The sequence below is a fragment of the Bradyrhizobium retamae genome, assembly GCF_001440415.1.
Classification (GTDB): Bacteria; Pseudomonadota; Alphaproteobacteria; order Rhizobiales; family Xanthobacteraceae; genus Bradyrhizobium; species Bradyrhizobium retamae.
This window is the reverse complement of the sequence record NZ_LLYA01000214.1, coordinates 57,672-167,454: the sequence shown is the minus strand read 5'-3', so window position 1 is coordinate 167,454 and position 109,783 is coordinate 57,672. Positions and strand designations below refer to the sequence as shown.

Below are 109,783 nucleotides of genomic sequence, written 5' to 3'. Positions count from 1 at the left end.
CGACACGAACGCGGCAAACCCAGGAGCTGCCCATCCGCCTTCCTGGAACAGTTCGGGATGGATGAAGTCGAGCCCGTAGAACGGATGCCCCGTGTTCTCGATCCGGCCATACATATGCGTACCGCAGGCCTTGCAAGCATAACGCTGAATTGCCGCCGCCTGGTCGACGATCTGCAGCTTGTCGCCGTTCTCGACTACTTTCACATTGTCGCGCGGGACGACGGCGACGACGGAGAAGGTCGCCCCTTCGGGCTTCCAGCATTTGGTACAGCCGCAGGCGTGGTTGTGGGCCACGTCGCCCTTGATGGCGACCTTGACCGGCCTGTCCGCGCATTTGCAAACCAGGGTGCCACCGGCGAAGTTGCCAGTGCCCTGCTTTACGCCGCTGTCAATCGATGGGTGGATATGAACAGTCATAGGCCTATCCTCCTTGTGCTTGAAGTTCCCCGATTCAGAATACGACAACCGAACGGATCGACTTGCCTTCGTGCATGAGGTCGAAACCCTTGTTGATCTCCTCCAGCTTGAGGACGTGGGTGATCATCGGATCGATCTCGATCTTCCCGTTCATGTACCAGTCGACGATTTTCGGCACATCCGTGCGGCCGCGCGCGCCGCCAAAGGCCGTGCCCTTCCAGACACGGCCGGTCACGAGCTGGAATGGCCGGGTGGCGATCTCCTTGCCGGACTCAGCGACCCCGATCACGACCGAAACGCCCCAGCCGCGATGGCACGCTTCGAGCGCCTGCCGCATCACGGTGGTGTTTCCGGTGCAGTCGAAGGTGTAGTCGGCTCCGCCGTCGGTGAGCCCTACCAGATGCTGGACGATATCGCTGACCTTGGTCGGGTTGACGAAATGTGTCATGCCGAAACGGCGGCCCCAATCCTCCTTGGAATCATTGATGTCGACGCCGACGATCTTGTCGGCGCCCACCATCTTCGCGCCCTGGATGACGTTGAGGCCGATGCCGCCGAGACCGAAAACGACGACGTTGGCGCCCGGTGTCACCTTGGCGGTATTGACCACGGCGCCAACGCCCGTCGTCACCCCGCAACCGATGTAGCAGCTCTTGTCGAAGGGCGCGTCCTCGCGGATCTTTGCCACCGCGATTTCCGGCAGCACGGTAAAGTTCGAAAACGTCGAGCAGCCCATGTAGTGGAAGATCGGCTTGCCCTGATAGCTGAAGCGCGAGGTGCCGTCCGGCATCACGCCCTTCCCCTGCGTTGCGCGAATGGCAGTACAAAGATTGGTCTTGCCGCTCAGGCAGCTTTTGCACTGGCGACATTCCGGCGTGTAGAGCGGAATCACGTGATCGCCGGCCTTGACCGACGTTACGCCTGGCCCGACTTCGCGGACGATGCCCGCGCCCTCATGACCGAGTATCGAAGGAAAGATTCCTTCGCTGTCGAATCCATCAAGCGTGTAAGCGTCGGTATGACAGATTCCAGTTGCCTTGATCTCGACGAGAACCTCGCCAGCTTTTGGGCCCTCAAGATCAACCTCAACGATTTCAAGAGGCTTTTTGGCTTCGAACGCGACAGCGGCGCGGGTCTTCATCTTAAGCTCCACATTGCTTTTATCTTAGGCTCCACATTTGCTTTTCAAATCGCTGCATGGACGTACCAGGACGTGAACCTCGCACGTTCGGCATGATCACTTGCTTCCCATGCAGGACTTTTCTGTCTCGGTGTACGCCTCGGGCTTGTCTTCCTTCTTGGCAGGACGAACGCGCCCGACGGCGTCATGGGCGCGGGCACGCAGATACACATAAAGGTCGTCCATGTAGCAGGCGACATTGGGGTTGTCGCCGAGGGCTGGCATGACGGAGTTGCCGCTCTTGCGGCCGCTCGCGACGACCGAGACGAAGTCGCCATAGCTCATCGTCTTCAGCGATTCCTGTAACGCTGGCGCATAGGTCGATCCCATCCCGTCGGGGCCATGGCAGACGTGGCATTCGGAATGATAGCGACGGTATCCGGAGTAGGTGTACCAATCGACCGTGCCATCGGCTCCGACTTTGTAGGTCGGGTTTCCTTCCTTGTCGAAATACTTACCGTCCTCGGTCTTGACCGCGGCAGCATCATCCGCAGCGAAGGCAATCGTTCCCGGCGCCACCAACGTGAGAGCGGCCGCAATCAACCAGATTTTACGCAAGAGCTCATCCTCGATATCAGATGCAGGCCACAACCGGCGCGTGGAGCGAGCCACGCGCCGGACGAGGTGGTCCTGCTTTACTGCGGCAGCGCGAACACGGTGAGCGTGCCGCCAAGTGCGGTATAGTTGCTCAACGCGGCATAGCCACCGACGGCACCGAGGCCCGCAGTCGGATCGGTCAGACCTGCGGCAAGGCCGATACCCGCCCAGCCACCGACGCCGGACAGCACGGCCACATACTGCCTGCCGCCCTGCTCATAGGTGTTGACGTTACCGATGATACCGGACGGGGTCTTGAACTTGTAGAGCTCCTTGCCCGTCTTGGCATCGACCGCCTTGAGGTAACCTTCGAGCGTTCCGTAGAACACCACGCCGCCGGCGGTAGCGAGCGCACCTGACCACACCGAGAACGGCTCCTTGTTCGACCAGACGATCTTGCCCTTGTTGTCCCAGGCGATGAAGTTGCCCATATGGCTTTCGCCTTGGGGCGGATACATCGAGAGCGTCGCGCCGACGTAAGGCTGACCCGCGGTGTAGCTCACCTTGAACGGCTCATAGTCCATGCAGACGTGGTTGGTCGGAACATAGAACAGTTGCGTATCGGGCGAGTAGGCTGCCGGCTGCTGGTCCTTGGTGCCGAGCGCGGCCGGGCAGATACCCTTGACGTTTACGTCCTCACCCGCCTTGTCCGTCGAGTACTGGTCCACCACCTTCGGTCGACCGTAGGTAGGCGAGTTCTTGTTCATGTCGACGCCGGTGGTCCAGTTAACCTTCGGGTCGTACTTCTCGGCCACCAGCAGTTCACCGCTTTCGCGATCCATCGTATAGGCGAGCCCGTTGCGGTCGAAGTGGGTCAGCAGCTTGCGAGGCTGGCCATTGAACGGCTGATCGGTAAGGATCATTTCGTTGACGCCGTCATAGTCCCATTCGTCGTGAGGCGTCATCTGATAGACCCACTTGGCCATTCCGTCGTCGGCATTGCGCGCGAAGATGGTCATCGACCACTTGTTGTCGCCCGGACGCTGCTTCGGATTCCAGGTCGAGGGATTTCCCGAGCCGTAGTAGACGAGGTTCAGGCTGGGATCATAGGACAGCCAGCCCCATGTGCAGCCGCCACCGATCTTCCACTGGTCGCCCTGCCAGGTTTTGAGGCTCGAGTCCTTGCCGACCGGCTTGCCGAGCTCGGTGGTCTTCACGGGATCCACCTTGATCATATCGTCCGGCCCTTCCGAGTAGGCGCGCCAGACCTGCTTGCCGCTCTTGAGGTCGTAAGCCGTGACGTGGCAATGCACGCCGAACTCGCCTCCCGAGATACCGATCAGAACCTTGTCCTTGACGACCAGCGGCGAAGAAGTGCCCGTCTCGCCCTTGGCGGGGTCGCCGTTCTTTGTGGTCCACTCCACCTTGCCGGTCTTGGCATCGAGGGCGACCAGGGTGGTGTCGGCCTGATGCAGGAAGATCTTGCCGTCGCCATAGGCTACGCCGCGATTAACCGTGTCGCAGCACATCACCGGAATGACGTTCGGATCCTGCTTCGGCTCGTACTTCCAGACGATCTTGTTGTCCTGCGAAAGGTCAAGAGCATAGACCTTGTTCGGGAACGGCGTATGGACGTACATCATGTTGCCGATGACGAGCGGGCCGCCTTCGTGGCCGCGCAGCACGCCGGTCGAGAAGGTCCAGGCGACCTGGAGTTTGCCGACGTTGGATGCGTTGATCTGATTCAGTTTGGAGTAGCGTGTGTTGGCGTAGTCGCCAGCCGGCTGCACCCAGTCCTTTGGGTTCTGCGACATCTTGATCAGTTCTTCGTTGGCGTATGCGACGCCGACAACGAATGTCGCCATAGCGCCAAGACAGGCTGCGGATAGCACCTTGCGCATAGTGGTTTCCTCCAAGATACGAGTTCTGGGTTTCCGCCGAAACGGCCCATTCTTCCATTATTGGTCCCTATTCCTATCCCGCCCGGAGATAGGAAACTTGCCCAAGAGCGAACCGCGTTTGCTCAATAGCGAACCCAACTGAATTTTTTAATTTCGCGCTGGCGCACCGTTCCGGCTCTGCCGTGATGCTGCGAAGCATCATGCCGTGGGCGTGTTCCCACGGCTTTCCCTGCGTGACTCTCGGTCTAGGTTTCCCTTGACGCCGCCGAAACTAAGTTGGAGGATTGTCAAAGGGATATTGGGAAGAATCTGCGCGCTTTCCTGACGACTGTCTAAACGGGGCCAAATGTCGCGACCATCTGACCGACGCCTCGGCGGAGGTTGTAGCCTGTTCTCAAATCGGTGGCTGGGCAATGCCTGATACGGTTCGTTCACTCAGCACTTCCGGGTTAGCGCCGAAGAAGCAGATCCAAACTTGGTCAGACGCACTGACCGATCTATGTGGCCAGTTTGATGTCGATCCGCTGGAAGGTTCCTCGCTGGAGGGGCGGATAAATTACACGACCGTCTCGCAGCTCAAACTCTGTCAGATCGAGGCGAGCCAGCATCGTATCGCGCATACGATCTCAGGCACAAAGCTGAGCGAACATCCCTACGTCAAAATACTGTTCCAGACCTACGGCATCTCGCATTTCGAACAGAACGGCCGCCGCATCGATATCATGCCTGGCGATTGTCTTGCCTATGATGTCTCATGTCCGCACACGATCGTGAGCCCCTCATTGACCCGGCACGAGGTCGTGATCGTCCCGAAGGAGCTGCTTCACGAGCGCGGCTTCCGCACGGCGAAGATGTTGCCTTGCAAGCTCTCCGCGCGCAACGGCACCGGCCGCATCGCCTACGACTTCGTGCACACCGCGTTTGACGAAGCAAAGAGACTGTCGCCTCACAACGCCATCGGCGTCGCCGATTCGCTCATCGATCTCTTGCTGTTACCGCTGCGCGAGGCCGACACGATGTTCGATCGCGTCGGTCCCGAAGCAATGTACATTCGCGCGCAAGCCTTCATCCGCGAGCATTTGCGCGACCCGGATCTTTGCATCGACCAGATATCCGCGGCATTGGGCTGCACCAAGCGCTATCTGCACATGCTGTTCAGCGACAAGGGCATGACCGTCAGCGATTACATCTGGCGGGCGAGACTGCTGCACTGCCGGCAGGAGCTGGAGACCCAGCACGGAAAGACGATCACCGATGTCGCGTTTTCGTGGGGCTTTTCGAGTTCGTCGCACTTCAGCCGCGTGTTCCGGAAGCATTTTGGCTTCGTTCCGTCCGCGATCCACAAGGCGCACTGCGTCGATCCGTCGCCGGATGTTTCCTGACGAGAACATCCCGGTGGCGCGGCAAGCTGAACACTCTGCCGCGCATCATCGCTGAGCCCCTTTACGCCTCCCCCTGCTCTAGAAAGTTGCCTTCAGGCCCGCGTAAAAGGCGCGCGGCCGCGCCGGACTGACCGAGCGGGCGTCGATAAAGTCCGCACCACCATTGGCGAAGTTGGGGATGTCATCTTTTTCGAAGAACGTCCCGTAAACCGCATAGCGGTGGTCCAAGATGTTGTCGACGCGGGCATAGAGCTGGAACGTCTTGTTGATCTGATACGAGGCGTGCACGTTGAAAACGGAATACCCTGGCAGCCGCGCTGCCTGATTGGATTCATCGCCGACAAAATACTGGCTGCCGACGAACAATGCATCGCCACCGACCTTGAAGGCGTCCGTGACCGAATAGTCGATGCCAACCTTGACCCGGTTGCGGGGTATCGCCGGAATGCGATTGCCCGGCAGAACCTGAATATTCCCGTCAGCATCGGCGAACGGGCTGTTGGAGGTGAGCGTCAGAGGGTCGAGGAAGCGCGCATCCACGAGGGCATAGCTGGCATAAAGTTGCAGCGTCTTCGACGTCAGACTGACCTGGGCCTCGATGCCCTGGCGCCGCGTCCGGCCTACGTTCTGGAAATATCCAAATCCCTGCAACTCCGGGCTCGGGATCGCCAGGATGTCATCGGCATTGGTCGCGCGGAACGCGCCGACTTTCCACCCGAGCGTTCCAATATTCAGCTCCTGCGTTCCGCGGAAACCAGCCTCTATGGTGCGGGAGACGACCTGTTTCAGCGGCGGGTCCGCGATCAGGAATGCCGCAGCAATACAGGGGCGCGCAGGGTCGGCGCATGCGAGTTCCAACGGCGTCGGCGCGCGATTAGCTTCGGAGTATCCCGCGTAGGCCGTCAAGCCCGGCGTGATCTTGTAGGTGCCGCCGATCATCGGATTGAAGCGACTGAACGTGTGATTGCCGTTGAGGTCGGTGCCAATCTGATCCTGAAGGACGATGTTTGCATAGTTGAACCGGCCGCCGCCCGAGATAGAGAACGCGTCCGTCACGTCGAATGTGTCGAGCGCATAGAGGCCGGTGTACCGGTTGGTGGCGCGAAGCGAGACCGGGCCTATGGATACAGGCTCACCAGACCGCCCGAGAAATATGCCGCTGCCGCTGACGACGTAGTTTGAGCCGATCGTGCCCAGTTCCGCGCTGGCGCCGAAGCGGGTGACTCCGGAGTCGAAACTGGCGCCAATCATGAACTGGTTGTTATGTCCGAACAACTGGTCGGTGTTGGTTGCCTGAAGGGTCGCGCCAGTCGTCGTCGAACGGGTTGTTGTCCGGTCGATCTGCCCCAACACCGCCGTGTCAGGGAACGGATTTGCGAGTTGGACGCCGTTAAGGCCATTTGCTGGCACGTCATCGTCGTTGAAGCAAAGCAGCCCCGGATCGGCGGCACACGGCTCCGTCTCGGTCGGGTTTCCGTCCACCGTCTTCTGCCGGAATGCCCGGACGCGCGCCGAGCCTTCGATCGTCCAGGTCGGCGTCACCTCGACCTTTCCGGTCAGATTGGCGTAGGCAACGCGGTTGTCGTGGGCTTGCGGCGTCGTATAGGTCGCCCCCCAATATCTCTGGAGCAGTTCGACCGGAACAGCCGCCGCCGCGCCGAAATTGTTCTTGGCGACGCCCACGTTGAGGTGAAACTCGCTGCTGTCGGTCCGGTATCCGACGTCGCCGTAAAACCGGCGAATCGCCGACTCCGAAAAGTTGCGATAGCCATTGTCACGCACGCCTTCGAGCGCGCCATAGACGGAAAAATTGTCGATCTGCTTGCCATACTGTGCCGAGCTCTGGATCCGTCCGAAAGATCCACCCATTGTATTGATTTCAGCGCCTTGATAATTGAAGCCATCCTTCATCAGTACGTTGACGGCTCCGCCAAGCGCGTTGAGGCCGAATGCGGGGTTGTTGGTTACGACGGTGACCGATCGGATTGCGGCGGTCGGGATCAAATCCCAATGGACTGTGTCGCCGAACGCTTCATTGATGCGCATCCCGTTCTGGTAAACCGCAAGCCCCTGAGGCGTACCGGAGACCGGAGATGCCACGAAACCTCGAAATTGTACGTCAGGCATAAATGGATTTCCGGTCGTATCACTGGTAATGATACCCGGCACCCGTTGCTGTAACGCATCCGCGATGTTCAGCGAGTCGGTGCGCGCGATTTGCCCGGCGCCTACGGCGTTGATCGCTGCCGGCACCTTGTCGACATCCGTTCCCAAGCCGGCCATCGGCGTGGGCGCGGTCGGGTAGATAAAAACCCTGCGCACATTTCGGGTAGCTCGAGGTGCCGCACTGCCGCGGGTTGGTCTGGCTGCCGGTCGTGCTGATGTCGTCGGCGGGGCGACTACCTCGATGGCGGGCAAGACCTCGCTCTCGCCAGATACGGTTTGGGCCTCGGCACGGTCGATCCGGGGAACCAGGCACAGTGAGATTGTCCCGATCACCAGTACGCGTACGCCCATGTCCCCACCCCACTACATTCCGGCGCATTGGCAATGCCGGTTCGATGCAGATGATACTAGTGAGAAGACATCGGCACGCGCTAGCCGCAAAAGGTCGGGCTTCCTAAATGTCCTCCTTCCCGAAGAAACCGGGAAAAATTCCCGCCCATCGCTTCGCCGCCTCAGTGCGCCCCGTGGGGAACGACCGCCTCTACCGTGAGGCCCCCATTGCCGGAGACCACATTCAGTGTCCCGCCCAGCGCCAGTATTCTCTCGCGCATGCCGATCAAGCCGAAACCGAGCTTGTGATCCGGCGCCAAGCCGCGGCCGTTGTCGCTGACGCGCACCAAGGCGCAGGCGCGACTTCCATGCATTCCTGCAGCCTGTTCCACCGTGACGCTGACGGCGGTCGCGTCGGCGTGGCGGAAGGCATTCGTCAGGGCTTCCTGGACGATGCGGTAAACCGTCAAGTCCGTGACTTCTCCAGTCTCGTCCGGCGCGTCCGCAATGTTCGCGTCGATGGTTACATCGGGACGGGATTCACGCCACAAACGCAAGAGCACACCGAGCGCCTCGCGCAGTCCAAGCTCTGCAAGCCCAACGGGCCTCAGCTTTTCCAGTATCCTGCGATTGAATTGCTGGAGTGCGTTGATCTGCTCCATGATTGCGGTGCCATGCTTGCGTAACGCATCCGCGCTCGGCGCGCGCCCGTCCTCCGCTAGCCGCATCAGGGCGCCGGCGTGAGCACGCAGCGTAAAGAGATAGGGCCCAAACTCATCATGCAGCTCGCGCGCAATCTCCTTGCGCTCCATATCCTGCAGCGAGACCGTGCGCTCGGCGAGCCGCCGCTTGTCCTCGACAGCTTCGCCAAGGGCGCCCGCGAGGTGGTTCAGCTTGGCACAGATCGCCGCCAATTCAGGCGTGCCGCCGGGCTCGACGCGTGATCCATAGTGCCCGGCCTCGATGTTTGCCATGGTCTGCGAAAGCGCCTGCAGCGGCGCCAGTGCGCGGCCAACCACGACTATCGTCACCAGAAAGAGCGCGATGGCGAGGGCGGAACTAACCGCTAGCTGGGTGACGATTCCGTCCCAGATTTCGGCCATTTCGTCGTTCGGATGCGAGGTGATCAGGAGCGACTGCGGCTTTCCGTGGATCGTGATCGGTACGCTTACAGTGGTCGTTTCGGGATGCACGAGCGCGATAAACCAGGCCGGCGGCGATCGTTCGTCGCCGCCATCGCCCGAGCGCTCGGCCACGGTTGCATCGCCCTGCCGCGTGATACTGACGTGCCGGAGCCTGCTGAGGTCGTGGACGATCTGGTTCAGCCGCGCCTCCGGATCTGTCGCCTCGTTCAGGCTGGGAACGATCGTCTCCACGAATTCGCGCGCCAGCCGGATGACACTTTGATCCTCGGCCCGGACACGGGGCGCGGCCTCCACCACCAACCGCGTGATATTGATGGCCAAACCGAGCGTGAGCCCTAGCGCCAGCAGCAAATTGATCCGCCCACGCAACGATAATTTCTGCCACATGAGGTTTGCCCCAATCGCGTCGCAATCAGTTCCTCGTCGAGAGGACCGTTGACAGTCGAAAAACCGACGATCAGATTGAAGCCTACAGCAATCGTGTCGGCGTTGCATGACCGGCTCGCGCCGATGTCGATGCAGCTTGACGCGATGCAGCAACGCGAGCGAAGCAGCTATCGGGGATCGATGCCATGCGAGTACTGATCGTCGACGATCATCCCATCGTGGCTTCGGGCTGCCGCACTGTGTTTGCCGACGAACCGGAGGTCGTGCTGCTGGAGGCCGCCGACGCGGAGAGCGGCGAACGCGTATTCATCACTGAGCGCCCCGACATCTGCGTGATCGATATCAACCTTCCGACCGTCTCGGGGTTTGAATTGGCGCGGCGCATTCTTGCGCGCACTGGATCGGCACGAATCATCATGTTCAGCATGAACGACGATCCCGTCTTCGCCGCGCGCGCCATCGAAATCGGCGCCAAGGGCTACGTCGCGAAGACAGGCGATCCGCAGGATTTGGTCGAGGCCATCCGTGAAGTGGGCAAGGGCGGGGTCTATCTGCCCTCCGCAATTGCGCGAAGCATCGCATTCGCCGGACCCGTTTTCGCTCGCAGCCCGCTTGCAAAACTGACTTCGCGGGAGATGGAGATCCTGCGCCTGCTCAGCGCGGGCAAGAGTCTTTCCGAGATCGCATGGCTGGTTCATTCCTCGTACAAAACCGTTGCCAATACGTCCTCGATCATGCGCCAAAAGCTCGGCGTGCGAACTTCCGCCGAACTGGTCCGGCTGGCAATCGAAAGTGGCATTGGCATAAGCGTGCCGCACGGTGCCGGAGTAGCAAGGCCATGAGTATGCAGACAGTTTCACTGAACAAGTCATATGGCGGAACGCAAGGCGTCTACCGGCACGCTAGCAGCGAAACGCGGACCGACATGACGTTCTCGGTGTATGTGCCCCCGCACGCCGCCGGCACCAGGCTGCCGGTGGTATGGTATCTCTCAGGCCTGACCTGCACCCACGCCAACGTGACGGAAAAGGGCGAATTCCGCAGCGCCTGCGCCGAACTCGGCCTGATCTTCGTTGCGCCCGACACCAGTCCGCGCGGCGAAGGGGTGCCGGGCGATCCCGCCAATGCCTACGATTTCGGGCTTGGCGCCGGCTTCTATGTCAATGCGACGCAGGAGCCGTTCGCCCGCAATTACCGCATGTGGAGCTATGTCACGGAGGAACTGCCAAAACTGGTCGCCGAAAACTTCCCTGTTGATGCAACCCGGCAATCCATTCTTGGCCATTCCATGGGCGGCCACGGCGCGCTGACGGTCGCGCTGCGCCATCCCGGCCGCTACCGCGCTGCCAGCGCCTTTGCGCCGATTGTCGCTCCCTCGCAGGTGCCATGGGGCATCAAGGCGCTCGGCGGCTATCTCGGCAGCGACCGGCAAGCATGGCGCAAGCACGACGCGGTAGCCCTGATCGAGGACGGCGCCAGATTACCCGATCTGCTGGTCGACTATGGCGATGCCGACCAGTTTCTGACCGAACAGCTCCGCCCGGAACTGCTGCAAGGAACCTGCGAGAGAGCCAAGATCCCCCTTACCTTGCGCCGGCAGCCCGGCTATGACCACAGCTACTACTTCATCTCGACGTTCATGGCTGATCATCTGCGTTGGCACGCCGCGCGCCTGAAGGGCTGACACGTCGCGAAGCCGGCGCGCAACAGAATTGAGTTGCAAGCCAAGACAATTCGGTCATGGTTCGAGCCAAAGGTCTTCCATATCAAGTCGAGAAGACCTGCCAGGGAGAAGCCATGATCCGATGCTTGGTCGCTGCGATCGGCTTGAGCATTGCAGCTACCTCCGTGCTCGCTGCCGCCCCTATCGAGATCGGCGTCGGCTATCTTGGCCGCGCCGGCATCAAGGCGAAATTGTCCCTCGTCGAACTGCCAGCGGAGAACGACGGGCTTGCCGGCGCACGCCTCGCCATCGAGGACAACAACACCACGGGCAAGTTCCTCAATCAGCGCTTCACGCTGGAAGAGGTTCGGCTCAAGGATGAGGAGGACGTCGCGAAGGCGGCGGCGGCGCTTGCCGAGCGCGCCGGCTTCATCATTGCCGACCTTCCGGCAGACGACCTGCTGAAGGTCGCCAATGCGCTTCGCGAGCGTGGGACGTTGCTATTGAACGCCGGAGCAATCGACGATCGCCTGCGCGAGCAGGATTGCCGCGCCAACGTGATCCACGTCGCGCCGACGCGCTCGATGCTTGCGGATGCGCTCGCGCAATATCTGGTGTGGAAGCAATGGAAGCGCTGGTTGCTCGTGGTCGGCTCGCATGATCAGGACAAGCTCTACGCCGACGCACTGCGGCGCGCGGCCAAGCGTTTTGGCGCCAAGATCGTTCAGGAGCGAACCTTTGAAGATACCGGGGGCGCGCGCCACACAGACAGTGGCGTCACCCTGATCCAGCGGCAAATTCCGGTATTCACCCAGCAAGCACCGGCCTATGACGTCCTCGTGGCAGCCGACGAAAGCGAGGTGTTCGCGTCCTACCTGCCCTACCGCACCTGGGATCCGCGCCCGGTTGCCGGCTCGGCGGGGCTCATTCCGACCAGTTGGCACGCCGCGCAAGATCAGTGGGGCGCTATCCAGATTCAGAACCGATTTGCCAAACTGAACTCGCGACACATGAGCGCATTGGACATGCAGGCCTGGACGGCGGCACGCATGATCGGTGAAGCTGCGTCGCGCACAAAGTCCGGCGACCCAAAGGCCGTGTCGGATTTTCTTAAAGGCAAGGACTTTTCCGTTGCTGCGTTCAAAGGTCGGCGGTTGACGCTGCGGGACTGGAATTTGCAGCTTCGCCAGCCGATCCTTTTGGTCGACGGACGCATGGTGGTCTCGGTTTCGCCGCAAGAGGGATTCCTGCACCAGGTATCGGAGCTCGACACGCTTGGCGCTGATCGACCGGAAACCAAATGCAAGTTGAATTGAAGGAGGATGGATTGCGCATCTGGCGTTATTGCCTGTTTTCCGGAATGGCTGTCTGGCTCGCGGCGGCGACGCCCGCATCGGCCTTCATCGCCTATGTGTCCAACGAGAAGAGCAACACCGTATCGGTAATCGATACGAACAGTTGGACCGTCACCAAGACCATCAAGGTCGGCCAGCGGCCACGCGGCATCGAATTCACCAGGGACGGCAAATTCGTATTCGTCGCGGTCGGCGACGACGACAGCATTCAAGTCATCGACGTTGCGAAGCAGGAGGTCGTCGATTCCCTGCCCTCCGGCCCGGACCCCGAGCTGTTCGCCCTCGATGCCGACGGCAAGATTCTCTATGTCGCCAATGAGAACGACAATACGGTGACCATCATCGACGTCGAGAAGCGCGCCCGTCTCGGCGAGATCCAGGTCGGCGTAGAGCCGGAGGGCATGGCGATCAGCCCGGACGGCAAAATCCTGATCAATACGTCCGAGACGACCAACATGGCGCATTTCATCGACACCACGACGCGCGAGATCGTCGCCAACGTTCTGGTCGATGCGCGCCCGCGCTACGCCGAGTTCAAACGTGACAATTCCGAGGTGTGGGTGTCGTCGGAGATCGGCGGTACTGTTTCAGTGATCGACCCGGCCAAGCGGGAGGTGACGAAGAAGATTTCATTCGAAATTCCCGGCCTGCGAAGCGAAGCCATCCAGCCGGTCGGCATCGGCATGACCAAGGACGGCAAGACCGCTTTCGTCGCACTCGGCCCGGCCAATCGCGTCGCCGTCGTCGATGCCGTTAGCCACAAGGTCACCAAGTATCTGCTGGTGGGCCAGCGTGTCTGGCACATGGCATTCACGCCCGACGAGAAATATCTGCTGACCACCAATGGCGTATCGAACGACGTCTCGGTGATCGATGTCGCCGCGCAAAAGGTCATCAAGACGATCCAGGTCGGCGAACTGCCCTGGGGTATGACGATTGCACAACCATGACGGCCACTGACGCCTTTTCCGCCGGTCAGAGCACGCAAGGTTTCCATCCCCAGTCCGATGCCGTGGCGACGCCTGCGCTGTCGATCGAAGGCGTCAGCCATGCCTATGGCACCCGGCGCGCGCTGATCGACATCGCCTTTTCCGTCGCCCCGGCAAGTTTCACCGCGTTGCTCGGCCTGAACGGCGCCGGCAAGAGCACCCTGTTCTCGCTGGTCACACGGCTGTTCGGAATCCAGCACGGACGTATCGGGATTTTCGGCCATGACGTCGCGCAGGCGCCCGGCGAAGCCTTGCGGCTGCTCGGCGTGGTGTTTCAGCCCCGCACGCTCGATCTCGACCTCTCGGTGACGCAGAATCTGCTTTATCACGCCGCCTTGCACGGCATCGGCAGACGCGATGCCCGCGCGCGCAGCGCTGAGGTGCTGGCGCGCATCGGCCTAGCCGACCGCGCCGGCAGCAAGGTGCGCGATCTCTCCGGCGGCCAGATGCGACGATTGGAAATCGCGCGGGCGCTGTTACATCGCCCGCGCCTGCTCCTGCTTGACGAGGCAACCGTCGGCCTCGACGTCAAGGCGCGCGCCGACATCCTCAACCACGTTCGGCAGCTCGTTGCCGAACAGGGAATAAGCGTGCTGTGGGCGACGCATTTGTTCGATGAGATCGGTTCGAACGACGATCTCGTCGTGCTGCATCAGGGCCGCGTATTGGCCCAAGGCAAGGTGGCGCGGGTGATCGCGGATGCCGGCGGTAGCGACATCAACACGGCGTTCATGCGGTTGACCGGCTCCACCGCTCAGAGCGGGAGTTCAACGTCATGACATCGGCAGCCATGACGCCAATCCAGCGTGGCTTCTCGCTGGCCGAATATCTCACCTGCCTGAACGGCATCGTGTGGCGCGAGGCGCTTCGCTTCCTGCACCAGCGCGAACGCTTCATCTCGGCGCTGGTGCGGCCCCTGGTGTGGCTGTTCATCTTCGCCGCCGGCTTCCGTCAGGTGCTCGGCCTCTCCATCATCCCCCCATATGAGACCTACATTCTTTACGAGGTCTATATCGCGCCCGGGCTGATGGCGATGATCCAGCTCTTCAACGGCATGCAGTCCTCGCTCTCCATGGTTTACGACCGAGAAATGGGCAACATGCGGACCTTGCTGGTGAGCCCGCTGCCGCGATGGTTCCTCTTGTCCTGTAAGCTTCTGGCGGGAACCGCCGTCTCGCTGCTTCAGGTCTATGCCTTCCTGCTGATCGCCTGGTTCTGGGATATCGCAGCGCCCCCGACCGGCTATCTTACGGTGCTGCCGGCGCTGGTCCTCTCAGGCCTGATGCTCGGCGCGTTGGGCATGCTGATCTCGTCCGGCATCAAACAGCTCGAGAACTTTGCGGGCGTGATGAACTTTGTCATCTTTCCGATGTTCTTTGCTTCCTCGGCGCTTTATCCGCTATGGCGCATCCTGGAGAGCAGCCCGATGCTCTACTATGTCTGCCTGTTCAATCCGTTCACGCATGCGGTGGAGTTGATACGTTTTGCGCTGTATGGGCAAATGAATTGGATCGCGCTTGCGGTCGTCGGAGGCTGCACGATCGCCTTCATGATCGGCGCCATCCTCGCCTACGATCCATCGCGTGGCCTGATCCGCCGGGGTCCGGCCGGAGGCGAGACATGAAATGCCCGATCGCGATCTCCGTATTCCTTGCCGTTGCGGCCATGAGCGGGCACGGCCACGCCGCCGATCCGCGCTATCCGGACTGGCCGTGCACGCAGGCCAAGGTACCCGAGATATCCGTCGCCGCGGTGTGGGCAGGCCCGCCACTCGACGACGTCTCCGGCAAGTGGAAGGACGATGCCAAGGTCAGCGCGCTGGTCGCGAAGCTCGCGGCAAGGCGGACCCCGCTCGAGGAGGCGCAAAAGGCAATCACGGAGTATCTGAACAGTGCAGCCGACAAGACCGCTAGCGGGAAACTGCTGTTTGCCGGCCTGTTCGAATCTCTCAATGCCCAACGCTCCCAGGTTATGAACGGTTTGGAGCGCGTCACCCGCAAACAGCGCGAAGCGGCAGATAAAATCCGCACGGACACGCTGGCCTTGCAGGCGCTGCAAGGCGAAACCCCACCCAACCAGGCGAAGATCGACGAGCTCAGCAATCAACTCGTCTGGCAAACGCGCATCTTCGAAGACCGGCGGAACGTCATCAAGTTCGTCTGCGAGGTGCCGACGACGATCGACCAGCGGCTGTTTGCCCTCGCACGAACGATTCAGCAGGAGATCGAATAGTCGCTAACGCGGCGATGCGGTCTCCTCGCGCGTTCGCGGCTCCGGTTGCGACTCTGCCAGCGCCAGACCGGCCCGCTCCCAGCCGTCGGTCCCGTCCGGATACCACGCCACGTTGGAATAGCCAGGTGAGGATGCGCTTGGCCGCGTTCCAGGACATCCAGCAATCGGCAAGACAGTAGACCACCACCAGTGCAGCATTGTTGCCTGCCGTCGCGCGGACAAGCCCGCGCCGCAGATAGGCTTCCGTTGCGGCCGCGAGCTTTCCGTAGCCGGTGTCCGGCAGCCACACGCTGCCGGGAATGTTGACCCGCGGCTGATCGCGCCAGATGGTGCCTTCGGGAAGATTTTGCGGCTTCGGCACGCGAGGCATCACATCGATGAATGCGCCGGCCTTGGCGCGCCAGATCGCCTCGGCCTCTGCGGTGGTCAGCACGCGTACACCGGCAAGGGTCGCGGGAACCGGCGCACGGTAATCTTCCATGCGATACCCGTCGGGCTCGGGAGGCCTCTCCTGCGCGAAGGTCGAGACGATGAATGGGAATGTCGCAAGGATCAGGCCTGCGAGCGCTTCTCTCATGGGGCTTTGGTTGCCGTCCCCGCACCGATCGGCCGGTCATTCTCGTCGAGCAAGGGAACGCCGAAGTCCAGCAGTATCTTGTTGACGGCCGGCTGGTTCTCCTGGATCAGGCCATTGAGCTGCCGCTTCCAGTTCTGGTCGGCGGCACGTACTCCCATGCCGATACGGTACGCCAATCGAGGGCCTGACTTTTCCTTCACGAGGGGCGTGACGTGGAGCGGCGGGTCCGCCTTCTTCGCATAGTAGCCCGCCATCGGCCCCCAGAGAATCCCGGCGTCGATCTTACCGGACGTCAGGTCGGCTATCATGGCCTCTGCAGATGAATCCAAGCGGGTATCGACCATCAACTGATACGGTTTGGCATTCGCCATCAGGCCGTTGACCGCCATATTCGTGGCAGGCGGTGTTCCGGCCACGATGCCAATATGCTTGCCCTTGAGACGCTCGTCTTCCAGCGTGGTCACTTCATCGAGGCCGCTGCCCTTCTTGACGACCAGCGCGTAGGCGGTGCGGTAATACGGATTGGTGCCCTGGACCACGTCATCTCCCTGTGGGAAACCCATGATGACATCGCAACGATGGGCGCCAAGCGTCATCCGGACGAAGCCCGTCGCCTGGGGGAAGTACATGTAGTCCAGTTTCTTGTGCAGCTTCTCGGCGAACAGTTCGGCGAGCTTGTTCTCGAATCCCTCGCCCTTGTCGTTCGAAAACGGCAAATTGTGCGGATCGGCACAGACGCGCAGCACCTTGGGATCGACGAGCTCAATCGACAGATCGCCGCCTTCCTTGATCTGCGCGCGCGCAACATCGCGCCCGAAAAACGCCGCGAGCATCACCAAGGTTGAAATCGCCAGCCAGCGCTTCTGTCTGGCACATGTCATCGAAAGCTGCAGCACTTCCGGCTCGCTATTGTTGCCAACTCGCAAAAGATATCGGCAACCTCGACGAATGAAGTTCCGTTGAAGCCGCAGACAAGCAAAATGCTATGCTTGTCAATTGGGGCGCGCAACAGGAATAATCCCGGCGAACTCGCCGCCCGTGCTGCGACGCAAACGCAGCCGCGATGCAACGTTGAACTGCCGGCTGCGCTTCGTGGAGAGACGAAGGCCGAATTATGGCTTATCCCGCATGGATCCTTGCCGCGCTCGCGATGATCGCGACGATCACAGCTTCTTTCGCGCAGCAACAGGAGCTGCCCGTCAACTCCATTGCGGATGGCGTATTCGTACACAACGGACAAACCGCGCAGATGACGCGCGAGAACGCAGGCGCGATCGCCAATGTCGGTTTCATCATCGGCGAGGACGCGGTCGCCGTCATCGATACGGGCGGCAGCCTTCGCGAGGGACGGCAATTGCTGGCAGCCATTCGCGCCCGGACCGACAAGCCGATCCGCTACGTCATCAATACGCACGGCCACCCCGACCACATCTTCGGTAACGGCGCTTTCCTGCAGGAGGGAACGACGTTTGTCGGCCACGCGAACCTGCCCCGCGCGCTGGCGGCGCGCGGTCAATTCTATCTCGACGCATTTCGCCGCACGATGGGTGATCAATTGATCGACGAAATACGCATCGTGCCGCCGACGCTGCTCGTCAGCGGCACGTTCCAGCTCGATCTCGGCGGGCGAAACCTCGTCCTGCGGGCGTGGCCTGCCGCGCACAGCGATTGCGATCTCACGGTGCTAGATGACAAGACCGGAACCCTGTTCGCGGGCGACCTCGTGTTCTTGGCCCACACGCCGGTGCTGGACGGCAGCATCCGCGGCTGGCTGTCCGTCATCGGCGAGCTCGCCACCTTGCCTGCCGAGCGCGTGGTTCCCGGTCACGGTCCCGTGAGCAGATGGCCGGCCGCCCTCGCCGACCAACGTCGTTATCTCGAAACGCTGGCCTCGGATGTACGCGGGCTCATCGCCCGCGGCGAACCGATAGGGGCAGCGGCGGGTACTGCAGCAAGCTCCGAGCGATCCCGGTGGGAATTGTTCGACGACTTCAACGCCCGCAACGCAACCGCAGCATTCTCGGAAATTGAATGGGAATAGCATGCGCATTGCCCTATATTGCGTCGTTGCTTCCATCCGCGCGAAGGCCGTGACCATGTCCGGATATCTGTTCCGCCTCTTCGGCGTCGTTGGTTTGCTACTCTGCGGCGCACCGATGGCGCTCGCGGCAGAGGCAAATGACCTCTGGGCTGGCCTGGTGCAGGACATCTTCAACAATCGTCCGATGAACGATGGCAGCGACGTGATCGGCATCGAAATGCCGTCGCGTGCCGAGGATGCCGCGATCGTCCCGGTGACCTTGCGAACGAAACTTGCGGCCGGCGATAGCCGACAGGTGCGGAGCATTACGCTGGTCATCGACCAGAATCCCGCGCCGATGGCGGCGAAGTTCCAGCTTGGGCCGAACGCCAACGTCTCGGAAATCTCCACCCGCGTCCGCGTCAACAATTACACCGATGTCCACGCGGTCGCCGAACTCAGCGACGGCAAACTTTACATGACCAAAACCTATGTGAAGGCCTCCGGCGGCTGTTCGGCGCCTGCCGCCAAAAACGCCGACGAGGCCAAGGCCAGGCTCGGCCAGATGCGCTATCGGCAGTTCGCGAAGACCGGCGAAGGCCCGGCCAGTGGCGCGCGCGAGGCCCAGATCATGATCGGCCACCCGAACAATTCCGGCTTGCAGATGGACCAGGTCACGCACCTGTATGTCCCGGCCTTCTTCATCAACGAACTGCGGCTCTGGCAGGACGACAGCCTGGTGTTGACGATGGAAGGCGGCATTTCCATTTCAGAGGACCCCAATATCAGATTCACCTACGTCTCCAATGGCGCGAAACGTTTCCGCGCCGAGGCAAAAGATACCGAGGGGCACGTCTTCCAGCGCGAATGGAAGGTGGATGATTCGGGGACTTGATACCGACTATCAGGCGTGAGCCGTTTCTCTCGGGCTCCGGACGCAGCGCAGCACGGAGTGATGCGCTGGAGAGCCGGGCCAAATCACCAGCTCTGTCGCGCTGCACCGCGTCCGGGAGACGGATGCTACTCTGCCCCTGGACGCTTCTCCGAAGCGGCGGCCGCATCGCATTCAGAAGCAGCGGACCTCCGCTTCGGCCTGGGCTCGCCTAAGCTCGTTGAGTGCGCTTGCCGCCTGCTCCGACGTGCGGAACGGGCCGCCCAGATCGCTCCGGACCTGCGACATGCTGAGCACGGTTTCGGCCGTGACATAGCGCTCATAGGGCACGAGCGAAGCGATAACATCGATCGAACAGGAGCATTGCTCGATCGCTTGCCGCGTCTCGCCATTCGCTTTCAAACAGCCAAACGCGTATTCAACACGCGCTGATGTCGGATAATCATTGATGTCCTGGGCGTGCGCGACCACCGCAATCGTCATCAGCGCTGTCAACGTGGCGACAATACGTCGTACCCATCCGACAAGCGTCATACTCTTCCTCCCGCTGTTAACTGTGGAAGCTATGCTATGACTGGCCAGCTGAAAAGCAGACGTTCAAGGATACGGCTCAAGGCACCATGACGCATTTTGTTCGCACACTGGTTGCTACGATTGTCTTGGTCTCGCTCGGCACGTGCTGCAGCGCCGAGGCCTTACGCGTTGCGGTGCAGAAGACCGGAACATTCGCCTGGGAACTTGCAGTGATCCGCGCGCACGGCCTCGACAAGCAGGCCAACCTTTCGGTCCAGGTTCTCGAACTGGCGAGCCCCGAGGCGGGCAAGATTGCGCTTCGCGCCGGGAATGCCGACATTGTGGTGACCGACTGGCTTTGGGTGTCGCGCGAACGCGGGCTTGGCGCCAAGCTGACATTCTATCCCTATTCGAGCGCGCTCGGCGCCGTGATGGTCCCTGCCTCATCACCGATCCAGACCTTGGCCGATCTCAAGGGCCGCAAGCTCGCCGTCGCGGGCGGACCGATCGACAAGAACTGGCTGCTGCTTTTGGCATGGTTGAAACAGGGCGGCATCGACCTGAAGTCGGACGCGACAATCGCTTACGGCGCGCCGCCGCTGCTGGCAGCCAAGACGCTCAGCGGCGAAATGGATGCGACCGTGAACTACTGGAATTTCTGTGCGGCACTGGAAGCAAAAGGCTTCCGCCGCATCGCCGGCATCGAGGACCTGCTGCCGAAACTAGGCGCCAAAGGCCGCTCCGCGATGCTCGGCTACGTCTTCGACGACAAATGGGCGAACACAAACCGGGACAAAATTGCCCGCTTCATCGCCATGACCCGCGCGGCAAAGGAGATTCTGTCGACCTCGGATGCGGAGTGGGAGAAAATTGCACCGCTGACCGGCGCTCCAGACGCCGCAACGTTGCGCGCCTATCGTGATCGCTATCGAGAGGGAATTCCGCGTCGTCCGATCGCCGACGAAGAAGCCGACGCACGCATTCTCTACCGCGTGCTGGCTGAAATCGGCGGTCATGAACTTGTCGGGCCAGCGCCTGAACTGGATGCCGGAACATTCTATCACGCGATCCCGGGAGATTGAGGTGGCACGCCTGCTGTCGTTCGCCATGTTCGTCGCGATCTGGTGGATCGCTTCGCTGTTTGCCGGTGACGCGAAGCTGCCACCTCCACCCACCGTGCTCACGGCCATGATCGCGGAAGCAAGGTCGGGCAACCTGTTCTTCCATCTCGGCGCGACATTGGCGCGCGTTACGCTCGCCTTCACGCTGGCGATGGCGCTGGGCACGGCTATCGGATATCTGATGGGCCGGGTGCGGCTTGCCGATCGGCTTGGCGACCCCTGGCTGATCCTGCTGCTCAATCTGCCGGCGCTCGTGGCCATTGTGCTCGCCTACATCTGGGCCGGATTGACTGAAGTCGCTGCAATTGCGGCAATCGCCATCAACAAACTCCCGACCGCCGTCGTGACGCTACGTGAGGGCGCGCGTGCCCTCGACGCGGCGCTCGACGAAATGGCGACGGTGTTCGCGTTGCCCCGCTGGAGCAGGTTTCGACACGTCATTTTACCGCAACTTTCGCCCTACATCGCGGCCGCGGCACGATCAGGACTTTCCCTGGTCTGGAAGATCGTACTTGTTGCGGAATTGCTTGGACGTCCAAACGGCGTTGGTTTCGAGATTGGCGTGGCGTTCCAGCTGTTCGACATTCCTTTGTTGCTTGCCTACTCGCTGAGCTTCGCCGCGGTCGTGCTCCTTATTGAAACCTTGCTGGTGCAGCCGTTTGAGGCCCGGTCATCCCGGTGGCGTCCCCGTGCGGCTTGAGGTCGAAATCGCCAGCAAGACGTTCAAGAGCGCGGCGGGCGAACAGCACGACGTGATCGCCGGCGTCGCCTTTGCGCTTAATGCAGGAGAGGTTGGTGTATTGGTCGGCCCATCCGGTTGCGGCAAGAGCACGATGCTTCGGATCCTCGCCGGCCTCGACCCCGATTTTCAAGGGCGGGTGTCGCGACCCGCCGGCGCGCGGATCGGCTTCGTATTCCAGGAGCCGCGGCTGTTGCCGTGGCGGTCGGTCGAGGAGAATGTGCGACTTGCCGCGCCTCTTGCCGATGAACCGAAGCTTTCAGCACTCTTCGAAATTCTGGAGCTGAAGGCACATCGCAACCATTTTCCCGGCGAGTTATCGCTCGGCCTCGCGCGGCGCGTGGCGCTTGCCCGCGCCTTCGCCGTTGAGCCGGAATTCCTTATTCTCGACGAACCGCTCGCCTCGCTAGACGCCGCCCTTGCGAGCCGCCTGCGCGATGAGATCGCCATGTTGATAGACGGTCGCTCCGTGATGACGCTGCTGGTCACGCATGATGTAGACGACGCGGTTCGTCTCGGCGATCGCGTGATCCTGCTGTCGCCGCGCCCGGCCCGGGTTCTCGCGGACCTGCCTATCCGCACGCCGCGAGGCGCGCGCGGAGAGGTCGAGATCGCCGCAATCAAATCGGAAATCATGCGGCGGATCGATGGCTGTCCCACCAAGCAGGGTGGGTCATAGGCAGTGCCCTGGGCCGGTGCTAGGATGCGTGATCGGTTGGGGTTGACGATGAAACGCTCGATCGGAACTGCAGCGCTCGGTCTTGCTCTTGTGGCGATGACGGCAACGGCCCAGGACATGATGCGTCATGTTGACCTGTCGTCGCCCGATATGGTCTCGGCCGAATTGACCCGCGGAGAGGTCGAGGCCGCGCTCGCCGCCGCGACCATCGCCGCGCCCGCCGATTTCACCGGGAAGAGATTATCCGGCCTGGACCTATCGGGACTCAACCTGTCCGGCGCAACTTTCCGCGCGGCCCGACTCAACAAGACAAAGCTCGCCGGCGCCAGACTCGACCGCGCAATTCTCGACCAGGCTTGGCTAATCGAAGCCGATCTGACCGGCGCAAGCCTCAGGAACGCAAACCTGTTCGCTTCGCAGATGGCTCGCGCCCGCCTCGACGGCGCCGATCTTTCGGGAGCACGCGTCGCTGCCGATCTCACCGGTGCGAGCCTCGTCGGCGCTTCGATCGCGGGCGCCAATCTCGGTGCCGACATGCGCAACCAATCGATGGGCCTGATGCGCGCGGTGCTGAAATCGGCCAATCTGGAACGCCTGAACGCGCGCGGTGCCGATCTGTCTCGCGTCGATCTCGAATTTGCGGTGCTGAAGAGCGGCGACCTAACCGGCGCTTCTCTCAAGAGTGCCCAACTGGGCGGAGCCGACCTGACCGGCATCACCGTCATCAATACCGATTTCGAGGGTGCCGATCTCGATACGGCCCGGTTGATCGCCCCGATCGGTCTCGATCGGGCAAGAAATTTCGATAAAGTCAAAAATCGAGACCGTCTGATCAGGCAATGACGGCTCCATGCGCCCCGCGACGAAAGGATGACCGATGCGATGGATACTGGCTCGGGTGGCACTGCTGTCAACGAGCGCCAACGAGGTGGCCGCGCAGGGAAAAGGCATCCGGTTGTGGAATCTTACGACGGCGACCATTTCGGAGTTTCAGCTTTCCCCGCCCGGCAAGGACGATTGGGGCCCCAACCTCACCCTGAACGACAAGGACAAGGAGGTCGACCACGACGAACGCCTGCGCATCACGGGCGTGGAGCCGGGACGTTACGACGCCAAGGTCGGCTATCGCGGCTCAAAGCACTGCTTCGTTCGCGAGATCGAAATCAAGGCTGACGCCGTGTTTTCGATCGCGGACAAGGACTTAAAGGACTGTAACAAATAGCCGCCGCTGGACGATTATTTAGCCTGCTGACCACACGGCGTCGCTGGATGCCTTTCGATTGGTACCTGGATATTCGCAGCGCCACTTGACCGCGGTCCATTTCGGGCGTTCGCCAATCCACTGCGCGATGTAGGGCTGCGCGTTCATGGCACATTGCCGCAACGAAGCATTTGAAGAAAAGACCAAATGGGTTTCCTCGCAGGTGGTGGGCGAGAGCACCGCACAGACGGTCACGACCAAATCTATTGGAGTCATATCTGATATCCCTTGCATTGTTCCCGAACAGATAACGCAAAGAGCTACGGCAATGGGCGGCCCGACGTTTCACTACCCCGTGAAAAAGTCGGAACTCGGGCCGTCCGCGCAGTCGCCCGCCCTAGAAGTTGACGCCAAATACCAGCCGCGCCTGGTGACGTTCGAAATTGACAAGATCGAGGCCGGCAGTCGACCCCACCGGACGCCCCCACGCTTGCAAGCTCCAGCTCGCGGTCAGCCGCGTGCTTTTCGACAACTGGAAATATGCGGTCGGACCGACAAACAACGCCTGCCCTGCAAGTTTGTCCAGACTGATCCCCTCATATTTTCGCAGGTAACGCGCCTCGCCGCCTAGCAAGAAACCGGGATGCAACTGCGCCATGACCCCAAGCGCCGTACCGGCGGTAGACTCCCGCTCCATCGCACCACTGCCGATCAATCGTGTCCACTCTGGTTCGTAGATCAGGTTGAACGCGGCGACGACGCGATTCGTTACGAGCTCGCGATCGAACGCCAGCCTGAATTCAGTCCCGAAACTCCGGACCGCTTCAGCGGTCGTCTCCTCGACACGATGCGCGTGCGCTTCCGTCGCGAACGTAACTCCGAATGGTGCCGTTTCCCGATCGAGAAAGCGGTAGCGCAAATCGATCGACCCACCCTGCCATGACAGCCGGCGCTGGTCGTCAAGGCCTGGCACGCCACTGATCAGATGCGACGCAAACGTGCTTCCTACCTCGATTCTAAAATTCCGTACCGGCACAAACTCCAGTTCAAACTCCTGGCCGACCGCCCGGTAAGTACCTCCGTTCCTGCCGGAGCGCCCGGTCGTCTCGCTCTGAAACTCCCGTTCGCCGACATTGCCGACATCCGTGCCGATCATGAAGCCGAACAGGTGCTCGGTGTCGATGCCATCCGCATAGCCACAAGCCGGCAGCAGGGTAGCAAAGGACACGACCGCCGCCTGGAAGGTCCTTGCACGCATAGACATTCGCATTCAGCGGGTCATGGGGTGGAACGGGTGATTCCCGGCGGTGCCGGCCAGCATACCCTAGCATGATACGGCGACCGTCCGCGAGCCATGGGAAGACACGGAATGCAGGTGGAGCAGCGCAGAAACTGGGCTGGATCGGCACCGTCGGCCGCCTACGGGAGATCCCGCTGGCTTTAGCAGGATCCGCGGACTCACTCTGGTGCAGAGCAATGGAGGACTTCGTGGCAATTGAACAGCCTGCCCGGCCCGCAGCAACGTGCTGTTGCCAGAGCCGGGCAGACCGCTTCGACGCGTCTATTTACGCGCCGCGCAGGCGTACATGTTGATTTCCATGCCCACCGACACTTCGACGATCTTCGGAGTCTTCCAACTCATCAGGGGTCCTCCCAAGCAGTGCTGGCACGACATTCGTGCCGGGACGAAAATTAGGGTCACCGTGGGCAGAGCGCAAGTACGGAAGGTCGAAGGTCGCACTATGCGCACCATCTCCGAAAGAAGAAGTTCGCTCTTGGACAAGCCTACTTCTCTCTTGGACAAACCCTGCGGATGAGGGCGCCGCATCGACGCATGCACCGCGAGGATTCGTCCAATCACAGTTCGAACGACCTTCTATTGCGCATCCGCGCTTGTCTACCGAAGCAGTATGAGGACCAGGGATCGATACTATCTTCAGCAGTCCTTATCCGCCTCTGTGACCTTGTCGGCCTTGGCACCTTCAGCCTGCTGTGCCGCCGTCGGTTCGCCTTGCATCTGCCGCTGTGTATCTTGTGAAGATGCAGCAGTTTCTCCAGCCGCTCGATTCATTGTATCGGTCGGTGGATGCTTATCGGTGCTGCCGGCCATACCCGTTGTCTGGCTGTCGCCCATCTTGGCCGGTCCGGAGCCAGCATCCTTCAGGTTGGCCGCGCGTCCCGTCTCGCAAGGACCCGCCAGTGCCGCGCCGGTGCTCAAGACCAGTATCGAACAACCAGCAAGAATGAGCCGTTTCATTTTCATCTGTCTCTCCTTCCTTTTCTTGTGAAGAGCGCCCAATGCGATGAGAGGCAACCGACCCGTTGTCCGCAGGTTCCGGGTGGCTACGAGAATATCGACATGTTTAATCTGACGGGTGAGTTTCTGGTGAGGACAATCCGATGGAACCGATTCACCGAGGGTTGATCAGCTTTCTTTTCGCGCTGTGCTTTGCATCGGGGGTGTTTGCGCAGGAAACGCAGCCTGGCCAAACCGCACCGAATGCGGAAACCGCCCTGCCGGCTGACGGGTCATCGCTGACCGGAAAAGAACGTCTTGGAAAAAAGTGGATGGACGAGCAACGGATCGACAATTGCAACGTGCCCATCGACAAGCGCGGCAGCAAGCTGAGATCCATGACCTGCCCGCGTGTTCCGGCAGGATGATCAGCGACGACGGCGCAACGGTCGACACGACATCGACCAGATGCACTCATGCCATCCACGGTTCAGCCGCATGGCCGCCAGGTCGCTGATGCGTATCAGCGCCTCACCACATCGTCTGCCGCGCGCGCTCCGGCCATTCCCGATCGTACTTCTCGCCACCGACGGTGCTATCGCTCATCTCGGCCAGGATCTGGCCGGGCGTCGGCAAGCTTCTCGGGTCGACGCGCTTGTCGGGATTCCAGAGATCGGAACGCACGATGGCGCGCGCGCACTGGAAATAAACCTCTTCGACCGTCATGACGATGACGGTGCGCGGCGCCTTACCCTCCATCTTGAACGACGCGAGCAGTTCCGGATCGGCCGAGACGTGTGCGCGGCCGTTGATACGCAGCGTGCTGCCGGAGCCGGGGATGAGAAACAAAAGCGCCACACGCGGATCGCGCACGATATTGCGCAGCGAATCGCAGCGGTTGTTGCCGCGACGATCCGGCATCATCAGCGTTGTCTCATCGTGGATGCGAACGAAGCCCGGCAGGTCGCCGCGCGGCGAGCAGTCCAACCCCTCCGGTCCGCAGGTCGCGAGCGCTGCGAACGGCGATTTGTCCATCAACGCCCGATAGGCTGGTGTGACGCGGTCGGCGACCTTGACCGTCGAGGCATCGTTGGGAAAGCCGTAGATGGCCTCGAGCTGCTCGATGGTCGCGACAACAGTCATTTTAGTTCTCCCGTCGATCGTCCCATTTCTCGCCCTTGATGACGCGGACGAGCTGGCGGGCATGATATTCGGCACTGCCGGTATTGACGATGGTGACGTCGGGCGCGGCCGCCGCATCCTCCACCGTGCGACCCAAGCGGGCTTCGAGCTTGCCGTCGCTGCTCCGCCGCCGCATCGCAAGCCGTTCGGCCAGAACGTTTGGCGGGGCCGTGATCGAAACCACCACCACGTCGGCATAGGCGCGGCGCATCGCGCCAATCACGGTGCGCGACACATTGGCAACGATGGTTCGCCTGGCGCGGATTTCGTCGTCGATCGCCCGCGACAGTGCGTAGCAATGGCCGTGGGCCTCCCAATGCATGGCGTATTCGCCACGCGCCAGCGCCTCCCGGAATGTTTCCGCGCTGACCTGTTCGTTTTCTTCCGAAGCCGACGCCTCGCGTGTGATCACGCGGCGGGGAAACACAATGTTCTTCTCCTCGGCGCAAGCCATCTTGGCGAAGCCGAGCAGCGTGTCCTTGCCGGCACCGCTTGGGCCGACCACCAGAATCAGCCGACCCGGCCCAATTACGGTCGTTTGATCTGGTGCTGAGGTTGTCAGTGATTCCGTCATGCCACGCGCCGCCCTTCCCGCCAGACGCTGCGCACCACCGGAATGTTGCGGGCGACATGCACCCGGATCACATCGGCCCGCTTGCCTGCTGCGATCTCGCCACGGTCCGCAAGACCCACGGCCTCGGCTGGTGTCTTGGTGACGGTGCGGACGGCGCAGGCCAGATCGATCGCCGGCGCATGCTGCGGCAACTGCAGGGCTGCCATCAAAAGGCTCGAAGGAATGTAGTCGGACGACAGGATGTCCAACAGTCCCTCACGGGCGAGATCGATGGCGGCGATGTTGCCGGAATGCGAACCGCCGCGGACCACGTTCGGCGCGCCCATCAGGATGCCGATGCCGGCCTGATGCAGGCCGCGCGCGGCTTCCATCGTGGTCGGAAACTCAGCGACGGAAACGCGATCCTGGATCGCATCGGCCACATTCTCCTCGGTGGTATCGTCGTGGCTGGCGAGCGGAATTTCATATCGATGGGCAAGCGCCACGATTTCGCGCATGTTGGTCGCGGCATAGGCCTTCTGATAGGTAAAGCGCTTCTCGAACAGTACATCGAGCTCGGCGTCGGTCATGCCGCCGCCCTTGCCGCGGTAATAATCGCGGAGCTTGACCTCGTCACGGAACTGGCGCTGACCCGGCGTATGGTCCATCAGCGACATCAGCCGCACGTCCGGCCGGTCGATCAGCTCCTTGGCTTCCTCGACTACGCTTGGCATCGGAATTTCGCAGCGCAGATGCAGGAAGTGTTCTGCGCGCAGCAGGTTTGCCTCACGCGCCGCCGTGATCGCACCTGCGAGCACGCCCGCCCTGCCGTCAACGTCCTCGGCGCCGTCCTCGCGCCAGACCCGGAGCGAATCCAGAACCGTGGTGATGCCCGAGGTGGCCAACTGTCCGTCGTAGGAAACCACCGCTGCGATCGGATCCCAGAACACCTTTGGGCGCGGCACATAGTGCATTTCGAGATGGTCGGTGTGGAGCTCGATCAGGCCGGGCATGATCAGATCGCCGCCGGCGTCCTCGCTGCCTGACGGCGCAGTGCCCTCGCCATATTCGGCGATGCGGCCATCTGCGAAGGCGACCCAGCCGTGCTCGATCACGCGATCGGCCAGTACGAGGCGGGCGTTGCCGAGGATGGTTTCGTGCTTCGAAGTCATCTTACATCTTCCTTCATGCCGCGGCGGCAAACGATGTCACGTCGACGATGCGGTCGGCAATTAGATGGCGAATTTCATCGTCATGGACAATCGCCACCATCGCGACGCGCTGTCGTTTCTTCTGCTCAATCAACTCAACGACTACAGCGCGATTGGCCGCGTCGAGCGAGGCGGTCGGTTCGTCCAGCAGCAGAATTGGCAGATCGGAAATGAAACCGCGCGCGATGTTAACGCGCTGCTGCTCGCCGCCGGAGAACGTCGATGGCGGCAGCGCCCACAGCCGCTCGGGAATGTTGAGGCGGCGCAGCAGCGCGCTGGCCTTTTCGCGAGCTTGCGCGCGTGCAAATCCGTTCGCGATTAGCGGCTCCGCCACCACGTCGATGGTGGCAACCCGCGGCACCGCCCGCAAGAACTGGCTGACATAGCCGATGGTCGAGCGGCGTACGCTAAGCACCTGCCGCGGCTCGGCTGTGGCAAGATCGATCACCGTGCCCTGATGTCGGATGCCGATCCGGCCGCCATCGCAGCGGTAATTGCCAAAGATCATTTTCAGGATCGAAGATTTGCCGGCGCCTGAGGGGCCCGACAGCACGACGCACTCGCCCGGCTCGACCTGAAACGAGACGCCGCGCACCACGGGCAGCTCGACGCCGCCCTGCAGATGCATGGTAAAGGTCTTTTCGGCGCTGGTGATGTCGATCATCGCAGTCATTGGCGCGCTCATGCCGGCAGGATCGACGAAACGAGCAGTTGGGTATAGGGCTCGCAGGGGTCGTCGAGCACCTGGTCGGTCAGGCCGGTTTCGATGACGCGCCCACCCTTCATCACCATCACGCGGTGCGACAACAGCCGGGCAACAGCGAGGTCATGGGTGACGACGATGGCGGCAAGGCCGAGCTCGCTGACGAGATTGCGCATCAGATCGAGTAGCCGCGCCTGCACCGACACGTCGAGCCCGCCGGTCGGCTCGTCCATGAACACCAGCCGCGGCTCGGTGACCAGATTGCGCGCGATCTGCAGCCGCTGCCGCATGCCGCCGGAATAGGTGCGCGGTGCGTCGTCGATACGCGCGGTATCGATCTCGACGCGCTCCAGCCAGGATGAGGCGGTATCGCGGATGCGGCCATAGTGATTCCAGCCCACCGCCATCAGCCGTTCGCCGACATTGGCGCCGGCCGAGACCGCCATCCGCAGGCCCTGCGCGGCGTCCTGGTGCACATAGCCCCAATCCGTACGGAACAAGAAGCGGCGCTCGGCCTCGCCGAGGCTGGCGAGATCGCGCAAAACGCCATCCCGCATCCGGTATGACACCCGCCCGGCGCTCGGCGCGAGCTGCGCGGACAACAGTTGCAGCAGCGTGGACTTGCCCGAGCCGGACTCGCCGACGATAGCCAGCACCTCGCCGGGATAGAGCGCAAACGATACGTCGTGGCAGGCGGTCAATCGGCCATAGTTCTTGCCAACGTTTTCGGCGACCAGAAGCGGTTGGTCGTCTTGCATGGAGTCTTGCGGCTCAGCCATGCGTCCTCTCCTCGTGCGGAGCCGCGCTCTCGCTGCCGCGATGACCGATCAACTGGCGAGACTCGCAATAATCGGTATCCGAGCAGACGAACATTCGGCCGCCCTTGTCGTCGGTGACGATCTCGTCAAGATAGGAATCGCCGGCGCCGCACAGCGCGCAAGGTGCGTCGAACCGATAGCGCGTGAACGGGTGATCCTCGAAGTCGAGCGACACCACGTGGGTGTGCGGCGGGATCGCGTAGATGCGTTTTTCGCGCCCTGCGCCGAACAATTGCAGCGCCGGACAGTTGTCCATCTTCGGATTGTCGAATTTCGGCGTCGGCGACGGATCCATCACATAGCGCGCATTCACCTTCACCGGATAGGCGTAGGAGGTCGCGATGTGGCCGAAGCGCGCAATGTCTTCATACAGCTTGACGTGCATCAGGCCATATTCGCCCAGCGCATGCATGCGCCGCGTCTCGGTCTCGCGCGGCTCCAGGAACCGCAGCGGCTCGGGGATCGGCACCTGATAGACCAGCACCTGCCCGGCATGCAGCGGCGCTTCGGGAATCCGATGCCGGGTCTGGATCACGGTGGCGTCCGACGTAGCGGTCGTCGTTGCGACGCCCGCAGTCTTGCCGAAGAATTTCCGGATCGAGATCGCGTTGGTGGTGTCGTCCGAACCCTGGTCGATCACCTTCAGCACATCCTGGGGCCCCAGGATCGCGGCCGTCACCTGCACGCCGCCGGTGCCCCAGCCATAGGGCATCGGCATCTCGCGGCTGGCGAACGGCACCTGATAGCCGGGAATCGCGATCGCCTTCAGGATCGCGCGGCGGATCATCCGCTTTGTTTGTTCGTCGAGATAGGCGAAATTGTAAGCCGGCGCGTTCATTCCGCGGCCTCCTGCATATCCGGCGCCTCATTGGCCTCAGCGAACTCCTTGCGCAACTTGCGCAACAGACCGAGCTCGGACTGAAAGTCGACGTAGTGCGGCAGCTTGAGATGCTCGACGAAGCCGGTCGCCTGGACATTGTCCGAGTGCGACATCACGAATTCCTCGTCCTGGGCCGGAGCGATCACTTCCTCGCCCAGTTCGCGAGCGCGCAGGCTGCGATCGACCAACGCCATCGACATGGTCTTGCGCTCGCTTTGTCCGAAGGCCAGGCCATAGCCGCGCGTAAAACACGGCGCTTCGGTCGCCGATCCCTTGAACTGGTTGACCATCTGGCACTCGGTCAGCGCGATCGAGCCAAGCGGGACGGCAAAGCTGACGTCCTCGGCGAAGAATTCCACCTCCACCTCGCCGAAACGGATTTCGCCGGCAAATGGGTGATTGCGTCCATAGCCGCGCTGTGAGGAGTATCCGAGCGCCAGCAGGAACCCCTCGTCGGCACGCGCAAGATTTTGCAGCCGCAGATCGCGGTCGGCCGGAAAGCTCAGCGGCTCGCGCGTGAGATCGCCGACCGGCGTATCGGCATCCGCCGCCGGCGAAGATTCGATCAAGCCATCGCGGCCGAGAATGTCGGTGACACGCGGGGTTGCCGCCTGCGCTGCTTCCGACGTCGCCGGCTGCTCCGGCACAAAGCCGTCCGCAAGCTGCGGGTCCAGCAAGCGATGGGTATAATCGAAAGTCGGCCCCAGGATCTGGCCACCCGGAATATCCTTAAACGTCGAGGAGATGCGCCGGCGGACCTGCATCTCGCCGGTGTTGACCGGCTCGGTCGCGCCAAAACGAGGCAGCGTGGCGCGGAACGCACGGACCAGGAAGATCGCCTCGATCAAGTCGCCGCGCGCCTGCTTGATCGCGAGTGCCGCCAGCTCGCGGTCGTAGAGCGAGCCTTCGGTCATGACGCGGTCGACGCCGAGCGAGAGCTGCTCGGCAATTTGCGCCAGCGAGAGTTCGGGCACATCACGGTCGCCACGCCGCTCATGCGCCAGCAGGCGGTGGGCGTTCTCAATGGCGCGTTCGCCTCCTTTGACGGCTACATACATGGACTACGCTCCGCTTGCGACCAGCCGCGTGGTTCGGGGGATCGCGACAATCAAGTCGTCATGAACCAGCACGACATCGATGCCACGCGGGAACAGGGCTTCGTTGATGGTGAGCCGCTGAAAGAGGTCGCGCGGCTGAAGCGTCGCCTGCAGCAGCGTTGTACCGTCGATGCCCGGCCCTCTCATCTCGAATGTAGGCCCCTGCGTCAGGCTCTCGACCTGCAGAATCAGCGTCGTCGACCTGTCCGGATACTCGTTGCTGCCGAACGCGAAGCGATCGAGCGCCGGCAGATTCTTGGCGTCACCGACCAGGGCGAAGCTGGCGATCGAGGAAACCGCGACCACCGGCGCACTGGCATGGAAATTGAGCCACTTCGCCACATCAGGCGTGGCCGACATCGCGGCATCGAGCCAGATAGGCGTGTCGTGATCGAACAGCGTGAGCGCAATCGCCGCCGCGCCGCGCATCATCCCGGCCGGCGTGCCGGCAGCCGCCGTGACCCGTTGCACGCTTCCGGGACGCGTCATCGCATCCATCACGGAGCGGAAGGTCGACTGCGCCGACAACACCTTGTCGGCAAACCCTGCGTGCAATTCTGTAACCGTCGTCATCGCATCACCCCTCGCCGCGCACCATGGTGTAGAAATCGACCCGCGTCGCCGCCGTCTCGGCCGCCTTGCGGTTGCGATCGGCGATCATGGCGGCGCGTAAAGGCCCGATCACCTTGGTCTCGACCTCGCCCGAAAGCTCTGTCGACTGCACCATGGCATCGCACAGCGCGATCATCTGCGCCTTCTGCCTGTCGCGGCCGAGCACGTAGCCGAAGCCGATCTCGCCGGTCGCAAGACGCACCGCCGCGCGCGACACCGTAGCCTCGCCGAGATTGAACGGCGCACCGTCGCCGCCGACGCGGCCGCGCACCATCACGAGGCCATTCTCGGGCTCGCGCAGATTCTCGTGTGCGGGTACCGCGATCGCCGCGAGATGGCCAGCAATGTCGCCAGCCTCGGAATGCGCCAGCACGGCCATCGCAGCCTTGCGCTGCGCCTCTCTGCTGTTCCGCCCGGTCAAGCCCATGAACAACCTTGCCTGAATCAAGTTGTCTATGATAATAGACAACTTGATAGCGGAGCGCCATGACTGTTTCGTGACAAACGAATAATTTCTGGTATCACCACGCCATGAGCCTGCAGGAGAGTTCCGGCGTCGCCTTGTGGCGGCAGGTCGCCGACGGTATCGAGCGCGGCATTGCCGACGGCCGCTTTGCTGCGGGCGAAAAGCTGCCGGGCGAGATCGAGATCGCCGATACCTATCGGGTCAACCGCCACACCGTGCGGCGCGCCCTGGCTGCGCTTGCCGAACGCGGCCTGGTGCGCGCCGAACGCGGCAGCGGCACCTATGTCGAGGCGCAGCGCCTCGCCTATCCCTTGCGCTCGCGGACGCGATTTTCCGAAATCGTCGGCGCCGGCGGCCGCGAGCCTCGCGGCCGATTGATCGATGCCTCCGAAGAGCCCGCGACGCGCGAGCTGGCCCGTGAGCTCGGACTGAAGACCGGCGCGCCGCTGGTCCGGATCGAATCGGTGCGGCTCGCCGACCGCACGCCGATCTGCGTCAGCACCAGTTGGCTTTCCGCCGATCGCTTTCCGGGCGCCGGAGCGGTCTTCGCCAACGTACGCTCAATGACCAAACTGCTGGCGCATTACGGCGTTCGCGATTACCGCCGCGCCTCAACCCGCGTCACCGCCACCATCGTGGACGCCTCCGACGCCGCAAGGCTCGATCTCGCGCTCGGGCGTCCCGTTCTCGTGGTCGATAGTACCGATGTCGATACCGACGGCAAACCGCTGGTAACCAAACGCGCGCGCTTCGCCGCGGAGCGTGTCGAATTTCTGGTGGAGAACAGTTGATGCTTGTAGGTGGGCAAAGCGATAGCGTGCCCACCATTCAGTGACGCGCTCTTGTGGGCACGTCGCTAGCGCGCCTCTACTCACCCTATAGAAGCATCATGCGACGGCGCGCCGCCCGATGATCGCGAAGCGGAGTTTGCCGGAAATCCAGTCAATTGCGGAAACCGCGATGAGGATAAGCAGAATCAGAAACGACACCTTTTGCCATTCCAGCACCCGGATTTGTTCGGCGAGCTGAAGGCCGATTCCGCCGGCCCCGACGATTCCGATGATCGTCGCCGAGCGCGTATTCGATTCGAAGTAGTAAAGCACTTGGCTCAGCAGAATTGGAAAGACCTGCGGCAACAGTCCGAACCGGACGCTATGGAGATGGCTGCCGCCCGCCGATCGAACTCCCTCTGCGGGGTTCTTGTCGGCAGCCTCGATGGCTTCCGAGAATAGCTTTCCAAACGTCCCGAAATCGCTGCAGATGACCGCAAGGATACCTGCAAACGGACCCAATCCCACAACGCCGACCCAGATGAGCGCCCAGATCAAGATATCGACACCACGGATGGTGTCGAGGCTGCGGCGTGAAAAGAAGTGGACGATCCGGTTCGCAACCACATTGCGCGCCGCCAGCAGGGAAACCGGCAACGCCAGCAGTGCTCCGCCCAGCGTACCGAGAAATGCGATCGACACCGTCTCGCCGAGCGCATTCAGATACTTCAATGCCTCCGCCCATGAACCAGGATCGGGCGGCAACATTAGCCGAAGGAATCCGCCTAGCCTGGCCATTCCGTCAGAAAGCCGGTGAAACGGAATGTCTAGCTGGGCAATCCCGAACAGAAAAAGCGCGACAGCCGTGCCAAGGCCTATCGTGATCTTTCCCCTGTTCCACCAATCCGGGCGGAAAACCTCCGGATAGCGTTCAACGATTGCGGCCTGGTTTTCAGAACTGAAGGAAATCACGTGCCCGCGCCCTCCAGCCCAAGGAGGCGATGACGTACACGCTCCGTGACAAAATCGATCAGCATGACGGTGACGACGATGAGCAAAAGGATGGCGCTGACGTCACTGTAGTAAAACTTACGCACGGCCTCGATCAAATCCTGCCCAATCCCGCCGGCGCCAACGAAGCCCATCACCGCCGCGCCACGCACGTTGATCTCGAATCTCAACAGAGCATAACTCACGAAATTTGAAAGGACCTGCGGCACCGCGCCGAACCGGACAATCTGAATCCAGCTTCCTCCGCTCGCCGCCACCCCCTCGATCGGCTTGTTATCGATATTCTCGACAACCTCGGCGAACTGCTTGCCAAGCGCTCCAGTGGTATGGATCGCGATGGCAAGAACACCCGGCAACGGCCCGAGGCCGAATGCCAGTACAAAAATCAGGGCAAAAACGATCTCCGGGACGGTGCGGCAAAACTCGAGCAAGCGCCGCGTAACAAAAACGATCGTTCGCGACCTGACGAGATTGGCCGATGCCAGAAAGCAGAGAACGAATCCGCATATAGCTCCCGAAAGGGTTCCCATATACGCAATCAGCAGGGTATCTCCGAGAAGCAGCGTCCAGCGAGGCAAGCCCCAAAGCCATTCCGAGAGATCATTCCAAGCCGACGAGAACGAAAACGTGGGAGCTATGCTGGCGAAATAGGCCGGGAAGCGCCAGAAATTCTCGGCAAACTTCCAAAGGTCGACGTCGCCCATCCAGCCGGCGGCAAGCGCCGCAGCGATCAGGACCGCCAAACCCAGCCATATGCGCCGTCGCTTGGCAGCAACTGCAGCCGCATAGCGATCGGTCAGCTCGCGCAGCCTGGCTTCCGGGAATTCGGGGACTGCTGTTCGCATGGAATTTTCTGAAGAGACGATGGGCGGACCTCGCGATCCGCCCGAGTCGCCTGGAAACGTCGTTCCGTTCAGGACTTCTGCTTGCGCAAGCCGTCGACAAACTTGGTCAGATCGATCACGGCCTCATAGGCCTTGTGGTCAACCTCGACGAAGGGCAGTTGCTTCCCTTCGTAAATCTTGTCGAAAGCGGCCTTGTCCTTCACTGCAATTTCCAGCACGGCCTTCTTGATCGCCGCCTTGAGGTCGGCAGGCAGGCTACCGAGATATGCCATCGGCGAATTCACAATCTGTTCGGACTTCAGGATGATCCTGAAATCGGCGGCCTTCGCCATGCCCTTGCGTTCCATCCGCAGCAGGTTCGATTCTTTTTCGTCATTCCACCAGTTGAACGCCGCATCGCAGGTACCTTGGGCAAGCCCGATCACCGCGTTTTCATGGCTTCCCGAATAAACCACCTTGGAAAAGAACTTCTCCGGGTCGATGCCCATCTTGTCCATCGCGAAACGCGGCACGTTGTTGCCTGACGTTGAATTGGGATCGACAAGGCAGAGATTCTTGCCTTTCAGGTCCTTGATGTCCTTGTAGCTCGAGTCGCTTTTGACATAGAGGACCGAGTAATAGCCCTTGGTGCCGTCGCCATTCACTTCGATCGCGAACGGCTCGACCTTGGCGCCGATTATGTAGGCGCGGGCATAAGACGCCGGACCGTACATCGCGATGTGGATGTTGCCGGCCCGCTGGCCTTCGATCACGGCGGCGTAGTCGTTGGCGATCCGCAGCGTCACCTTCGTGCCGAGCTCGCGGGACAGATACTCCGCCAAAGGCGTCCAACGGTTGGTCGTGCCCGAAGCATTCTCATCGGGGACCTTTGCGAACACCAGTTCGGGATATTTCGCTTTCCAGTCCTGGGCTGATGCGGGGAAAGCTGAGAATACCAATCCCGCCGCAGCGGCGAGAATAATAAGACGATTGAACATGACGTCTCCTGTTTTTGCAGCAATGTCGCTTGCGGATTTGAATCCCGCGCAGCTCTTGGTTCTTGGACGCAACACTCAGGCCGCGGCGACCGTACCGAGCGCGGGAACCGCCGAACCGACCGGCGCAAGCGCCGGCGTCGCATCCATCACCTCATTCGCCTCAAGATCGTAGAGCTCACGCGCGATGCGATCTGTCAGCGCCACCGGCGCGCCGTCGAACACTATCCGCCCCGACGCCATGCCGATCAGACGGTCGCAGTAGCTTCGCGCCAGATCGAGCGAGTGCAGATTGCAGACTACGGTGATCCCGAAATGCTTGTTGATGCGCAGCAAGGCATCCATGACCACACGGGTGTTGCGAGGATCGAGCGAAGCAATTGGCTCGTCGGCAAGTATGATGTCGGGCTCCTGTACCAGCGCACGCGCAATCGCGACGCGCTGCTGCTGACCGCCGGAGAGCTGGTCGGCGCGTTGGGCTGCAATAGACGCCATGTCGAATTGTTCGAGCGCCGACATCGCTATTGCCTTGTCACGTTCCGGCCAAAGCTGAGCGAGGGAACGCCATGACGGTACCGCGGCCAGCCGTCCCATCATCACATTAGTCAGGACATCGAGCCGGCCGACCAGATTGAACTGTTGGAAGATCATCGCGGAGCGCGCGCGCCATTGCCGCAAGTCCTTGCCGCGCAGCGCGGTTACGTCGACGCCTTGGAACAGGATGCGTCCCTTGGAAGGCTCGGCGAGGCGGTTGATCATCCGCAGCAACGTCGACTTGCCGGCGCCGGAGCGGCCGATCACGCCGACGAAGCTGCCCGGCTGGATCGAGAATGACGCATTGTCCACCGCGGCCTTGGTGCCAAACCGGCACGTCAAACCCTCTACCACCAGCATGCACTGCTCCAGAATTCCGATCGTGACGCATCGCTACCGGCTCGATCTTACAGTTGTGTGACACGAGTGCTGCGCTGCGGCGTTCGTCCACAGCGGCCCGCCGTCACGCGTCCGTCATGATCCTGTCATCAAGCGCATCGAAGACGAGCATGATCTTTCCCTCGATCGCTGATGGACGTACGCGATGGCCGGCAAAATGCTTTCCACTGAACCAATGGTCGACCCCACTGCGTCGGTGCGCGACTGCCAGCTTGGTGCCTATACCGAGGTGGGCGCCCGGACCATCCTGCTCGAGGTCACGATGGCGAATTATTCGTATGTCGTGAATGACTCGCAGATCACCTATGCGACGATCGGGAAATTCTGTTCGATCGCGGCGATGACGCGCGTCAACCCGGGTAATCATCCGATGCTCCGGGCCTCGCAGGCGCATTTCACCTACCGCGCCAGCAGCTACTTTTCGGGCGAGAGCGACGATGCCGAGTTTTTTTCGTGGCGCCGCAAGCATCGCGTCCATATCGGCCATGATGTCTGGATCGGCCACGGCGCGGTTATTCTGCCTGGCCGTTCGATCGGCACCGGCGCGGTGGTCGCGGCCGGCGCCATCGTGACCAAGGATGTCCCCGCCTATACGATCGTTGCAGGCAATCCGGCACGGCCAATCAAGCGGCGTTTTCCGGAATCCATTGCGGGGCGGCTTGCGGAGCTCGCGTGGTGGGATTGGGACCATGAGGCGCTTCGCCGCGCCCTGCCCGATTTCCGCAAGCTCGATGTAGAGGGCTTTCTCGAAAAGTACGAAGCCGGCGGAGCAGCTACTCGCCGTCCATTCAACCAGAGTGCCGCATCGTGACTGAACTGTTCATCGAAGGTGGCCGGGCCCTGCTCGGCCACGAAATCGTCGAAACCTCATTGCAGATCGCTGGTCGCGAGATCGCAGCCGTAGGTGCGGACAGCATCCACAGCATCGGCGTCGTCAATGCCGATGGCCTCCTGGTATTGCCGGGCATTGTCGATCTGCATGGTGATGCCTTCGAGCGGCAGATGATGCCGCGCGCCGGGGTCGACTTCCCGATCGATGTGGCGCTTGTCGACAGCGACCGGCAGGCGATCAGCAACGGGATCACGACCGTCTATCATGCCACGACCTGGTCGTGGGAGCCCGGCCTGCGCAGCGCCGACAATGCCAGGCGCTTGCTGGAGGCGATCGAGCAGATGCGGCCGCAGCTCGCCGCCGACACCCGCTTCCATCTCCGGCACGAAACCTACAATCTCGACGCGGAAAGCGAAATCATCGACTGGCTATCGGAAGGACGCGTCGACCTGTTCGCCTTCAACGACCATATGGACTCGACGGTCGCGAGTCTCGCCAAGCCGCAGAAGCGCAGCCGAATGGTCGAGCGCACGGGTCTCAGCAATGAGGCGTTCGATCGCCTGGTGGAACGTGTGGTCTGCCGCGGCCACGACGTGCCGGCTTCGGTCGCCCAGCTGGCGCAGGCAGCACGCGCGGCAAACGTCCGGATGCTCTCCCATGACGACGAAAGCCCGGCGATGCGGCAGGCCTTCCGTGCGCAGGGCGTTGCAATCGCCGAATTCCCGGTCAACGAGGAAACTGCACGCGATGCTGCCGAAGCCGGAGACTTCATTGTGTTCGGCGCGCCCAATGTCGTGCGCGGCGGCAGCCATACCGGCTGGACCAGGGCCTCCGACATGATCGCTAAGGGCCTGTGTTCGGTGCTTGCGTCGGACTATTATTATCCGGCGCCGCTATTGGCGGCATTCCGGCTTGCGGCCGACGCCGTTCTGCCGCTGGCCGCGGCATGGCAATTGATCTCGGCGGCACCGGCGTGTGCCGCCGGCCTCGCCGATCGCGGCACGCTCGCCGCAGGGCAGCGTGCCGACATCCTTCTCGTCGATGACACGGTGCCGCTGCGGCCGCGGGTCGTCGCAGTCATTGCCGCGGGGCGCCTAGTACATCTGACGGAGGCGAATCGCCTCGTCCGTTCGTCCGCAGCATCACGCAGGGCGGTTGCAGCCGCGTGAGGCGGCCCTATTCTGGCGCAATGGCAAATTACCCCCGTTACGCAATCTATTATGCGGCCACGCCGGGCAGCGCGCTCGACCGGTTCGGCGCCTTGCTGCTCGGCTACGACGCTTATAGCGGCGAAGACCTGCCCTTTCCGGACGATCTCCCGTTGGACTGGCGCGAGCTGACGCGCGATCCGCGCAAATACGGCTTTCACGCCACGCTGAAGGCGCCGATAGCGCTTGCCGACGGCAAGGTCGAGGCGCAGCTTGCTGCGGCCTGCGAATTGTTCGCCGATCTGGCCCGGCCAGTGCCCGTGATCCAACCGGTCGTCGATTCGATCAGCGGCTTCATTGCGCTCATTCCCGGCGAACCGTCGGCAGATCTCGACCTGCTTGCCGCCCAGACGACCAGGGCATTCGATTCGTTCCGTGCTCCACTCAGCGCCGAAGATCGCGCGCGGCGAAGTCCGGAGGCGCTGACGCCACGGCAGCGCGACTATCTCGACCGCTGGGGCTACCCTTACGTCTTTGAGGAATTTCGCTTCCACATGACGCTGACGGGACGGCTTCCCGCCGAACGGCGCGAGCCGATTGTGGCAATGCTACGCAGCAGGTTTTCGACAGCCGGCATCGGCCAGATCGCGATCGACGCCATCGCCTTGTGTCGTCAGGACAATGCGAATTCACGGTTTCGGGTCATCGGCCGCTGGCAATTGCGCGACTGACGCCGACACCGCTCATTCCGCCAGCGCCTCTTTCCGCGTCCTCAGAATTGCCGGCGAAAGCATTGCCAGCAACAAGGCGGCGACGACTGCGAGGATGACCGCGCTGATCGGCCGCGACAGAAAGACGGTGAAATCACCGTCCGCGATCAACATCGCGCGCCGGAAGTTTTCTTCCAATTGTGGACCGAGCACGAGGCCGAGCAGGAGCGGCGCCGGCTCGACGCCGATCTTGATGAAGAAATAGCCGATCAAGGCGCAGCCCATCATCAGCCAGACATTGAACAGGCTGTTGGCGATCCCGTAGGTGCCGATGCAACAGAACAGCACGATGGCGGGGAACAGCAGGCGGTAAGGAATTTTCAGCATCGAGACCCACAGGCCGATGAGCGGAAGGTTGATGACCAGCAGCATCAGGTTGCCGACCCACATGCTGGCGATGACGCCCCAAACGAGCTTGGGCTGCTCGGTCATGATCTGCGGGCCGGGCTGGATGCCCTGCATCATCAGCGCGCCGATCATCAGCGCCATCAGAGCGTTGGCGGGAATGCCGAGCGTCAGCAGCGGAATGAAGCTGGTCTGGGCGCCGGCATTGTTCGCGGCCTCTGGACCGGCAACGCCCTCGATGGCGCCCTTGCCGAAGCGTGAGGGATCGCGGGCGAGCTTCTTCTCCAGCGCGTAGGAGGAGAATGGCGGAAGGGCAGCGCCGCCGCCCGGCAATACCCCCAGCACAGAACCCAGCGCCGTGCCGCGCACCACGGCCGGAAAAGCCGCCCGCAAGTCTTTCCAGCTCGGGATCAGGCTGCGGATCGACTGGCTGACGACACGGCGCTCGGCGGGTCTTTCCAGATTGGCGATGATTTCACCCAGCCCGAACAGGCCCATCGCGATCGGCACAAAATCAAGACCATCCGACAGTGCGGCGATGCCGAAGGTCATGCGTGCGACGCCCGAGGAGACATCGATCCCGACGAGGCCGAGCAACAACCCCAGCAGCACCATTGCCAACGATTTGGCGACCGAACCATGCGCGAGCACGACCGCCGCAATCAGGCCGAGCACGAGCAGGCTGAAATATTCGACCGCGGTGAATTTAAGCGCCAGCACCGATAACGGCACGCTGAGCACCGCGATCACGATCGTCGCCATCGTGCCGGCAAAGAACGAGGCAATCGCGGCAATGGCCAGCGCGGTTCCGGCCCTGCCCTGCTTGGCCATCTCGTGACCGTCGATACAGGTGACGACCGACGACGTCTCGCCCGGCACATTGACCAGGATGGCGGTGGTCGAGCCGCCATATTGCGCGCCATAGAAGATGCCGGCCAGCATGATCATGGCGCTCGCAGGCGACAGGCCGAAGGTGAAGGGCAGCAGCAACGCCACCGTTGGAATCGGACCGATGCCGGGCAGCACGCCGATCGCGGTCCCGATGACCACGCCGATCAGGCAGAAAATCAAATTGTTGAGCTGAAGGGCCGTCGAAAGACCCATCAGCAGATTGTCAAAGAGTTCCATATGCGTCTGCCTGCGAAGCGTGCCGCCCTAGCGGGGCCAGATCGGGATCGGCAAGCCCAGCAACTTGACGAACAGAAGAACCGCAGCTCCTGAGAGCACGACGGCAAACGCCACGGTCTCGACAAGCCGACCTTCTCGCGTGGCGAAGCTGGCGAGCATCACGGCGGCGACAGAGGCGATCGCGAGGCCCAACCGCTCCGCCGTCAGCGCGAAAACGCCGACAGAAGCCAGGATCGCCAGCAGCGGCCGCAACTGAACGGGCGCGATGCCGCGACCCGCGCGCCAGAGCCCACGCCCAGTAAAGAAGACGCCGAACGCCATCAGCGCGAGTGCGACGACGCGCGGCATGTAGCCCGGCCCCATATCGGCGGCGTGCCCGATCGTCAGATTGCGCGTGGCGACGAGCGTACCCGTCGCCACCGCCACGAGGAACAGGCCAAACAGCAGGTCCTGCACGTCGATCCGGGAACGCGTCATCGGCCCACCCTTAGCTGCCCTTGATGCCGGCCTCGCGAATGATCGTGCCCCAGCGCGTCGTCGCGTCCTTGAGCCAGTTGCGGAATTCCTCCGGCGATTGGCCGCGCACCACGCCACCCTGCTCGGCGATCTTCTGCTGAATCTCGGGCAGCTCCAGGATCTTGCGGATTTCGGCGTTCAATCGCGCGACCATGGCGGGCGGCGTGCCACCGGTAGTCAGGATGCCCTGCCAAGTCCCGGCGTCGCCGCCGGGCAGGCCCGCCTCCTTGAAAGTCGGCAGATCGGGAGCCGAGGCAATACGCTGCTCGCCGGTGACGGCAAGTCCGACAAGCTGCTTGTTTGTCACAAAGGGCATCGTCGCCGCAGCGCCGTTGATGATCACGCCGCTCTCCCCGGACACCACGGCGCGCGAGGCAGCGGCCCCGCCCTTGTAGGGAACGTTCTTCCACTGAATTCCCAGTTCCTTCGCCATCACCACGGCGGTGATATGATTGGCGCCGCCGACGCCGGAATTGGCGACGGTGAGCTTGTTCGGATTGGCCTTGGCGTATTCGATCAGCTCCTTGGACGTCTTCGCCGGGACCGATTCATGGACAGCCAGGACGTAGGGGCCGAACATCACCATGGAAATGGGCGCGAGGTCCTTCTGAACGTCGAAAGTGAGATCGGAGAACAGGCTGGGCGCCGTCGCCAGCGATCCGACATCCATCAGCAACAGCGTGTGGCCGTCGGGCTGCGCCTTGGCGACGGCATCGGCCCCGAGATTGCCCGCTGCGCCCGGCTTGTTCTCGACCACGACCGACTGACCGATGGCGGCGGATAGTTTTGGGCTGATTAGGCGCGCCAGAATATCCGAGGTGCCGCCGGGAGCAAACGGCACGATCAGCCGCACGGGCCGCTCAAAATTCTGAGCGCCAAGCTCCGCTTGGCGCCAAGGCACAGACCGTAAGGACAGCGGCGGCAATCGCCCGGGCGAGAGATGGCATAGACATCGGTCGTTCCTCCGTTTCAAAGCGCAATTCAGCGCGATCCCGCCGTTTTCACCGGCAGGCTGCAGACCTTCGAGGCAGCGTTGTGGAGGAATGATAGGTCATGGGCAGGGCGGCCTATGAATTAGTCTGCGGATAGGTCGATACCTTTTTTGGATGGATCGGCCGCGCATCAGCCGGTAGAAGTCGGACATCCGGCCGGTCACCGGCCCTTCGTCTCAGGTTGAAAATGCAGGTTTCATGTTTGAGCTGAGCCAGTTGCGCTGCTTTGTTGCAGTTGCGGAAGAACTGCATTTCGGGCGCGCGGCGCAGCGGCTGAACATGACGCAGCCGCCGCTCAGCCGACAGATCCAGATTCTCGAACGCGTCCTCGATGTGACGCTACTGGAGCGCAGCAACCGCGCCGTCCGGCTGACGCCGGCGGGGCAGCGTTTTCTGATCGATGCGCGGCATCTCCTCAAGCTGGCGGAAAGCGCGGCCGTGCTGGCCCGGCGGATGGCAAGTGGCAAGGCCGGATCGATCAATATCGGCTTCACGGCCACATCCGCCTACAGCTACGTGCCGGCGCTGGTCGCGGCCTGCCGGCGTGAACTTCCCGATATCGAGATATCGCTGAAGGAAATGGTCTCCAGCGACCAGCTCAAGCGGCTCGATTCCGGCGAGATCGATGTCGGCCTGCTCCGCCCGCCGATACCGCGCGGTGGCCTTGACGCCTTCCGCGTGACGGCGGAACCGCTGGTCGCGGCACTGCCGAGCGACCATCCGCTCGCTCAGGCGGACGAGCCACGTCTGGAGGATCTCGCAAGCGAGCCCTTCATCATGTACGAGCCATATGAAGCCCGCTATTTCCACGATCTCCTGGTCGAGCTGTTCTCACGCGCAAATCTAGTGCCGAATTACGCGCAGCATCTTGCGCAGATCCATTCGATCCTTGCCATGGTGCATTCGGGTGTCGGCGTGGCGTTAGTCCCCGAGACCGCGGCGAATCTGCGCTTCAGCGGTGTAGTGTTGCGGCCCGTCCTGATGCAGTGGCAGCGGCCGGCCGAGTTGTTCTTTGTCCGGCGCGGCGACAATGACAATCGGCTTCTCCCCGTCATTGCCGGCATTGCCCGAGACCTTGCCGGCCAACCCGGCTCGATCCAATCAATGGATCGATTGATACAGTGATTGGGTCTCCGTCCGTGAGCATCTTGCATTAATCCTTTGGCGTAAGCCGCTGAAGGATCAGAGCATGAGCAGGATGACCCCCAAGGAGATGGCCAGCCGGATCGGCGATGGCCTGCTGTCGTTTCCCGTCACACCGTTTCGGCCCGACAACACGTTCAACGAGACCCGCTACCGCTCCAATCTCGACTGGCTGTGCGGGTATGAGGTGGCGGGTCTGTTTGCCGCCGGCGGCACCGGCGAATTCTTCTCGCTGAGCCCGGCCGAGGTCGCGAAGGTCGTGGCAACGGCTGTGGACGAGACCAAGGGACGCGTGCCGGTGCTCGCCGGGATCGGCCATGGCACCGCGATGGCGACGCAACTTGCCATTGGGGTCGAGGCGGCCGGCGCCGACGGTTTGCTGCTGCTACCGCCCTATCTGGTCTTTTCGGAACAGGAAGGACTGGCGGCCCATGTCGAAGCGGTGTGCAACGCCACCAAGCTCGGTGTCATCGTCTACAACCGCGACAATGCGATCGTGAACGAGGATACGCTGGAGAGACTGTGCCAGCGCTGCCCCAATCTGGTCGGCTACAAGGACGGCATCGGCGACATCGAGCTGATGACCCGCATCCACCTGCGCATGGGCAACCGGCTGACCTATGTCGGCGGATTGCCGACGGCCGAGACCTTTGCACTGCCTTATCTGGAAATGGGCGTAACCACTTATTCCTCCGCGGTATTCAACTTCGTCCCGGAGTTCTCGACCAAGTTCTACGCGGCCGTGCGGCGCCGCGACCGCGAGACGGTGCAGGCCGGGTTGCGCGATTTCATCCTCCCCCTGATCGCGATCCGCAACCGCAAACGCGGCTATGCCGTCTCGATCATCAAGGCGGGGATGAAGGTGATCGGCCGTGACAGCGGCCATGTCCGTTCGCCACTGACGGACCTGACGCCCGCCGAGACCGAGGAAGTGGCGGCACTCGTCGCGCGTCTCAAGACCAGCGAGTTCGCGAAGCGGGAGCTGGCGGCGGCCTAGCCGCAGCGCCCTATCGCCGCTGATTGTAGACGTCCAGGCAGACCGCGCCGAGCAGCACCAGGCCCTTGATCACCTGCTGGTAGTCGATGCCGATGCCGAGGATGGACATGCCGTTGTTCATGACGCCCATGATCATGGCGCCGATCACGGCGCCACCGACCTTGCCCACGCCGCCATAGGCTGACGCGCCGCCGATGAAACAGGCCGCGATGACGTCGAGTTCGAAGCCGGCGCCGGCCTTCGGCGTCGCCGTATTGAGCCGCGCGGCGAACACGAGACCGGCGAGAGCCGCCAGCACGCCCATATTGACGAAGGTCAGGAACGTCAGCCGTTCGGTCTTGATGCCGGACAGGCTGGCGGCCCTGGCGTTGCCGCCGATGGCATAGATGTGGCGGCCGATCACGGTGCGGGTGGTAACGAAGCCGTAGAGCGCGATCAGCGCCGTCATGATCACCAGCACGTTGGGCAGGCCGCGATGCGAGGCGATCAGGCCGGCGAAGAACACGATCACGGCGAACAGCACCGCGCTCTTGGCGACGAAGAAACCAAACGGCTCGACCTCGATGCCGTGCGAGGCCTGCCGCGCCCGGCTCTTGGCACTGGTATAGACCAGGGCCACCGCCAATACCGCGCCGATCAACAGCGACGTCAGATAAAGCGTGCCGGCGCCGGGAAACAGTTCCGGGATGAAGCCCGAGGACAGTTTCTGGAAAGTCGGCGGAAATGGCCCGACCGACTGACCCGCCAGGATGGCAAGCGCAAGCCCCTTGAACACCAGCATGCCGGCCAGCGTCACGATAAAGGACGGGATCTTGAAATAAGCAACCCAATAGCCTTGCGCGGCGCCGATCAGGGCGCCCACCAGCAAGCAGGCAATGAAGGCCAGCGGATAGGCAATGTGATAGCGCACCATCAGCACGGCTGCGACGGCGCCGACAAAGCCTGCGATCGAGCCGACCGACAGGTCGATGTGGCCGGTGACGATGATCAAGAGCATGCCGAGCGCCATGATCACGATGTAGCTGTTCTGCAGCACCAGATTGGTCAGGTTCAGCGGCTGCAGCAGCGTGCCGTCGGTCATGACCTGGAAGAACAACATGATCGCAAACAGCGACAGCAGCATGCCGTAGTTGCGCAAATTGTTCTTGATGAAGCCGGCGTGCCCGGGCAGCGCAACCGTCTTGTCGGTCATGGCCGCAAGTCTCCCTGAAGTACCTTCTTGTCGATTTCCTTGTTGCGCATGATGGCGCGCATGATCCTTTCCTGGGTGGCCTCGGCGGCGGCGAATTCTCCGACGAAGGCGCCATCATTCATCACGCAGATACGATCGCAGACCCCCAGCAATTCCGGCATTTCCGACGAGATCATCACCACGCCCTTGCCTGCCTCGGCAAGCTCGTTGATGATACAATAGATTTCGTATTTTGCCCCGACATCGATGCCGCGCGTAGGCTCGTCGAGGATTAATACTTTCGGATCGGTCATCAGCCATTTCGACAACACCACCTTCTGCTGATTGCCGCCCGAGAGCTGCCCGGTCACCTGATAGACGTCGGAACAGCGAATCCGCATCCGGTTGCGGTACTCGCTCGCGACACGCAGCTCGGACATGTCATCGATCCTGCCCTGCCGCGCCACGCGGCCAAGGCTCGCCAGCGTGATGTTCTTGCGGACGTCGGCATCCAGGATCAGGCCGAGCTCCTTGCGATCCTCGGTGACGTAAGCAAGGCCGGCGTCGATCGCCGCAGCCACGCTCGTCAGGTTGACCTCCCTTCCGTCGAGCCAGATACGCCCGCTGATCCGCTCGCCCCAGGCGCGGCCGAACAGGCTCATGGCGAACTCGGTACGGCCGGCGCCCATCAGCCCGGCGATCCCAACCACCTCGCCGCGCCGGACTTCGAAATCGACGCCCTTGATAACCCGGCGGTCCCTGTGCAGCGGGTGATGCACCGTCCAGTCCTGCACGGCGAAGACCGGTGCGCCGATGGTTGCGGTGCGTTGCGGAAAGCGATGCGCAAGGTCGCGATTGACCATGCTTCGGATGATCCGGTCCTCTTCCACCGGCTCGGCCCGGCAATCGATGCTGTCGACGGTGCGACCGTCGCGCAGCACCGTGATCCGGTCGGCGACGCGGGCGACCTCCGATAATTTGTGCGAGATCAGGATCGAGGCGATGCCCTGGGCGCGGAAGGCAAGCAGCCGGTCCAGCAATGCAGCGCTGTCGTTCTCGTTCAGGCTGGCGGTCGGCTCGTCGAGAATCAGCAATCGCACCCTCTTGGATAAGGCCTTGGCGATCTCCACCAGTTGCTGCTTGCCGACGCCGAGGTCCGTCACCAGCGTATCGGGCATCTCCGTGAGGCCGACCTGGGCCAGCAGTTCCTGGGTGCGGCGGTAAACCGTGTCGCGGTCGATCACGCCGAGCCGCGAGGGCGGATGCGACAGGAAGATGTTCTCCGCAATCGACATCAGCGGAACCAGCGCCAGCTCCTGATGGATGATGATGATGCCGAGCGCCTCGGAATCATTGACGTCGCGAAAGCGCCGCTCCTCGCCGTCGAATATGATGCTGCCTTCGTAATCGCCGTCGGGATAAACGCCGCTGAGGACCTTCATCAGGGTCGATTTGCCGGCGCCATTCTCGCCGACCAGCGCGTGGATCTGCCCCGCCTCTACCGTGAAGTTGACGTCGCGCAGGGCCTGCACGCCGGCAAAGCTTTTGCTTACGCCGCGCATTTCGAGAATTGCGGTCATCGCGCCATCACGTCCTTGTCTGCGGTCGGATACGGGCAGGTGGCGGCGCCGGCGATGACCGGCGCCGCCATCCCTCTTTAGTCGATCTGCGAACGCTTGTAGTAGCCGCTGTCGATCAGCACCTTCTCCCAGTTGCTCTTGTCGACGACGACGGGCTTCAGGAGATAGGACGGTACTACCTTGACGCCGTTATTGTAGGTCTTGGTATCGTTGACGGTGACTTCCTTGCCGCTGAGGGCTGCGTCCACCATGTCGGCGGTGACGCGGGCGAGATCGCGGGTGTCCTTGAAGATGGTCGAATACTGCTCGCCGCGCAGCATCGATTTGATCGACGGCACCTCGGCATCCTGGCCGCTGACGATCGGCATCGGCATGTTGCCGCTGCCGTAGCCGATCCCCTTCAGCGACGAGAGAATGCCGATGGAGAGGCCGTCATAGGGCGAGAGCACCGCGTCGACCCGCTTGCGGCCGTAGAACGCGCTCAGGAGGTTGTCCATCCGCGCCTGGGCGGTGGCGCCGTCCCAGCGCAGCGTCGAGACCTTGTCCATGCCCTTCTGGCCGCTGCCAATCACCAGCTTGCCGTTGTCGATGTAGGGCTGCAGCACCGACATCGAGCCGTTGTAGAAGAAGTAAGCGTTGTTGTCGTCCGGCGAGCCGCCGAACAGTTCGATGTTGAAGGGCCCCTTGCCTTCCTTCAAGCCCAGCGCCTGCTCGATCGATTGGGCCTGCAGCACGCCGACCTGAAAATTGTCGAAGGTGGCATAGTAGTCGACATTGGGCGTGTCGCGGATCAACCGGTCATAGGCGATCACGATGATCCCCTTGGCCTTGGCCTGCTTCAACACGTCGGACAGTGTGGTGCCGTCGATCGCCGCGATCACGAGCACCTTGGCGCCCTTGGTCACCATGTTCTCGACCTGCGAGAGCTGGTTCGGGATGTCATCCTCGGCATATTGCAGGTCGGTGCCGTAGCCACGCTCCTTCAGGATCTTGACGATGTTGTTGCCGTCGTCGATCCAGCGAGCCGACGATTTGGTCGGCATCGCGATGCCGACAGTCCCCTTGCTTTGCGCGAACGTGCCGGTCACCGCCGTCGTGGCCATGGTCGCTGCCAGCGCCAAGGCCGACAGTGTGGTTTTCAGACTAATCATGCTTCTCTCCCTTGATCACCGAGGATCTGTGATTCCTGGATTTTCAGACCGCTGGCTGCGGTTCTCGAAACTCAGTCGCTCTGCGCGTTTGTGCCGCGCCTCGTATTCCTCCATCAAGCCGTTGCAAGTTTGACGTCTGGTTCGGGGCGGCCGCGCGCCGCAACGTCGAGCAGGAAGGTGCGGCCATGATCGGGGTCGGCGCGTTTCGCGTCCTCCCCCATCCCCTGCCAGGCCGAGGTAACGAGCAGGCGCGAAAAATCTTGGCCGACAAAAGCGGGACAACTCGATTGCCGTGCCGGAACGCGGAGACTGCGCAGATGCTCGCCTTGAGGGCTGTAGACGTCAATGCAGCCGCCACCCCAGCGTGCGTTCCAGATCAGCCCGTCGGCATCGACCACCGCACCGTCGATGCCGCCGCCGCCCCGCCGGGTAACTAGCGCGCTCGGCTCTCGGCGCGGCAGGCCAGTCGCCGCATCGAGCTCGACGCGGAACAGCACGTTATCACTGGTGTCGGCGAAATAGCCGACGGTCCCATCCGGCGAGAAGCAGATCGCGTTGGGAATCGTGATGTGATCATAAAGGCGCGATAGCTCGCCGCGATGCAGCGCATAGATGGCGCCCAGTCCGCGCTCGGCCTGGCGGCCCATGGTGCCGACCCAGAAGGTGCCGGACGGGTGCACCCGTGCATCGTTCGAACGCGTCGCGGCATTGTCGGCTTCCAGCGGCCGGTACAGCGTCATCCGTCCTTCCGTCGTATCGCGGACATAGAGACCGTCATCCGCGACGAGCAACTGGCGATGCGCGTCGATCCGCCCAAGCGCGCTGCCCATCACACCGAGGGAATGGATCGTGGTCCGCCCGGTATCGAGCTGCGCCTCGAACAGCCGGCGCCCGATGATATCGAACCACCAGGCGGTATCGGTGGCGACGTCGTAGGTCGGCCCTTCGCCAAGATGGCACCGCTCGCTGCAGAGAACTGTCGTCGGCACCTCTTCCTTTTTGCAACCACCAATCATCGCCCGCTCTCCCCGGGCAACTCTACCGCGGATTGTGTCCCGATTGCGCCCTCGATCGCATGCATGAAGCGATACAGCGTGGAATGGCGATAGACCTCGCCCGGCGAAAGCCGTGCCGTCGGGAAGTCCGGCCGGTTGGGCGTATCGGGCCACGCGTGCGGCTCGAGGCAGATCGCATCGGACTGCCGATACAGGCGGCCGCCTTTTCCAGCGGTGGAGCCGTCGAGAAAGTTTCCGGAATAGACCTGCAGGCCGGGCTGGTTGGTGAACAGTTCGAGCACGCGGCCGGATGCTGGCGCTGCGAGCCGCGCGGCGAAGCGAGGCTCGCCACTTGGCGGCGCGAGGCAGAAATTATGATCATAACCACGGCCAAGACGGAGCTGCGGATGGTCGTTGCGGATCCGCGCGCCGATCTCGATGCCTGTACGGAAGTCGAACGGCGTACCGGCAACCGCAGTGGGCGGCTGCGGCAGCGGGATCGCGCCGGCATCGACGGCAAGGAAGTGATCCGCCGCCACGGTGAGGCGATGATCTAGGACGTTCTGGCCGGACGCACCCGCCAGATTGAAAAAGCTGTGATTGGTGAGATTGACCACGGTGGGACGATCGGTTCGCGCCGTCATGTCGAGAGACAGTTCCATCGGCCCGGTGAGACGCCAGGTCACCTCTACGTCGAGCGCGCCGGGATATCCCTCCTCGCCATCGGCGCTGGTGTAGGCGAGCGTTACGGCCGGACGGTCTCCGTCCTCGATCCCGGCAATCCGCCAGTTGCGGCGATCGAAGCCCTCCAGCCCGCCATGCAACGCATTGGGGCCGTTGTTGGCCGCGAGCTGCACCTCAGTGCCATCGAGCACAAAGCGCGCGCCGGCGATACGGTTGGCGTAACGCCCGACGGTGGCGCCGAAGAACTGCCGCCGGGCGAGATATCCCTCGAAGGCGTCGTGACCGAGCACGATGTCGTCGCGACGTCCGGCGACGTCAGGCACCAGCAAGGCCTGCAGGCTTGCGCCATAGGTGATGATGCGCGCTTCCATTCCGCCATCGCATTGCAAGACGATGCGCTCGACTTCGCTGCCATCGGGCAGGACACCAAAGCGGGAGCGCGCCACGCGCGACAGCGTGTTCATGTCTCGTCCTCGAATGGCTCAACCGTGCGGCGGCGCCCCAGCAGGAACGCGTCGGCGACGAGTTGCAGCGGCGCAAGATCGACGTCGCTGTCGCCGGTTGCGGCGAGTTCGCGAAAGCGGTGATAGAGCCCGGCATATTCAGCGTCCGCGGCATCTACGATTTGTTTGCCCTCTGCCCTCAATCTTGCCCCGCCCATGGACAGGGTGACGGGACCGCCGTCGGTATCGAGATGGATGTCCCAGCTTTGCGGGCCGGTCTGGCGGAAGTCGAACTCTGCCGTGATCTTCAGCCCCTGCGCGTCACTGAGTGCAAGAGTCGCGGCGATCGGCGCGTCGCGATTGGCGGGGAACGCGAGATCGGCCGAGGTCACGAACAATGGCTGCGGCAAAATACGCGTCAGGATCGAAAGCGCGTTGATGCCGGGGTCGAACACGCCGAGCCCGCCCGGCTCGAAGATCCAGGCCTGTCCGGGATGCCAGACCCGCACGTCTTCCTTCCAGGCAATTTGGACAGCCGTGACTTTCCGGCCGGCCAGCAATTGCCGCGCAGGCTCGACAGCCGGAGCGAAGCGCGAGTGCCATGTGGCGAACAGCGTGCGTCGCGCGGTCCTCGCGGCGGTCACGAGCGGATTGATCTCAGCCACCGTGGCGCCGGGCGGCTTTTCCAGCATCACGTGCTTGCCCGCGGCAAGCGCCATCGTCGCCTGCGCCTGGCGAACCTGCGGCGGGGTGCAAAGCGCTACCGCGTCGATCGGCGGACCGTCGCGCAGGAGCTCATCGAGCGTCGCCGCATGCGCCACGCCGGGAAGCGAGGCATTGCGGCTCGCGACGGCGACCAGCTCCACGCCGTCGGTTGCAGCAATCGCCGGCACGTGCTGGTCGCGTGCGATCTTGCCGAAGCCGACGATGGCGACGCGAAGCGGGTTCATGATTGCTCTCCAGGTTCGACCACCGCGGAGACCGCAGGCGCGGCGCCGGACGATGGCGAAACGTCCTCATGACGGCGTAATCCGTTGTGGATCACCTCGGTCATGGCTGCTGTGGCAGCCTCGGCATCGCCGCTGGCGATCGCACCGACGATGCGCTGATGCCACAGCAGCACGGTCTCGCGGTCCTGCGTTTCGACCGGGGCGCTGAGCAGGAACGAAGCGCGCAATGCCGCCTCGATGACGTTGCCGATCGAGCGCATGAACAGATTGCCAGACGCGTTGGCGACGGCCAGATGCAGGGCAAGATCGCCGTCGGCAAAACCGACGGAGTCGGAAGCCTCACGCCGCATCCGCTCCATGCTCCGGTTCAGTTCGGCGATGTCGGCTTCCGAGCGCCGGGCTGCCGCCAGCGCGGCAGCGCGCGGTTCGACCGCGAGCCTGATTTCGGCGAGATCGTTGAGAAAGCGCCGGTCGATGCCGGCATCAAGATGCCAGGCCAGCACATCGGCGTCGAACATGTTCCAGGCGCCGCGCTCGCGCACAACGGTGCCGACCCGCGCCTTGGTGGTGAGCAACCCCTTGGCGACCAGGGTTTTGACGCTCTCGCGCAAGACCGGCCGGGAAACGCCGAACATCGCCGTGAGTTCGGCGTCGCCCGGAAGGCGGACCCCTTCGGCGTAACGCCCCGCGATGATGTCGACGCCGATGCTGCGGGCGACCTCGGCGTGGTTGGAATGCGCGCGCCGCGTCGGGATGACGACAAGCCGGGAGGTCATGATTTGAGAACTCCTGTCTTACGGGGGCCGGCGCGGCGGGCGATATCGAGCATGGCCTGCTGCAGCGCGATGAAAGCGAAAAGCAGGATACCGGTCACGATCTTGGTCCACCAGCTCGACAAGGTTCCATCGAAATTGATGTAGGTCTGGATCAGGCCCTGAATCAGCACGCCGAGCAACGTGCCGACCACCGTGCCCTGACCGCCGGTCAGCAAGGTGCCGCCGATCACCACGGCCGCGATCGAATCGAGTTCGACGCCGACCGCGGACAAGGAGTAGCCCGCCGCAGTGTAGAAGGAGAACACAATGCCGGCGAGCCCCGCAAGCACGCTCGACAGCATGTAGATGCGCACCGTCATCGATCCGACCGGTATGCCCATCAGCGCGGTGGTCGCGCGGCTGCCGCCGAGCGCATAGACGTTGGCCCCGAAGCGGGTGAAATGCAGCAGCACGGCGCCCGCCGCGACCACGGCGAGCATGATCAAGGCAATGGCGGTGAGCCGGCCTCCCCCGGGGAGCCGCAGGGCGAAATCCGACACCGTCGAATAGAGCGGCGCTGATATCGGCGTCGATTCCGTCGACATCAGGAAGCTGGCTCCGCGGGCGAGGAACATGCCGGCCAGCGTGACGATGAAGGGCGGCATGTCGAAGACGTGGATGATAGCGCCCATGGCCGCGCCAAACGCGGCGCATAGCAAGAGGATCGCGGCGAAGGCGACCAGCGGCGGCACGCCGAGGCGCTCGATCGCCAGCGCGACGAAGACGGTGGTGAAGCCGATCACCGAGCCGACCGACAGGTCGATGCCCCCGGAAATGATCACGAAGGTCATGCCGGTGGCGACGATACCGAGAAAGGCATTGTCGGTCAGCAGATTGGCCGCCACGCGGGTGGAAGCGAAATTGGGGAATTGCGCCGTGCAGAGCGCAAATCCGACGACGAAAACGATGGCCGTTATCGCGACCGGCGGCAGCCGCCTCATTGTTGCGCCCTCCACAGCACGGCCCCGGCGCTGGCGAAGCGCGGCGACTGCAGCAGCAGGACGATCAACACGACGGCCGCCTTGACCAGGAGATTGAACTCCGGCGGATAGCCCGACAGCAAAATCCCGGTGTTCATGGCCTGGATAATCAACGCGCCGACCATCGCCAGCACCGGGCTAAAGCGTCCGCCGAACAGCGAAGTGCCGCCGATCACGACGGCCAGAATGGCATCGAGCTCGAGCCAGAGCCCGGCATTGTTGGCGTCCGCGCCCATGATGTCGGCGGCAGCGATAACGCCGGCAAGCGCCGCGCACAGGCCGCACCAGACATAGACCGCGAGGATCATGCCGCGGGTGCGGATCCCCGCCAGTTCGCTGGCCCTTGCGTTGCCGCCGGTCGCCTCGATCAACAGGCCGAGCGCCGAGCCACGGACCACCGCACCGGTGACAACCAGCATGCCGAGAACGACCACGACCGGCGTCGGCACGCCGAGCACGGCGCCGTTACCGAGCCAGACCAGATCGGGCGCCGTGAAAGTGACGATCCGCCCCTCGGTAATGAGCTGCGCAACGCCGCGGCCCGCCACCATCAGGATCAGAGTGGCGACGATCGGCTGGATGCCGAGCACCGCAACGAGAAAGCCGTTCCACAGCCCGCACAGCAATCCGGCGCCGAGCGCGGCGGCAAGCGCCAGCGGCAGGCCGTAGGCGTCCGCCAAACTCGCGGCAATGGCGCCGGCAATCGCCATGACCGCTCCCACCGACAGATCGATACCGCGCGTGGCGATGACCAGCACCATGCCGAGCGCAAGCAGCGCGACCGGCGCGCCGCGGTTCAAGACGTCGATCAGGCTGCCGAACAGGCGTCCGTCCTGCATCCGCAGATCGAAGAATTGCGGCGAGACCGCACGGTCGATCGCAAGGATCACCAGCAAGGCGATAATCTGGGCGAGGCCACGGCTTTGCAGCAGTCTTCGCATCATGCTTGGCATCAGGCTTGCCCGACTTCCGCGCCAATGGTGCTGCTAGCGGCGATCGCCGCAAGAATGTTGGAGATGTCGATAGCTTCCCCTTCCAACTCGTCGACATGGGCGCGATCGCGCAGCACGATCACCCGGTCGGAATAGGTCACGATCTCGTCGAGCTCGCAAGAAATCACCAGGAGCGCCAGGCCGTCGTCGCACAGTTCGCGGATCAGGCGGATGATCTCGGCATGCGCACCGACATCGATGCCGCGGGTCGGCTCGTCCAGCACCAGAACGCGCGGCGCCGTGGCGAGCCAGCGGGCGAGCACCACCTTCTGCTGGTTGCCGCCCGACAATAGCCCGATCGGCCGCTCCGGCTCCGGCGGGCGAATGTCGAGCAGGCGGATGAACCGCATCGCGATCTCGTCCTGTTCGGAGCGGGACAGCGGTTTTGCGAGGCCGCGCTTGGCCTGCAGCGCCAGCACGATGTTTTCGCGCACGGTAAGGTCAGCAATGATGCCCTCGGTCTTGCGCTCTTCGGGGCAATAGCCGAAGCCATGGGCAATTGCATCGCGCGGCGATTGCAGCCGGACCGGCTTGCCATCGACCGCGGCGCTGCCGCTATCGGCGCGCTCATCGCCAAACACCAGCCGCGCGGTTTCGGTGCGCCCCGATCCGAGCAGGCCGGCCAGGCCAACCACCTCGCCGCGGCGAAGCGCGAGATCGAACGGCGCAACATAGCCGGCCTTGCCGTAACCCTCGAAGCGCGCGCAGAGCTCCCCCGCTGTCCGCACCTGCGCTGCCGCGCGCTCACTCGTCGTCTCGGCGAGTTCGCGGCCGAGCATCATGCGGATCAACTCGATCCGCGGCAGTTCGGCCGTCTTCCGCTCGCCGATCAACCGGCCATTGCGCAGGACCGTGATGCGGTCGCAGATCTCATAGACCTGATCGAGGAAATGCGTGACGAAGACGACGCCGATCCCGCGCGTGGCCAGCTTGCGCATCACCGCGAACAGGATCTCGACTTCGTGGCGATCGAGGCTCGCGGTCGGCTCGTCGAGGATCAGCACGCGCGCCGACTGGTCGACGGCGCGGGCGATCGCGGTGATGTGCTGAACCGCGATCGAATAAGTTCCGAGCGGCTCGGCGACGTCGATATGCAGATCGAACTCGGCCAGCAGCGCGGTGGCGTTCCGGCGCATCTCGGCCTCTCGCACCAGACCGAACCGCGTCGGCTGCCTGCCGAGATAAAGGTTTTGCGCCACCGACAAGTTCAGGAGCAGATTGACCTCCTGATAGACGGTCGCAATCCCCGCATCGACCGCTGCCTTGGCCGAGCCCAGCGCAACCTCGCTCCCACTGAGTCTGACAATGCCGGCATCGCGCGGGAAGACACCGGTCACCGCCTTGATCAGCGTCGACTTGCCTGCGCCGTTCTCGCCGAGCAGCGCGTGGATTTGACCGGCCCGCAAGGTGAAATCCACCTCCTGCAGAGCCCGCAGCGTGCCAAAACTCTTGCTCAGGCCCCGCACTTCCAGCAGAGCCGGGCCCGGGTCGGAAGCTGCATTCATGCCGGCATTACTCCCACCGACGTTCGCGTCTACCGCGAACGTCTGGCATGTGCCCCTCATGAGGCGGATTCGTCGAGAATGCTTTCGCCGCCGGGCCGGAGCTAACGCGAGGCTCGGCGGCGCAACGCCAGACGGTCAGTAGCCGAGGCCCTTCTTGCTGTCATAGATCTTCTGCGGATCGTCGGCCGCCGTGTACAGCTTCGATTCCGTCTGGATCCACTTCGGCGGCACCGTTCCCTTCGCCTTGTAAGCCATGATGGCGTCCAGTGCCGGCCCCGCCATGTTTGGCGTCAGTTCCACTGTGGCGTTGGCCTCGCCGGCCGCGATGGCCTTGAAGATATCAGGCACCGCATCGATCGACACCGTCAGGACGTCCTTACCCGGCTTGAGGCCGGCTTCCTTCATCGCCTGGATCGCGCCGACCATCATGTCGTCGTTGTGGGCATAGACCGCGCAGATATTCTTGCCGCCGCCTTCGGCCTTTATGAAGCTTTCCATCACCTCCTTGCCCTTGGCGCGGGTGAAGTCACCGGTCTGGCTGCGCACCACCTTGAGGTTGGCGTTCTTGGCGACGACGCTGTCAAAACCCTTTTTGCGGTTGGTCGCGACGCTCGCGCCGACCGTGCCCTGCAGCTCGACGACGCTGCATGCTTTCCCGGCTACCGTCTTCGCCAGCCATTCGCCGGCGACCGCACCTTCATGCACGCTGTCAGAGGTGACGGCTGTGAGATACAGCTCCTTGCCCGACGGATCGATATCACGGTCGAGCAGCACGACCGGAATCTTGGCTTCCTTGGCCCCCTTCAACACCGCATCCCAGCCGCTCGACACGACCGGCGCGAGGAAGATCGCGTCGACGCCCTGGGCGATGAAGGAACGGATCGCCTTGATCTGGTTCTCCTGCTTTTGCTGGGCGTCGGCGATCTTGAGCGTGACCTTGCGCTTGGCTGCCTCCGATTTGGAGACCGAAGTCTCCGCCGCCCGCCAGCCGGATTCGGATCCGATCTGGGAGAAGCCGACGGTCAATTCGGCGGCGGTTGCCGGCAGCGAGAGGGTAATGGCGACTAGGGCGGTGGCCGCAAGGAGGGCTTTGGAGTTCATGAGGCGCATTCTCCCAAAAATGTTGTCAGGGTGCCTCGCATCACCGAAATCGGTATCAAAGCACCTCTACGCTGTCCATTGGCGGCAGCGCTGGGAATATTTCACGGAAGGTTAGCCCTTACTAGTAATATTATTTGACTATTTGGTTCCAAGCCCGCGCCCATGTCAGCCGATCATTTGCTCCCCCCAGGAGGCCGCGCCCTCAGCTGGCCGACGTCTTGCCCGTGGGCTGCTTGATCGCGCGCGCGGTTTGACCTTGATTGCCTCACTCACACAGCGCAGCTACGCGTTGCCTGATACCCCCGCGAACAAGGATTCGATATGCAGCCCGTCACCGCGAAACCGCTCTACATCCGCATGCACGCGGACGATAACGTCGCGATCGTCGCGAACCGCGGAGGTCTGCATCCGGGCGCTGAATTCTCGTGCGGTCTGCGGCTGATCGAACAGATCCCGCAAGGCCACAAGGTTGCCCTCGGCGATATCAGAGAAGGCGAAGCCATTCGCCGCTACGGCGAGGTCATCGGCCATGCCGCAGCGCCGATCACTAAGGGGAGCTGGGTCAAGGAATCGCTGGTGCAAATGCCCGACGCACCCTTATTCGATAATCTGCCAAGGCCGAACGGCGGCGCGATCCGGCTGTCGCCGCTGGAAGGCTACACGTTCGAAGGCTATCGCAATGCCGACGGTTCGGTCGGCACCCGCAACATCCTCGCGATCTCGACCAGCGTGCAATGCGTCGCCGGCACGGTCGAGTTCGCACTGGAGCGGATTCGCAAGGAGCTATTGCCGAAATATCCCAACGTCGACGACGTCGTTGCGGTCACGCATGCCTATGGCTGCGGCGTCGCGATCAACGCGCCGGGCGCAGCCGTACCGATCCGCACGCTGCAGAACCTGGCGCGCAATCCCAATTTCGGCGGTGAGGTGATGATCGTTGGCCTAGGCTGCGAGAAGCTGCAGCCCGAACTGCTGCTGCCCGAGGGCATGAGCGCCGATGACGAAATCATGCGCATGCAGGACGAAGGCCTCACCGGCTTTGGCGAGATCGTCGAGGACATCGTGCAGATGGCCGATGCGCGCCTCAAAATTTTGAACCGGCGCCGCCGTGAAACCTGCCCGGCCTCGGCGCTGGTTGTCGGCATGCAATGCGGCGGCAGCGATGCGTTCTCGGGTGTCACTGCCAATCCTGCGCTGGGTTTTGCTGCGGATCTGCTGGTGCGCGCCGGCGCTACCGTGATGTTCTCTGAAGTGACGGAGGTGCGCGACGCGATCCATCTCTTGACGCCGCGCGCGGCGACCCAGGACGTTGCCGACGCGCTGGTGCGCGAGATGGCCTGGTATGACCGCTATCTCGCCGGCGGCGAAGCCGACCGCAGCGCCAACACCACGCCGGGCAACAAGAAGGGAGGCCTCTCCAACATCGTCGAGAAGGCGATGGGCTCGGTGATCAAGTCCGGCACCAGCCCGATCGCGGGCGTGCTTGCGCCGGGCGAACGTGTCAGCCAAAAAGGGCTGATTTTTGCTGCGACTCCGGCAAGCGATTTTGTCTGCGGTACGTTGCAATTGGCCTCCGGCATGACGCTGCATGTCTTCACCACCGGCCGCGGCACGCCCTATGGACTTGCCGCCGTGCCGGTCATCAAGGTCTCGACCCGCAGCGAGCTGAAGCAACGCTGGCACGACCTGATCGACGTCGACGCCGGCAGCATTGCGACCGGCGATGCGACGATTGAGGACGTCGGCTGGGAGATCTTCCGCCTGATCCTCGACGTGGCGAGCGGCCGCGAGACCTGGGCCGAGCACTGGAAGCTGACCAACGCGCTCGCGCTGTTCAATCCCGGTCCGGTGACCTGACCGGGAGCAAGCCGCCGCGAAATGCGGTGGCCGTAAGCGGCTAAGCCGCCATCAGCCTTTCGATATCGGGTATCGGATGGGAAGTTAACTGCTTCGGAATCTCGCCTACGATCCGCTCTGTCACTTCGGCATGAAAGGCCTGTCGAAGGTTGCCCAGAACTTTCGCCGGTGCGACCACAACCAATTTTTCGAAATGATTGCCATGGGCAAGCCGATAGAGCGCGTCGGCAATGGTGCCAGCGAACCGCTCTTCGGCGATATAATGCCAGTCGGCTTGCTCCATTGCGCTTCGGGCCGCGCCGACGCTCTGGACGGACCGCCCGGGACGATCGGTTCCCTGTTCGCGCGTCGCCGGATTTTCCTGCTCAAGCACGTGCTCGACTTCCAAATTGAGCTGTTGCGGGGTGCCTTTGTTACGGAGGAAGAGGGCCTTTTTGCCGTCGCCGATGAGAACAAGCGCGTTGTGAGAGATGCGGGGTTTCGCTTCAGAGGTCATATTCGGTGCTCCATGTGGCCCAACGCGTAAATTTCCGGCTGGTTGCCTCTACCGGAACGTTCTCCTCCATTAGCTTAGCTTCCGGAACCAAAGTGGATGCGACGCTTTGAGCCCGCGGGCAGCATTCGAACGAGGAAGGAACTTCAATGAGGAAGCTCGCAATCGGCCTGCTGGCCGGCACGGGCCTGCTCCTGACAGGCAGTGCAAATGCGTCTGATATCTACACCGACAGCGAATACACAAACTCCGACCTGATACAGCAGGTCCGCATGGTCTGTGACGATGACGGACGCTGTTATCGCACCCGCGGCAGCAGCCGCGTCATCGTTCGCGATTCATACGCCTATGCACCACGCGAGCGATATATCGAGCGTCGATACTATCGCGATCGCGATTGGGACCACGGGCCGCGAGCCGGCGTTGGTTTCCGGGCACCTGGCGTAAGCGTGGGCGTCGGCGTGGACAGCAACCGCTGGTAGGACAATCGAGGAGAGACTTCGGGCTCGTCTGAGGTCTCTCCACCAGCGTCGGGATATTTCATTTGCCCCACTGGAACAGCGATCCGACGCGCCTGTTAGCGGGTGAAGAACCGGCAAGCGGAGAGGCTCACATGAAAGTTTCCGATGTGATGACACCCGAGGTTCAACTCTGCACTCCCGATGATACGTTAAAGGACGCCGCGCAGGCCATGGCGGCGCTCGGGGTCGGGTTGCTCCCGGTAACGGACAATGAACGCCTGGTCGGCATGATCTCCGACCGCGATATCGCGATCCGCGGGATCGGCATGGGCCGAGGCCCCGAGGCGCGGGTCGGCGACGTGATGACGGCCGACGTCAAGTACTGCTACGAAGATCAGGATCTCGACGAGGTGTGCGCCAACATGGGTGACATCCAGGTCCGCCGCCTGCCCGTGCTCAATCGCGACAAGCGGCTCGTCGGCATCATTGCGCTGGGCGACATCGCGCTGGTGCAAAGCGGCAACGGGACGGGTGCGGCGTTGAGCCGAATTTCACGTCCCGGCGGGCAGCACGCGCAGGTTTGATCTGCGGGAAAAGCCGGCAGAGACGTCCCCGTTCATTTGCGCCCGTTGATTTTGCGCGAAGTGACAGGAACCCCGGTCAACCGCTCGCCGTTCTAATGGTCGTCCCGCGGTCGGGGACGACGACGGAGCGGCGCAGACCGATGACACGAAAGCCAACGTTCCCGCGAAGCCGAAAAATCTCGCCGTCCCGAAATCCCGAGCGCTATCGGCCTCGTGCGCTCGACGATTCCGGCGATGAACTGCTGCTTGACGATTGGATGGTAGCGTATCCCGCCGCCGATCTGGCCCGATCGGACTAGGACTTCTTCTTCGAACGCTTCTTGGGCACCTTGGCGCCCCTTTTTCGGGCTTCGGACAGGCCAATTGCGATCGCCTGTTTCCTGCTCTTTACCTTCTTGCCGGAGCGACCGCTCTTCAGCGTGCCGGCTTTGCGCTTCTTCATGGCGCGGCCTACCTTCTTTGCCGCGCCCTTTGAATATTTGCGCTTCTTCGCTTTCTTCGCCATCTCGCTAGTCCTCGCTATTCAACAGTACGCACGGACGCCGCGCTGCGGGCGTTCCGTGCGACTTGTGTCAGCCAATCGGCCCTTACTAATGCTTCCCGACGGTCAATCAGCGATACTCCCTATAGTTCCCAGCACCTCGCTTCGATCCCGGCGGGTTCGGCCGCCTTTCGCACTGCAGGAAATTCTCCTGCATCTTGCTCGGCGTTGCGGCAAGGGCATATGTTAGGGATCAGACAGACGACAATTCGTCGGTGGGTTAGTCTTGTCATGAGGTTAGCCAGATGTTCGCCGCCCTCTTGCCCATCGAATGTCCGCGTTGCGTCAGGTGCCTGACTCGAATGCAACTGGCCAACGTTGTCATGGGTGCCGACCGTTCCGAAAAGCGGACCTTCGAATGCGCAAAATGTAACGCTACCGAAATCAGGTTCGTTGCAGATCCGCTCGATTCAGAAGAATTGAACCGCCTGACAGACAACATCAGGCCGCCAGCATGAACCTGACGCGAATTGCGATGCGGATCGGAATGTCCTGCGCACTTGTGGCCCTCGGCGCCGTCGGCCCCTTCATCAGACATATGGCTTGGCTTGCATGACGTTGCTGCCCGCGATTTTTACCCTGGACATTGGCGGAAGACCCACCCTCGCTTTCGAAGCCAAGAACTTGCGGGAATCTCAGCAGCTTTGTCACGAGCGTTGGCTGCGTCAGGATATTGCCGGCTTGACCTCGAACGGCGCACCTCTCTGGGATGGCAAGGCGCGGCTCCGGGCCCGACGCTCGACCGAGAACGAAATTGCGCTGTACCGGGAAGCCGCACGGGATGCCGCGCAGCCGCAGGAAGACTTGCTGCTGGCCTTCCTCGTGGAGCTGGACGACCTCGAGGAGGCCCCGGACCCCGCCTGACGCTCAACTCAGGTCTCGTTGTCGCACGTCCCATTCCTCACGCTGAGCCGATACCGGAACAACCCGGCATCGCCGATCATTCTCATGATCACTGATACGGAGGGCTTTGGAATGAAAGCGCTGGCGTGGCATGGCAACGGCGTTGCTTGCTGCGGGCACGAGAAGGACGGCTTCATCAAGGTCGTCGTGAAGCCGTGATGCCATGCCGCGGGTCCTGATCGGCACGTCGGGTTGGCACTATGATTCCTGGCGCGGGCCATTCTTTCCCAAGGGACTGCCACTCAAGGAGCAATTGCAATTTTACGCCGGTCAGTTCCCGACCACCGAACTGAACGGCGTGTTTTACCGGACGCCGACGCCGGAAGCGGTAAAGGGCTGGCGTGCGCAGACGGGAAGCAATTTCGTATTCGCCTGGAAGGCATCCAAATTCATCACGCATTGGAAGCGGCTCTCGGAGAATTCGGTCAACAGCCTCGAACTGCTCGAAAGCCGCCTCTCCCTGCTCGGCAGGAAGGCGGGACCGGTGCTGTTTCAGTTACCACCGAATTTCCAGGCCAACGCCGATCGGCTTGCCTCGTTCTTCAAGCTGCTCTCGAAGAAGCGCCGGTACAGCTTCGAATTCAGGCATCCGAGCTGGTACGAGCCCAGGATCATCCGGCTGCTGCGGGAGCAAAACATCTCGCTGTGCATTTCCGATCATCATGACGCACCGGCGCCATGGAAGCGCACGGCCGATTTCGTCTACGTGCGCGGGCATGGGCCCGGAGGCCGCTACAAGGACCACTATGGCGAGGCCGCCCTTGCCGATTGGGCCCGTCGCATCAGGTCCTGGAAAAGGCAGGGCTGCGACGTCTTTGTTTATTTCGACAACGACCAGAAGAGCGCCGCGCCGGCCGATGCTCGACGCCTGATTGAGCTAATGTGACACGCCCGATCGCGGCAAAGCCCGGGAACCAAGGGGCCAATCTGCCGTTGGCCCTTCGATCTATTATTCTGGTTATCGGGTTTTCGGATGAGCCATTTCGCCGATCGCCGTAGCAGGTCGCTATGGATGGACGTTGCGGTCGCTCCCAACGCAGCACCGCTGCAGGGCGACAGGGAATGCGACGTCGTCGTCATTGGCGCTGGCATCGCAGGAACCTCCACCGCCTACGAACTTGCGATCGAAGGCTCGCGGGTCATTGTGATCGACCGCGGCGATATCGCCGGCGGCATGACGGCGCGAACCACGGCGCATCTCGGCTCGCCGTGCGACGATCTGACATCGGCGATGATCCAACTGCGCGGCGAGGTACTTTCGCGTCTGTTCCATGAAAGCCAGGCGGCTGCGATCGATCGCGTCGAAGCGGTGCATAAGAAAGAATCCATCGATTGCGATTTCCGTCGCCTCGACGGCTATCTTTTTCAGGCGCTCAATACGGATTCGAAAATCATCGAGGATGAGCTTGATGCCGCTCGCAAAGTTGGCACGCCCGTCCATCGGCTGGTCGGCGTCCCCTTCTCTCACTGCGAGCAACAACACGTGTTACGCTACCCGCGGCAGGGTACGTTTCATCCGCTCAAATATCTCAAGGGGCTTGCCGCGGTCATCGAAGCGAAGGGCGGGACGTTCCACGCCGGCACAGTGGTCGAGTCCGTCGAAGAGCGTGACGATGGCAAGGTGGTCGTCTCAACCGGCGGCGGCAAGGTCATTGCCCGGGCGGCGGTCGTGGCGACAAACTCGCCGATCGTGGATCGATTTGCCCTGCATACCAAGATGGCGCCCTATCGCACCTATGCAATGGCATTCTCGATCCGGAAGGGGACGATCCCGGACGCGCTGTATTGGGACACGCTGGATCCGTATCATTATGTGCGGCTGCAGCCGGGTGAGGATCAGACCGACTATCTCATCGTCGGAGGTGAAGATCACAAGAGCGGTGAAGCCGACGATGCCGAGATGCGTTTTCAGGCCCTCGAAGCTTGGACGCGCAATCTCATTCCTGACGTTCAGGAGGTTACCCACCGCTGGTCGGGGCAAGTTCTTGAGACCATCGACTATGCGGGCTTCATCGGCAAAAATCCTGGGAGCGAGAATATCTACGTGCACACTGGCGATTCCGGCCAGGGCATGACGCACGGGGTAGCGGGCGCCATGATCAATGCGGCACTGATCCTGGGCCGCGATGCCAAATGGACCGAGGTCTACGCCCCCTCGCGCAAGACCCCTTCTGCCATCGGCAATTTCCTGAAAGAGAACCTGACCCCGGTGAAGAATTTCGCCGAATATCTCGCGCCGGGCGAACTAAACTCGGTGAGCGACTTAGAGGCCGGACACGGTGCCATCATACGGCAGGGCCTCAGCAAGATCGCCGCCTATCGCGATTCCTCTGGCAAACTCTATACCCGCTCGGCAGCTTGCACGCATATCGGCTGCCATCTGCATTGGAATTCTTTCGAGACATGTTGGGACTGCCCCTGCCACGGATCTCACTTCGCCATCGACGGGACGCCACTCAACGCTCCCGCGGTAAGCCCCCTGGCCGCGCACGACATAGAGGATAAGCCGTAGAATTTCATAACCGGCCGTCAGCGGAAATTGCGCGGCAAGCCGTTGTGGATATCGGTCGCGGCGACGGCGGCGTGACCTGTTGCGACCACGATCTGGTGCAGGTCTGAAACGGCATCTCCGACAGCGTACAATCCCGGTACGTTCGTGCGTTGATGTGCATCGACGTCGAGGCAGCCGGCATCGTTATGGCTGGCACCGAGTTTCCGTCCCAACTCGGAGCGCACCTCGCAGCCCAAAACCGGATAGATAACGTCGAACGCTTCGACCGTTCCGTCGCTCAGTGATACGGTCATTTGCTTGTCCTGCCTGCGGAAGGCGACGGCGCGGGCCGCTAGCAAGCGAATGTCCGCCTCCGACAACTCGCGCGCGAGCGGCTCGCCACAGCCATTGCCGTCCAGCGTCAGCAGCGTGACGTGTCTGGAATAGGTGCGCAGAAATAGCGCTTTTGTGCCCGCATCATTGGCGCTGCCCAGCACTCCGATGCGCAGGTCCGTTGCCTCGAACCCGTCGCATATCGGGCAGTAACGGACCAACCCGTAGCCGATGGCCTGTTGCAGATCAGGATCTCCGAGGTCGCGATCGATCAATCCGCTTGCCAGCACGGCCCGTTTTGCCGTGATGGTACCTTGCGAGCAAGTCGCCTCGAAGCCGCTCCTGGCGAGCTGCAACTCCGTAACCCGATCGGCGATGATCTCGACACCGTAAGTCTTTGCCTGCGCGGCGAGCGCTTCCAACAATTTCGGGCCGGCAATTCCGTCGGCAAAGCCCGGATAGTTATGCGTTGCTGGGATCAACGCTGCCCGGCTTTCCCTGCTATCGACGACGACGACTTTGCGCCGGTAGCGCGCCAAGTAAATCGCGCAAGTCAACCCGGCCGGCCCGCCGCCGATGATCAGCGCATCGAGGTCGCTTGGCGCAAATCGTGGCATCACCTTCTCTCCTGAACTAAACCAAGCCCGATGCGTATCGCAACGTTCCTGCAGCCCGCGCGATCAGGAGCGCGACGTCACGGCCTGCCCGTGCACAGGAACGAAGCCGCCGGTCGGACATTGACCTGTACCAAACCCCACCACAGCGCAGGTCACGATTATGGGTACCATTAAACGGACGACCCGCCGAGTTGCAGGGAAGACCAAGGAAGTCATCGCCGAAGTCGTCGGCGACGGTAAGTTGCAAGAGGAAGCCAAGGCGGAACAGCGCAAGCGCGAGGATGAGGACAAGGAACCCAGCGAGCTCAATCCGTTGGGAAACCTTCACCGCCTCACCTAGCTGCGGTACCGGGGCTGCGGCGCTGGCGCTTTTGGAGGGAGAGACACAATGCTGCACTATCCGCGCCCACCCTTTCCCAGTCAGCATCAGCCGATGCCGGGCACCACCGGCGCGATGAATCCGCTGCCTGACCACGGCGAAACTTCCTACAAAGGCAGCGGCCGGCTCAACGGCAAGAAGGCGGTGATCACCGGGGGCGATAGCGGCATCGGCCGCGCGGTAGCTATTGCCTTCGCCAGGGAGGGAGCCGACGTCTTGATCTCCTATCTCGAGGAGCACGACGACGCCCGAGAAACCGAACGGCTGGTAACGGAAGCAGGCCGCAAAGCCGTACTTGCTTCGGGCGACATCCAGCACTCCGATCACTGCCGCGCCGTGATTGCCAAAGCCGTTTCCGAGCTCGGCGGCATCGACATCCTCGTCAACAACGCTGCACATCAAGCCAGTTTCAAGTCCATCGAGGATATCAGTGACGAGGAATGGGAGTTGACCTTTAAGGTCAATATTCATGCGATGTTCTACCTCACCAAGGCGGCCGTACCTCTTATGAAACCGGGAAGCTGCATCATCAACACCGCATCGATCAATTCGGATGTGCCCAACCCGAGCCTGCTGGCCTATGCGACGACCAAGGGAGCGATCCACAATTTCACGGCAGGGCTGGCACAGATGCTGGCCGAGAAGGGCATTCGTGCCAATGCGGTCGCGCCGGGGCCGATCTGGACGCCGCTCATTCCGTCAACCCTGCCCGAAGATTCCGTGAAGAACTTCGGCAAGCAAGTTCCAATGAAGCGTCCGGGCCAGCCGGTCGAACTGGCCACCGCCTACGTCATGCTGGCTGATCCGCTTTCCAGCTACGTCTCCGGTGCGACCATCGCCGTCACCGGCGGAAAGCCGTTCCTGTAACGGATGCAGGCCGAACGCGACAGCCGGTACCGTCTAGCTGCTAATAGCAGCTTGCATGCGATCACGCAGATACTGAACGAGAACGACCGTCTTTGCGTCGACGATCTCTCCAGTTGAGACCATCGCAGCAGCCTGCTCCAGGGTCGTCTCGACCACCTCAATATCTTCCCCCTCCTCCTTGAGTCCGCCGCCGTCGGACACCTTGTCCGCCGGCGAGTAAGCGCAGATGAAGAAGACGATCTTTTCCATGATCGCGGCTGGGCTCACATAGAGCTCGAACAACCGTTCCACTTTCGAGATCTTGTAACCGAGCTCTTCCTGCATCTCTTTCACAATGCGCCGTTCGGCCTCCTCGCCATCCAGCTTGCCGGCGCACGCCTCTACGGTTCGCTCCATGCCGTCCTGCAGGAATACTGGCAGCCGCAATTGCCGGGTGAGCAGCACGGTCTTGCGATCCGCATCATAGGGAAGAATGACGGCGGAATTTCCGTTGTCGTAGATCTCGCGCTGGCGCCGTTGGCGTTCGCCGTCGCGCCTGCGCTGTTCGTAACTCACGCGGATCAGCTTTCCCTTGCCCCGAGCAATGGTCTCGACCTTGCATATGCGCATGGTCTCGCCGTCCATTTTCATGGCTCCAAACGCCGGTGATCAGGAGCGACGCTCGCGCAAACGGGATCATCAGGCCGAAGCGAGCACCGGATGTTCGGACTGCTGCCGCCTGAATTGCTGATAGGCCGCGATTGCCTTGTTAGCCAGCATCAGCCGCCGCCGCTCGCCACGCCGCACCATCAATTCTATCGTGTCGCTGAGGAAGCGCCCGGCCACCATCGCATCACCAAGTTCTCCCGTGCGCTCGAGATAGTCCCAAGCGATTTCAATCGAGCTCTCTATCAACAGGGGAAGCGGTTCCGTCATCTTCGCGTCCAATCATTTTTGAAAGAACGCCCGGCGACAATCTCCGTTCCTACAGTAGCGGATGGCAGCCTTGGCGGAAACGCTCACGGTCCTCCGGCAACAGCTCCCGCAATCACCATCGTCAGATCGTCCAGATCGATCCTGCCCTTGACGACGAGGCCTTCGGAGTCATCGATGCTGAGCGCCCGCGGATCATTCGCTGCCTGCCGTTTCAGTTCAGCAACGATTGCTTCCTTCAATTTCTCTTCAAGCATCTGCAGCGTCTCCATCCATCCCCACAGCGCCCGGGCTAACTCTACCGCGTCATAGACGCAATATACTAATGGGTGTTGGTCTCATGCCACTTTTCCAGGTCTACTTTCGACGACGACCGTTGCTCCTTCTCCGGCTTCTCTTTCCACGGCTTGTCAGTCTGCTTGTGTGATCCCCAGTCGGTCTGCTGGCGCGGATCATCGGTGGGCTTTTCCTTGCTCATTGGGACACCTCCAGAACTGGAAGCGGAAAGTACGGGATTTTGTTCCGATAAATTCGGTGGACTCGGGTTCCAACGTCCAGCATCGTACAGACAGACAATGTTCCCGCCTCCTAGTCTTTCTGAATGGACAAGAGGAAGGTCGAAGAGCGGCCCCAGCGGGACCTGCACTCCGAAGCGCTGGCAGCGCTGGAGAAGGCGCGGGCCATGCCTCATGGTCCTGCACGAAGCGAGGCTTTGAAGCGCGCAGGTCTTCTACAGAACGCGGCCGACATGCAGGGACTGACATTTGCCAAGCGTGGACGGCCCCCGAAAACCTGACCCGTTCCCCTTCACAGCAGGAGCCCCCCAGGCGCCCGGCGCAGCGCGCGTGACACCTGCCAAGCGGTCACCCGATCGGAACCCGGCAACGGTCTCGACGTTGGCCTTGCGAACAGCAAGGAGGCTCCGATGGGATTGGCCGAATACATGATCGTCTCCGAGCCGGACGGGTGGACGGTCCTCCATGACGGGAATGCGCCGCATAGATATGACACCAAGGAAGCAGCCTTCGAAGCGGCCATCGCCGCCGCGTCGCTGGCGATGCGCCAAGGGCACGAGATTCATATCAGCGTCCCCGGTCGCGACGGCGGTTACAAGACCCCGCTCGGCACCGAGGATGTGCAAGGCGTGCTGTGATGCCCGCAGTCCAGCGAAGTCGGATGTAGATCGTCGTAGACGAGTGCCCGAGACAACGCGGATATCGCGGAACCTGTCATCGGGCGCGCATCCGCGCCATTCGTTGGCTCATCCCGGCGACGAAGATACTCCTACTACTCCCATTAGAGAATCGAATTTTCCCGGCCTCAGCCCTGGTTCTCTCTATACCGCTGCTTCACGATTTCATCGCCGGCCCGCGTCGCGGCCTTGTTGCGATAACGATAGCTCAGCGTCCCATAGATCAGCGCGGTAAGAAGCACGAACGCTCCGATGAGATAGACTGCCTCGAGTCCCATCACGTTCTCCCAAAATCTTGTCGTTTGCCCGACTACGCTTTTACTTCGTCGCGGCCATGCACTTGCGCGGGCGGTGCGGTCGCCTCCACGGCCGTAAATGGTTCGAGAATGCGGTAGCTGTGTTCGGCATGCGCAGGCACCAGCCAGGAGTCTCCTGGCTCCAGCCTTATCGTCTGGCCCTCGATAACAAGTTCAGCACGTCCATTCAGGACATAGCCCACCGTTTCGTAATCTCTCGGCCGGGATAAATCGGTTTGCGGCTGTTCGTTTTCCCATAAGCGCATCGAGAGCCGTTTGCCGGAAACGAGATAGGTTTGACCCATCGTTCCCCTGGGTGCGGTTTTGCTGGATACCTTCTTGACGGTGCTGTCGCTCATCTGCCGCTCCATCTCGCTTCACCTGGAGTCAATTGGGCGTGCCACTGCCGGTTCCATTTAATGCTTCAATTTAACGACGCCTCCTGACGGATACAGGAGGAACCTGATTCTCCGCTCCGCGTTTCCCGAACGTGCGGATCGATCGAAGTCGGGAGGATCTTGTGGACGACTTCAGGGACATTCAACACGGCGTCAACGATCCCGTTGGTGGCCTCGACGTCAAGCGAAGGTTCAAGGACAATCAAACTGAGCACGAACGCGCCCAATCCGCGGCGGACGTTCGCTCTATCGCGGTTGCCGCTCCGGACGAACAATTCCTGCCGGAAGCCTTGAGGCGCCGGCCAACGGGTCCGCTCAACCCGCGGACCGGTCGTCGTCCTGCTCCGTAAGCAGATTCCACTCCATCTGCGCAATTCGCCGCTGGAATGTTCAGCAAATGCGGACGCGCGTTTCGTTACGCGCTAGGGGAACCGGCCCGATCGTCAAAAACAAGATCGTGATAGGTGATGCAGGCCACATTCGCGCGTGACCGTTGGCCGTATTGCGGTGGTGCGAGCCACACTGCATTTCGAACCAACGGAGTTTTCCATGAAGCTGTTGATTTCCGGATTCGTGGCAGTCGCCCTGCTCGCGGTCGCAACCACGATGCGCTCGTACTCAATTTCCCATGAACGCTCTACCGTAACCACTGGCGTGGCGTTGTCGAAGAAATCTCCGGCCTCCGCGGGCGTGACCAGGCTGCCGATCGAAGAGTACGAGGATATGTCGCTGGTCTTCTCGACACCACCCGCGAAGCATTGACGCAATCGGCGTAGTCGCCGCGCCCATCGACCTTATCGCTTCGTCGCCCGCTCGAGGAATTGCACCAGCGCGGCGCGGTCCTGCTCCGAGCCGATGCGCTGCTCCGGCATCTTGGTGCCGGGCGTGTAGGCCTGCGGCCCGACTTCGAACAGTTTGGAAACCGTCTCCGGCGTCCAGACGATATCGAGGCGCTTGAGCGCTTCGGAAAAATTATATCCGGGCGCGGTTGCAATTCGTCGGCCGAAGATGCCGGCGAGCGTGGGCCCTGCGCGGTTGACCTGATCGGCACCAAGCGTATGGCAGGCCACACAGGCGCGAAAGACCTCCGCGCCGCGATCGCCGGCATAGGCCGCGAGCGGATCTCCTGCCGTTTCCACGAGAAGCGGATCGACCGGCTCGCCTGTCGCGGCGTTCCAGCGCCGGATAATGTTATCAGCGCCGCCCGTGAGCAGCGTGCGGCTGTCGGGTGCGAATACGACCGACCAGACCGGAAGGCCAGGACCAACCAGCGTGCGCGCGAGCGTACGCGCCTTGCGGTCGATCACAGCGACCGTGCCGCCGATGCCCGCGGCGGCCACATGCGCGCCATCAGGCGAAATCGCAATCGAGATCACCGGCCTTGGCCCTGCCGCAAGCTCGCCGGCACGCGTGCCGCTGGCGGTCAGGAAGTAGACCTTGCCGTCGGCACCGCCGACCGCGATTTCACCGTCACGGCCTGCGGCCACGGCGTTGAGTGGTGTCGGCATCGGAATGACGGTCGGCGGCTGCGCGCCCGACAGCGGCCAGATGCAAACGCTGAGATCGTAGCTGACGCTGACCAGCGTGCGGCCATCGGCCGCAAACGCCACGCCGTTGACGTTCTGCGTATGCTCATCGAGCACGCGCGGCGCGCCGCCTGCGAGCGGCCAGAGCCGCACCGTGTGATCCCACGACGCCGACGCGAGCGTCGCGCCATCAGGCGATACGGCAAGCGCCACGATCGGCGCCGTGTGGCCTTCGAGCACCGCATCGGGCTCCGCCTTGCCAAAGGTCCAGATGGCGATGCGGCCGTCAGCGCCGGCGGTCGCTGCGCGTCCCTCCCCGAGCACCGCGACCGCGTTGATCGCGTCGGAATGGAAACGAAGCACCTGCTCGGCCGCATTGCGCGTCAGCGACCAGCGGATCGCGGTTGAATCGAAACTGCCGGAGATGGCGCTTTGACCGTCGGCCGAGATCGCCAGCGCCCGAACCGGCCCACCATGCCCGCGGAGTTGCGCGACGGCGGCCGTTGCGCCGATCGGCAGCGCTATCAGCACGGCCGCAAGCGCCAGAAGTGCCGACCGGCCTGCCTTGCGACGGGAAGCTTTCGCCGAATCGCTGAATGCCATTCCCGCCGGCCCTCAGCGTACGCCCGGCCTGTCGCGGTCGAGCCCCTTGGCTTGCAGGTCGTCGAGGTAGTCCCGAAAGCGCCGCTCGGCATTCTCACCGAGATCGCGCAAAAACGCCCAGGAATAGATGCCGGTCGCGTGCATGTCGTCGAACCCTATTCTGACGGCATAATTGCCGACAGGATCGACCGAAAGGATGGTGACGTTGCGTTTGCCTCCGACGGTCTTGCGCTCGGCTTCGGAATGCCCCTGCACTTCGGCCGACGGGCTGGTGACCCGGAGCAATTCGGCCGTGAGATCGAATGTGCGCCCATCGTCAAAGGCAACACGCAACGTGCGGCGATCCTTCGGCAGGCGAATTTCAACCGGCCACGCCAGCGTGACGTTAGGCACGCCCACCGCCGGCGTCAGCCCGGGCCGATCAGATTATGGCCGGGATCGCTGACCCTGGCGCCCGTGGTCGTAAAGGCGACGGAGCTTGGCTCCTGAATGGTGTTGAGCACCATCGCGACGCCGACGGCAGCAATGACGGCGAACGCCAGAGCCGCAATAAAGGATTTCATCTCACTTCCTCACCTTTTGCTTGCGCCTGACCGGACTATTCCGCCGGCACTGCGCGGGCCGTGCTATCAGATGGAGCTTCGCCCTTTGCCTGCTGTTCCTTGACCCAGATCGCGTGATGCTCCTTGGCCCAGTTGAGATCGACCTCACCGGTTCCCATCGCATCAAACGCCCCCTCCATGCCGATCGAACCGATATAGATGTGCGCCAGCATGGCGGCGATGAAGAGCATCGCGATCACGGCGTGGATCACGGTCCAGAACTGGAGTGCAGTGACGTTGCCCGGAAGATAGGGGAACAGCAGGAACCAGCCGGACACCGACATCAGCACGCCGCCGATGATCACGATCCAGAAAATCCCCTTCTGGCCCGCGTTGAAACGCTTGGCCGGTGGATGCTTGTCGTCAGACAGAAGGCCCCCGCCCTGCTTGAGCCATTCCCAATCGAGCTTGCCCGGAACGTTGTCCTTGATCCAGATCAGGAACATAATCGCAAGCCCCAGCATGAAAGGGAATGCCAGGTAGTTGTGCGCAAGCTTGGCCCAGGCGGACATGGTCGCAAAAGCGTCGGGGCCGAACAGCGGCAGGATCAGGGTGCGTCCGAAGCTAACGTTCAGGCCCGAGAGCGCCAGGATGATGAAGCAGCTTGCGGTGAGCCAGTGCGTGAACCGCTCGAAGCTCGCGAACCGCAGCATCGTCTTCCCCGAAAATCCCTGGTGCACGCGAATCCGACCGCGCACCATCAGGAAGATCGCGAGCACGGCCAGCATGCCGAGGATGGAAATGCCGCCGATCCAAGGCAGTTTGCTGCGCTGGAAGTCGCGCCAGTCGCGCCCAGCGGGCTGGATCAGGCTGGCAGCCATGCCGTCGGGGATCGATACGCGCCCGGTGATCTTGTCGCCCTCCTTCAGCGCGTTCAGAAGCTTGTCTTCCTGAACGGCCTCGGCGGTCGGCTTGAAGGAAATCTGCGCGGCCGCGGGATGCGCGAACACGAACAACAGCGCGAGCGCGGCAAGCAGCGGCTTGAAGACCGCGAATTTGAGATTTGAATTTGAAAGAGAGCCTGGCATTTGCACAACGCCTTTCGGTTATCGGAATTACCCTGATGCCGCCGCGCCGAAGCGCGGCGGCCGTTGCATCAGCCGGTCGGTGAATCGCTGTAGGCGGTCTTCCAGCCCCACATGCCGGAGCCATAGCCGCGCTTCATCACCCGCTCCTTGTAGATCTCGGCGATGATCGCGCCGTCCCCGGCAAGCAGTGATTTGGTCGAGCACATCTCGGCGCAGATCGGCAGCTTGCCTTCGGCCAGACGGTTGGCGCCGTATTTGGCATATTCGGCCGGGGTGGAGTCCGCTTCCGGCCCGCCCGCGCAGTAGGTGCACTTGTCCATCTTGCCGCGCGACCCGAAGTTGCCGACCTTCGGATATTGCGGCGCGCCGAACGGACAGGCGTAGAAGCAGTAGCCGCAGCCGATGCACAGGTCCTTGGAGTGCAGCACGACGCCGTCGGCGGTGGTGTAGAAGCACGACACCGGGCAAACTGCGGCGCACGGCGCATCCGTGCAGTGCATGCAGGCCATGGAGACCGAGCGTTCGCCGGGCTTGCCGTCATTGATGGTGACGACGCGGCGGCGATTGATGCCCCACGGCACTTCATGTTCGTTCTTGCAGGCGGTCACGCACGCATTGCACTCGATGCAACGGTCGGCATCACAAAGAAATTTGACGCGAGCCATGATCTATTCTCCTCTCACGCCGCTTGGATCTGGCACAGGGTCACCTTGCCCTCGTGCATGCCGGTGACCGGGTCGTAGCCGTAGGACGTGATCGTGTTGACGCTTTCGCCCAGCACAATCGGGTCTGAGCCCTTCGGATATTTGCCGCGTTGGTCGACGCCCTGGAACCAGCCGGAGAAGTGGAATGGCATGAACGCCACCCCCTTGCCGACGCGGTCGGTGACCAGCGCCTTGACGCGGGCCTTCGAGCTGTTTTCCGGACCGTAAACCCAAACCCAGCCGCCATCCTTGATGCCGCGCTCGGCGGCATCCGAGGTGTTGACCTCGACGAACATGTCCTGCTGCAGTTCCGCGAGCCATTTATTGGATCGGGTTTCTTCGCCGCCGCCTTCGTATTCAACGAGGCGTCCCGAAGTCAGGATGATCGGGAATTGCTTGGCGAGCCCCTTCTCGACCGCCGCCTTCTGAATCGAGAAGCCCACATTGGCCATGCGGAACTGACGCCCGTCCGGACGCGTCGGATATTTCGCGACGAGATCGGGCCGCGCGGTGTAGATCGGCTCGCGATGCACCGGCACGGGATCCGGCAGATTCCACGCCACCGCGCGGGCTTTGCCGTTGCCATACGCCATCACGCCATGCTCCAGCGTGACGCGGATAATACCGCCCGACAGGTCGACCGCCCAGCCGACGCCATCAGGGTTGTTGCCGCCGATCTTGTTGATGGTCGCAAGCTCGTCCGCGGTCAGATCCTTGTCCCAGCCGAGCTTCTTGAGCACGCCATAGGTGAACTCGGGATACCCGTCAGTGAGCTCCGACCCCTTGCTGTAGGAGCCCTCGGACAGCAGGTTGACGTTCTTCACCGAACCGTCAGGCTGCTTCTCCTCGTAGACCACGCCGAAGCGCGCGCGGAACGTGCCGCCGCCATCCTTGGCGTGCAGGTTGGTGTTGTAGAGCGTGTGCGTGCCCGGATGTCGGATCTGCGGCGTGCCCCAGCACGGCCACGGCAGGCCGTAATAGTCGCCGCCGATCTCCGGCTCGTCCGCCTTGGCGCGCAGGGTCACCAGATCGAACTTGCCCTGGTTCTTCATGTGCGCCTTCAACCGCTCCGGTGACTGGCCGGAATAGCCGGTCGAGAAGCCGCCGCGGTTGATTTCCCGCAAGAGGTCCTCGGCCGACGGATGCTTGTTCTCGACCTTGATGTTCTTGAACATCTTGTCGGCGAAGCCGAGCTTTTCCGACAGCCGATAGATGATCTCGTAGTCATCTTTCGATTCGAAGATCGGCTTGACGATCTGCTCGCCCCACTGGAGCGAGCGGTTGGAGGCCGTACGCGAGCCCGAGGTCTCGAACTGGGTGCAGGCCGGCAACAGATAAGTGCCGTTCTTGCGATCGGAGATCGCGGCGAACGTGGTTGGATGCGGATCGGCCACCACGAGCAGTTCGAGTTTTTCGAGGCCCTTCACCATCTCCGTCATGCGCGGCACGGTATTGCCACCGTGGCCCATGATGACCACGCCCTTCACGGCGTCGCGTTGATCGACATCGTCGGGGTTGGACAACGCCGCATCAAACCAGCGGGTCCACGGGATGCCCGGCAGCTCCATGTTCTGCTTTCGGGTGCGTGCCGGACGGCCCGCCTTCGCCGGGACTTCGTCGAAACGCGACTGCAGGTAGTCGTATTCGACCTCCCAGACGCGCGCCCAATGCTTCCAGGCGCCTTCGACCAGACCGTAGTAGAGCGGCAGCGTCACGATATCGAGCCCGATATCGGTCGCGCCCTGCACGTTGCAGTGGCCGCGGAAGATATTGGCGCCCGAGCCGAAGGAGCCGACATTGCCCGTCGCCAGCAACAGGTTGCAATAAGCGCGAACGTTGGCGGTGCCGACGGTGTGCTGGGTGCCTCCCATGCACCAGACAATGGTCGATGGCTTCTGCTTGGCAAAGGTCTCGGCGACCTTCTTGAGCTGCTCACCGGGAATGCCGGTGACGCGCTCGACTTCTTCCGGTGTCCACTTCGCGACTTCGGCGCGGATCTGATCCATGCCGTAGACGCGCTGCTGGATGAATTGCTTGTCTTCCCAGCCATTGGCGAAGATGTGGTGCAGCATGCCCCAGATCACCGCGATATCGGTGCCGCCGCGGAAGCGGACATATTCGGTTGCATGCGCCGCCGTGCGGGTGAAGCGCGGATCGAGCACGAATACGTTGGCGCGGTTGAGCTCCTTGCCGGAGAGGATGTGCTGCAACGAAACCGGGTGCGCTTCGGCGGCGTTCGATCCCATGAAGATGATCGTCTTCGAGTTGCGCATGTCATTGTAGGAATTCGTCATCGCGCCGTAGCCCCAGGTATTGGCGACGCCGGCGACGGTGGTCGAATGACAGATGCGGGCCTGGTGATCGATCGAATTGGTGCCCCAGAACGCCGCGAACTTGCGGAACAGGTAGCCGCCCTCGTTGGAGAACTTCGCGGAGCCGAGCAGATAGACGGAATCGGCGCCAGACTTGGCGCGGATCTCCAGCATCTTGTCGCCGATCTCGTTGATGGCCTGATCCCACGAGATCTTCTGCCACTCGCCGTTGACCAGCTTCATCGGATATTTCAGCCGGCGGTCGCCATGGACGAGTTCGCGCACGGCTGCGCCCTTGGCGCAATGCGAGCCGCGGTTGATCGGGCTGTCCCACGCAGGCTCCTGGCCGACCCAGACGCCGTTCTGCACTTCGGCGATCACGGTGCAACCGACCGAGCAATGCGTGCAGATGTTCTTCCTGATTTCGGTGGGCGCGCCGACCTTCTCAGGCCCTGCCTGCGCCTTGCGCACCGAGCCGAGCGGCATCAGGCCGATCGCGGCGCCCGCGCCGGCCGCCAGACCGGACCGCCGCAGAAACGTACGGCGGTCGAGAACTCCCGACGCGAGGCCGGCGGCGATACCCTGCAAACGCGCCTTGCCCGCGGATCCGTCTCTTCGCTTCATCAACATGTGCGTGGTCCCATCAATAGCGGTTGACGCGATAGAAATTCTTGACGTGGTCGGTTTCCTTGTAGCGCGCCTTGAGACGCTCGGCCTGCGACTCGTCCGCGATCGCCTCGCTGCCCGCAAGCGGCACAACGGCCGCTGCAGCGACCGCCGAACCGCCCATCAGAAACAGGCTGCGCCGATCCACTCCTGTGGTCCGTGACTTACCGTCAGATGGCTTGCTCATTGCATTCTCCCCTTGTCACGTTGCCTCACTGCCGTCACTCGGACAGCGTGAAGGCCTCTGATTCCAATTCCATGAAGACACGGCCGGTGCGGCCGACGGCGCGGTAGAAGCGCGCCGATTGCGACATTTCGAGATCGGCGAACATCCGCGCCGCCCACGGCTTGAGATGACGTTCGAAAAAGCGCGCCTGCTCGGCGAACTCGGCCTCGAAGTCGCCGCGTGCGAGGCCCGCCATGACTTCGAGCAGAATGGCGATGTGATCTTCCGGCTCACGCGAGGTACCTGCGCGCTCGATTCCGAGCGCGCGCAGATCCTCGCGCACCCGCGCCAACGGACGCTCGTGAAGAAAGCCGGTCAGATAGTAGGAGGCATAGGGCAGCAACTCGCCGCGGCCGAGCCCGATGAAAAGATCGAAGAACTCCTTGCTGACGGCGCGATCGTCCGTCGCCGCAGCGGCAGATGCGAGTTCGACATGCGCCATGCCGAGATCGGAGCCGTCGCCCTTCAGCGTGGCAACCCGTTGCAGCGTTTCCACATCCGGTGCCTTGCCAAGCAGCAACGACAACAGGCCGTATTCCGCGGCACGCAGTTGGTCGATCTCGTCGATTTCGGGTTTCGATGTCACCTGATCCTCGGACGATCCGTAGAGATCGGGGCGAAGGGCGAAACGGTCCACCTGCGTCAGTGTCTCGACCGCGAGAACCCGCTCGGCGGGAATACGCGACCATGCGGAAACGGAGGGCTGCGCAACGCCTAACCCCCGCGCCAGCGATCCGACGCCACCCGCTGCCTTAATTGCTAGTTCCAGTCCGGCATCACGCATGGTGCTACCGATATCTCCCCGCCCGCGCCCGCGTGCCTCTTATTCAGGCACACACTTTAGAACTGGAATTATTCCAGAGAGAAATTTGTAGCATAGGCAGGGCCTATGTCCGCAAATACTTTTGTCTAAACAATTGGTTTTGCGGTGCCATGGCGTCGCACTGGTTGCTGCGGCGCAACAGATTTCGCTTCCTCTGATTCACCCACCGACGCGGGTTCCCCTGTACCCCGTTTCGCTTCTGAAACGAGTTCCGTTTCTGTCGAGGGTTCATCAGACTGTCGCAAAGACTCCCCATGAAGGTCTTTCTGCGGTTTTGCCGAGAGTTCACGTTCAGCCGGTTGTGGCGAAGGACCTGCCATCTCGGTTCCGGAATTTGCGTCGGAATTCGTTGTTTCGGCCGTCTGCTCGCCCATGATTTGCGCGACCAGCCGCGCCACGTCGACGCCTGCGCCGAGCTCGCCACCGCCGGGCACTCCGCCCGGCGCGTTCCAGTCGTAGGCATATTCAAGTGCTGGACTGACGTAGTTGCGAATCGCGGGGTCCAACGCCCAGGACTTTCGCAAAGCCGCATTCCGCAAATGGTCGGGAACGCCTTTGCGAAGAAAGGCAGTGATATCGGTGGTTTCTGTCAGCTCCTCGAGCTTGGGCAGCGTCGCGAGATCGAACTCCGGCTCGACCGCTTCGGCTTTCGCTGGGGGTGGTGGAGCTGGCGAATCGCCGCTTTCGGCAGCCGGCGTGTCCCGCTTCGGCTCGATCTGTTTGGCTTCCTGCTTGCGCTGCGACCATCGAGCCAGGAAGCCCTTGTCCCGATCGGCTTCGTCCGGACCACTCATTTGCGACCCATCTTCTCATCCGGCCCGCCGCCCGGCACACGCGGCCGATCGCCGCTGGCGCGATCCCGCTTACGCTTGTGAAACACGCGCTCGACATGGAATCGATCGACGAAGGCGGCAATCCATGACGCGAGCCCAGGCGGCATCGGCACGGTGCCGATCACGTCGCAGCCGCTTTCGAACATCGCCTCCCCTTCGGTCGGATCGGCGGTCACTTTCGTCAGCTCAAGCTCAGGACCACCATCCTGGCGCCGCAACGCGACCCAAATCCGCGGCTCCCCATCGGCAAGGTTGTCGCGATAGTTCGCCGTTTCCGAACTGAACAGGTCGATGCTGGCCGATCCGGCGTAATAGATCGTCGCGTCGGCTTCGGTGGACAGCGCAGTCCAGGGTGCGGTCGCGGGCACCTCATCCAGGATCATTGCCGGCGACCACAACTGGTCGATCCAGGGATTGTCGATCGAACGGCGCCGCACCACCACGCCGACCTCGCGGGATGCTTCCGTCATTGCCATGTCACATCCTCCATTCGGTGGATCATGTGGCATTCACGGCCGCGGCCAGCGGCAACCCCGCGACCAGATTTTGCGGCTTTAGTCTCACTACTTTGTCCGCGCCCATGGCGAGGATGAGGTAAACCGGCTTGTCGCCGACCCGCTCGTCCACCAGCCGCGAATCTTCGAACGTCAGGCGCATCAGCGCTACGATGCGTTCGGCAATGCCCCCCTCCAGCCGCTCGCCGCGCCACAGCGCGTTGCCGATCCGCGTCGCCTCGCTGTCGAGGCCGATGAACCAGCGCCAGTCGCGATCCTCGATCGCGGCGATGGTTTCGACGCTGACGGTGATGCCGAGCAGATGAGCGACCCAGCGCTCGATGACCCGGCAGAGCCCGGCCCGCGCCTTCTTGTTGCCGCCGATATTCATCACCATCGCATGCGCATCCGACCGCGACCAGTAGGTCCAGGCGTTTTCGTCGTCCATGACGTCCATATCGCCGAACGACTTCGGCTGCTGCAGCATGGCCGTGAGCGGCGATGAATGCAGGTCGTGCTGGGCATGCTGCTCCGCTTCGATGACTTCCGCATCGGCCAGCAGCAAGGTGCCTTCGTGAACGGCGGCCAGTTGGCTGCGATAGAACAGCTCCGCGGCACGCAACATATAAGGGTCGTCGCAGCCTTCGAGCGCGTTGCGCAGGATCAGGTGGCACAATTGCGACAGAAAGATCGGCGGCAGATCGCCGGCACCCTTGCGGGTGAGCGCGACATAGACCGCCTCCAGCGAAGGCGCCGCGATCAGCCGGTCGCGGAAATTCACCATGAAGGACCAGTTTTCGCGCGCATCGGCATCGGCCAACGCGGCGATATCAGCGTCCGAGACCGGGCGCAGCGGATCGCCCATCAAGCTCGCATGAAGATGGCGCTCGGCGTCGCAGGCGTCGGCCGGCGGCATCAATTCGGGCCGCGCCAGATAGGCCATGATGAGTTCAGGCGTCGCGACCAGCCCGCCGTGATCGGCGCGGCGCGTGAGGTGATGGCCCGATGCGACCCAGAATTCTCTCATGTACGATCCGTCGTCCTGGCGTCGGTCCTGATCAGCCCGAGAAGATCGACCTCTTCGGCAGGTTCAACATCGCCTTCGACTTCATGGAAGGTAAAGGCGCTGGCATGGGCGTGCAACCGGTCGGCATCCGCGGCAGCCGGGCGGGCCTTAAGGGTACGAAAGCGTTCGCGGATCTCGCCGCTTTCGACGCTGCGCTGAACGGCAAGCAACGTCTGCGGCGGATGTTCGCACAAGGAAGCTGCGAACGCGATCTCTTCCTCGGCGGCAAGACGCGCGGCATCCGCATCGGGCGCCCCGAATTTCTCCAGCAACTGGCTTGCAAGCCGCTCGATCATCGCCTCCCGTTCCGCTTCGCTCGCTTCGGTGACGACGGCAAGCGTCGACCATCCGAGACTGTCGATCCCGAGAAAGCCGGAACGCAGCGCCACGCGCTGCTTCTGGCCGAGCGTCGCCAAATCCCGGTTCCAAAAAACGAACGCGCCGGAAACCGCCCATTCGCCAGGTTCCGCCGCCCGTTCGAAGACGAAGGTATCGGACGGGTCCAGCCTGATGGTTCGCGGAAACTTCAACATGTCCGCCTCATCCGAATTTCGGACCGCGCGCCTGCGGATCATACCAACTGGCTCTTGCCAGCGCATCCACAAGACTGTTCCGCTCCGGCGCTGCGCCTGCCGGCAAGCCGACCAGAAGATCGCCGTTAACGTCGATGCCCCGGCGCTCGCCAGCCTTGCTCTTGGGCAGCCGTTCCAGATAGTCCCGCGCGATCGCCTCGAAGCCGCGCTCTTTCCAGCGGTCGAACGCGGTCATCAGGTGCCTGGTGAAGCTTTCGATGATGGCATCGGTATCGACAATCTCGAAACCTTCGCTCAGCAGGGACACGCCCGAGGCCGCCTGCACCTCCGGAACATGCGCCATGGCGGCTGCGCGCAGGATCACGCCGAAAACGAGCCATGACGGTATGTCGTCTTCGGTGCATTCGGCGGGCCAGCCGAGCCGCCCGCCGCCAAGCAATCCCGCGTCAAACCGGATCGCGTCGGGCCAGTCGAAGCTGACCTCTCGTTCCGGCGGACAATGAGCCGCAATCGCATCCGCCAGCGCATTCATGCCGGCAAAGAACGCCCGCCGCGCCGACCTGAGCGGCTCGTCGGGTTCAAGAACCACCGCGAACTCTACCAGATCGTAGCGGCGCACCCATACCAGCGTTCCGGCCCCCGCCTCCGCCGCGATCTCGCGAGCATGAGCAAAGGCGTCGCCGAGCTCGCGCAACGCGACCAAAGTATAACCGGGTGGCAAATCGAGCGTCTGTTCCATATCTCTTGGACGAACGATCACGAGCGGCTAATCCCTGATTTGCTCCACGAGCCGCTTGTGTATGCTATTCCGTGCAAGTTGGCCACGCGAGCGGCCTTTGTATCTTGCAGATATCCGTCCAAGCGGTTACCGCAGAACCGTAGGATGAAGCAACAACCCGCTTGATGCTCCGGGTTCAAGGTATTTCAACATGAGTGCGGCGACGTCTCGCCTCCTGATTTGCAGTTGCGAGAAGACCATGCCGCTCGATGCGGAAGCGATCGGTCGCGGCTGCACCAGCAAGATCACGCAGGCAAACCAGCTTTGCGGTCTCGAGCTCGACCGCTTCAAGGAGGCGCTAGCCGAGGGCGCGCCGATTACGGTTGCCTGCACCCAGGAAGCGCCGCTATTTCGGGAGGTCGCGGAAAGCTCCCCGCAAGCCCAGCTCACCTTCGTCAACATCCGCGAGACCGGCGGCTGGTCGAAGGACGCCGCGGCAGCCGGTCCGAAAGCAGCCGCGTTGATTGCTGCGGCAGGCGAAGAAATGCCGCCGCTCTCGTTGGTGACGCTCGAGAGCAGCGGTGTCGCACTGATCTATGGCCGCGACGAAACCGCCATCGAGGCGGCGCAGCGTCTTGCCGATCGTTTGGACATTACCGTGCTGCTGACCAAGCCCGGCGAGGTGGCCCCGCGCCGGACCAGCGAATTTCCCGTGCTCAAAGGCACGATCCGCAACGCTCGCGGCCATCTCGGCCAGTTCGAGCTTGCGATCGACGACTACGCGCTGCCATCCCCCTCTTCGCGCGCCAAGCTCGTGTTCGGGCCGTCGCGCAATGGCGCCACCTCGACCTGCGATCTGATCCTCGATCTCTCCGGCGGCACACCGCTGTTCCCCGCGCATGAACTGCGTCCCGGCTATCTGCGCGCCGATCCGCGCGACAAGGCCGCCGTCGAGCGCGCGATCGCAGATGCCGGCGGCCTGGTCGGCACCTTCGACAAGCCGCGCTTTGTCAATTTCGAGCCGTCGCTCTGCGCGCATTCGCGCTCATCCATTACCGGATGCACGCGCTGTCTTGACCTCTGTCCGACCGGCGCGATCACGCCGAACGGGAACGCGGTTGCGATCGACGCCAATGTCTGCGCCGGCTGCGGCTCCTGCGCTTCCGTATGTCCGACCGGCGCGGCGTCCTATGCATTGCCGAGCGCGGACGCCCTGATGCGGCGGCTGCGCACGCTGCTGCAGACTTACCGCAAGGCCGGCGGCAGCGACGCCGTGGTCTTGTTTCATGACGGCGAGCATGGCGAGGACATCATCGATGCCCTGGCGCGGTTCGGCGAGGGTTTGCCGGCCAACGTACTGCCGCTGCGCGTCAACGAAGTAACGCAGGTCGGACCGGAGATCATCGCGTCCGTCTTCGCCTATGGCGGCAGCGGCGTCGCGCTCCTGACGCGCGCCAAGCCACGCCATGATATCGCGGCGCTTCGCCGCGCGGTCGAGACGTCCGATCGGATCGTTAGCGCGCTGGGCTTCGGCGCCGGAATCATCCAGATCATCGAGACCGACGATCCGGACCAACTGCGCGCCATGCTGGATGCCGCCCCTCACGGCGTCGCCACGCAAAAGCCGGCCGGCTTTGTGCCGCGCGGGGCGAAACGCGGCGTGCTCGAAACAACGTTTCGCGAGCTTCATCTCGCCGCGCCTGTGCCCGTCGAGGTCGTGCCGCTGGCGCCGGGCGCCCCCTTCGGCACCGTGACCCTGAATGTAGACGGCTGCACGCTCTGCCATGCTTGCGTCACCGCCTGCCCGACTGGCGCGCTATCAGATAACCCTGATCGCGCGATGCTGCGCTTCACCGAAAGCCTCTGCGTGCAGTGCGGGCTTTGCCAATCCACCTGCCCCGAGAAGGTCATCACGATCGAGCCCCGTCTCGACTTCCAGGCCTGGAACACGCCGCAGCGCGTGCTGAAGGAGGAAGAGCCGTTCAACTGCATCGCCTGCGGCAAACCGTTCGGCACCAAGAGCTCGATCGATCGCGTGCTGGCCAAGCTCGGCGGCGAGAGGCACTGGATGTTCCAGGGCGCCAACGCCAGGCGCCTCGACGTCATCAAGATGTGCGCGGATTGCCGCGTCGAAGCGGTCGTAAACGAAAGCTTCGACCCGCATGCGGTGCCGCAACGCCCGCCGGTCATGTCGACGGAAGATTATCTGCGCGCGCGCGAAGTGAAGAAGGACGATCCGCTTGGATCGTGAGCAGCAAGTGTCCGCCACCCCTCCGGATCTCAAGGCGCGCGCTACGTCGAAGGCCGCCGGCATTCCCGGCGTCAAGCACGTCATCGCCGTCGCCTCCGGCAAGGGCGGCGTCGGTAAATCCACCACCTCGTGCAACCTCGCACTCGGCTTCGCCGCGCTCGGACTGAAGACGGGCATTCTCGACGCCGACATCTACGGTCCGTCGCAACAAAAACTGTTCGGACTGCGCGGCAAGCCGCGCCAGCTCGGCCCGCGCATGCTGGAGCCGCTGGAACGGTTCGGCGTCAAGGTGATGTCGATCGGCTTTCTGGTCGAGGAAGACAGCGCCATGATCTGGCGCGGGCCGATGGTGATCTCGGCAATCACGCAGATGCTGCGCGAAGTCGCATGGGACGATCTCGATATCCTCGTCGTCGACCTGCCGCCCGGCACTGGCGACGCGCAGCTCACCATGGCGCAACAGGCGCCGCTGGCCGGTGCGATCATCGTCTCGACGCCGCAGGACATCGCCTTGATCGACGCGCGGCGCGGCATCGCCATGTTTCAGAAGGTGAGCATTCCGATCCTGGGCCTGATCGAGAACATGTCGAGCTTCTGCTGCCCCACCTGCAATCACGTCACACCGATATTCGGCCATGGCGGCGCGCGGACGGAAGCCGAACGCCGCGGCATTCCCTATCTCGGCGAGATCCCGCTCGACATGCAGATAAGAAAAACTTCGGACGAGGGCCGTCCCATCGTCGCGATCGAGCCCGACGGCGTTCACGCCAAGCATTATGTGAGTATTGCGCGCGAAGTCTGGACCGCGATCGTAACCGGCGCGGCGCACCGGCCGCCGCCGCGTATCGTCATCGAGTAGTCGCAGCCCGGCGGCTCACGGGCTCATAAAGATCGCGTCGATCCGCTCTGCGCCGCCGAGAAGGCCGAGCCCCTGCAATTCGTCGCGATACAGATCGACGATAAGAATCGACAGGATCACGAAAAGAACGGTGGCGACCAACACCAGAAGCCGCGAGACAGATGTATCAGGCGCCTCGCGTTGCGCGGCCGTCCGATCCCGAGACCTGCTCCAGAGCGGCGCCATGAGAGCCAGCAAGGCATAGAGCATTGCGATCTCTCCTCTCTGCGTCGCACTTCCGAAGCGTAAACCGGCCGCAGGCCAATGTCGATAATTGTCCGGCACGATTGCTCTGAGCACGACATCGCCTACAAGCAGATGTGGCGGGAGCATGCGTGTGCTGGCGGGCTAACGCGCCTCCTCGAAGCCGCCGAGCACAGCCGTGAGATTGGCGCCAAGAATATCCGAGAGATAACCGCCCTCCTGGACGAAAACCGTCGGCAGGCCCAATCGGGCGATCGCGGCGCCGATGCGGCGGAAGCCGGCCGTGGTCACCGCAAGACCGGCGAGCGGATCGTGCTCCGAGGCATCGAGGCCGAGCGCCACCACCAGCGCGCCGGGCGCAAACGCGCGGATGGTTTTTTCGGCATCGCCGAGCGCCCTGATGTAATCGTCATCCCCGGTGCCCTTCGGCAGCGGGATGTTCAGATTGGCGCCGAGGCCCGGACCGGCACCGCGCTCATGCGCATATCCCCACACGAAGGGATAGAAGAAGACGGGATCGGCATGGATCGACACCGTCAGCACGTCGGACCGCTCATAGAAGATACCCTGCGTGCCGTTGCCGTGATGCACGTCGACATCGAGGATTGCGACGCGTTCATGCTGCAGCCGAAGCTGCGCCGCTGCCACCGCGCTGTTGTTGAAGAAACAGAAGCCGCCCGACATGTCGGCATAGGCGTGATGGCCCGGCGGCCGGCACAGCGCATAGACGGCGTCTTCGCCGTCCATGACGAGTTGCGCCGCGGTCGTGGCAACGTCGGTGGCGGCACAGGCGGCGGCGTAAGTGCCCTTGCCGATCGGAGCCGCGGTATCCGCCGCGTGCCAGCCGAGACGGCCGACGATATGGGTTGGGTATGACGCGCCGTAGCGAACCGGGTGGATGTTGGCGATCATCTCCGAACCGGAATCGCCGAGCGCAACCCAGGCTTCCCAGGCTTCCTCCAGAAAACGCAGGTATTCCGCGCTGTGAACGCGCGCCCGCGGGCCCTGACCGAACACCGTCGGCTCGACGAGGCTGTGCTTGCCGGCCTTAAGTCCCGCCAGCAACCGGTCGGCACGCTCGGGCTGCTCGGTGGTGCGTTTGATCACGCCGCGCACCAGGAAGAATTGCGGATCGTGGCTTCGATGCAGTTCGGTGTAGACAGCCTTCACACGGTAACTCCGTTGGTTGGAAACAGGATGCTGCTCGGCTCGGCGGCATTGCCGAGCGGCGGCGTGAGCTCTCGCACCAGCCTGCCGACTTCGCGCCAGGCGTGGCCGATATGGTAGTCGACATGCGCAGTGATGCGCTCGGGATGACCGGCTTCGATCGCCGCCAGCAGCGGTTCATGGGTCCTCGCGATCTCGTGCGGATCGTCATAGAGGCGACCGATCAGGCCGATGACCATGCGCAGCTCTGCTGCGAGATCATCGAACAATCGCAAAAGGCGGCGGTTATCCGCGATTTCAAAAATCAGCCGGTGAAAGCGATAATCCTCTTCCACCTGCCGGGCCGGGTCGTCGAGATCGGCGGTCTGATGCAAAACATCGATTTGCCGCCGCAGCACATCTCGCGACTCCGGCGAGAGGCGCTTCGCCGCCAGCACGCTGGCATGCCGTTCGATGCACAGACGCAGATCGTAGATCTCGTCGATGTTTCTGATTTCGAGTTTGCGGACGAAAAAACCGCGGCGCGGGCTCGCGACCAGCAGCCCCTGTTTCTCCAGAAGGCGCGCCGCTTCGCGCACCGGCGCGCGGCTGACGCCTAATTCCCGGGCAACCCCGGCCTCCACCACCTTGGAGCCGGGAGGCAGCCGCCCCTGAACAATGGCCTGCATCAAAATTCGAGCGATCTGGCCGACCAGATCGCTGTCCGCAAGTGCCGGTAATCCAACCGGAAGAGACATAGGCCGCATCGGCTAAACCCGCGCCAGTCCGTGGTTATTTTTTAATCGTCGATTGTCGACACTTTAATCTTGCCCAGATGCTGCGCGGCACGCAAGCTGAAAAAGTTGAAAATGGATAAGGCGGAAATGACAAGCGCAGCCCACCACACCGCGAAGGCCTGGCCGGCGGCGGACGACCAGATCCTGCAAATCCGGATCGACCTCGCGGCGGCCTACCGGCTGATTCACCGGCTCGATCTCGACGACAGCATCTACACCCACATTTCCGTCCGCCTTCCGGGCCGGCAAGACCGCTTTCTCATCAACCCCTACGGTTTGCGTTTCGAGGAAGTGACGGCGTCCAACCTGGTGACGGTCGATCTCGACGGAAACGTCATGGACGATCCCACGGGGCTCGGCATCAACCCGGCCGGCTTCACCATTCACAGTGCGATCCACGCCGCGCGGCATGATGCGATCTGCGTCCTGCACACGCACACGGTCGCGGGCATCGCCGTTGCCTGCCAGAAGCAGGGGCTGCTGCCGCTCAATCAATGGTCGCTGCAGTTTACTGATTGCCTCGCCTATCACGACTATGAAGGCATCGCGCTCGATCTCGACGAGCGATCGCGCCTAGTCGCCGATCTCGGCGACAAGTTCGTGATGGTGTTGCGCAACCACGGCATGCTGACCTGCGGGCGCTCCGTCGCCGAGGCTTTCAAGCTGATGCACAATCTGGAGCGCTCCTGCCGCGCCCAACTCGCGGTGCAGTCGTCGGGCGCTGAAATCATCGAGCTGTCCTCAGCCGTCGCCCGCAAGACGGCCGGCCAATACGCAAGCTTCTACGACGCGATCGAAACAAATGGCGTGCCCGACGGCGAATGGGCCGCCTTCAAGCGGATGCTCGAGCGGACCGATCCCGACTTTGCCAACTGACAGACCCGCCCTCGCCGAAGTGAGAGCGCCAAGAACCCTTTCTTGAACGAGGTATGCGATGTCGAAGCGTAAGATTTTGGTGAGCTTTGCTGCGATGTGCATGCTGAGCACCGCGGCGGTGGCCGAGGGGCCGAAACCAGGCGGCGTGATCAATGCCGTGATCCAGCCTGAGCCGCCAAGCCTGATGATGGGTCTGGTGCAGAACGGCCCGACGCAGATGGTGGCCGGCAACATCTATGAAGGCCTGCTGCGCTACAGCCCCAAGCTCGATCCCCTGCCCGGCCTCGCCGAAAGCTGGTCGGTCAGCGAGGACGGCAAAGTCTACACTTTCAAGCTCGTGAAAGGCGTGACCTGGCATGACGGCAAGCCGTTCACCGCGGCCGACGTGCTGTTCTCGATCGAGTTCCTGAAGCAGACGCACGCGCGCGCACGCGGCAATCTTGCGCAGCTCGAAAAAGTGGAAGCGCCGGACCAATCCACCGTCGTCTTCACGCTGAAGCAGCCGTTCGGCCCGTTCATCGGCATCTTCGAAGTCGGCTCGCTGCCGATGATCCCGAAGCACCTCTATGAAGGCACCGATTTCAAGACCAACCCGGCCAACAACACGCCTATCGGCACCGGCCCCTTCATGTTTAGCGAATGGCAGAAGGGCTCGTTCATCCGCCTCGTCAAGAATCCGAGCTACCACGTCAAGGGCAAGCCCAACATCGACGAGATCTATTGGCACGTGATTCCGGACGCCGCCGCGCGTTCGGTCGCTTACGAGACCGGCAAGGTCGACGTGCTGCCCGGCGGCTCAGTCGAAAACTTCGACGTGCCGCGCTTGAGCAAACTGAAAAACACCTGCGTCACCGGCGCGGGCTGGGAATTCTTCAGCCCGCATTCCTGGCTCTGGCTCAACAACCGCTCAGGTCCCACGGCGAACAAGAAATTTCGCCAGGCGCTGATGTTTGCAATCGATCGCAACATGGCCAAGGACGTGGTCTGGAACGGCCTCGGCAAGATCGCGACCGGTCCGTCGGGCTCGGCGATCAAGTACTACACCAGCGCGGTACCGAAATACGACTACGAGCCCGCCAAGGCGAAGACCCTGCTCAAGGAAGCCGGCTATAAGGGCGAGAAGGTTCGCATGCTGCCGCTGCCCTACGGCGAGACGTGGCAGCGCTGGGCCGAGATGGTCCGCCAGAACCTGCAGGACGTCGGGATCAACGTCGAGATGGTCGCGACCGACGTTCCCGGCTGGAACCAGAAAGTCAGCGAGTGGGACTACGACATCGCGTTCACCTATCTCTACCAGTACGGCGATCCCGCACTCGGCGTCGGCCGCAACTATGTCTCGAGCCAGATCGCCAAGGGCTCGCCGTTCAACAATGTCGAAGGCTATTCGAACCCCGAGATCGACAGGCTGTTCGCCGATGGCGCGGTCGCCTTCCCCGATGCGGCGCGTGAAGAGATCTATGCCAAGGCGCAGAAGATCCTCGTCGAGGACGTGCCGGTGGCTTGGATGCTCGAGCTGCAATTCCCGACCATCACCCGCTGCAGCGTCAAGAACCTGATCACGACCGGCATCGGCGTCAACGATGGTTTCCGCGACGCCTGGATCGAGAAGTAATCGCCGCCTCGTCGGGTGTCAGGATTCAATCCTGACGCTCGAACACCGCGTCTCCAACGCAGCCGACAGCCCATGATCTCCTTCATCGCCCAGCGGATCGCGAAAGCTATCGTCGTTCTTCTCGCGCTTGTCGTCATGAACTTCTTCCTGATCCGGATGGCGCCGGGCGATCCGGCGGTGGTGATGGCGGGCGAAGCCGGAGCGGGCGACCAGCTCTTCATCGCCCAGCTCCGCGAGAAGTTCGGCCTCGACCAGCCGCTGCCGGTGCAACTGTTTCTCTATGTCAAAGGCATCCTCAGCCTCGATCTCGGATTTTCGTTTCGCCAGCAGATGCCGGTCTCGAAGCTGATCCTCGATCGGCTGCCGGCGACGCTGTTGCTGACGGGCACCGCGTTTGCGATCTCGCTCGCGTTCGGCATCCTGTTCGGCGCATTGGCGGCGCGCTTTGCCGGCACCTGGGCCGACACCGTGATTACGATTGCGGCGCTGATCTTCTACGCCACGCCGCTGTTCTGGGTCGCGTTGATGGCGATTCTGTTGTTTTCGGTCACGATGGATTGGCTGCCGAGTTTTGGTTACGAAACGGTCGGCGCAGGCTACACCGGCCTTGCGCATGTCCTCGACGTCGCCGCCCATCTGATCCTGCCGGCGACGACGATCGGGCTGTTCTTCATGGCGACCTACGCCCGCATGACGCGCGCATCGATGCTGGAGGTTAGCCGGCTCGACTTCGTCAAGACCGCGCGCGCCAAGGGACTGTCGGATGCCGTGATCCAGCGCCGTCACGTGCTGCGCAATGCGCTGTTGCCGGTGGTCACGCTCGCAGGCCTGCAGGCCGGCACGCTGGTCGGCGGCGCGGTGCTGACCGAAACCGTGTTCGCCTGGCCCGGCATCGGCCGTCTGATGTACGAGGCGCTGCTGCAGCGCGATTACAATCTGTTGCTCGGCGTCTTCGTCGTCTGCTCGGCCATGGTGCTGGCCTTCAACCTGATCACGGACCTCGTCTATCGTTCCGTCGATCCCCGTATCGAGTTCGCCGCATGAAACAGGTTTCGCGAATGCTGTTGCGCAATCCCGGCGGCATGATCGGCATCACGATCCTCATCGTTGCGGTGACTGTCGCTCTGATTGGCCCGCTGCTGTTTCCGACCTCGCCGTGGCGCATGGTGCAGCGGCCGTTCCTGCCGCCGTTCACGCTGGCCAACTTTCCGCTCGGGACTGATGCGCTCGGCCGCGACGTCATGGCAGGTATCATCTATGGCGCGCGCGTCTCGCTGCTGGTCGGACTGATCTCGACGCTGGCCTCGCTCGCGGTCGGCATTCCGCTCGGCGCGGTGGCCGGGTATTTCGGCGGCAAGATCGACGATGCCCTGATGCGGTTCACCGAATTTTTCCAGACCGTTCCGAGCTTTGCGCTGGCGATCGTGCTCGTCGCAATCATGCAACCGTCCATCGTCTCGATCGTGGCCGCCATTGCCATCGTGAGCTGGCCGCCGGTGGCACGGCTGGTGCGCGGCGAGGTGCTGTCGTTGCGCACGCGCGAATACGTCCAGGCGGCGGTCGTGACCGGCCAGACCAATTGGTGGATCATCTGGCGCGAGATCCTGCCCAACGCGCTGTCGCCCGTCATCGTGCTGGCTTCCCTGATGGTCGCGACCGCGATTCTGCTGGAGTCCTCGCTCTCCTTCCTCGGCCTCGGCGACCCCAACCTGATGTCGTGGGGCTACATGGTCGGCGCCGGCCGCACCGTGATCCGTCAGGCCTGGTGGATCACGGTATTCCCCGGCATCGCCATTCTGGTTTCGGTGCTGGCGCTGAACCTGATCGGCGAAGGCCTCAACGACGCGCTCAACCCTCGCCTTGCCAAGGGAGGGCGCTGAGCATGACCGTCGTCGTCAAGAACTTGAAGCTTGCGCTGCCGCCGGGCGGTGACCGTGCCCACGCCGTGGACGACGTTTCGTTCGATCTGACCGCCGGAAAAATCCTCTGCGTGGTCGGTGAATCCGGCTCCGGCAAATCGATGTGCGCCCACGCGCTGATGGGGCTGCTGCCGGATACGGTGACGGCAGAATCCGGAGAGATTCTGTTCGAGGGAAAGAACCTCTTGTCGCTCAGCCCGGCGGAATGGCTGGCATTCCGCGGCCGCGGCATCGCGATGGTGTTCCAGGAGCCGATGACGGCGCTCAATCCATTGATGCGCATCGGCGAGCAGATCGCCGAGATGTTCGAGGCGCACGGCCTGTTGACGCCGAGGGAGCGGCAGCAGAAAGCCCTCGCCTTGATCCGCGAAGTCGGCCTGCCCGATCCCGAGCGCGCGGTGCGCGCCTATCCCCATCAACTGTCCGGCGGCCAGCGCCAGCGCGCCATGATCGCGATGGCGCTGGCGCTCGAACCCGCCGTGCTGGTGGCCGACGAGCCGACGACGGCGCTTGATGTCACGACACAGGCGCAGATCCTCAAATTGATCCGCGACCTGCAGCGCCGCCGCAACATGGCCGTCATGTTCATCACCCATGATTTTGGCGTCGTCGCCGAGATTGCCGATCGCGTCGTCGTGCTTCAACACGGCAAGGTGGTCGAGCAAGGCACCGCCGACGACGTGCTGTTGCGCGCGCAACATCCCTATACCCGCGCATTGCTCGCCGCCGTTCCAACCCTGCAGCCGCCGCAGCGGACGCCTCTGCCCGATCGCAATAAGGCGGTGGAAGTGATCGGACTCGGCAAGACTTACGTCAGCGGCGGCGGCTGGTTCCGCAGCGAGCGCCGCGTACAAGCGGCCAAGGACGTCAGCTTCGACATTTTTCGCGGCGAGACGCTTGGGCTGGTCGGCGAATCCGGTTCGGGAAAATCGTCCGTCGCGCGGCTCGTGATGCGCCTGATCGAGCCGGACGCCGGCACTGTGCGTATTGGCGACGTCGACCTCACCCGCATCGGCGGCAAGGCGCTGCGGGAGCAGCGCCGCCGCATCCAGATGGTATTTCAGGATCCGTTCGCTTCGCTCAATCCGCGCCGCAAAGTCGGCAACATCATCACCGACGGGCCGATTGCACATGGCATCGATCCGGCGGCAGCGCGAAAACGTGCCGGTGAATTGCTCAGCCTCGTCGGCCTCAATGCGAGCGCCATGGAACGCTTTCCGCACGAATTCTCCGGCGGGCAACGCCAGCGCATCGGAATCGCCCGGGCGCTCGCGCTCGAACCGGAAATCCTGGTCGCCGACGAAGCCGTCTCCGCGCTCGACGTATCCGTGCAAGCGCAGGTCCTGGACCTTTTGGAGGATCTGAAGGCCCGCCTTGGTCTGTCGATGCTGTTCATTACGCACGATCTGCGCGTGGCCGCGCAGATTTGCGACCGCATCGCCGTGATGCAGCAAGGCGCGATCGTCGAGCTCAAATCCGCATCGCTCCTGTTCGCGGCCCCCGAGCACGCCTACACGCGCGAGCTGCTTTCCGCGGTACCCGGGCAAACGTCGTCGTCCAAGGCTGCATGAACAAGGCAGCATGAACAAGACCGCTTGAACGATGCGTTGTGTTCTCGTCAGCAAAAGCCTCGATCTCCGCTTCTATCTCGGTCCGCAATTCATGCGCGCCGCTGACCGCATCGAAATCGTCAGCCACCCCCACGACGGTCCGGCAACGGACGTGCGGCTGGCGGTGGCCTGGCATCCGCCGGACGACGCCTTCGAGCGCTACCCCAACCTGCAGGCCGTCTGCTCGATCGGCGCCGGCGTCGACAACATTTTGGCGTGTCCCAGCCTGCGGCCCGACGTGGACGTGATCCGCGTCGTCGATCCGGCGCAGGCGCAGATGATGTCGGGCTTTGTTGCCTGGCATGTGATCGGCCATCAGCGGCGCTTTGCAACCTATCAGGCGCAGCAGCACGAGGAGCGCTGGCAGCGCCTCGGCCAGCGCCGGGCGCAGGACGTGCCGGTCGGCATTTTGGGATTTGGCGAAATCGGCCGCCGGGTCGCCGCCGATCTTGCCTTGCTTGGCTTCCCTGTCATGGCGTGGAGCCGGACTGCGAAGCCGACTCCGCAGGGCATCCGCGGCTTCGACGGCGCCGCGGGCCTCGAAGCCATGCTCGGCCAGACCGAGGTTCTCGTGAACCTGCTGCCACTGACGCCGGAGACAAAAGGCATTCTCAACCGCACGACATTCGCCCGAATGTATCGCGGCGGCTACCTGATCCAGGTCGGCCGCGGTGAACATCTGGTCGAGGCCGATCTGCTCGCCGCGCTGGACGATGGGCAATTGGCCGGCGCTGCGCTCGACGTCTTCGCAACCGAGCCGCTGGCGCCGAGCCATCCGTTCTGGCGGCATCCTCGCATCGTCGTCACGCCACACGATGCCTGCGAGGTGAGCGTGGAAGCGATCGGCGCGACGTTTCGCGCGACGGCGGAAGCGATACGGGCCGGCCGCCGGCCGCCGCACTCGATCGACCGTGAACGGGGCTATTGAGGACCTGCTTGTCCAGCGCCTCGATCAGGCGCTGACAGAGTTAGACGTGATTTCGGAGCAGTGAAGGACGCCTGCGTCTCAAGCGCCGGCGGACGGCAGGCTGGCGGCGGCAATGGCCACGATCTGGGAAAGTCGGCGGCCGATCCGGGAGGACGCCCTACTCAGCAATGTACGAACTTGTCGCATCTCTTCGTCTTCCATGTGCGCCGGGGGGCAAGGCGCACAGAGAAAATGGTCCCAAGCGGCAAACCAGTCGAGATGTCGGGGAAAATAGCAATGCCCGCTTCGTCAGGAGGCCGCCCGGCAGTGGAATTATTACCGCGATCGACCCGTCGGCGGATGAAATTTTCTCCGCAGATCCTGACCTCAGAGCCCGGTGATTCCGCTATCTTACCGTGCTTGAGCCGGCTGCGGCACATCAAGAAGCCGTCGCAACGATGCCAGAACCACATCGAGCCGGTCATGGTGTAACCAGTGGCCGGCGCCCGCGATCTTCTGCAGTTCGGCACTCTTGAAATGCGCGAGCAGGTCCGCGGGATCGGGCAGAAAGCTTTCGTCGCCCCACATCAACAGGGTCGGACAGGTGATGCGCGACCACAGAGCGATGTAGTCCTCCGGCCACAGCCGGTATGGCGCCCTCGCCCGCTGATAATGATCGAACTTCCAGCGATAGAGGCCGTCGGAGCCCTGGCGAACACCGTGGCGAGCAAGATGTTGCGCCAGTGCCGGCGTCAGCCGCTTGTTGCGCGTGGACAACCGCTTCGCCGCCTCCTCGATCGTCCGGAACGTGCTCTCTTGATGCTCCGAGATGCGATCGAGCTGGTCGATCCAGCGCGACATCTGCTCGGCGATCGGCGCAGGCTGCGAGTCCGATAGGAACGCGCCATCCAGCACGACGAGGCGCGAAACCTTTTCCGGATAGGTGCCGGCATAGGCCAACGCGACCATGCCGCCCATCGAGTGGCCGACAAACGCCGCGTCCTGCAGCCCCGCAAAGCGCATCAGCCGGGTGAGGTCGTAGACGTTGTCAGCCAGGCTGTAGCTGCTCCCCTTCGCCCATTCGGAATCGCCGTGCCCGCGCAGGTCCGGCGCCATGATATGGAAATGCGCCTGCAGGTCCCGCGCGATCGCATCCCAGTTGCGGCAATGGTCGAGCCCGCCGTGAATCAGAATCAAGGGCGGCGCTGATACGTTGCCCCAGTCGACATAATGCAACCGCAGCCCCTGCGACTCGTAAAAGCGATCTGCCGGCTCGGCCATCGTGGATCTTCCCTCGCGGAGATGATGACCTATTTGGGCGCGAACCCGAACGTCCGTTCGAAGCGCTTGGCGTAGTCGGGCCACACCTCGGGATTGACGATGCGCGGCGGCCGCCTGCCGTCGAGCGCATCGAGAATCTGTTCGGCGGCGATCCGGCCCATATTGATGCGCGCTTCCTTGGTCACTCCGGCCGTGTGCGGGCTCGCCAGCACATTGTCGAACTGCAGCAGCGGGTGCTCCGGCGGCGGCGGCTCCTTGTCCCAGACGTCGAGGCCGGCCCCCGCAATGCTTTTGTCGCGCAACGCCTCGTACAGCGCTTCCTCATCGTGAATGAAACCACGCGCTGTGGTGATGAAGAAGGCGTGCGGCTGCATCAGCGCGAACTCGCGGGCGCCGATCATGCGGCGATTCTCCTTGGTCAGGGGACAGGAGATCGAGACGAAATCCGAGCGGCGCATCAGATCGTGAAGCTCGACCTTTTCGCCGCCGCGGGCGGCGATTTCTTCGGCGGTCAGATAGGGATCGTAAGCGATCACCTTCATATGCAAGAGGCCGTTGCAGAGCTCGGCGATACGGCGGCCGACATTGCCGATTCCGACGATGCCGACCGTCTTGCCCTGCACCTCGTTGCCGATCAGCGCGTTCCGATTGACGTTGGCCTGCCGGCGCAGCGCGCGGTCGGATTCGAGGATGCGCTTGGACAGCGTCAGCATCATCCCCAGCGCATGTTCGGCGACCGAATTGGCGTTGCCGCCGGACTGGTTGACGACGAGCACGCCGGCCGCCGTGCAGGCATCGATGTCGACGGGATCGAAGCCCGCGCCATTCGAGGACACGATCAGGAGGTTCGGCGCCCGCCGCAACAGATCCTGATCGACATGGAAATGCCTGGCGATCTCGTCGCGTGCCGCGCCGACCTGGTAGGCATGCGCCGCCGACACGATCGGCGCTGCGATCGTATCCGGGCTGTCATTCTCCAGTCGGTCGAGCCGCACGTCGGCACGCGCTTTCATGATATCGACATAGATCTCGTGGGCGAGGTATTTGACGTAGAACACGCGCTTGTTGTTGACGGTCATTTTCCTTGGCAACTTTCGGTTCGGAAGAGCGCAGGCTTGTTGGGTTTGGCGGGAGCCGATCAGGGAATAGGTCTGGGCGGAAGGACGGGCGGCCCAGGTGCGGCAGCCGGGGCCGCGTCGGCGGCAGTCCGGACAAATCTAGCCATGGGCATCCCCTCTCGAAATCTTTTCTTGCTTATCTCACATCGTCGCATGCCTGATGTAGCGGCACGCGGCGCAGAGCAGGATACGATCGGAACATGTTGACAATCTCGCTCACGGCGTCAAGTTTCGCCGCTCCAAGGATGAACGCCAGTGAAAATCGGCGCGGCAAAGGGAGACCAAAATGGCGGTTGCAGAGGAAAAAACCTCGCCAGGTACTTCCGAGAAAAGCACTTCCGAGAAGAGCACTTCCGGAAGGAGCACTTCCGAGAGCAGCACCTCTGAGAAGAGCTGGCACGGTGTCGTGCTGCAATCCCTCAAGCGCAACGACATTCGCCTCGTCCCCTATGTGCCCGATCGCGTCCTCACGACGCTGATCAGGAACCTGCACGCCGATCCCTTCTTCACCACCTTCCCCGCGGCACGCGAAGAGGAAGCGGTCGGCATCGTCTCCGGCGCCTGGATGGCCGGCATGCGTGGCGCAGTGCTGATGCAGACTTCGGGATTTGCAACGCTCGCGAACGTGCTGGCGTCGCTGGCCGTACCCTATCAGATCCCGCTGATCATGTTCGTGTCCGAACGCGGCACGCTCGGCGAATTCAACTACGGCCAGTCGCTGGTGTGCCGCACCATGCGGCCGGTGCTGGACTCGCTGGCGATGGAGCATCACACCGCGACGAGGCTCGACGAGTTCGAATTCATCGTCGACCGCTCCATCAAGCAGGCCATCGCCACGCAGGCACCGGTGGCGCTGATCCTCTCGCCGCTTCTGACCGGCGGCAAGGTTTTTGACAAGTGAGCGACCTCATGAACAGCGCCAACGATACCCCAGCCCGCAACACCAAGGTCATGAACCGCTTCGACCTCACCTCGCGGCTGATTGCGAAGTTGAAGAACGAGGAAGCCGTGATCGGCGGCATCGGCAACACCAATTTCGACCTGTGGGCCGCCGGCCACCGGCCGCAGAATTTCTACATGCTCGGCAGCATGGGGCTCGCCTTCCCGATCGCGCTCGGCGTCGCGCTCGCGCAACCGAATCGACGCGTGTTTGCACTCGAAGGCGACGGCTCGCTGTTGATGCAACTGGGATCGCTCTCGACGATCGCGACATTGGCGCCCAAAAATCTCACCATGATCGTGATGGACAACGGCATCTACCAGATCACCGGCGCACAACCGACGCCGGCTGCCGCCGTGGCCGACATCGTCGCTATCGCGGTCGCGAGCGGCCTCGCCAACAGCGCCTGGGCGGCGGACGAGGAGGACTTTGAGCGCCTGATCGAGCAGTCAATGTCGGCCGCGGGCCCGGCGCTGATCGGCGTCCGCATCGACGACAAGCCAGGCGTCGGCACCACCCGCCGCGATCCCGTCCAGATCCGGGAGCGCTTCATGCACGGAATGGGCGTACGCGAGCCGCTCTGAGGGGCGATTAACCACAGACACCGCCAGTTCCGCCTGCATGGGATGGCCAGCACGGAATCTGTGCTATGCCGTCCCGATGACGATCATCCTACGACTTATCGCCTGGGGCCTTGCCGCCGCCATCGCCTACGCGACGCTCGGGCCGGCGGGACAACGGCCGCACTTAAACATCGGACAGAACGGAGAGCACGCGCTTGCCTTCGTGCTCCTCGGGATCGCCTTCGGGCTCGCCTACACGCGCAACCGGTCGCGCACGACGATCTTCGTCATTGCCTTCACCGGCCTGATCGAAATTCTGCAATTCTGGGCGCCTGGCCGGCACGCACGGCTGGAGGATTTTGTAGTAGATGCGCTGGCGGCATCGCTCGGATTGGCGGCTGCTGCAGCGCTCGACTGGAAGATCAGGCGATCGCGCCATAGCGCATCGTGACAAGAAAATCCTCGCGGGACGATCGCCCGCGAGGATGGGTCAGTAAGAGCTGCGTTCGTTAGTCGAGGATCCTCACAATCCTGCGCGTGCGCGGCTCCACGATCACGCGACGATCGTTGACCACCGCATAGCGGTATTCGGTGTATCGCGGCACCGGACGAAGTTGGACGGTCGGCGGCAGCGGCTCGCCCACCACCACATGCTCACGAACCACGACAGATCGGTCCCGCGGGACCGAATTGATCACGGCGTTCGGAATTTCCACGGCCGCGCCGAGCGCAGCACCCACCGTGCCGCCGACGATCGCGCCGACCGGGCCACCGACTTCAGCGCCCGCGGCGGCGCCGTCCGCGGCACCTTGCGCGGTGGTCGATTGAGCGAATGCCGCACCAGAGGTCAGCAACGAAGCCGCAATCAGTGAAACGGCTAAACGATTATTCATCACATTCTCCAGTAAATTGATGACGTGTCTCAACCACCGGAGCCGCGGGAAGGTTCCGGTTCCAATGCGGCAGCAAAAAGAGCCGCGCCGAAATTTCGGCGCGGTTCCAGTCACAGGGAGAAACAGAGATCAGGCTTTAGCGATTTCGTGGCTCGCCATCATTTCGAGCGCGCGCACCATTCCCGAATGGTCCCATGCCCTGCCGCCATGGGCGGTACAGGCGCTGAACAATTGCTGGGCCAGCGCCGTGCTCGGCAAGGAAAGACCGAGCGCACGCGCGCCCTCCAGCGCCAGATTGAGATCCTTCTGGTGCAGCTCGATGCGAAAGCCCGGCTCGAAGTTGCGCTTCACCATGCGCTCGCCATGCACTTCGAGAATGCGCGACGATGCAAAGCCGCCCATCAGCGCCTTGCGCACCAGCGCCGGATCCGCGCCGGCCTTTGACGCAAACAACAGCGCCTCGCCGACCGCCTCGATCGTCAGCGCCACGATGATCTGGTTGGCGACCTTGGTGGTCTGCCCGTCGCCATTGGCGCCGACCAGGGTGACGTTCTTGCCCATCTTGTCGAACACGGGCTTCATCGCGTTGAACGCGCGCTCCGGTCCGCCGACCATGATGGTGAGGCTCGCCGCCTTGGCGCCGACCTCGCCACCGGAGACCGGTGCGTCGAGATAATCGGCGCCGAGCGCCTCCACCTTCTTGGCGAATTCCTTGGTGGCGAGCGGCGAGATCGAACTCATGTCAACGACGATCTGCCCCTTGGAGAGCCCCTCGGCGACGCCGTCCTTCCCGAACAAGACCGCCTCCACATGCGGCGTGTCAGGCACCATGATGATGACGACGTCGGCCTTCTCGGCGACTTCCTTGCCCGATTTGCAGACCTCGCCGCCCGCCGCAACCAGCTCTGGTGCGATGGGTCCGACGTCGTGCAGGAACAGGCGATGTCCAGCCGCTTGCAGATGACCCGCCATCGGGCGCCCCATGGTGCCGAGGCCGATAAAGCCGATATCGATCATTTCAACTCCCCTTATTTCGTTTCTTGTTCAGGTATCGGCCGTCAGCGCCGCGTGCCATCCAAGGCCCTCGACCGTCGTCGTCCTCGGCTTGTATTCGCAGCCGACCCAGCCGCGATAACCAATAGCGTCGAGATAGCGGAACAGGAAGGGATAGTTGATCTCGCCGGTGCCCGGTTCATTGCGGCCGGGATTGTCGGCGAGCTGCACATGGGCGATACGCGGCAAATGCTTTTGCAAACTTCGCGCAATGTCGCCTTCCATCACCTGCATGTGGTAGATGTCGTACTGCACGAACAGATTGCTCGATCGCACATCGGCAATGAGCTGAAGCGCCTGTGCGGTCTTGTTCAGGAAAAAGCCGGGGATGTCGATCGTGTTGATCGGCTCGATCAGGAGCCTGATCTGCTGCTTGGCGAGCACGTCTGCCGCAAAGCGCAGATTGCCGATCAATGTCTCGTTGAGATCGGTCGCATCCGCGCCGTCAGGCGCGATGCCGACCAGGCAATTGAGCTGGCGGCAATCGAGCGCCTTGGCGTAATCGATGGCGCGTCCGACGCCGTCACGAAATTCGTCGACGCGATCAGGCAGGATGGCGATGCCGCGCTCGCCGGCTGCCCAGTTGCCGGCGGGGAGATTGTGCAGCACCTGCGTCAGGCCGTGCTGGTGCAACTGCTCGCGCAGATCGGCCTTGTCGAAATCGTACGGGAATAGATATTCGACCCCGTTAAATCCCGCCGCCTTGGCGGCCGCAAAACGATCGAGGAACGGCTGCTCGCCGAACAGCATGGTGAGATTGGCGGCAAATTTCGGCACGATTCATTCTCCTTGCGTTATGCCGGCAGCAGCTTGCCGGATTGCGGCGCGCTCGCTTTGGCCGGGGTGTCGTCCAGCGGCAGATCGAGCACCTCCTCGAACTCAATGATGTTGTCGATCTCGGTGCCCATAGAGATGTTGGTGACCCGCTCGAGAATGAATTCGACCACGACAGGCACCTGGAATTCCGCCATCCATTCGCGCGCGGTCGCGAACGCCGCCTGCGCATGGTTCGGATCGGTAACGCGGATCGCCTTGCAGCCGAGCCCCTGCGCGACGGCGACATGGTCCACGCCATAGACCCCGATCTCGGGTGCGTTGATGTTCTCGAAGGAAAGCTGGACGTGGTAGTCCATGTCAAAACCGCGTTGCGCCTGGCGGATCAGTCCGAGATAGGAGTTGTTCACGACGACGTGGATGTAGGGCAGCTTGAACTGCGCTCCGACCGCGAGCTCCTCGATCAGGAACTGGAAATCGTAATCGCCTGACAGCGCAACGATCTGGCGCGACGGATCGGCCGCGCGCACGCCAAGTGCCGCCGGCAATGTCCAGCCGAGCGGGCCGGCCTGCCCCGCATTGATCCAGTTGCGCGGGCCGTAGACGCCGAGGAATTGCGCGCCGGCGATCTGCGACAATCCGATCACGCTGACGTAGCAGGTGTCACGCCCGAACGCCTTGCTCATCTCCTCATAGACGCGCTGCGGCTTGATCGGCATGTCGTCGAAATGGCTCTTGCGCAGCATCGTGCGCTTGCGGTCCTGGCACGCCGCCGGCCATGCCTGCCGCTCCCTCAGCTTGCCGGCCTTGCGCCACTCCTTTGCGACCGAGACGAACAATTCCAGTGCCGCCTTGGCGTCGGAGACGATGCCGAAATCGGGATTGAATACCCGTCCGATCTGCGTCGGCTCGATATCGACATGCACAAAAGTCCGGCCCTTGGTGTAGGTCTCGATTGAACCGGTGTGCCGGTTGGCCCAGCGGTTGCCGATGCCGAGCACGAAGTCGGATTGCAGCATGGTCGCGTTGCCGTAGCGGTGGCTAGTCTGCAAGCCGACCATTCCCGCCATCAACACGTGATCGTCGGGGATGGCGCCCCACCCCATCAGCGTCGGCACCACCGGAACGTTGACCGTCTCGGCGAACTGCACCAGCAGTTCGGACGCATCGGCATTGATGACGCCGCCACCCGCCACGATCAGCGGCCGCTCCGCCGCATTGAGCATGTCGAGCGCCTTCTCGATCTGCTTGCGGGTCGCCGCGGGCTTGTAGACCGGCAGCGGCTCATAGGTCTCGTCGTCGAATTCGATCTCCGCAAGCTGCACGTCGAGCGGCAGGTCGACCAGCACGGGACCCGGACGGCCCGAACGCATGATGTGAAACGCCTGGCTGAACACGCGCGGCACCAGCGCCGGCTCGCGCACGGTCACCGCCCATTTCGTCACCGGTTTTGCAATCGATTCAATGTCGATGGCCTGAAAGTCTTCCTTGTAGAGCCGCGCCCGCGGCGCCTGCCCGGTGATGCACAGGATCGGGATCGAATCAGCGATCGCCGAATAAAGCCCGGTGATCATGTCGGTGCCGGCCGGACCCGAGGTGCCGATGCAGACGCCAATGTTGCCCGCCTTGGCGCGGGTATAGCCCTCGGCCATGTGCGAGGCACCCTCGACATGGCGCGCCAGAATGTGCCCGATCGAGCCGCGCCTCTTCAGCGCGGAGTAAAGCGGATTGATTGCGGCGCCCGGCACGCCAAAGGCGATGGTCACGCCTTCCTTCTCCAGGATCCGCACAGCCGCATCGATCGCCCGCATCTTCGCCATGTCGCGCCTCGCTCAAACAGTGTTGGCTCTGGCGGCGATCTTCGTTGCGGTGAGACGTAATCTCAACGCGGGTGATTTTATTTCCCGCGGTGTGGGAGGGAGTTAGAAAATGCGCGACAAATCAGGCGCTTGGTTTACGAACGTGGTGGAAAGCCTGTGAGGACGCCCTTGCGAGGAGGATTTGCGTCCGGAACTCAGTCCAGATTCTTCCGCTTCAACTTCATTTGCATATCAAACTTGAGGTCATACTTCTTGCCGTCCGCGCAGACGGACCAGTATCGCAGTTGATGTGATCAATCGCATATCAAGCCCTCCCGAGAGTCGCTTCGAGCCAGCCAATTGAATGGCTGCGGCTGGCAATGGTTCCGGATTTCAGCCAATTCGCACTGCCGAACCCCAGGCAGAATTATTGCACAAGGCCTTCAACTACCAGTAGACTGCGCTGGCGCCACCGATAAAAAGGACGTGCGATGACCGATGTCCCTATGAACGCCGGTACTCAATCGATCGCCGCCGAACCGAGCCTTCGTAGGGTCATGGGCCCCTGGCTGCTCTTGCTGTTCATCGTCGGCGATATTCTCGGCACCGGAATCTATGCGCTCACCGGCCAGGTGGCGAAGCAGGTCGGCGGTGTCGTATGGCTGCCTTTTGTGGTTGCGTTTGTGGTCGCCCTTGTGACCGCGTTCAGCTATCTCGAACTGGTCACGAAATATCCAAAAGCCGCGGGCGCGGCGCTCTACACTCACAAGGCTTTTGGCATCCATTTCGTCACTTTCATCGTTGCATTTGCGGTGATGTGCTCGGGTATCACCTCGGCATCAACCGCTTCCCGGGCTTTCGCCGCGAACATGTCGAACGCAATGGGCCTCGACCTATCGGCCCTTGCCATCACGATTACCGGTCTCGCTTTCATGGCAGCCGTTGCCGCGGTCAATTTCCGCGGTGTTGGCGAAAGTCTGAAAGCGAACGTCGTTCTCACCTGTGTGGAACTGACGGGACTGCTGATCATCATTGTGATCGGCCTTTGGGCGATCGGGTTAGGCCAGGGCGATGTCTCGCGTGTCATTCAGTTTCGTTCGACCGCTGACAGCGGCATGTTCTGGCCGGTGATTGCCGCGACCACGCTCGCGTTCTTTGCCATGGTAGGCTTCGAGGATTCGGTGAACATGGCCGAGGAATGCAAGGATCCAAGCCGTCACTTTCCAAAGGTGCTGCTTGCAGGCCTTGTGATTACTTGTCTCATCTATGTTCTTGTCTCGGTCTCGGCAATCACCCTGGTGGCGCCGGAGCAATTGGGCGAAGGCGAAACACCGCTTCTCAAGGTCGTCCAACAGGGCGCGCCAAATTTTCCGATCTGGATCTTTGGATTCATCACCATGTTTGCCGTGGCCAATACCGCACTCATCAATATGCTCATGGCCAGTCGCCTTGTGTATGGCATGAGCCGCGAGCATGTGCTTCCGCCAGCTCTCGGGAGAGTACACAGGACGCGGCGGACGCCCTATGTCGCCATCGGCTTCACGACCTTGCTGGCGTTTGCCCTGATCACGTTCGTCGGTGGGGTGCCGGCACTCGGAGGCACCACCGCGCTGCTTTTGTTATGCGTTTTCACGGTGGTTAACGTTGCGGTGCTGGTGCTTCGGCGCGATTCTGTAAGTCATCAGCATTTTCGCACACCGACCATTCTGCCGATCTTGGGCGCTGTGTTTTGCGCTTTCCTCGCCAGTCCCTGGACCGGCCGGGACCCCGTTCAGTACCGGGTCGCCGGTGTCCTGATCGGGGTGGGCATCGTTCTTTGGCTCATCACGATCATGGTCAACCGGACGAGCGGGATAACGAGGGTCGAGCCGGAGATGGAGCATTTAGGTCGCGGCGGACCCGTCAACTAGACGACGCTGGCCGCTCAGTTCATCCGCAATTCCGTGATGTTCCGCGGATCGGGGCTCAGTTCGCCGCGCTCCACGCGCTTGACGATATCCGTCAGCGCGGCGTTTGCGGCGCAGGAAAGACCGATCTTCTCGCCCTCGCGCACGACAAAGCCGTTGAGGAACTCGATCTCCGTGCGGCGGCCCTTCTGCATGTCCTGACCCATCGAGGGACGCTGCTGGGAAGACGTGCGCTTTGAGTCTTTGAAGCGCTGCTCGTCGCAGACGCGCATGGCTTCCTCGTCGCCCTCGCCGGCCCGCGCGATCGTGTCCGGCGGCAGATGCAATATCTCTTCCAGTTGATAGCCATGCGCCTGCCCGACGCGGATCGCTTCGCTGCCGAGGCGCGTCGAGAACCGGCGCAGCGGCTCGCTTTGCAGGATTTCGGCGCCCGGCAAGCCGGTGCAGGCGGAGAGCCCATTGCCCATGACGTTCGCGACCAGCTTCGACCAGCGCTCACCCCATAGATTCTCCGTCACCTTGGCGCTGTCGGAATAGCCGACCAGGCGACAGACCTCTTCCGCCCGCGGTGTGATACGGCCGTGCACCTCGCCGGCGCGAAACACCGTGTGCGCCGCGCCGCCCTTGCCGGCGCCGCGGTGGATATGGCCGGGCTCCGGCAGGTTCACCGTGATGCTGCTGGCAATGCAGCCCAGCGTCTTGCCCCAGCCCACGATGCCGGCAATCGTCTCCTCGTTCATGCAGTTCTGCAGCGAGACGACGTAGCCGTCCGGCGCCAGGTATTGCTGGATCAACATGGTGGCCCAGGAGGTGTCGTAGGATTTCATGCAGACGAAGGCGATGTCGACCGGCTTCTCCTTGGCGAGCCGCTGCGCATCCGTGACGTGAAGCGCGCGCACGGGCACCGAGAATTCCGCGACATCCATCGCGTGGGTGACGCGCAGCCCATGCTTTCGCATGTGCTCGACGTGCTCGGGCCAGGGATCAATGAACGTGACGTCCTCGCCCGCTTGCACCATATGGGCGCCGGCGTACCCGCCGACGGCGCCGGCTCCGACGATCGCGATCTTGCGATCCATGGCTCCCCCTGCATCTTCTTGCAGCAGACGACGCAACCGCGTCCGCTCATCCGTTGCGGGATATTCTAGCGAATCGAGAGGCCTTGCCAACCGTCCGCTCTTTTGCACCAACAGCGAACGTTCCGGCAAGGTCAGTTTTCACCATAGCAGACGCGCGCCGCCTATTGCTGTGATCTGCTTTCAAGCAGCCGGTCGCGGACCTCCTCCGATACAAAGCGCTCCGCCCGCTGCCATGCCTCGTCATTGTCACCGCGGAACTGGAAGTACTTTCTGAACACGACGCGCTGGGCTGTCGTATCGATGGCAGCAATCCGCACAACGTGCACCAGCGTGCTTAGCTTGTGAACGATGCCGATAATCAGGATCTGCGTGCCGGTCTGTGACGCCGCGCGCAGCCGATCGCGCAACGCTGGTCCGTTGTTCGGACAATTTGGTGCGCAGGAGGAGGGCACGAGCTCAAAACGCCGGTCTGCCGTGACGTCGTCCCGCAGCGCGGTCATGAAAGCCCGCAATCGCTTTTCATGCACGACCGTCTGATCGGCGGGCTCGTTCGACGTGTCGATATAATTGAAATCGTCGACGGAGACGGCCAAGGCGTGGCCGGCGGTCGCGGCGGATGCATCTGAGATGAGCCTGGATCCCAGGAACAGACCGGTGAACAGGCCGGCTGTGGCCAGAGCGTGCAACAGGGAGGCGTGGCGCATGGCGATGGCTCGATTGCGGTGCGACTATAACCCCTTCCAAGCATCAATTGCTGCATTCCCTGCCGCTATCCGGCACCGTCGTTCAGACCAAGTCGCGCCAAATGTCCAAAGCGGATTTGACCAGGACATTAGAGGTCGCCAGCGGAAAGTCAGCTTACAAGCTAGTCATTCAAGGCTGTTTGAAGTGCTCGCATTGCAGGCGCCGACCAAATACGAGCTGGTCGTCAACCTCAATCCGCGCAGGCACGGACCGCAAACCCGGCTCAGGCCGATCTCGTCGCCGGCACCACACCACCGAGCGCTGCCGTCAGCTCCGCCGCTACTTCCCGCACCGTCTGCCCGAGCATCGGCAACCGCTCATCCGTCAGCCGGCTGGTCATGCCCGAGACGGAAATCGCTGCCAAGGGCTCGGCGCAGTCGTTGTAGACGACGGCGGCGATGCAGCGCAGGCCCATGCAGGCTTCCTCGTCGTCGATCGCAAAACCCTGGCGACGGATTTTTTCGAGCTCCTTGAACAGATCGCTCGGCCGCACGATCGATTTTTCGGTCAACCGCGGCATGCCGTGATGATGGATGATCGCGCTGACGTCTTCGTTGGAATAGGTCGCGAGCACCGCCTTGCCGACGCCGGAGGCCACCATGGCGACACGGCCGCCGACCTTGGTCAGTGAACGCATGATCTCGCGGCTTTCCATGCGAGTCAGCACGATGATGAATTCGTCGTCGACGACGGCGAGATTCGCCGTCTCCCGCGTCAGGTCGCGCAGCTTGCGCAGGTATGGCATCGCCTGTGCCGTGAAATTGCGGCGGCGGGCGAAGGTTGCTCCCACCGTGAAGGCGCGCGTGCCGACGTGCCATTTCGATTCGGTGCGGTCGAACTGCACGAAGCGGCGGCTTTCCAGCGTCCCGAGCAGGCGATGCACGGTTGAGGTCGAAAGTCCCGTGCGGATGGCGAGATCGCTCAGGCGATAGCCTTCGTCGTCTTCAGCCAGCGTCTCGATGATCGAGAGCGCACGATCGACGGACTGCACGCCGCCGTCGCGGGCGTTCTCGTCCTGGTCTGCACCGGATTTCGGCTCTATCGCCTTGCGCCGGACCACGTCTTTTCTCATCGCGACCTGCATCCATGAATCAGTCAGAGTGCCAGCGCGTCGAACGGCGAATGTCCGCTTGTTGTTATTAGTTGGACAAAAATGCCGCTTCGGAGAGCTTCCGAAGCGGCATTTATCGTTGATAAGCTCAGAGCAAGCCCGCGCCACGCGCCCACTTGTACTTGGCGCCGAGCACCTCGACGGGCAGTTCGGTCGAATAGGCATAGGCCGGGATGCCGTTCTGGTAGAGATACTCGGCGGCCTCCTCGACCTCAACGTCGCCGGCGAGCGAGGCCACGATCGGCTTCACAAAGCCCTTGGCCTCCATCTCCTTCTTCACCTCGACCATATTGCGGGCGAAGACCATCGGCGGCGTCACGATGGTGTGCCAGTAGCCGAGGATCAGCGCGTGGATACGCTCATCCGACAGGCCGAGCTTCACCGTGTTGACATAGGTGATCGGCGGCTCGCCGCCGGTGATGTCCACAGGATTTCCGGCCGCGCCGAACGGCGGGATGAATTTTCTGAACGCGGCATCGAGGTCCGGCGGCATCGTCATCAGCGACAGGCCGTTGTCGACCACCGAGTCCGACAGCAGCACGCCCGAGCCGCCCGCACCGGTGATGATCAGAATGTTCTCGCCCTTCGGCGTCGGCAGCACCGGCACGCCGCGCGCGAATTCGAGCAGTTGCCGCAAGCTGCGGGCGCGGATCACGCCCGACTGCGCGAACACGTCCTCGTAGATCTTGTCGTTGCCGGCAAGCGCGCCGGTATGGGAGGATGCCGCCTTCGCACCGGCCGAGGTGCGGCCCGCCTTCAGCACCACCACCGGCTTCTTCTTGGCGACGCGCTTGGCAGCCTCCGCAAAGGCGCGGCCATCCTTCAGGTCTTCGCAGTGCTGAGCGATGATCGCGGTGTTCGGATCCTGTTCGAAGAAGGCGAGCAGATCGTCCTCGTCGATATCGGACTTGTTGCCGAGACCGACGATCGCGGAGACGCCCATCTTGGCCGAGCGCGAAAAACCGATGATCGCCATGCCGATGCCGCCGGACTGCGACGACAGCGCTGCCGAACCCTTGACATCATAGGCGGTGCAGAACGTGGCGCAGAGATTGGCCGGCGTATAATAGAAGCCGTAGATGTTCGGCCCCATCAGGCGGATGTTGTACTTCTTGCCGACCTCGACGATCTCGGCCTGCAATTCTGGCGCGCCGGCTTCGGCAAAGCCCGACGGAATCAGCACGGCACCTGGAATTTTCTTCTCGCCGCATTCGGCCAGCGCGCCGGCAACGAATTTTGCGGGGATCGCGAACACCGCGGTGTCAATTACGCCCGGAACATCCTTGACGCTCTTGTAGGCCTTGTAGCCCAGGATATCGGCCGCCTTCGGGTGGATCGGATAGATATCGCCCTTGTAGCCGCCGTTGATCAGGTTCTTCATCACGGAGTTGCCGATCTTGCCGTCCTCGGCCGAGGCGCCGATCACAGCAACGCCCTTCGGCTGCATGATGCGGTTCATCGCAGTGACGATTTCTTCGGTCGGGCGCGGCGCCGGACGCGGCTTGTAGTCGAAATCGACGACGATGCGCACGTCGGCGGCAATCGCGTCCTTCTTGGTGGCGAATACCGGATTGAGATCGAGTTCAACGATTTCGGGGAAATCGCTGACGAGCTGCGAGACCTTGACGATGACGTCAGCCAGCGCATCGCGGCTGACCGGATCGCCACCGCGCACGCCCTTCAGCATGTCATGAGCCTGGATGCCATCGAGCATCGACAGCGCATCGTCCTTGGTTGCGGGCGCCAGGCGGAAGGTGATGTCTTTCAGCACCTCGACCAGCACGCCGCCGAGGCCGAAGGCGACAAGCTTGCCGAACGAACCATCGGTAATGGAGCCGACGATGACTTCGGTGCCGCCGGCCAGCATCTGCTGCACCTGGATGCCATC

The 109,783-nt window shown here is 62.6% G+C and carries 118 protein-coding genes and 1 pseudogene (2 of these 119 only partly in view); 44 read left to right on the top strand and 75 right to left on the bottom strand.

The genetic code is table 11. The annotated features are described in order from the left end of the window. The 4 genes from gfa to xoxF5 all read right to left on the bottom strand — a co-directional run. Positions 1-417 carry the 5' portion of an S-(hydroxymethyl)glutathione synthase gene (gene gfa, locus CQ13_RS37540; protein ID WP_057847779.1) on the bottom strand. Its footprint begins 153 nt before the window's first position, so only the first 417 of its 570 coding nucleotides appear in the window; its start codon is at positions 415-417; its stop codon lies off the left edge, out of view. A 34-nt stretch (positions 418-451) separates the two neighbouring features. Beyond that, positions 452-1,558: an S-(hydroxymethyl)glutathione dehydrogenase/class III alcohol dehydrogenase gene (locus CQ13_RS37535; RefSeq protein ID WP_057847853.1), complete on the bottom strand. Its 1,107-nt coding sequence runs from the start codon at positions 1,556-1,558 to the stop codon at positions 452-454. Between the two features lie 96 nt (positions 1,559-1,654). Further along, positions 1,655-2,116 (bottom strand): c-type cytochrome, methanol metabolism-related, encoded by a 462-nt coding sequence (locus tag CQ13_RS37530; protein ID WP_245309598.1) that lies wholly within the window; start codon positions 2,114-2,116, stop codon positions 1,655-1,657. A 116-nt stretch (positions 2,117-2,232) separates the two neighbouring features. Beyond that, positions 2,233-4,035, bottom strand: a complete 1,803-nt coding sequence (gene xoxF5 / locus CQ13_RS37525) for a lanthanide-dependent methanol dehydrogenase XoxF5 (RefSeq protein WP_057847778.1) — start codon at positions 4,033-4,035, stop codon at positions 2,233-2,235. Positions 4,036-4,448: 413 nt separating this feature from the next. Here xoxF5 and CQ13_RS37520 point away from each other — a divergent pair, with 413 nt between their 5' ends. Then, positions 4,449-5,417, top strand: a complete 969-nt coding sequence (locus CQ13_RS37520; RefSeq protein ID WP_057847777.1) for a helix-turn-helix domain-containing protein — start codon at positions 4,449-4,451, stop codon at positions 5,415-5,417. Between the two features lie 78 nt (positions 5,418-5,495). On the opposite strand, the gene CQ13_RS37515 is transcribed toward CQ13_RS37520, so the two are convergent. Then, a complete protein-coding gene (locus tag CQ13_RS37515; RefSeq protein ID WP_057847776.1) occupies positions 5,496-7,934 on the bottom strand; it encodes a TonB-dependent receptor in 2,439 nt (812 codons plus the stop codon). A 161-nt stretch (positions 7,935-8,095) separates the two neighbouring features. Further along, positions 8,096-9,445 (bottom strand): histidine kinase, encoded by a 1,350-nt coding sequence (locus CQ13_RS37510; RefSeq protein ID WP_057847775.1) that lies wholly within the window; start codon positions 9,443-9,445, stop codon positions 8,096-8,098. Between the two features lie 185 nt (positions 9,446-9,630). On the opposite strand from CQ13_RS37510, the gene CQ13_RS37505 reads away from it, so the two are divergent. The 7 genes from CQ13_RS37505 (at position 9,631) to CQ13_RS37475 (ending at position 15,684) form a co-directional block, all read left to right on the top strand. Beyond that, positions 9,631-10,287, top strand: coding sequence for a response regulator transcription factor (locus CQ13_RS37505; protein WP_057847774.1), 657 nt, complete (start codon positions 9,631-9,633; stop codon positions 10,285-10,287). After that, on the top strand, positions 10,284-11,129 hold the full coding sequence (fghA, locus tag CQ13_RS37500) for an S-formylglutathione hydrolase (protein WP_057847773.1): 846 nt from the start codon (positions 10,284-10,286) through the stop codon (positions 11,127-11,129). Before CQ13_RS37505 ends, fghA begins: the two co-directional genes overlap by 4 nt. Before the next feature lie 113 nt (positions 11,130-11,242). After that, positions 11,243-12,424 (top strand): ABC transporter substrate-binding protein, encoded by a 1,182-nt coding sequence (locus CQ13_RS37495; RefSeq protein WP_057847851.1) that lies wholly within the window; start codon positions 11,243-11,245, stop codon positions 12,422-12,424. Then, on the top strand, positions 12,409-13,413 hold the full coding sequence (locus CQ13_RS37490) for a YVTN family beta-propeller repeat protein (protein ID WP_057847772.1): 1,005 nt from the start codon (positions 12,409-12,411) through the stop codon (positions 13,411-13,413). The genes CQ13_RS37495 and CQ13_RS37490 overlap by 16 nt, the downstream gene beginning before the upstream one ends. Further along, positions 13,410-14,231 (top strand): ABC transporter ATP-binding protein, encoded by an 822-nt coding sequence (locus CQ13_RS37485; protein ID WP_082637881.1) that lies wholly within the window; start codon positions 13,410-13,412, stop codon positions 14,229-14,231. Before CQ13_RS37490 ends, CQ13_RS37485 begins: the two co-directional genes overlap by 4 nt. Next, on the top strand, positions 14,228-15,076 hold the full coding sequence (locus CQ13_RS37480) for an ABC transporter permease (protein WP_057847771.1): 849 nt from the start codon (positions 14,228-14,230) through the stop codon (positions 15,074-15,076). The genes CQ13_RS37485 and CQ13_RS37480 overlap by 4 nt, the downstream gene beginning before the upstream one ends. Before the next feature lie 41 nt (positions 15,077-15,117). Further along, positions 15,118-15,684: a hypothetical protein gene (locus tag CQ13_RS37475; protein ID WP_057847849.1), complete on the top strand. Its 567-nt coding sequence runs from the start codon at positions 15,118-15,120 to the stop codon at positions 15,682-15,684. Between the two features lie 3 nt (positions 15,685-15,687). Here CQ13_RS37475 and CQ13_RS37470 read toward each other — a convergent pair. Then, a pseudogene (locus tag CQ13_RS37470) lies at positions 15,688-16,261 on the bottom strand (PQQ-dependent catabolism-associated CXXCW motif protein). Beyond that, on the bottom strand, positions 16,258-17,094 hold the full coding sequence (locus CQ13_RS37465; RefSeq protein ID WP_245309597.1) for a substrate-binding domain-containing protein: 837 nt from the start codon (positions 17,092-17,094) through the stop codon (positions 16,258-16,260). The pseudogene CQ13_RS37470 and the gene CQ13_RS37465 overlap by 4 nt, the downstream one beginning before the upstream one ends. Before the next feature lie 281 nt (positions 17,095-17,375). Here CQ13_RS37465 and CQ13_RS37460 point away from each other — a divergent pair, with 281 nt between their 5' ends. Together CQ13_RS37460 and CQ13_RS37455 are read left to right on the top strand one after the other, a co-directional pair. Then, entirely contained in the window at positions 17,376-18,302 is a 927-nt protein-coding gene (locus tag CQ13_RS37460; protein WP_057847769.1) for a quinoprotein relay system zinc metallohydrolase 2, read from the top strand. Positions 18,303-18,417: 115 nt separating this feature from the next. Further along, complete coding sequence (locus CQ13_RS37455) at positions 18,418-19,176, top strand: quinoprotein dehydrogenase-associated SoxYZ-like carrier (protein WP_430649738.1); 759 nt, start codon at positions 18,418-18,420, stop codon at positions 19,174-19,176. A gap of 171 nt (positions 19,177-19,347) precedes the next feature. Here CQ13_RS37455 and CQ13_RS37450 read toward each other — a convergent pair whose 3' ends face one another. Further along, on the bottom strand, positions 19,348-19,707 hold the full coding sequence (locus CQ13_RS37450) for a hypothetical protein (RefSeq protein ID WP_057847768.1): 360 nt from the start codon (positions 19,705-19,707) through the stop codon (positions 19,348-19,350). A gap of 86 nt (positions 19,708-19,793) precedes the next feature. On the opposite strand from CQ13_RS37450, the gene CQ13_RS37445 reads away from it, so the two are divergent. The 5 genes from CQ13_RS37445 to CQ13_RS37425 are packed head-to-tail and all read left to right on the top strand — an operon-like array spanning position 19,794 to position 23,447. Then, a complete protein-coding gene (locus tag CQ13_RS37445; protein WP_057847767.1) occupies positions 19,794-20,768 on the top strand; it encodes an ABC transporter substrate-binding protein in 975 nt (324 codons plus the stop codon). Position 20,769: 1 nt separating this feature from the next. Further along, positions 20,770-21,507 (top strand): ABC transporter permease, encoded by a 738-nt coding sequence (locus tag CQ13_RS37440; protein ID WP_057847766.1) that lies wholly within the window; start codon positions 20,770-20,772, stop codon positions 21,505-21,507. After that, complete coding sequence (locus tag CQ13_RS37435) at positions 21,497-22,225, top strand: ABC transporter ATP-binding protein (RefSeq protein ID WP_057847765.1); 729 nt, start codon at positions 21,497-21,499, stop codon at positions 22,223-22,225. Before CQ13_RS37440 ends, CQ13_RS37435 begins: the two co-directional genes overlap by 11 nt. Before the next feature lie 48 nt (positions 22,226-22,273). Beyond that, positions 22,274-23,068, top strand: coding sequence for a pentapeptide repeat-containing protein (locus tag CQ13_RS37430; protein ID WP_156434144.1), 795 nt, complete (start codon positions 22,274-22,276; stop codon positions 23,066-23,068). Between the two features lie 34 nt (positions 23,069-23,102). Beyond that, positions 23,103-23,447 (top strand): hypothetical protein, encoded by a 345-nt coding sequence (locus tag CQ13_RS37425; RefSeq protein WP_057847763.1) that lies wholly within the window; start codon positions 23,103-23,105, stop codon positions 23,445-23,447. A gap of 18 nt (positions 23,448-23,465) precedes the next feature. On the opposite strand, the gene CQ13_RS46910 is transcribed toward CQ13_RS37425, so the two are convergent. From CQ13_RS46910 to CQ13_RS37405, 4 genes are all read right to left on the bottom strand, one after another. After that, a complete protein-coding gene (locus tag CQ13_RS46910) occupies positions 23,466-23,702 on the bottom strand; it encodes a hypothetical protein (RefSeq protein WP_057847762.1) in 237 nt (78 codons plus the stop codon). A 121-nt stretch (positions 23,703-23,823) separates the two neighbouring features. Beyond that, positions 23,824-24,654 (bottom strand): DUF6662 family protein, encoded by an 831-nt coding sequence (locus CQ13_RS37415; RefSeq protein WP_347337090.1) that lies wholly within the window; start codon positions 24,652-24,654, stop codon positions 23,824-23,826. 333 nt (positions 24,655-24,987) lie between these two features. Next, positions 24,988-25,068 (bottom strand): pyrroloquinoline quinone precursor peptide PqqA, encoded by an 81-nt coding sequence (gene pqqA, locus CQ13_RS42195; protein WP_035728097.1) that lies wholly within the window; start codon positions 25,066-25,068, stop codon positions 24,988-24,990. A gap of 294 nt (positions 25,069-25,362) precedes the next feature. Beyond that, a complete protein-coding gene (locus tag CQ13_RS37405) occupies positions 25,363-25,689 on the bottom strand; it encodes a hypothetical protein (RefSeq protein WP_245309587.1) in 327 nt (108 codons plus the stop codon). Positions 25,690-25,826: 137 nt separating this feature from the next. Here CQ13_RS37405 and CQ13_RS37400 point away from each other — a divergent pair, with 137 nt between their 5' ends. Next, positions 25,827-26,090: a hypothetical protein gene (locus CQ13_RS37400; protein WP_057847759.1), complete on the top strand. Its 264-nt coding sequence runs from the start codon at positions 25,827-25,829 to the stop codon at positions 26,088-26,090. A gap of 103 nt (positions 26,091-26,193) precedes the next feature. On the opposite strand, the gene CQ13_RS37395 is transcribed toward CQ13_RS37400, so the two are convergent. The 9 genes from CQ13_RS37395 to phnG are packed head-to-tail and all read right to left on the bottom strand — an operon-like array spanning position 26,194 to position 33,145. Then, a complete protein-coding gene (locus CQ13_RS37395; protein WP_057847758.1) occupies positions 26,194-26,805 on the bottom strand; it encodes a pyridoxamine 5'-phosphate oxidase family protein in 612 nt (203 codons plus the stop codon). A gap of 1 nt (position 26,806) precedes the next feature. Continuing rightward, positions 26,807-27,418, bottom strand: coding sequence for a phosphonate metabolism protein/1,5-bisphosphokinase (PRPP-forming) PhnN (gene phnN / locus CQ13_RS37390; protein WP_057847757.1), 612 nt, complete (start codon positions 27,416-27,418; stop codon positions 26,807-26,809). Beyond that, positions 27,415-28,569: an alpha-D-ribose 1-methylphosphonate 5-triphosphate diphosphatase gene (locus CQ13_RS37385; protein WP_057847756.1), complete on the bottom strand. Its 1,155-nt coding sequence runs from the start codon at positions 28,567-28,569 to the stop codon at positions 27,415-27,417. Before CQ13_RS37385 ends, phnN begins: the two co-directional genes overlap by 4 nt. Before the next feature lie 13 nt (positions 28,570-28,582). After that, positions 28,583-29,281 (bottom strand): phosphonate C-P lyase system protein PhnL, encoded by a 699-nt coding sequence (gene phnL / locus CQ13_RS37380; RefSeq protein WP_057847755.1) that lies wholly within the window; start codon positions 29,279-29,281, stop codon positions 28,583-28,585. 8 nt (positions 29,282-29,289) lie between these two features. Beyond that, positions 29,290-30,090 (bottom strand): phosphonate C-P lyase system protein PhnK, encoded by an 801-nt coding sequence (phnK, locus tag CQ13_RS37375; RefSeq protein ID WP_057847754.1) that lies wholly within the window; start codon positions 30,088-30,090, stop codon positions 29,290-29,292. Further along, positions 30,083-30,967, bottom strand: coding sequence for an alpha-D-ribose 1-methylphosphonate 5-phosphate C-P-lyase PhnJ (locus CQ13_RS37370; protein ID WP_057847753.1), 885 nt, complete (start codon positions 30,965-30,967; stop codon positions 30,083-30,085). Before CQ13_RS37370 ends, phnK begins: the two co-directional genes overlap by 8 nt. Continuing rightward, complete coding sequence (locus CQ13_RS37365) at positions 30,964-32,067, bottom strand: carbon-phosphorus lyase complex subunit (RefSeq protein ID WP_057847752.1); 1,104 nt, start codon at positions 32,065-32,067, stop codon at positions 30,964-30,966. Before CQ13_RS37365 ends, CQ13_RS37370 begins: the two co-directional genes overlap by 4 nt. A gap of 3 nt (positions 32,068-32,070) precedes the next feature. Beyond that, entirely contained in the window at positions 32,071-32,679 is a 609-nt protein-coding gene (gene phnH / locus CQ13_RS37360) for a phosphonate C-P lyase system protein PhnH (protein ID WP_057847751.1), read from the bottom strand. A 4-nt stretch (positions 32,680-32,683) separates the two neighbouring features. Further along, positions 32,684-33,145, bottom strand: a complete 462-nt coding sequence (gene phnG / locus CQ13_RS37355) for a phosphonate C-P lyase system protein PhnG (protein ID WP_057847750.1) — start codon at positions 33,143-33,145, stop codon at positions 32,684-32,686. 104 nt (positions 33,146-33,249) lie between these two features. Here phnG and phnF point away from each other — a divergent pair, with 104 nt between their 5' ends. Next, complete coding sequence (gene phnF / locus CQ13_RS37350; protein ID WP_057847749.1) at positions 33,250-33,975, top strand: phosphonate metabolism transcriptional regulator PhnF; 726 nt, start codon at positions 33,250-33,252, stop codon at positions 33,973-33,975. Between the two features lie 96 nt (positions 33,976-34,071). Here the strand turns inward: phnF and phnE (CQ13_RS37345) are convergent, their stop codons facing one another. The 4 genes from phnE (CQ13_RS37345) to phnC all read right to left on the bottom strand — a co-directional run bounded on the left by phnE (CQ13_RS37345) (position 34,072) and on the right by phnC (position 37,678). Beyond that, positions 34,072-34,926 (bottom strand): phosphonate ABC transporter, permease protein PhnE, encoded by an 855-nt coding sequence (phnE, locus tag CQ13_RS37345; protein WP_057847748.1) that lies wholly within the window; start codon positions 34,924-34,926, stop codon positions 34,072-34,074. Next, positions 34,923-35,810 carry a phosphonate ABC transporter, permease protein PhnE gene (gene phnE / locus CQ13_RS37340; protein ID WP_057847747.1) on the bottom strand — a complete coding sequence of 296 codons (888 nt, stop codon included), beginning with the start codon at positions 35,808-35,810 and terminating at the stop codon, positions 34,923-34,925. Before phnE (CQ13_RS37340) ends, phnE (CQ13_RS37345) begins: the two co-directional genes overlap by 4 nt. Positions 35,811-35,878: 68 nt before the next feature. Further along, positions 35,879-36,787, bottom strand: coding sequence for a phosphonate ABC transporter substrate-binding protein (gene phnD, locus CQ13_RS37335; RefSeq protein ID WP_057847746.1), 909 nt, complete (start codon positions 36,785-36,787; stop codon positions 35,879-35,881). 75 nt (positions 36,788-36,862) lie between these two features. Next, complete coding sequence (phnC, locus tag CQ13_RS37330; RefSeq protein WP_057847745.1) at positions 36,863-37,678, bottom strand: phosphonate ABC transporter ATP-binding protein; 816 nt, start codon at positions 37,676-37,678, stop codon at positions 36,863-36,865. 184 nt (positions 37,679-37,862) lie between these two features. On the opposite strand from phnC, the gene CQ13_RS37325 reads away from it, so the two are divergent. Genes CQ13_RS37325 through CQ13_RS37315 form a run of 3 tightly spaced genes read left to right on the top strand, consistent with a single transcriptional unit; the run spans position 37,863 to position 40,428 of the window. Next, on the top strand, positions 37,863-38,528 hold the full coding sequence (locus tag CQ13_RS37325) for a transferase hexapeptide repeat family protein (protein WP_057847744.1): 666 nt from the start codon (positions 37,863-37,865) through the stop codon (positions 38,526-38,528). Next, on the top strand, positions 38,525-39,718 hold the full coding sequence (locus CQ13_RS37320; RefSeq protein ID WP_057847743.1) for an alpha-D-ribose 1-methylphosphonate 5-triphosphate diphosphatase: 1,194 nt from the start codon (positions 38,525-38,527) through the stop codon (positions 39,716-39,718). Before CQ13_RS37325 ends, CQ13_RS37320 begins: the two co-directional genes overlap by 4 nt. A gap of 20 nt (positions 39,719-39,738) precedes the next feature. Then, complete coding sequence (locus CQ13_RS37315) at positions 39,739-40,428, top strand: DUF1045 domain-containing protein (protein ID WP_057847742.1); 690 nt, start codon at positions 39,739-39,741, stop codon at positions 40,426-40,428. A 12-nt stretch (positions 40,429-40,440) separates the two neighbouring features. On the opposite strand, the gene CQ13_RS37310 is transcribed toward CQ13_RS37315, so the two are convergent. From CQ13_RS37310 to CQ13_RS37300, 3 genes are read right to left on the bottom strand one after another with little or no spacing between them, the layout of a single operon-like run. Further along, positions 40,441-41,940 carry a tripartite tricarboxylate transporter permease gene (locus CQ13_RS37310; RefSeq protein ID WP_057847741.1) on the bottom strand — a complete coding sequence of 500 codons (1,500 nt, stop codon included), beginning with the start codon at positions 41,938-41,940 and terminating at the stop codon, positions 40,441-40,443. Positions 41,941-41,967: 27 nt separating this feature from the next. Then, positions 41,968-42,417 (bottom strand): tripartite tricarboxylate transporter TctB family protein, encoded by a 450-nt coding sequence (locus tag CQ13_RS37305; protein ID WP_057847740.1) that lies wholly within the window; start codon positions 42,415-42,417, stop codon positions 41,968-41,970. 10 nt (positions 42,418-42,427) lie between these two features. Then, on the bottom strand, positions 42,428-43,309 hold the full coding sequence (locus CQ13_RS37300) for a Bug family tripartite tricarboxylate transporter substrate binding protein (RefSeq protein WP_245309586.1): 882 nt from the start codon (positions 43,307-43,309) through the stop codon (positions 42,428-42,430). Between the two features lie 337 nt (positions 43,310-43,646). Here CQ13_RS37300 and CQ13_RS37295 point away from each other — a divergent pair, with 337 nt between their 5' ends. Both CQ13_RS37295 and kdgD read left to right on the top strand, forming a co-directional pair. Further along, positions 43,647-44,573, top strand: a complete 927-nt coding sequence (locus CQ13_RS37295; RefSeq protein WP_057847739.1) for a LysR family transcriptional regulator — start codon at positions 43,647-43,649, stop codon at positions 44,571-44,573. Between the two features lie 64 nt (positions 44,574-44,637). Continuing rightward, positions 44,638-45,588, top strand: coding sequence for a 5-dehydro-4-deoxyglucarate dehydratase (gene kdgD / locus CQ13_RS37290; RefSeq protein ID WP_057847738.1), 951 nt, complete (start codon positions 44,638-44,640; stop codon positions 45,586-45,588). A gap of 10 nt (positions 45,589-45,598) precedes the next feature. Here the strand turns inward: kdgD and mmsB are convergent, their stop codons facing one another. The 11 genes from mmsB to ytfQ all read right to left on the bottom strand — a co-directional run bounded on the left by mmsB (position 45,599) and on the right by ytfQ (position 57,955). Beyond that, complete coding sequence (gene mmsB / locus CQ13_RS37285; protein WP_057847737.1) at positions 45,599-46,780, bottom strand: multiple monosaccharide ABC transporter permease; 1,182 nt, start codon at positions 46,778-46,780, stop codon at positions 45,599-45,601. Then, complete coding sequence (mmsA, locus tag CQ13_RS37280) at positions 46,777-48,339, bottom strand: multiple monosaccharide ABC transporter ATP-binding protein (protein WP_057847736.1); 1,563 nt, start codon at positions 48,337-48,339, stop codon at positions 46,777-46,779. The genes mmsB and mmsA overlap by 4 nt, the downstream gene beginning before the upstream one ends. A gap of 77 nt (positions 48,340-48,416) precedes the next feature. Beyond that, entirely contained in the window at positions 48,417-49,490 is a 1,074-nt protein-coding gene (gene chvE / locus CQ13_RS37275) for a multiple monosaccharide ABC transporter substrate-binding protein (RefSeq protein ID WP_057847735.1), read from the bottom strand. Positions 49,491-49,603: 113 nt separating this feature from the next. Further along, the gene (locus CQ13_RS37270; protein ID WP_057847734.1) at positions 49,604-50,506 is read right to left on the bottom strand and encodes an SMP-30/gluconolactonase/LRE family protein; all 903 of its coding nucleotides are present in this window, start codon (positions 50,504-50,506) and stop codon (positions 49,604-49,606) included. Next, positions 50,503-51,633 (bottom strand): aldose epimerase family protein, encoded by a 1,131-nt coding sequence (locus tag CQ13_RS37265; protein WP_057847733.1) that lies wholly within the window; start codon positions 51,631-51,633, stop codon positions 50,503-50,505. Before CQ13_RS37265 ends, CQ13_RS37270 begins: the two co-directional genes overlap by 4 nt. Next, positions 51,630-52,562 (bottom strand): Gfo/Idh/MocA family protein, encoded by a 933-nt coding sequence (locus tag CQ13_RS37260; protein WP_057847732.1) that lies wholly within the window; start codon positions 52,560-52,562, stop codon positions 51,630-51,632. Before CQ13_RS37260 ends, CQ13_RS37265 begins: the two co-directional genes overlap by 4 nt. Next, entirely contained in the window at positions 52,559-53,338 is a 780-nt protein-coding gene (locus CQ13_RS37255; RefSeq protein WP_057847731.1) for a FadR/GntR family transcriptional regulator, read from the bottom strand. The genes CQ13_RS37260 and CQ13_RS37255 overlap by 4 nt, the downstream gene beginning before the upstream one ends. Next, complete coding sequence (gene yjfF / locus CQ13_RS37250) at positions 53,335-54,318, bottom strand: galactofuranose ABC transporter, permease protein YjfF (protein WP_057847730.1); 984 nt, start codon at positions 54,316-54,318, stop codon at positions 53,335-53,337. Before yjfF ends, CQ13_RS37255 begins: the two co-directional genes overlap by 4 nt. Beyond that, complete coding sequence (locus CQ13_RS37245) at positions 54,315-55,298, bottom strand: ABC transporter permease (protein ID WP_057847845.1); 984 nt, start codon at positions 55,296-55,298, stop codon at positions 54,315-54,317. Before CQ13_RS37245 ends, yjfF begins: the two co-directional genes overlap by 4 nt. 11 nt (positions 55,299-55,309) lie before the next feature. Further along, the gene (locus tag CQ13_RS37240; protein WP_057847729.1) at positions 55,310-56,854 is read right to left on the bottom strand and encodes a sugar ABC transporter ATP-binding protein; all 1,545 of its coding nucleotides are present in this window, start codon (positions 56,852-56,854) and stop codon (positions 55,310-55,312) included. Positions 56,855-56,989: 135 nt separating this feature from the next. Further along, positions 56,990-57,955 (bottom strand): galactofuranose ABC transporter, galactofuranose-binding protein YtfQ, encoded by a 966-nt coding sequence (gene ytfQ, locus CQ13_RS37235; protein ID WP_057847728.1) that lies wholly within the window; start codon positions 57,953-57,955, stop codon positions 56,990-56,992. A 321-nt stretch (positions 57,956-58,276) separates the two neighbouring features. Here ytfQ and garD point away from each other — a divergent pair, with 321 nt between their 5' ends. After that, positions 58,277-59,812, top strand: a complete 1,536-nt coding sequence (gene garD, locus CQ13_RS37230) for a galactarate dehydratase (RefSeq protein WP_057847727.1) — start codon at positions 58,277-58,279, stop codon at positions 59,810-59,812. A 40-nt stretch (positions 59,813-59,852) separates the two neighbouring features. On the opposite strand, the gene CQ13_RS37225 is transcribed toward garD, so the two are convergent. Then, positions 59,853-60,308 (bottom strand): host attachment family protein, encoded by a 456-nt coding sequence (locus CQ13_RS37225; protein WP_057847726.1) that lies wholly within the window; start codon positions 60,306-60,308, stop codon positions 59,853-59,855. A 146-nt stretch (positions 60,309-60,454) separates the two neighbouring features. Between CQ13_RS37225 and CQ13_RS37220 the strand changes: the two genes are divergently transcribed. Then, positions 60,455-60,787 carry a hypothetical protein gene (locus CQ13_RS37220; protein ID WP_057847725.1) on the top strand — a complete coding sequence of 111 codons (333 nt, stop codon included), beginning with the start codon at positions 60,455-60,457 and terminating at the stop codon, positions 60,785-60,787. Between the two features lie 131 nt (positions 60,788-60,918). Beyond that, positions 60,919-61,350, top strand: coding sequence for a CBS domain-containing protein (locus CQ13_RS37215; RefSeq protein ID WP_057847724.1), 432 nt, complete (start codon positions 60,919-60,921; stop codon positions 61,348-61,350). A gap of 295 nt (positions 61,351-61,645) precedes the next feature. Here CQ13_RS37215 and CQ13_RS37205 read toward each other — a convergent pair whose 3' ends face one another. Continuing rightward, complete coding sequence (locus CQ13_RS37205) at positions 61,646-61,855, bottom strand: DUF6496 domain-containing protein (protein WP_057847722.1); 210 nt, start codon at positions 61,853-61,855, stop codon at positions 61,646-61,648. 588 nt (positions 61,856-62,443) lie between these two features. On the opposite strand from CQ13_RS37205, the gene CQ13_RS37200 reads away from it, so the two are divergent. From CQ13_RS37200 to CQ13_RS37190, 3 genes are all read left to right on the top strand, one after another. Further along, positions 62,444-62,755 carry a hypothetical protein gene (locus CQ13_RS37200; protein ID WP_057847721.1) on the top strand — a complete coding sequence of 104 codons (312 nt, stop codon included), beginning with the start codon at positions 62,444-62,446 and terminating at the stop codon, positions 62,753-62,755. 202 nt (positions 62,756-62,957) lie between these two features. Next, the gene (locus CQ13_RS37195; protein ID WP_057847720.1) at positions 62,958-63,680 is read left to right on the top strand and encodes a DUF72 domain-containing protein; all 723 of its coding nucleotides are present in this window, start codon (positions 62,958-62,960) and stop codon (positions 63,678-63,680) included. Positions 63,681-63,767: 87 nt separating this feature from the next. Continuing rightward, a complete protein-coding gene (locus CQ13_RS37190; RefSeq protein ID WP_057847719.1) occupies positions 63,768-65,306 on the top strand; it encodes an FAD-dependent oxidoreductase in 1,539 nt (512 codons plus the stop codon). A gap of 17 nt (positions 65,307-65,323) precedes the next feature. Here the strand turns inward: CQ13_RS37190 and CQ13_RS37185 are convergent, their stop codons facing one another. Then, positions 65,324-66,235: an NAD(P)/FAD-dependent oxidoreductase gene (locus tag CQ13_RS37185; RefSeq protein ID WP_057847718.1), complete on the bottom strand. Its 912-nt coding sequence runs from the start codon at positions 66,233-66,235 to the stop codon at positions 65,324-65,326. Between the two features lie 160 nt (positions 66,236-66,395). Between CQ13_RS37185 and CQ13_RS44860 the strand changes: the two genes are divergently transcribed. Further along, on the top strand, positions 66,396-66,575 hold the full coding sequence (locus tag CQ13_RS44860) for a hypothetical protein (RefSeq protein WP_057847717.1): 180 nt from the start codon (positions 66,396-66,398) through the stop codon (positions 66,573-66,575). A gap of 48 nt (positions 66,576-66,623) precedes the next feature. Then, positions 66,624-67,481 carry an SDR family oxidoreductase gene (locus tag CQ13_RS37175; RefSeq protein WP_057847716.1) on the top strand — a complete coding sequence of 286 codons (858 nt, stop codon included), beginning with the start codon at positions 66,624-66,626 and terminating at the stop codon, positions 67,479-67,481. A gap of 33 nt (positions 67,482-67,514) precedes the next feature. On the opposite strand, the gene CQ13_RS37170 is transcribed toward CQ13_RS37175, so the two are convergent. From CQ13_RS37170 to CQ13_RS44855, 4 genes are all read right to left on the bottom strand, one after another. Next, positions 67,515-68,105: an NUDIX hydrolase gene (locus CQ13_RS37170; RefSeq protein ID WP_063800241.1), complete on the bottom strand. Its 591-nt coding sequence runs from the start codon at positions 68,103-68,105 to the stop codon at positions 67,515-67,517. Between the two features lie 54 nt (positions 68,106-68,159). Continuing rightward, positions 68,160-68,408, bottom strand: coding sequence for a hypothetical protein (locus tag CQ13_RS37165; protein ID WP_347337089.1), 249 nt, complete (start codon positions 68,406-68,408; stop codon positions 68,160-68,162). A 71-nt stretch (positions 68,409-68,479) separates the two neighbouring features. Further along, positions 68,480-68,665 carry a hypothetical protein gene (locus tag CQ13_RS37160; protein ID WP_057847714.1) on the bottom strand — a complete coding sequence of 62 codons (186 nt, stop codon included), beginning with the start codon at positions 68,663-68,665 and terminating at the stop codon, positions 68,480-68,482. A 50-nt stretch (positions 68,666-68,715) separates the two neighbouring features. After that, on the bottom strand, positions 68,716-68,871 hold the full coding sequence (locus tag CQ13_RS44855; RefSeq protein WP_176722019.1) for a hypothetical protein: 156 nt from the start codon (positions 68,869-68,871) through the stop codon (positions 68,716-68,718). 447 nt (positions 68,872-69,318) lie between these two features. Here CQ13_RS44855 and CQ13_RS37150 point away from each other — a divergent pair, with 447 nt between their 5' ends. After that, on the top strand, positions 69,319-69,546 hold the full coding sequence (locus tag CQ13_RS37150) for a DUF2188 domain-containing protein (protein WP_057847712.1): 228 nt from the start codon (positions 69,319-69,321) through the stop codon (positions 69,544-69,546). A gap of 167 nt (positions 69,547-69,713) precedes the next feature. Here the strand turns inward: CQ13_RS37150 and CQ13_RS44000 are convergent, their stop codons facing one another. Continuing rightward, positions 69,714-69,863: a hypothetical protein gene (locus tag CQ13_RS44000; protein WP_156434141.1), complete on the bottom strand. Its 150-nt coding sequence runs from the start codon at positions 69,861-69,863 to the stop codon at positions 69,714-69,716. A gap of 32 nt (positions 69,864-69,895) precedes the next feature. Further along, positions 69,896-70,240 carry a cupin domain-containing protein gene (locus tag CQ13_RS37145; RefSeq protein ID WP_057847843.1) on the bottom strand — a complete coding sequence of 115 codons (345 nt, stop codon included), beginning with the start codon at positions 70,238-70,240 and terminating at the stop codon, positions 69,896-69,898. 588 nt (positions 70,241-70,828) lie between these two features. Here CQ13_RS37145 and CQ13_RS37135 point away from each other — a divergent pair. After that, the gene (locus CQ13_RS37135; protein ID WP_141686861.1) at positions 70,829-71,041 is read left to right on the top strand and encodes a hypothetical protein; all 213 of its coding nucleotides are present in this window, start codon (positions 70,829-70,831) and stop codon (positions 71,039-71,041) included. 32 nt (positions 71,042-71,073) lie between these two features. Here the strand turns inward: CQ13_RS37135 and CQ13_RS37130 are convergent, their stop codons facing one another. The 13 genes from CQ13_RS37130 to CQ13_RS37075 all read right to left on the bottom strand — a co-directional run bounded on the left by CQ13_RS37130 (position 71,074) and on the right by CQ13_RS37075 (position 82,434). Next, positions 71,074-72,408 carry a c-type cytochrome gene (locus CQ13_RS37130; RefSeq protein ID WP_082637880.1) on the bottom strand — a complete coding sequence of 445 codons (1,335 nt, stop codon included), beginning with the start codon at positions 72,406-72,408 and terminating at the stop codon, positions 71,074-71,076. Between the two features lie 12 nt (positions 72,409-72,420). Then, positions 72,421-72,801 (bottom strand): gamma-butyrobetaine hydroxylase family protein, encoded by a 381-nt coding sequence (locus CQ13_RS37125; protein WP_057847840.1) that lies wholly within the window; start codon positions 72,799-72,801, stop codon positions 72,421-72,423. A gap of 14 nt (positions 72,802-72,815) precedes the next feature. Further along, entirely contained in the window at positions 72,816-72,971 is a 156-nt protein-coding gene (locus CQ13_RS44850) for a hypothetical protein (protein WP_197427569.1), read from the bottom strand. Positions 72,972-73,006: 35 nt separating this feature from the next. Beyond that, positions 73,007-74,038, bottom strand: coding sequence for a formate dehydrogenase subunit gamma (locus CQ13_RS37120; RefSeq protein ID WP_057847710.1), 1,032 nt, complete (start codon positions 74,036-74,038; stop codon positions 73,007-73,009). A 68-nt stretch (positions 74,039-74,106) separates the two neighbouring features. Next, positions 74,107-74,703, bottom strand: coding sequence for a formate dehydrogenase FDH3 subunit beta (gene fdh3B / locus CQ13_RS37115; RefSeq protein ID WP_028348819.1), 597 nt, complete (start codon positions 74,701-74,703; stop codon positions 74,107-74,109). A 14-nt stretch (positions 74,704-74,717) separates the two neighbouring features. Beyond that, complete coding sequence (locus CQ13_RS37110; protein ID WP_057847709.1) at positions 74,718-77,684, bottom strand: formate dehydrogenase subunit alpha; 2,967 nt, start codon at positions 77,682-77,684, stop codon at positions 74,718-74,720. A 13-nt stretch (positions 77,685-77,697) separates the two neighbouring features. After that, positions 77,698-77,907, bottom strand: coding sequence for a hypothetical protein (locus CQ13_RS37105; protein ID WP_057847708.1), 210 nt, complete (start codon positions 77,905-77,907; stop codon positions 77,698-77,700). 34 nt (positions 77,908-77,941) lie between these two features. Then, a complete protein-coding gene (locus CQ13_RS37100) occupies positions 77,942-78,730 on the bottom strand; it encodes a molecular chaperone TorD family protein (RefSeq protein WP_057847707.1) in 789 nt (262 codons plus the stop codon). A gap of 125 nt (positions 78,731-78,855) precedes the next feature. Further along, complete coding sequence (locus tag CQ13_RS37095) at positions 78,856-79,563, bottom strand: DUF3306 domain-containing protein (RefSeq protein ID WP_057847706.1); 708 nt, start codon at positions 79,561-79,563, stop codon at positions 78,856-78,858. Next, on the bottom strand, positions 79,560-80,078 hold the full coding sequence (locus CQ13_RS37090; protein ID WP_245309585.1) for a DUF3305 domain-containing protein: 519 nt from the start codon (positions 80,076-80,078) through the stop codon (positions 79,560-79,562). The genes CQ13_RS37095 and CQ13_RS37090 overlap by 4 nt, the downstream gene beginning before the upstream one ends. 22 nt (positions 80,079-80,100) lie before the next feature. After that, positions 80,101-81,123, bottom strand: a complete 1,023-nt coding sequence (locus CQ13_RS37085; RefSeq protein WP_057847705.1) for a DUF6352 family protein — start codon at positions 81,121-81,123, stop codon at positions 80,101-80,103. Beyond that, positions 81,120-81,695, bottom strand: a complete 576-nt coding sequence (locus tag CQ13_RS37080; protein ID WP_057847704.1) for a DUF6505 family protein — start codon at positions 81,693-81,695, stop codon at positions 81,120-81,122. Before CQ13_RS37080 ends, CQ13_RS37085 begins: the two co-directional genes overlap by 4 nt. Positions 81,696-81,702: 7 nt before the next feature. Continuing rightward, positions 81,703-82,434 (bottom strand): biotin/lipoate--protein ligase family protein, encoded by a 732-nt coding sequence (locus CQ13_RS37075; protein ID WP_057847703.1) that lies wholly within the window; start codon positions 82,432-82,434, stop codon positions 81,703-81,705. Between the two features lie 238 nt (positions 82,435-82,672). Here CQ13_RS37075 and CQ13_RS37070 point away from each other — a divergent pair, with 238 nt between their 5' ends. Both CQ13_RS37070 and CQ13_RS37065 read left to right on the top strand, forming a co-directional pair. Further along, positions 82,673-84,664, top strand: coding sequence for a 4Fe-4S binding protein (locus tag CQ13_RS37070; protein ID WP_245309584.1), 1,992 nt, complete (start codon positions 82,673-82,675; stop codon positions 84,662-84,664). A 7-nt stretch (positions 84,665-84,671) separates the two neighbouring features. Further along, complete coding sequence (locus CQ13_RS37065; protein WP_156434140.1) at positions 84,672-85,523, top strand: Mrp/NBP35 family ATP-binding protein; 852 nt, start codon at positions 84,672-84,674, stop codon at positions 85,521-85,523. 15 nt (positions 85,524-85,538) lie between these two features. On the opposite strand, the gene CQ13_RS37060 is transcribed toward CQ13_RS37065, so the two are convergent. The 3 genes from CQ13_RS37060 to CQ13_RS37050 all read right to left on the bottom strand — a co-directional run bounded on the left by CQ13_RS37060 (position 85,539) and on the right by CQ13_RS37050 (position 87,670). After that, entirely contained in the window at positions 85,539-85,772 is a 234-nt protein-coding gene (locus CQ13_RS37060; RefSeq protein WP_057847700.1) for a hypothetical protein, read from the bottom strand. Positions 85,773-85,910: 138 nt separating this feature from the next. Then, complete coding sequence (locus tag CQ13_RS37055; RefSeq protein ID WP_057847699.1) at positions 85,911-86,936, bottom strand: histone deacetylase family protein; 1,026 nt, start codon at positions 86,934-86,936, stop codon at positions 85,911-85,913. Then, a complete protein-coding gene (locus CQ13_RS37050) occupies positions 86,933-87,670 on the bottom strand; it encodes a GntR family transcriptional regulator (RefSeq protein ID WP_245309583.1) in 738 nt (245 codons plus the stop codon). The genes CQ13_RS37055 and CQ13_RS37050 overlap by 4 nt, the downstream gene beginning before the upstream one ends. A 126-nt stretch (positions 87,671-87,796) precedes the next feature. Between CQ13_RS37050 and CQ13_RS37045 the strand changes: the two genes are divergently transcribed. From CQ13_RS37045 to CQ13_RS37020, 6 genes are all read left to right on the top strand, one after another. Beyond that, the gene (locus CQ13_RS37045; protein WP_057847838.1) at positions 87,797-88,585 is read left to right on the top strand and encodes a class II aldolase/adducin family protein; all 789 of its coding nucleotides are present in this window, start codon (positions 87,797-87,799) and stop codon (positions 88,583-88,585) included. 58 nt (positions 88,586-88,643) lie between these two features. After that, on the top strand, positions 88,644-90,197 hold the full coding sequence (locus tag CQ13_RS37040; RefSeq protein WP_057847697.1) for an ABC transporter substrate-binding protein: 1,554 nt from the start codon (positions 88,644-88,646) through the stop codon (positions 90,195-90,197). 72 nt (positions 90,198-90,269) lie between these two features. Continuing rightward, positions 90,270-91,241, top strand: coding sequence for an ABC transporter permease (locus CQ13_RS37035; RefSeq protein ID WP_057847696.1), 972 nt, complete (start codon positions 90,270-90,272; stop codon positions 91,239-91,241). After that, positions 91,238-92,077 carry an ABC transporter permease gene (locus CQ13_RS37030; protein WP_057847695.1) on the top strand — a complete coding sequence of 280 codons (840 nt, stop codon included), beginning with the start codon at positions 91,238-91,240 and terminating at the stop codon, positions 92,075-92,077. The genes CQ13_RS37035 and CQ13_RS37030 overlap by 4 nt, the downstream gene beginning before the upstream one ends. A 2-nt stretch (positions 92,078-92,079) precedes the next feature. Beyond that, a complete protein-coding gene (locus CQ13_RS37025; RefSeq protein WP_057847694.1) occupies positions 92,080-93,687 on the top strand; it encodes an ABC transporter ATP-binding protein in 1,608 nt (535 codons plus the stop codon). Between the two features lie 31 nt (positions 93,688-93,718). After that, entirely contained in the window at positions 93,719-94,654 is a 936-nt protein-coding gene (locus CQ13_RS37020; protein WP_057847693.1) for a 2-hydroxyacid dehydrogenase, read from the top strand. Positions 94,655-95,044: 390 nt separating this feature from the next. Here the strand turns inward: CQ13_RS37020 and CQ13_RS37015 are convergent, their stop codons facing one another. Next, positions 95,045-95,914 (bottom strand): alpha/beta fold hydrolase, encoded by an 870-nt coding sequence (locus CQ13_RS37015; RefSeq protein ID WP_057847692.1) that lies wholly within the window; start codon positions 95,912-95,914, stop codon positions 95,045-95,047. A 29-nt stretch (positions 95,915-95,943) separates the two neighbouring features. Continuing rightward, the gene (locus tag CQ13_RS37010) at positions 95,944-96,993 is read right to left on the bottom strand and encodes a hydroxyacid dehydrogenase (protein ID WP_057847691.1); all 1,050 of its coding nucleotides are present in this window, start codon (positions 96,991-96,993) and stop codon (positions 95,944-95,946) included. Positions 96,994-97,318: 325 nt separating this feature from the next. Between CQ13_RS37010 and CQ13_RS37005 the strand changes: the two genes are divergently transcribed. The 3 genes from CQ13_RS37005 to CQ13_RS36995 all read left to right on the top strand — a co-directional run bounded on the left by CQ13_RS37005 (position 97,319) and on the right by CQ13_RS36995 (position 98,986). Then, complete coding sequence (locus tag CQ13_RS37005) at positions 97,319-97,933, top strand: thiamine pyrophosphate-binding protein (protein ID WP_057847690.1); 615 nt, start codon at positions 97,319-97,321, stop codon at positions 97,931-97,933. 8 nt (positions 97,934-97,941) lie between these two features. Further along, positions 97,942-98,556 carry a thiamine pyrophosphate-dependent enzyme gene (locus CQ13_RS37000; protein WP_057847689.1) on the top strand — a complete coding sequence of 205 codons (615 nt, stop codon included), beginning with the start codon at positions 97,942-97,944 and terminating at the stop codon, positions 98,554-98,556. Positions 98,557-98,632: 76 nt separating this feature from the next. Then, positions 98,633-98,986 (top strand): VanZ family protein, encoded by a 354-nt coding sequence (locus CQ13_RS36995; protein WP_057847688.1) that lies wholly within the window; start codon positions 98,633-98,635, stop codon positions 98,984-98,986. 58 nt (positions 98,987-99,044) lie between these two features. Here CQ13_RS36995 and CQ13_RS36990 read toward each other — a convergent pair whose 3' ends face one another. The 4 genes from CQ13_RS36990 to gcl all read right to left on the bottom strand — a co-directional run bounded on the left by CQ13_RS36990 (position 99,045) and on the right by gcl (position 103,075). Further along, positions 99,045-99,428, bottom strand: coding sequence for a DUF1236 domain-containing protein (locus CQ13_RS36990; protein WP_057847687.1), 384 nt, complete (start codon positions 99,426-99,428; stop codon positions 99,045-99,047). A 129-nt stretch (positions 99,429-99,557) separates the two neighbouring features. Further along, on the bottom strand, positions 99,558-100,445 hold the full coding sequence (locus tag CQ13_RS36985) for a 2-hydroxy-3-oxopropionate reductase (RefSeq protein WP_057847686.1): 888 nt from the start codon (positions 100,443-100,445) through the stop codon (positions 99,558-99,560). A 27-nt stretch (positions 100,446-100,472) separates the two neighbouring features. Beyond that, entirely contained in the window at positions 100,473-101,258 is a 786-nt protein-coding gene (gene hyi, locus CQ13_RS36980) for a hydroxypyruvate isomerase (protein ID WP_057847685.1), read from the bottom strand. Positions 101,259-101,275: 17 nt separating this feature from the next. Continuing rightward, a complete protein-coding gene (gcl, locus tag CQ13_RS36975; protein ID WP_057847684.1) occupies positions 101,276-103,075 on the bottom strand; it encodes a glyoxylate carboligase in 1,800 nt (599 codons plus the stop codon). Between the two features lie 470 nt (positions 103,076-103,545). Here gcl and CQ13_RS36970 point away from each other — a divergent pair, with 470 nt between their 5' ends. After that, positions 103,546-104,964 (top strand): APC family permease, encoded by a 1,419-nt coding sequence (locus tag CQ13_RS36970; protein WP_057847683.1) that lies wholly within the window; start codon positions 103,546-103,548, stop codon positions 104,962-104,964. Between the two features lie 14 nt (positions 104,965-104,978). Here the strand turns inward: CQ13_RS36970 and CQ13_RS36965 are convergent, their stop codons facing one another. The 4 genes from CQ13_RS36965 to CQ13_RS36950 all read right to left on the bottom strand — a co-directional run. Next, complete coding sequence (locus tag CQ13_RS36965) at positions 104,979-106,040, bottom strand: ketopantoate reductase family protein (protein WP_057847682.1); 1,062 nt, start codon at positions 106,038-106,040, stop codon at positions 104,979-104,981. Between the two features lie 161 nt (positions 106,041-106,201). After that, a complete protein-coding gene (locus CQ13_RS36960) occupies positions 106,202-106,744 on the bottom strand; it encodes a DUF2380 domain-containing protein (protein WP_057847681.1) in 543 nt (180 codons plus the stop codon). 263 nt (positions 106,745-107,007) lie between these two features. Further along, positions 107,008-107,856 carry an IclR family transcriptional regulator gene (locus tag CQ13_RS36955; protein WP_057847837.1) on the bottom strand — a complete coding sequence of 283 codons (849 nt, stop codon included), beginning with the start codon at positions 107,854-107,856 and terminating at the stop codon, positions 107,008-107,010. 127 nt (positions 107,857-107,983) lie between these two features. Further along, positions 107,984-109,783, bottom strand: the 3' portion of a protein-coding gene (locus tag CQ13_RS36950; RefSeq protein WP_057847680.1) for an acetate--CoA ligase family protein. It continues 366 nt past the right edge of the window; only the last 1,800 of its 2,166 coding nucleotides appear in the window; the start codon falls outside the window, past its right edge; its stop codon occupies positions 107,984-107,986.

What these genes read in the sequence shown, in the direction of transcription:
- CQ13_RS37535 (WP_057847853.1), bottom strand. Translation starts at nt 1,558, where the DNA reads ATGAAGACCCGCGCCGCTGTCGCGTTCGAAGCCAAAAAGCCTCTTGAA.
- xoxF5 (WP_057847778.1), bottom strand. Translation starts at nt 4,035, where the DNA reads ATGCGCAAGGTGCTATCCGCAGCCTGTCTTGGCGCTATGGCGACATTC.
- CQ13_RS37520 (WP_057847777.1), top strand. Translation starts at nt 4,449, where the DNA reads ATGCCTGATACGGTTCGTTCACTCAGCACTTCCGGGTTAGCGCCGAAG.
- CQ13_RS37515 (WP_057847776.1), bottom strand. Translation starts at nt 7,934, where the DNA reads ATGGGCGTACGCGTACTGGTGATCGGGACAATCTCACTGTGCCTGGTT.
- CQ13_RS37510 (WP_057847775.1), bottom strand. Translation starts at nt 9,445, where the DNA reads ATGTGGCAGAAATTATCGTTGCGTGGGCGGATCAATTTGCTGCTGGCG.
- CQ13_RS37505 (WP_057847774.1), top strand. Translation starts at nt 9,631, where the DNA reads ATGCGAGTACTGATCGTCGACGATCATCCCATCGTGGCTTCGGGCTGC.
- fghA (WP_057847773.1), top strand. Translation starts at nt 10,284, where the DNA reads ATGAGTATGCAGACAGTTTCACTGAACAAGTCATATGGCGGAACGCAA.
- CQ13_RS37495 (WP_057847851.1), top strand. Translation starts at nt 11,243, where the DNA reads ATGATCCGATGCTTGGTCGCTGCGATCGGCTTGAGCATTGCAGCTACC.
- CQ13_RS37490 (WP_057847772.1), top strand. Translation starts at nt 12,409, where the DNA reads ATGCAAGTTGAATTGAAGGAGGATGGATTGCGCATCTGGCGTTATTGC.
- CQ13_RS37485 (WP_082637881.1), top strand. Translation starts at nt 13,410, where the DNA reads ATGACGGCCACTGACGCCTTTTCCGCCGGTCAGAGCACGCAAGGTTTC.
- CQ13_RS37480 (WP_057847771.1), top strand. Translation starts at nt 14,228, where the DNA reads ATGACATCGGCAGCCATGACGCCAATCCAGCGTGGCTTCTCGCTGGCC.
- CQ13_RS37475 (WP_057847849.1), top strand. Translation starts at nt 15,118, where the DNA reads ATGAGCGGGCACGGCCACGCCGCCGATCCGCGCTATCCGGACTGGCCG.
- CQ13_RS37465 (WP_245309597.1), bottom strand. Translation starts at nt 17,094, where the DNA reads ATGCTCGCGGCGTTTTTCGGGCGCGATGTTGCGCGCGCGCAGATCAAG.
- CQ13_RS37460 (WP_057847769.1), top strand. Translation starts at nt 17,376, where the DNA reads ATGGCTTATCCCGCATGGATCCTTGCCGCGCTCGCGATGATCGCGACG.
- CQ13_RS37455 (WP_430649738.1), top strand. Translation starts at nt 18,418, where the DNA reads ATGGCGCTCGCGGCAGAGGCAAATGACCTCTGGGCTGGCCTGGTGCAG.
- CQ13_RS37450 (WP_057847768.1), bottom strand. Translation starts at nt 19,707, where the DNA reads ATGACGCTTGTCGGATGGGTACGACGTATTGTCGCCACGTTGACAGCG.
- CQ13_RS37445 (WP_057847767.1), top strand. Translation starts at nt 19,794, where the DNA reads ATGACGCATTTTGTTCGCACACTGGTTGCTACGATTGTCTTGGTCTCG.
- CQ13_RS37430 (WP_156434144.1), top strand. Translation starts at nt 22,274, where the DNA reads ATGAAACGCTCGATCGGAACTGCAGCGCTCGGTCTTGCTCTTGTGGCG.
- CQ13_RS37425 (WP_057847763.1), top strand. Translation starts at nt 23,103, where the DNA reads ATGCGATGGATACTGGCTCGGGTGGCACTGCTGTCAACGAGCGCCAAC.
- CQ13_RS46910 (WP_057847762.1), bottom strand. Translation starts at nt 23,702, where the DNA reads ATGACTCCAATAGATTTGGTCGTGACCGTCTGTGCGGTGCTCTCGCCC.
- pqqA (WP_035728097.1), bottom strand. Translation starts at nt 25,068, where the DNA reads ATGAGTTGGAAGACTCCGAAGATCGTCGAAGTGTCGGTGGGCATGGAA.
- CQ13_RS37405 (WP_245309587.1), bottom strand. Translation starts at nt 25,689, where the DNA reads ATGAAAATGAAACGGCTCATTCTTGCTGGTTGTTCGATACTGGTCTTG.
- CQ13_RS37400 (WP_057847759.1), top strand. Translation starts at nt 25,827, where the DNA reads ATGGAACCGATTCACCGAGGGTTGATCAGCTTTCTTTTCGCGCTGTGC.
- CQ13_RS37395 (WP_057847758.1), bottom strand. Translation starts at nt 26,805, where the DNA reads ATGACTGTTGTCGCGACCATCGAGCAGCTCGAGGCCATCTACGGCTTT.
- phnN (WP_057847757.1), bottom strand. Translation starts at nt 27,418, where the DNA reads ATGACGGAATCACTGACAACCTCAGCACCAGATCAAACGACCGTAATT.
- CQ13_RS37385 (WP_057847756.1), bottom strand. Translation starts at nt 28,569, where the DNA reads ATGACTTCGAAGCACGAAACCATCCTCGGCAACGCCCGCCTCGTACTG.
- phnL (WP_057847755.1), bottom strand. Translation starts at nt 29,281, where the DNA reads ATGACTGCGATGATCGACATCACCAGCGCCGAAAAGACCTTTACCATG.
- phnK (WP_057847754.1), bottom strand. Translation starts at nt 30,090, where the DNA reads ATGGCTGAGCCGCAAGACTCCATGCAAGACGACCAACCGCTTCTGGTC.
- CQ13_RS37370 (WP_057847753.1), bottom strand. Translation starts at nt 30,967, where the DNA reads ATGAACGCGCCGGCTTACAATTTCGCCTATCTCGACGAACAAACAAAG.
- CQ13_RS37365 (WP_057847752.1), bottom strand. Translation starts at nt 32,067, where the DNA reads ATGTATGTAGCCGTCAAAGGAGGCGAACGCGCCATTGAGAACGCCCAC.
- phnH (WP_057847751.1), bottom strand. Translation starts at nt 32,679, where the DNA reads ATGACGACGGTTACAGAATTGCACGCAGGGTTTGCCGACAAGGTGTTG.
- phnG (WP_057847750.1), bottom strand. Translation starts at nt 33,145, where the DNA reads ATGGGCTTGACCGGGCGGAACAGCAGAGAGGCGCAGCGCAAGGCTGCG.
- phnF (WP_057847749.1), top strand. Translation starts at nt 33,250, where the DNA reads ATGAGCCTGCAGGAGAGTTCCGGCGTCGCCTTGTGGCGGCAGGTCGCC.
- phnE (WP_057847747.1), bottom strand. Translation starts at nt 35,810, where the DNA reads ATGCGAACAGCAGTCCCCGAATTCCCGGAAGCCAGGCTGCGCGAGCTG.
- phnD (WP_057847746.1), bottom strand. Translation starts at nt 36,787, where the DNA reads ATGTTCAATCGTCTTATTATTCTCGCCGCTGCGGCGGGATTGGTATTC.
- phnC (WP_057847745.1), bottom strand. Translation starts at nt 37,678, where the DNA reads ATGCTGGTGGTAGAGGGTTTGACGTGCCGGTTTGGCACCAAGGCCGCG.
- CQ13_RS37325 (WP_057847744.1), top strand. Translation starts at nt 37,863, where the DNA reads ATGGCCGGCAAAATGCTTTCCACTGAACCAATGGTCGACCCCACTGCG.
- CQ13_RS37315 (WP_057847742.1), top strand. Translation starts at nt 39,739, where the DNA reads ATGGCAAATTACCCCCGTTACGCAATCTATTATGCGGCCACGCCGGGC.
- CQ13_RS37310 (WP_057847741.1), bottom strand. Translation starts at nt 41,940, where the DNA reads ATGGAACTCTTTGACAATCTGCTGATGGGTCTTTCGACGGCCCTTCAG.
- CQ13_RS37305 (WP_057847740.1), bottom strand. Translation starts at nt 42,417, where the DNA reads ATGACGCGTTCCCGGATCGACGTGCAGGACCTGCTGTTTGGCCTGTTC.
- CQ13_RS37295 (WP_057847739.1), top strand. Translation starts at nt 43,647, where the DNA reads ATGTTTGAGCTGAGCCAGTTGCGCTGCTTTGTTGCAGTTGCGGAAGAA.
- kdgD (WP_057847738.1), top strand. Translation starts at nt 44,638, where the DNA reads ATGAGCAGGATGACCCCCAAGGAGATGGCCAGCCGGATCGGCGATGGC.
- mmsB (WP_057847737.1), bottom strand. Translation starts at nt 46,780, where the DNA reads ATGACCGACAAGACGGTTGCGCTGCCCGGGCACGCCGGCTTCATCAAG.
- mmsA (WP_057847736.1), bottom strand. Translation starts at nt 48,339, where the DNA reads ATGACCGCAATTCTCGAAATGCGCGGCGTAAGCAAAAGCTTTGCCGGC.
- chvE (WP_057847735.1), bottom strand. Translation starts at nt 49,490, where the DNA reads ATGATTAGTCTGAAAACCACACTGTCGGCCTTGGCGCTGGCAGCGACC.
- CQ13_RS37270 (WP_057847734.1), bottom strand. Translation starts at nt 50,506, where the DNA reads ATGATTGGTGGTTGCAAAAAGGAAGAGGTGCCGACGACAGTTCTCTGC.
- CQ13_RS37265 (WP_057847733.1), bottom strand. Translation starts at nt 51,633, where the DNA reads ATGAACACGCTGTCGCGCGTGGCGCGCTCCCGCTTTGGTGTCCTGCCC.
- CQ13_RS37260 (WP_057847732.1), bottom strand. Translation starts at nt 52,562, where the DNA reads ATGAACCCGCTTCGCGTCGCCATCGTCGGCTTCGGCAAGATCGCACGC.
- CQ13_RS37255 (WP_057847731.1), bottom strand. Translation starts at nt 53,338, where the DNA reads ATGACCTCCCGGCTTGTCGTCATCCCGACGCGGCGCGCGCATTCCAAC.
- yjfF (WP_057847730.1), bottom strand. Translation starts at nt 54,318, where the DNA reads ATGAGGCGGCTGCCGCCGGTCGCGATAACGGCCATCGTTTTCGTCGTC.
- CQ13_RS37245 (WP_057847845.1), bottom strand. Translation starts at nt 55,298, where the DNA reads ATGCGAAGACTGCTGCAAAGCCGTGGCCTCGCCCAGATTATCGCCTTG.
- CQ13_RS37240 (WP_057847729.1), bottom strand. Translation starts at nt 56,854, where the DNA reads ATGAATGCAGCTTCCGACCCGGGCCCGGCTCTGCTGGAAGTGCGGGGC.
- ytfQ (WP_057847728.1), bottom strand. Translation starts at nt 57,955, where the DNA reads ATGAACTCCAAAGCCCTCCTTGCGGCCACCGCCCTAGTCGCCATTACC.
- garD (WP_057847727.1), top strand. Translation starts at nt 58,277, where the DNA reads ATGCAGCCCGTCACCGCGAAACCGCTCTACATCCGCATGCACGCGGAC.
- CQ13_RS37225 (WP_057847726.1), bottom strand. Translation starts at nt 60,308, where the DNA reads ATGACCTCTGAAGCGAAACCCCGCATCTCTCACAACGCGCTTGTTCTC.
- CQ13_RS37220 (WP_057847725.1), top strand. Translation starts at nt 60,455, where the DNA reads ATGAGGAAGCTCGCAATCGGCCTGCTGGCCGGCACGGGCCTGCTCCTG.
- CQ13_RS37215 (WP_057847724.1), top strand. Translation starts at nt 60,919, where the DNA reads ATGAAAGTTTCCGATGTGATGACACCCGAGGTTCAACTCTGCACTCCC.
- CQ13_RS37205 (WP_057847722.1), bottom strand. Translation starts at nt 61,855, where the DNA reads ATGGCGAAGAAAGCGAAGAAGCGCAAATATTCAAAGGGCGCGGCAAAG.
- CQ13_RS37200 (WP_057847721.1), top strand. Translation starts at nt 62,444, where the DNA reads ATGACGTTGCTGCCCGCGATTTTTACCCTGGACATTGGCGGAAGACCC.
- CQ13_RS37195 (WP_057847720.1), top strand. Translation starts at nt 62,958, where the DNA reads ATGCCGCGGGTCCTGATCGGCACGTCGGGTTGGCACTATGATTCCTGG.
- CQ13_RS37190 (WP_057847719.1), top strand. Translation starts at nt 63,768, where the DNA reads ATGAGCCATTTCGCCGATCGCCGTAGCAGGTCGCTATGGATGGACGTT.
- CQ13_RS37185 (WP_057847718.1), bottom strand. Translation starts at nt 66,235, where the DNA reads ATGCCACGATTTGCGCCAAGCGACCTCGATGCGCTGATCATCGGCGGC.
- CQ13_RS44860 (WP_057847717.1), top strand. Translation starts at nt 66,396, where the DNA reads ATGGGTACCATTAAACGGACGACCCGCCGAGTTGCAGGGAAGACCAAG.
- CQ13_RS37175 (WP_057847716.1), top strand. Translation starts at nt 66,624, where the DNA reads ATGCTGCACTATCCGCGCCCACCCTTTCCCAGTCAGCATCAGCCGATG.
- CQ13_RS37170 (WP_063800241.1), bottom strand. Translation starts at nt 68,105, where the DNA reads ATGGACGGCGAGACCATGCGCATATGCAAGGTCGAGACCATTGCTCGG.
- CQ13_RS37160 (WP_057847714.1), bottom strand. Translation starts at nt 68,665, where the DNA reads ATGGAGACGCTGCAGATGCTTGAAGAGAAATTGAAGGAAGCAATCGTT.
- CQ13_RS44855 (WP_176722019.1), bottom strand. Translation starts at nt 68,871, where the DNA reads ATGAGCAAGGAAAAGCCCACCGATGATCCGCGCCAGCAGACCGACTGG.
- CQ13_RS37150 (WP_057847712.1), top strand. Translation starts at nt 69,319, where the DNA reads ATGGGATTGGCCGAATACATGATCGTCTCCGAGCCGGACGGGTGGACG.
- CQ13_RS44000 (WP_156434141.1), bottom strand. Translation starts at nt 69,863, where the DNA reads ATGGGACTCGAGGCAGTCTATCTCATCGGAGCGTTCGTGCTTCTTACC.
- CQ13_RS37145 (WP_057847843.1), bottom strand. Translation starts at nt 70,240, where the DNA reads ATGAGCGACAGCACCGTCAAGAAGGTATCCAGCAAAACCGCACCCAGG.
- CQ13_RS37135 (WP_141686861.1), top strand. Translation starts at nt 70,829, where the DNA reads ATGAAGCTGTTGATTTCCGGATTCGTGGCAGTCGCCCTGCTCGCGGTC.
- CQ13_RS37130 (WP_082637880.1), bottom strand. Translation starts at nt 72,408, where the DNA reads ATGGCATTCAGCGATTCGGCGAAAGCTTCCCGTCGCAAGGCAGGCCGG.
- CQ13_RS44850 (WP_197427569.1), bottom strand. Translation starts at nt 72,971, where the DNA reads ATGAAATCCTTTATTGCGGCTCTGGCGTTCGCCGTCATTGCTGCCGTC.
- CQ13_RS37120 (WP_057847710.1), bottom strand. Translation starts at nt 74,038, where the DNA reads ATGCCAGGCTCTCTTTCAAATTCAAATCTCAAATTCGCGGTCTTCAAG.
- fdh3B (WP_028348819.1), bottom strand. Translation starts at nt 74,703, where the DNA reads ATGGCTCGCGTCAAATTTCTTTGTGATGCCGACCGTTGCATCGAGTGC.
- CQ13_RS37110 (WP_057847709.1), bottom strand. Translation starts at nt 77,684, where the DNA reads ATGTTGATGAAGCGAAGAGACGGATCCGCGGGCAAGGCGCGTTTGCAG.
- CQ13_RS37105 (WP_057847708.1), bottom strand. Translation starts at nt 77,907, where the DNA reads ATGAGCAAGCCATCTGACGGTAAGTCACGGACCACAGGAGTGGATCGG.
- CQ13_RS37100 (WP_057847707.1), bottom strand. Translation starts at nt 78,730, where the DNA reads ATGCGTGATGCCGGACTGGAACTAGCAATTAAGGCAGCGGGTGGCGTC.
- CQ13_RS37095 (WP_057847706.1), bottom strand. Translation starts at nt 79,563, where the DNA reads ATGAGTGGTCCGGACGAAGCCGATCGGGACAAGGGCTTCCTGGCTCGA.
- CQ13_RS37090 (WP_245309585.1), bottom strand. Translation starts at nt 80,078, where the DNA reads ATGGCAATGACGGAAGCATCCCGCGAGGTCGGCGTGGTGGTGCGGCGC.
- CQ13_RS37085 (WP_057847705.1), bottom strand. Translation starts at nt 81,123, where the DNA reads ATGAGAGAATTCTGGGTCGCATCGGGCCATCACCTCACGCGCCGCGCC.
- CQ13_RS37080 (WP_057847704.1), bottom strand. Translation starts at nt 81,695, where the DNA reads ATGTTGAAGTTTCCGCGAACCATCAGGCTGGACCCGTCCGATACCTTC.
- CQ13_RS37075 (WP_057847703.1), bottom strand. Translation starts at nt 82,434, where the DNA reads ATGGAACAGACGCTCGATTTGCCACCCGGTTATACTTTGGTCGCGTTG.
- CQ13_RS37070 (WP_245309584.1), top strand. Translation starts at nt 82,673, where the DNA reads ATGCCGCTCGATGCGGAAGCGATCGGTCGCGGCTGCACCAGCAAGATC.
- CQ13_RS37060 (WP_057847700.1), bottom strand. Translation starts at nt 85,772, where the DNA reads ATGCTCTATGCCTTGCTGGCTCTCATGGCGCCGCTCTGGAGCAGGTCT.
- CQ13_RS37050 (WP_245309583.1), bottom strand. Translation starts at nt 87,670, where the DNA reads ATGTCTCTTCCGGTTGGATTACCGGCACTTGCGGACAGCGATCTGGTC.
- CQ13_RS37045 (WP_057847838.1), top strand. Translation starts at nt 87,797, where the DNA reads ATGACAAGCGCAGCCCACCACACCGCGAAGGCCTGGCCGGCGGCGGAC.
- CQ13_RS37040 (WP_057847697.1), top strand. Translation starts at nt 88,644, where the DNA reads ATGTCGAAGCGTAAGATTTTGGTGAGCTTTGCTGCGATGTGCATGCTG.
- CQ13_RS37035 (WP_057847696.1), top strand. Translation starts at nt 90,270, where the DNA reads ATGATCTCCTTCATCGCCCAGCGGATCGCGAAAGCTATCGTCGTTCTT.
- CQ13_RS37030 (WP_057847695.1), top strand. Translation starts at nt 91,238, where the DNA reads ATGAAACAGGTTTCGCGAATGCTGTTGCGCAATCCCGGCGGCATGATC.
- CQ13_RS37025 (WP_057847694.1), top strand. Translation starts at nt 92,080, where the DNA reads ATGACCGTCGTCGTCAAGAACTTGAAGCTTGCGCTGCCGCCGGGCGGT.
- CQ13_RS37020 (WP_057847693.1), top strand. Translation starts at nt 93,719, where the DNA reads ATGCGTTGTGTTCTCGTCAGCAAAAGCCTCGATCTCCGCTTCTATCTC.
- CQ13_RS37015 (WP_057847692.1), bottom strand. Translation starts at nt 95,914, where the DNA reads ATGGCCGAGCCGGCAGATCGCTTTTACGAGTCGCAGGGGCTGCGGTTG.
- CQ13_RS37010 (WP_057847691.1), bottom strand. Translation starts at nt 96,993, where the DNA reads ATGACCGTCAACAACAAGCGCGTGTTCTACGTCAAATACCTCGCCCAC.
- CQ13_RS37005 (WP_057847690.1), top strand. Translation starts at nt 97,319, where the DNA reads ATGGCGGTTGCAGAGGAAAAAACCTCGCCAGGTACTTCCGAGAAAAGC.
- CQ13_RS37000 (WP_057847689.1), top strand. Translation starts at nt 97,942, where the DNA reads ATGAACAGCGCCAACGATACCCCAGCCCGCAACACCAAGGTCATGAAC.
- CQ13_RS36995 (WP_057847688.1), top strand. Translation starts at nt 98,633, where the DNA reads ATGACGATCATCCTACGACTTATCGCCTGGGGCCTTGCCGCCGCCATC.
- CQ13_RS36990 (WP_057847687.1), bottom strand. Translation starts at nt 99,428, where the DNA reads ATGAATAATCGTTTAGCCGTTTCACTGATTGCGGCTTCGTTGCTGACC.
- CQ13_RS36985 (WP_057847686.1), bottom strand. Translation starts at nt 100,445, where the DNA reads ATGATCGATATCGGCTTTATCGGCCTCGGCACCATGGGGCGCCCGATG.
- gcl (WP_057847684.1), bottom strand. Translation starts at nt 103,075, where the DNA reads ATGGCGAAGATGCGGGCGATCGATGCGGCTGTGCGGATCCTGGAGAAG.
- CQ13_RS36970 (WP_057847683.1), top strand. Translation starts at nt 103,546, where the DNA reads ATGACCGATGTCCCTATGAACGCCGGTACTCAATCGATCGCCGCCGAA.
- CQ13_RS36965 (WP_057847682.1), bottom strand. Translation starts at nt 106,040, where the DNA reads ATGGATCGCAAGATCGCGATCGTCGGAGCCGGCGCCGTCGGCGGGTAC.
- CQ13_RS36960 (WP_057847681.1), bottom strand. Translation starts at nt 106,744, where the DNA reads ATGCGCCACGCCTCCCTGTTGCACGCTCTGGCCACAGCCGGCCTGTTC.
- CQ13_RS36955 (WP_057847837.1), bottom strand. Translation starts at nt 107,856, where the DNA reads ATGAGAAAAGACGTGGTCCGGCGCAAGGCGATAGAGCCGAAATCCGGT.